The 115,343-nt window shown below is 43.2% G+C and carries 102 protein-coding genes and 17 tRNA genes (1 of these 119 running past the window's edge); 45 read left to right on the forward strand and 74 right to left on the reverse strand.

Annotated elements, in window-relative coordinates:
- Positions 1 to 24 precede the first annotated feature (24 nt).
- The 12 genes from F9817_RS05235 to pncC all read right to left on the reverse strand — a co-directional run bounded on the left by F9817_RS05235 (position 25) and on the right by pncC (position 7,755).
- A tRNA-Arg gene (locus F9817_RS05235) sits at positions 25 to 101 on the reverse strand.
- A gap of 93 nt (positions 102 to 194) precedes the next feature.
- Positions 195 to 271: transfer RNA gene (locus F9817_RS05240), tRNA-Arg, on the reverse strand.
- 91 nt (positions 272 to 362) lie between these two features.
- Positions 363 to 439: transfer RNA gene (locus tag F9817_RS05245), tRNA-Arg, on the reverse strand.
- Positions 440 to 504: 65 nt separating this feature from the next.
- Positions 505 to 597, reverse strand: a tRNA-Ser gene (locus F9817_RS05250).
- A gap of 26 nt (positions 598 to 623) precedes the next feature.
- Positions 624 to 700, reverse strand: a tRNA-Arg gene (locus F9817_RS05255).
- Positions 701 to 739: 39 nt separating this feature from the next.
- A tRNA-Ser gene (locus F9817_RS05260) sits at positions 740 to 832 on the reverse strand.
- A 183-nt stretch (positions 833 to 1,015) separates the two neighbouring features.
- A complete protein-coding gene (csrA, locus tag F9817_RS05265) occupies positions 1,016 to 1,213 on the reverse strand; it encodes a carbon storage regulator CsrA (protein ID WP_004415691.1) in 198 nt (65 codons plus the stop codon).
- 90 nt (positions 1,214 to 1,303) lie between these two features.
- Positions 1,304 to 2,491, reverse strand: coding sequence for an aspartate kinase (locus tag F9817_RS05270; RefSeq protein WP_161153914.1), 1,188 nt, complete (start codon positions 2,489 to 2,491; stop codon positions 1,304 to 1,306).
- 196 nt (positions 2,492 to 2,687) lie between these two features.
- Positions 2,688 to 5,270, reverse strand: a complete 2,583-nt coding sequence (gene alaS, locus F9817_RS05275) for an alanine--tRNA ligase (RefSeq protein ID WP_161153915.1) — start codon at positions 5,268 to 5,270, stop codon at positions 2,688 to 2,690.
- A 208-nt stretch (positions 5,271 to 5,478) separates the two neighbouring features.
- The gene (gene recX / locus F9817_RS05280; RefSeq protein WP_161153916.1) at positions 5,479 to 5,952 is read right to left on the reverse strand and encodes a recombination regulator RecX; all 474 of its coding nucleotides are present in this window, start codon (positions 5,950 to 5,952) and stop codon (positions 5,479 to 5,481) included.
- Between the two features lie 116 nt (positions 5,953 to 6,068).
- The gene (gene recA, locus F9817_RS05285; RefSeq protein ID WP_161153917.1) at positions 6,069 to 7,112 is read right to left on the reverse strand and encodes a recombinase RecA; all 1,044 of its coding nucleotides are present in this window, start codon (positions 7,110 to 7,112) and stop codon (positions 6,069 to 6,071) included.
- 157 nt (positions 7,113 to 7,269) lie between these two features.
- Complete coding sequence (pncC, locus tag F9817_RS05290; protein ID WP_161153918.1) at positions 7,270 to 7,755, reverse strand: nicotinamide-nucleotide amidase; 486 nt, start codon at positions 7,753 to 7,755, stop codon at positions 7,270 to 7,272.
- Positions 7,756 to 7,839: 84 nt separating this feature from the next.
- Between pncC and mutS the strand changes: the two genes are divergently transcribed.
- On the forward strand, positions 7,840 to 10,401 hold the full coding sequence (gene mutS / locus F9817_RS05295) for a DNA mismatch repair protein MutS (RefSeq protein WP_161153919.1): 2,562 nt from the start codon (positions 7,840 to 7,842) through the stop codon (positions 10,399 to 10,401).
- Positions 10,402 to 10,479: 78 nt separating this feature from the next.
- Here mutS and rpoS read toward each other — a convergent pair whose 3' ends face one another.
- The 11 genes from rpoS to folB form a co-directional block, all read right to left on the reverse strand.
- Positions 10,480 to 11,460: an RNA polymerase sigma factor RpoS gene (rpoS, locus tag F9817_RS05300; protein ID WP_161153920.1), complete on the reverse strand. Its 981-nt coding sequence runs from the start codon at positions 11,458 to 11,460 to the stop codon at positions 10,480 to 10,482.
- A 76-nt stretch (positions 11,461 to 11,536) separates the two neighbouring features.
- Positions 11,537 to 12,454 (reverse strand): peptidoglycan DD-metalloendopeptidase family protein, encoded by a 918-nt coding sequence (locus F9817_RS05305; RefSeq protein WP_161153921.1) that lies wholly within the window; start codon positions 12,452 to 12,454, stop codon positions 11,537 to 11,539.
- Entirely contained in the window at positions 12,454 to 13,080 is a 627-nt protein-coding gene (locus tag F9817_RS05310; RefSeq protein WP_161153922.1) for a protein-L-isoaspartate(D-aspartate) O-methyltransferase, read from the reverse strand. The genes F9817_RS05305 and F9817_RS05310 overlap by 1 nt, the downstream gene beginning before the upstream one ends.
- Positions 13,073 to 13,825, reverse strand: coding sequence for a 5'/3'-nucleotidase SurE (gene surE, locus F9817_RS05315; protein ID WP_161154036.1), 753 nt, complete (start codon positions 13,823 to 13,825; stop codon positions 13,073 to 13,075). The genes F9817_RS05310 and surE overlap by 8 nt, the downstream gene beginning before the upstream one ends.
- A 7-nt stretch (positions 13,826 to 13,832) precedes the next feature.
- Positions 13,833 to 14,879: a tRNA pseudouridine(13) synthase TruD gene (truD, locus tag F9817_RS05320; protein WP_161153923.1), complete on the reverse strand. Its 1,047-nt coding sequence runs from the start codon at positions 14,877 to 14,879 to the stop codon at positions 13,833 to 13,835.
- An 18-nt stretch (positions 14,880 to 14,897) separates the two neighbouring features.
- The gene (gene ispF / locus F9817_RS05325; RefSeq protein ID WP_161153924.1) at positions 14,898 to 15,374 is read right to left on the reverse strand and encodes a 2-C-methyl-D-erythritol 2,4-cyclodiphosphate synthase; all 477 of its coding nucleotides are present in this window, start codon (positions 15,372 to 15,374) and stop codon (positions 14,898 to 14,900) included.
- Positions 15,371 to 16,072 carry a 2-C-methyl-D-erythritol 4-phosphate cytidylyltransferase gene (gene ispD, locus F9817_RS05330; RefSeq protein ID WP_161153925.1) on the reverse strand — a complete coding sequence of 234 codons (702 nt, stop codon included), beginning with the start codon at positions 16,070 to 16,072 and terminating at the stop codon, positions 15,371 to 15,373. Before ispD ends, ispF begins: the two co-directional genes overlap by 4 nt.
- Positions 16,072 to 16,353: a cell division protein FtsB gene (gene ftsB, locus F9817_RS05335; RefSeq protein ID WP_161153926.1), complete on the reverse strand. Its 282-nt coding sequence runs from the start codon at positions 16,351 to 16,353 to the stop codon at positions 16,072 to 16,074. The genes ispD and ftsB overlap by 1 nt, the downstream gene beginning before the upstream one ends.
- 329 nt (positions 16,354 to 16,682) lie before the next feature.
- Positions 16,683 to 17,453: an undecaprenyl-diphosphate phosphatase gene (locus F9817_RS05340; RefSeq protein ID WP_161153927.1), complete on the reverse strand. Its 771-nt coding sequence runs from the start codon at positions 17,451 to 17,453 to the stop codon at positions 16,683 to 16,685.
- Positions 17,454 to 17,457: 4 nt separating this feature from the next.
- On the reverse strand, positions 17,458 to 17,958 hold the full coding sequence (gene folK / locus F9817_RS05345; RefSeq protein ID WP_161153928.1) for a 2-amino-4-hydroxy-6-hydroxymethyldihydropteridine diphosphokinase: 501 nt from the start codon (positions 17,956 to 17,958) through the stop codon (positions 17,458 to 17,460).
- Positions 17,955 to 18,308: a dihydroneopterin aldolase gene (folB, locus tag F9817_RS05350; RefSeq protein WP_161153929.1), complete on the reverse strand. Its 354-nt coding sequence runs from the start codon at positions 18,306 to 18,308 to the stop codon at positions 17,955 to 17,957. The genes folK and folB overlap by 4 nt, the downstream gene beginning before the upstream one ends.
- A 191-nt stretch (positions 18,309 to 18,499) precedes the next feature.
- On the opposite strand from folB, the gene plsY reads away from it, so the two are divergent.
- Positions 18,500 to 19,105 (forward strand): glycerol-3-phosphate 1-O-acyltransferase PlsY, encoded by a 606-nt coding sequence (plsY, locus tag F9817_RS05355; protein ID WP_161153930.1) that lies wholly within the window; start codon positions 18,500 to 18,502, stop codon positions 19,103 to 19,105.
- Positions 19,106 to 19,177: 72 nt separating this feature from the next.
- Here the strand turns inward: plsY and F9817_RS05360 are convergent, their stop codons facing one another.
- Both F9817_RS05360 and tsaD read right to left on the reverse strand, forming a co-directional pair.
- Positions 19,178 to 19,990 carry an alpha/beta fold hydrolase gene (locus F9817_RS05360; protein WP_161154037.1) on the reverse strand — a complete coding sequence of 271 codons (813 nt, stop codon included), beginning with the start codon at positions 19,988 to 19,990 and terminating at the stop codon, positions 19,178 to 19,180.
- Positions 19,991 to 20,095: 105 nt separating this feature from the next.
- Positions 20,096 to 21,118, reverse strand: coding sequence for a tRNA (adenosine(37)-N6)-threonylcarbamoyltransferase complex transferase subunit TsaD (gene tsaD, locus F9817_RS05365; protein ID WP_161153931.1), 1,023 nt, complete (start codon positions 21,116 to 21,118; stop codon positions 20,096 to 20,098).
- A gap of 255 nt (positions 21,119 to 21,373) precedes the next feature.
- Between tsaD and rpsU the strand changes: the two genes are divergently transcribed.
- The 5 genes from rpsU (at position 21,374) to F9817_RS05390 (ending at position 26,125) form a co-directional block, all read left to right on the forward strand.
- Positions 21,374 to 21,589, forward strand: a complete 216-nt coding sequence (gene rpsU, locus F9817_RS05370; protein WP_001145625.1) for a 30S ribosomal protein S21 — start codon at positions 21,374 to 21,376, stop codon at positions 21,587 to 21,589.
- A 31-nt stretch (positions 21,590 to 21,620) separates the two neighbouring features.
- Positions 21,621 to 22,064 (forward strand): GatB/YqeY domain-containing protein, encoded by a 444-nt coding sequence (locus F9817_RS05375; RefSeq protein WP_161153932.1) that lies wholly within the window; start codon positions 21,621 to 21,623, stop codon positions 22,062 to 22,064.
- Positions 22,065 to 22,160: 96 nt separating this feature from the next.
- Positions 22,161 to 23,909 (forward strand): DNA primase, encoded by a 1,749-nt coding sequence (dnaG, locus tag F9817_RS05380; RefSeq protein ID WP_161153933.1) that lies wholly within the window; start codon positions 22,161 to 22,163, stop codon positions 23,907 to 23,909.
- Positions 23,910 to 24,011: 102 nt separating this feature from the next.
- Positions 24,012 to 25,895 carry an RNA polymerase sigma factor RpoD gene (gene rpoD / locus F9817_RS05385; protein WP_161153934.1) on the forward strand — a complete coding sequence of 628 codons (1,884 nt, stop codon included), beginning with the start codon at positions 24,012 to 24,014 and terminating at the stop codon, positions 25,893 to 25,895.
- 154 nt (positions 25,896 to 26,049) lie between these two features.
- A tRNA-Ile gene (locus F9817_RS05390) sits at positions 26,050 to 26,125 on the forward strand.
- Between the two features lie 60 nt (positions 26,126 to 26,185).
- Here the strand turns inward: F9817_RS05390 and F9817_RS05395 are convergent.
- Positions 26,186 to 27,034: a LysR family transcriptional regulator gene (locus F9817_RS05395; RefSeq protein ID WP_161153935.1), complete on the reverse strand. Its 849-nt coding sequence runs from the start codon at positions 27,032 to 27,034 to the stop codon at positions 26,186 to 26,188.
- 111 nt (positions 27,035 to 27,145) lie between these two features.
- Between F9817_RS05395 and F9817_RS05400 the strand changes: the two genes are divergently transcribed.
- From F9817_RS05400 to F9817_RS05415, 4 genes are all read left to right on the forward strand, one after another.
- A complete protein-coding gene (locus tag F9817_RS05400) occupies positions 27,146 to 27,793 on the forward strand; it encodes a glutathione S-transferase family protein (protein WP_161153936.1) in 648 nt (215 codons plus the stop codon).
- 234 nt (positions 27,794 to 28,027) lie between these two features.
- The gene (locus tag F9817_RS05405; protein WP_161153937.1) at positions 28,028 to 29,494 is read left to right on the forward strand and encodes a leucyl aminopeptidase; all 1,467 of its coding nucleotides are present in this window, start codon (positions 28,028 to 28,030) and stop codon (positions 29,492 to 29,494) included.
- Between the two features lie 432 nt (positions 29,495 to 29,926).
- The gene (locus tag F9817_RS05410; RefSeq protein ID WP_161153938.1) at positions 29,927 to 31,318 is read left to right on the forward strand and encodes an NAD-dependent succinate-semialdehyde dehydrogenase; all 1,392 of its coding nucleotides are present in this window, start codon (positions 29,927 to 29,929) and stop codon (positions 31,316 to 31,318) included.
- Between the two features lie 145 nt (positions 31,319 to 31,463).
- On the forward strand, positions 31,464 to 33,218 hold the full coding sequence (locus F9817_RS05415) for a bifunctional lysophospholipid acyltransferase family protein/GNAT family N-acetyltransferase (protein ID WP_161153939.1): 1,755 nt from the start codon (positions 31,464 to 31,466) through the stop codon (positions 33,216 to 33,218).
- Between the two features lie 80 nt (positions 33,219 to 33,298).
- Here the strand turns inward: F9817_RS05415 and hypB are convergent, their stop codons facing one another.
- The 30 genes from hypB to F9817_RS05565 all read right to left on the reverse strand — a co-directional run bounded on the left by hypB (position 33,299) and on the right by F9817_RS05565 (position 71,198).
- The gene (hypB, locus tag F9817_RS05420) at positions 33,299 to 34,363 is read right to left on the reverse strand and encodes a hydrogenase nickel incorporation protein HypB (RefSeq protein ID WP_161153940.1); all 1,065 of its coding nucleotides are present in this window, start codon (positions 34,361 to 34,363) and stop codon (positions 33,299 to 33,301) included.
- The gene (gene hypA, locus F9817_RS05425; protein ID WP_161153941.1) at positions 34,364 to 34,705 is read right to left on the reverse strand and encodes a hydrogenase maturation nickel metallochaperone HypA; all 342 of its coding nucleotides are present in this window, start codon (positions 34,703 to 34,705) and stop codon (positions 34,364 to 34,366) included.
- Positions 34,706 to 34,714: 9 nt separating this feature from the next.
- Positions 34,715 to 35,713, reverse strand: coding sequence for a hydrogenase expression/formation protein HypE (gene hypE, locus F9817_RS05430; protein WP_161153942.1), 999 nt, complete (start codon positions 35,711 to 35,713; stop codon positions 34,715 to 34,717).
- The gene (gene hypD, locus F9817_RS05435) at positions 35,710 to 36,843 is read right to left on the reverse strand and encodes a hydrogenase formation protein HypD (RefSeq protein ID WP_161153943.1); all 1,134 of its coding nucleotides are present in this window, start codon (positions 36,841 to 36,843) and stop codon (positions 35,710 to 35,712) included. Before hypD ends, hypE begins: the two co-directional genes overlap by 4 nt.
- Positions 36,840 to 37,094 carry a HypC/HybG/HupF family hydrogenase formation chaperone gene (locus tag F9817_RS05440; RefSeq protein WP_161153944.1) on the reverse strand — a complete coding sequence of 85 codons (255 nt, stop codon included), beginning with the start codon at positions 37,092 to 37,094 and terminating at the stop codon, positions 36,840 to 36,842. Before F9817_RS05440 ends, hypD begins: the two co-directional genes overlap by 4 nt.
- A gap of 27 nt (positions 37,095 to 37,121) precedes the next feature.
- Positions 37,122 to 39,551, reverse strand: coding sequence for a carbamoyltransferase HypF (gene hypF / locus F9817_RS05445; RefSeq protein ID WP_161153945.1), 2,430 nt, complete (start codon positions 39,549 to 39,551; stop codon positions 37,122 to 37,124).
- Positions 39,552 to 39,863: 312 nt separating this feature from the next.
- Positions 39,864 to 40,694 carry a formate dehydrogenase accessory sulfurtransferase FdhD gene (gene fdhD, locus F9817_RS05450; protein WP_161153946.1) on the reverse strand — a complete coding sequence of 277 codons (831 nt, stop codon included), beginning with the start codon at positions 40,692 to 40,694 and terminating at the stop codon, positions 39,864 to 39,866.
- Positions 40,695 to 40,712: 18 nt separating this feature from the next.
- On the reverse strand, positions 40,713 to 42,758 hold the full coding sequence (locus F9817_RS05455) for a sigma 54-interacting transcriptional regulator (RefSeq protein WP_161153947.1): 2,046 nt from the start codon (positions 42,756 to 42,758) through the stop codon (positions 40,713 to 40,715).
- 87 nt (positions 42,759 to 42,845) lie between these two features.
- Complete coding sequence (gene fdhF / locus F9817_RS05460; protein ID WP_161153948.1) at positions 42,846 to 44,990, reverse strand: formate dehydrogenase subunit alpha; 2,145 nt, start codon at positions 44,988 to 44,990, stop codon at positions 42,846 to 42,848.
- A gap of 15 nt (positions 44,991 to 45,005) precedes the next feature.
- Complete coding sequence (locus F9817_RS05465) at positions 45,006 to 45,554, reverse strand: 4Fe-4S binding protein (protein ID WP_161153949.1); 549 nt, start codon at positions 45,552 to 45,554, stop codon at positions 45,006 to 45,008.
- Positions 45,555 to 45,786: 232 nt separating this feature from the next.
- Positions 45,787 to 46,245 carry a hydrogenase maturation peptidase HycI gene (gene hycI, locus F9817_RS05470; RefSeq protein ID WP_161153950.1) on the reverse strand — a complete coding sequence of 153 codons (459 nt, stop codon included), beginning with the start codon at positions 46,243 to 46,245 and terminating at the stop codon, positions 45,787 to 45,789.
- Positions 46,245 to 46,676 (reverse strand): formate hydrogenlyase maturation HycH family protein, encoded by a 432-nt coding sequence (locus F9817_RS05475; RefSeq protein WP_161153951.1) that lies wholly within the window; start codon positions 46,674 to 46,676, stop codon positions 46,245 to 46,247. Before F9817_RS05475 ends, hycI begins: the two co-directional genes overlap by 1 nt.
- Positions 46,663 to 47,478, reverse strand: a complete 816-nt coding sequence (locus F9817_RS05480; RefSeq protein ID WP_161153952.1) for an NADH-quinone oxidoreductase subunit B family protein — start codon at positions 47,476 to 47,478, stop codon at positions 46,663 to 46,665. Before F9817_RS05480 ends, F9817_RS05475 begins: the two co-directional genes overlap by 14 nt.
- Positions 47,475 to 48,071 carry a formate hydrogenlyase complex iron-sulfur subunit gene (locus tag F9817_RS05485; RefSeq protein ID WP_161153953.1) on the reverse strand — a complete coding sequence of 199 codons (597 nt, stop codon included), beginning with the start codon at positions 48,069 to 48,071 and terminating at the stop codon, positions 47,475 to 47,477. The genes F9817_RS05480 and F9817_RS05485 overlap by 4 nt, the downstream gene beginning before the upstream one ends.
- 9 nt (positions 48,072 to 48,080) lie before the next feature.
- Positions 48,081 to 49,823: a hydrogenase large subunit gene (locus tag F9817_RS05490; protein ID WP_161153954.1), complete on the reverse strand. Its 1,743-nt coding sequence runs from the start codon at positions 49,821 to 49,823 to the stop codon at positions 48,081 to 48,083.
- A gap of 14 nt (positions 49,824 to 49,837) precedes the next feature.
- Positions 49,838 to 51,424 carry a hydrogenase 4 subunit F gene (locus tag F9817_RS05495; protein ID WP_161153955.1) on the reverse strand — a complete coding sequence of 529 codons (1,587 nt, stop codon included), beginning with the start codon at positions 51,422 to 51,424 and terminating at the stop codon, positions 49,838 to 49,840.
- Positions 51,425 to 51,428: 4 nt separating this feature from the next.
- Positions 51,429 to 52,076 carry a hydrogenase 4 membrane subunit gene (gene hyfE / locus F9817_RS05500; RefSeq protein ID WP_161153956.1) on the reverse strand — a complete coding sequence of 216 codons (648 nt, stop codon included), beginning with the start codon at positions 52,074 to 52,076 and terminating at the stop codon, positions 51,429 to 51,431.
- Between the two features lie 10 nt (positions 52,077 to 52,086).
- A complete protein-coding gene (locus tag F9817_RS05505) occupies positions 52,087 to 53,526 on the reverse strand; it encodes a hydrogenase 4 subunit D (RefSeq protein WP_161153957.1) in 1,440 nt (479 codons plus the stop codon).
- A gap of 13 nt (positions 53,527 to 53,539) precedes the next feature.
- Positions 53,540 to 54,493: a respiratory chain complex I subunit 1 family protein gene (locus tag F9817_RS05510; RefSeq protein WP_161153958.1), complete on the reverse strand. Its 954-nt coding sequence runs from the start codon at positions 54,491 to 54,493 to the stop codon at positions 53,540 to 53,542.
- Positions 54,493 to 56,526: a hydrogenase 4 subunit B gene (gene hyfB, locus F9817_RS05515; RefSeq protein ID WP_161153959.1), complete on the reverse strand. Its 2,034-nt coding sequence runs from the start codon at positions 56,524 to 56,526 to the stop codon at positions 54,493 to 54,495. Before hyfB ends, F9817_RS05510 begins: the two co-directional genes overlap by 1 nt.
- The gene (locus F9817_RS05520) at positions 56,523 to 57,134 is read right to left on the reverse strand and encodes a 4Fe-4S dicluster domain-containing protein (RefSeq protein ID WP_161153960.1); all 612 of its coding nucleotides are present in this window, start codon (positions 57,132 to 57,134) and stop codon (positions 56,523 to 56,525) included. The genes hyfB and F9817_RS05520 overlap by 4 nt, the downstream gene beginning before the upstream one ends.
- A gap of 309 nt (positions 57,135 to 57,443) precedes the next feature.
- Positions 57,444 to 57,530: transfer RNA gene (locus F9817_RS05525), tRNA-Leu, on the reverse strand.
- A gap of 109 nt (positions 57,531 to 57,639) precedes the next feature.
- The gene (locus F9817_RS05530) at positions 57,640 to 58,650 is read right to left on the reverse strand and encodes a glycosyl hydrolase family 8 (protein ID WP_202436351.1); all 1,011 of its coding nucleotides are present in this window, start codon (positions 58,648 to 58,650) and stop codon (positions 57,640 to 57,642) included.
- Between the two features lie 32 nt (positions 58,651 to 58,682).
- Positions 58,683 to 62,453, reverse strand: a complete 3,771-nt coding sequence (locus F9817_RS05535; protein ID WP_161153961.1) for a cellulose biosynthesis protein BcsC — start codon at positions 62,451 to 62,453, stop codon at positions 58,683 to 58,685.
- 71 nt (positions 62,454 to 62,524) lie between these two features.
- Positions 62,525 to 64,732, reverse strand: a complete 2,208-nt coding sequence (gene bcsB, locus F9817_RS05540) for a cellulose biosynthesis cyclic di-GMP-binding regulatory protein BcsB (RefSeq protein WP_161153962.1) — start codon at positions 64,730 to 64,732, stop codon at positions 62,525 to 62,527.
- Entirely contained in the window at positions 64,729 to 66,834 is a 2,106-nt protein-coding gene (gene bcsA, locus F9817_RS05545; protein ID WP_161153963.1) for a UDP-forming cellulose synthase catalytic subunit, read from the reverse strand. The genes bcsB and bcsA overlap by 4 nt, the downstream gene beginning before the upstream one ends.
- 28 nt (positions 66,835 to 66,862) lie before the next feature.
- Complete coding sequence (locus F9817_RS05550; RefSeq protein WP_161153964.1) at positions 66,863 to 67,651, reverse strand: ParA family protein; 789 nt, start codon at positions 67,649 to 67,651, stop codon at positions 66,863 to 66,865.
- A gap of 49 nt (positions 67,652 to 67,700) precedes the next feature.
- On the reverse strand, positions 67,701 to 67,976 hold the full coding sequence (locus F9817_RS05555; protein ID WP_161153965.1) for a hypothetical protein: 276 nt from the start codon (positions 67,974 to 67,976) through the stop codon (positions 67,701 to 67,703).
- 550 nt (positions 67,977 to 68,526) lie between these two features.
- On the reverse strand, positions 68,527 to 70,359 hold the full coding sequence (glmS, locus tag F9817_RS05560) for a glutamine--fructose-6-phosphate transaminase (isomerizing) (protein ID WP_161153966.1): 1,833 nt from the start codon (positions 70,357 to 70,359) through the stop codon (positions 68,527 to 68,529).
- A 68-nt stretch (positions 70,360 to 70,427) separates the two neighbouring features.
- Positions 70,428 to 71,198 (reverse strand): DeoR/GlpR family DNA-binding transcription regulator, encoded by a 771-nt coding sequence (locus F9817_RS05565; RefSeq protein WP_161153967.1) that lies wholly within the window; start codon positions 71,196 to 71,198, stop codon positions 70,428 to 70,430.
- Between the two features lie 428 nt (positions 71,199 to 71,626).
- Between F9817_RS05565 and pykF the strand changes: the two genes are divergently transcribed.
- Positions 71,627 to 73,039, forward strand: coding sequence for a pyruvate kinase PykF (gene pykF / locus F9817_RS05570; protein ID WP_161153968.1), 1,413 nt, complete (start codon positions 71,627 to 71,629; stop codon positions 73,037 to 73,039).
- A gap of 623 nt (positions 73,040 to 73,662) precedes the next feature.
- On the opposite strand, the gene F9817_RS05575 is transcribed toward pykF, so the two are convergent.
- On the reverse strand, positions 73,663 to 74,559 hold the full coding sequence (locus tag F9817_RS05575) for a LysR family transcriptional regulator ArgP (RefSeq protein WP_161153969.1): 897 nt from the start codon (positions 74,557 to 74,559) through the stop codon (positions 73,663 to 73,665).
- A 127-nt stretch (positions 74,560 to 74,686) separates the two neighbouring features.
- Here F9817_RS05575 and F9817_RS05580 point away from each other — a divergent pair, with 127 nt between their 5' ends.
- Positions 74,687 to 75,325 carry a LysE family transporter gene (locus tag F9817_RS05580; protein WP_161153970.1) on the forward strand — a complete coding sequence of 213 codons (639 nt, stop codon included), beginning with the start codon at positions 74,687 to 74,689 and terminating at the stop codon, positions 75,323 to 75,325.
- A gap of 56 nt (positions 75,326 to 75,381) precedes the next feature.
- Here the strand turns inward: F9817_RS05580 and mscS are convergent, their stop codons facing one another.
- The 5 genes from mscS to tkt form a co-directional block, all read right to left on the reverse strand.
- The gene (gene mscS / locus F9817_RS05585; protein ID WP_161153971.1) at positions 75,382 to 76,242 is read right to left on the reverse strand and encodes a small-conductance mechanosensitive channel MscS; all 861 of its coding nucleotides are present in this window, start codon (positions 76,240 to 76,242) and stop codon (positions 75,382 to 75,384) included.
- Positions 76,243 to 76,490: 248 nt separating this feature from the next.
- Entirely contained in the window at positions 76,491 to 77,567 is a 1,077-nt protein-coding gene (fbaA, locus tag F9817_RS05590; RefSeq protein ID WP_161153972.1) for a class II fructose-bisphosphate aldolase, read from the reverse strand.
- 160 nt (positions 77,568 to 77,727) lie between these two features.
- Positions 77,728 to 78,888, reverse strand: coding sequence for a phosphoglycerate kinase (locus tag F9817_RS05595; protein ID WP_161153973.1), 1,161 nt, complete (start codon positions 78,886 to 78,888; stop codon positions 77,728 to 77,730).
- A gap of 169 nt (positions 78,889 to 79,057) precedes the next feature.
- Positions 79,058 to 80,086: an erythrose-4-phosphate dehydrogenase gene (gene epd / locus F9817_RS05600; RefSeq protein ID WP_161153974.1), complete on the reverse strand. Its 1,029-nt coding sequence runs from the start codon at positions 80,084 to 80,086 to the stop codon at positions 79,058 to 79,060.
- Between the two features lie 240 nt (positions 80,087 to 80,326).
- Entirely contained in the window at positions 80,327 to 82,324 is a 1,998-nt protein-coding gene (tkt, locus tag F9817_RS05605) for a transketolase (RefSeq protein WP_161153975.1), read from the reverse strand.
- A 319-nt stretch (positions 82,325 to 82,643) separates the two neighbouring features.
- On the opposite strand from tkt, the gene metK reads away from it, so the two are divergent.
- From metK to ruvX, 7 genes are all read left to right on the forward strand, one after another.
- The gene (metK, locus tag F9817_RS05610; RefSeq protein ID WP_161153976.1) at positions 82,644 to 83,798 is read left to right on the forward strand and encodes a methionine adenosyltransferase; all 1,155 of its coding nucleotides are present in this window, start codon (positions 82,644 to 82,646) and stop codon (positions 83,796 to 83,798) included.
- A 115-nt stretch (positions 83,799 to 83,913) separates the two neighbouring features.
- A complete protein-coding gene (locus F9817_RS05615; RefSeq protein ID WP_161153977.1) occupies positions 83,914 to 84,426 on the forward strand; it encodes a SprT family zinc-dependent metalloprotease in 513 nt (170 codons plus the stop codon).
- 167 nt (positions 84,427 to 84,593) lie between these two features.
- Positions 84,594 to 85,265: an endonuclease gene (locus tag F9817_RS05620; protein WP_237476191.1), complete on the forward strand. Its 672-nt coding sequence runs from the start codon at positions 84,594 to 84,596 to the stop codon at positions 85,263 to 85,265.
- Between the two features lie 129 nt (positions 85,266 to 85,394).
- The gene (rsmE, locus tag F9817_RS05625) at positions 85,395 to 86,126 is read left to right on the forward strand and encodes a 16S rRNA (uracil(1498)-N(3))-methyltransferase (protein WP_161153979.1); all 732 of its coding nucleotides are present in this window, start codon (positions 85,395 to 85,397) and stop codon (positions 86,124 to 86,126) included.
- Between the two features lie 12 nt (positions 86,127 to 86,138).
- Positions 86,139 to 87,095, forward strand: coding sequence for a glutathione synthase (gene gshB / locus F9817_RS05630; RefSeq protein WP_161153980.1), 957 nt, complete (start codon positions 86,139 to 86,141; stop codon positions 87,093 to 87,095).
- A 38-nt stretch (positions 87,096 to 87,133) separates the two neighbouring features.
- On the forward strand, positions 87,134 to 87,697 hold the full coding sequence (locus tag F9817_RS05635; protein WP_161154039.1) for a YqgE/AlgH family protein: 564 nt from the start codon (positions 87,134 to 87,136) through the stop codon (positions 87,695 to 87,697).
- Positions 87,698 to 87,734: 37 nt separating this feature from the next.
- The gene (gene ruvX / locus F9817_RS05640; protein WP_161153981.1) at positions 87,735 to 88,160 is read left to right on the forward strand and encodes a Holliday junction resolvase RuvX; all 426 of its coding nucleotides are present in this window, start codon (positions 87,735 to 87,737) and stop codon (positions 88,158 to 88,160) included.
- Between the two features lie 65 nt (positions 88,161 to 88,225).
- On the opposite strand, the gene F9817_RS05645 is transcribed toward ruvX, so the two are convergent.
- Positions 88,226 to 89,332: a PilT/PilU family type 4a pilus ATPase gene (locus F9817_RS05645; protein ID WP_161153982.1), complete on the reverse strand. Its 1,107-nt coding sequence runs from the start codon at positions 89,330 to 89,332 to the stop codon at positions 88,226 to 88,228.
- 64 nt (positions 89,333 to 89,396) lie between these two features.
- Positions 89,397 to 90,434: a type IV pilus twitching motility protein PilT gene (locus F9817_RS05650; protein WP_161153983.1), complete on the reverse strand. Its 1,038-nt coding sequence runs from the start codon at positions 90,432 to 90,434 to the stop codon at positions 89,397 to 89,399.
- A gap of 25 nt (positions 90,435 to 90,459) precedes the next feature.
- On the opposite strand from F9817_RS05650, the gene F9817_RS05655 reads away from it, so the two are divergent.
- The 6 genes from F9817_RS05655 to hemW all read left to right on the forward strand — a co-directional run bounded on the left by F9817_RS05655 (position 90,460) and on the right by hemW (position 94,882).
- Positions 90,460 to 91,167, forward strand: coding sequence for a YggS family pyridoxal phosphate-dependent enzyme (locus F9817_RS05655; RefSeq protein ID WP_161153984.1), 708 nt, complete (start codon positions 90,460 to 90,462; stop codon positions 91,165 to 91,167).
- Between the two features lie 56 nt (positions 91,168 to 91,223).
- Complete coding sequence (proC, locus tag F9817_RS05660; RefSeq protein WP_161153985.1) at positions 91,224 to 92,042, forward strand: pyrroline-5-carboxylate reductase; 819 nt, start codon at positions 91,224 to 91,226, stop codon at positions 92,040 to 92,042.
- A gap of 76 nt (positions 92,043 to 92,118) precedes the next feature.
- Entirely contained in the window at positions 92,119 to 92,676 is a 558-nt protein-coding gene (locus F9817_RS05665) for a YggT family protein (RefSeq protein ID WP_161154040.1), read from the forward strand.
- A complete protein-coding gene (yggU, locus tag F9817_RS05670; RefSeq protein ID WP_161153986.1) occupies positions 92,676 to 92,972 on the forward strand; it encodes a DUF167 family protein YggU in 297 nt (98 codons plus the stop codon). The genes F9817_RS05665 and yggU overlap by 1 nt, the downstream gene beginning before the upstream one ends.
- 135 nt (positions 92,973 to 93,107) lie before the next feature.
- On the forward strand, positions 93,108 to 93,707 hold the full coding sequence (locus F9817_RS05675) for an XTP/dITP diphosphatase (protein ID WP_161153987.1): 600 nt from the start codon (positions 93,108 to 93,110) through the stop codon (positions 93,705 to 93,707).
- Positions 93,707 to 94,882, forward strand: a complete 1,176-nt coding sequence (gene hemW / locus F9817_RS05680; RefSeq protein ID WP_161153988.1) for a radical SAM family heme chaperone HemW — start codon at positions 93,707 to 93,709, stop codon at positions 94,880 to 94,882. The genes F9817_RS05675 and hemW overlap by 1 nt, the downstream gene beginning before the upstream one ends.
- A 54-nt stretch (positions 94,883 to 94,936) precedes the next feature.
- Here hemW and glsB read toward each other — a convergent pair whose 3' ends face one another.
- Together glsB and trmB are read right to left on the reverse strand one after the other, a co-directional pair.
- Positions 94,937 to 95,857 carry a glutaminase B gene (gene glsB / locus F9817_RS05685; RefSeq protein WP_161153989.1) on the reverse strand — a complete coding sequence of 307 codons (921 nt, stop codon included), beginning with the start codon at positions 95,855 to 95,857 and terminating at the stop codon, positions 94,937 to 94,939.
- 75 nt (positions 95,858 to 95,932) lie between these two features.
- The gene (gene trmB, locus F9817_RS05690; RefSeq protein WP_161153990.1) at positions 95,933 to 96,652 is read right to left on the reverse strand and encodes a tRNA (guanosine(46)-N7)-methyltransferase TrmB; all 720 of its coding nucleotides are present in this window, start codon (positions 96,650 to 96,652) and stop codon (positions 95,933 to 95,935) included.
- Positions 96,653 to 96,882: 230 nt separating this feature from the next.
- On the opposite strand from trmB, the gene mutY reads away from it, so the two are divergent.
- The 12 genes from mutY (at position 96,883) to F9817_RS05750 (ending at position 101,172) form a co-directional block, all read left to right on the forward strand.
- Positions 96,883 to 97,941, forward strand: coding sequence for an A/G-specific adenine glycosylase (mutY, locus tag F9817_RS05695; RefSeq protein ID WP_161153991.1), 1,059 nt, complete (start codon positions 96,883 to 96,885; stop codon positions 97,939 to 97,941).
- Positions 97,942 to 97,953: 12 nt separating this feature from the next.
- Complete coding sequence (locus tag F9817_RS05700) at positions 97,954 to 98,226, forward strand: oxidative damage protection protein (protein ID WP_161153992.1); 273 nt, start codon at positions 97,954 to 97,956, stop codon at positions 98,224 to 98,226.
- An 89-nt stretch (positions 98,227 to 98,315) separates the two neighbouring features.
- Positions 98,316 to 99,443, forward strand: a complete 1,128-nt coding sequence (gene mltC / locus F9817_RS05705) for a membrane-bound lytic murein transglycosylase MltC (RefSeq protein WP_161153993.1) — start codon at positions 98,316 to 98,318, stop codon at positions 99,441 to 99,443.
- A 106-nt stretch (positions 99,444 to 99,549) separates the two neighbouring features.
- Positions 99,550 to 99,625: transfer RNA gene (locus tag F9817_RS05710), tRNA-Phe, on the forward strand.
- A gap of 93 nt (positions 99,626 to 99,718) precedes the next feature.
- Positions 99,719 to 99,794 (forward strand) — tRNA-Thr (locus F9817_RS05715).
- 6 nt (positions 99,795 to 99,800) lie between these two features.
- Positions 99,801 to 99,876 (forward strand) — tRNA-Phe (locus tag F9817_RS05720).
- Positions 99,877 to 99,883: 7 nt separating this feature from the next.
- Positions 99,884 to 99,959 (forward strand) — tRNA-Asn (locus tag F9817_RS05725).
- Between the two features lie 652 nt (positions 99,960 to 100,611).
- Positions 100,612 to 100,687 (forward strand) — tRNA-Phe (locus F9817_RS05730).
- Positions 100,688 to 100,778: 91 nt separating this feature from the next.
- Positions 100,779 to 100,854, forward strand: a tRNA-Thr gene (locus F9817_RS05735).
- A 26-nt stretch (positions 100,855 to 100,880) separates the two neighbouring features.
- Positions 100,881 to 100,956 (forward strand) — tRNA-Asn (locus tag F9817_RS05740).
- A gap of 38 nt (positions 100,957 to 100,994) precedes the next feature.
- Positions 100,995 to 101,070 (forward strand) — tRNA-Thr (locus F9817_RS05745).
- Between the two features lie 26 nt (positions 101,071 to 101,096).
- Positions 101,097 to 101,172 (forward strand) — tRNA-Asn (locus tag F9817_RS05750).
- 355 nt (positions 101,173 to 101,527) lie between these two features.
- Here the strand turns inward: F9817_RS05750 and djlA are convergent.
- Positions 101,528 to 102,385 (reverse strand): co-chaperone DjlA, encoded by an 858-nt coding sequence (djlA, locus tag F9817_RS05755; protein ID WP_161153994.1) that lies wholly within the window; start codon positions 102,383 to 102,385, stop codon positions 101,528 to 101,530.
- Positions 102,386 to 102,539: 154 nt separating this feature from the next.
- On the opposite strand from djlA, the gene lptD reads away from it, so the two are divergent.
- The 6 genes from lptD to apaH all read left to right on the forward strand — a co-directional run bounded on the left by lptD (position 102,540) and on the right by apaH (position 109,322).
- The gene (lptD, locus tag F9817_RS05760) at positions 102,540 to 104,894 is read left to right on the forward strand and encodes an LPS assembly protein LptD (RefSeq protein ID WP_161153995.1); all 2,355 of its coding nucleotides are present in this window, start codon (positions 102,540 to 102,542) and stop codon (positions 104,892 to 104,894) included.
- A 65-nt stretch (positions 104,895 to 104,959) separates the two neighbouring features.
- Complete coding sequence (surA, locus tag F9817_RS05765; protein ID WP_161153996.1) at positions 104,960 to 106,252, forward strand: peptidylprolyl isomerase SurA; 1,293 nt, start codon at positions 104,960 to 104,962, stop codon at positions 106,250 to 106,252.
- Positions 106,236 to 107,234, forward strand: coding sequence for a 4-hydroxythreonine-4-phosphate dehydrogenase PdxA (pdxA, locus tag F9817_RS05770; protein ID WP_202436353.1), 999 nt, complete (start codon positions 106,236 to 106,238; stop codon positions 107,232 to 107,234). The genes surA and pdxA overlap by 17 nt, the downstream gene beginning before the upstream one ends.
- Before the next feature lie 13 nt (positions 107,235 to 107,247).
- Positions 107,248 to 108,057, forward strand: coding sequence for a 16S rRNA (adenine(1518)-N(6)/adenine(1519)-N(6))-dimethyltransferase RsmA (gene rsmA / locus F9817_RS05775; RefSeq protein WP_161153998.1), 810 nt, complete (start codon positions 107,248 to 107,250; stop codon positions 108,055 to 108,057).
- A gap of 58 nt (positions 108,058 to 108,115) precedes the next feature.
- A complete protein-coding gene (apaG, locus tag F9817_RS05780; protein ID WP_161153999.1) occupies positions 108,116 to 108,496 on the forward strand; it encodes a Co2+/Mg2+ efflux protein ApaG in 381 nt (126 codons plus the stop codon).
- A gap of 10 nt (positions 108,497 to 108,506) precedes the next feature.
- Positions 108,507 to 109,322, forward strand: coding sequence for a bis(5'-nucleosyl)-tetraphosphatase (symmetrical) ApaH (gene apaH / locus F9817_RS05785; protein ID WP_161154000.1), 816 nt, complete (start codon positions 108,507 to 108,509; stop codon positions 109,320 to 109,322).
- 46 nt (positions 109,323 to 109,368) lie between these two features.
- Here apaH and folA read toward each other — a convergent pair whose 3' ends face one another.
- The 6 genes from folA to rplU form a co-directional block, all read right to left on the reverse strand.
- Complete coding sequence (folA, locus tag F9817_RS05790; protein ID WP_161154001.1) at positions 109,369 to 109,851, reverse strand: type 3 dihydrofolate reductase; 483 nt, start codon at positions 109,849 to 109,851, stop codon at positions 109,369 to 109,371.
- A gap of 36 nt (positions 109,852 to 109,887) precedes the next feature.
- Positions 109,888 to 110,355, reverse strand: coding sequence for a threonine/serine exporter family protein (locus F9817_RS05795; protein ID WP_161154002.1), 468 nt, complete (start codon positions 110,353 to 110,355; stop codon positions 109,888 to 109,890).
- A gap of 4 nt (positions 110,356 to 110,359) precedes the next feature.
- The gene (locus F9817_RS05800) at positions 110,360 to 111,121 is read right to left on the reverse strand and encodes a threonine/serine exporter family protein (protein ID WP_161154003.1); all 762 of its coding nucleotides are present in this window, start codon (positions 111,119 to 111,121) and stop codon (positions 110,360 to 110,362) included.
- Between the two features lie 160 nt (positions 111,122 to 111,281).
- Positions 111,282 to 112,457: an Obg family GTPase CgtA gene (cgtA, locus tag F9817_RS05805; RefSeq protein ID WP_161154004.1), complete on the reverse strand. Its 1,176-nt coding sequence runs from the start codon at positions 112,455 to 112,457 to the stop codon at positions 111,282 to 111,284.
- Positions 112,458 to 112,674: 217 nt separating this feature from the next.
- Entirely contained in the window at positions 112,675 to 112,932 is a 258-nt protein-coding gene (gene rpmA, locus F9817_RS05810; protein ID WP_161154005.1) for a 50S ribosomal protein L27, read from the reverse strand.
- A gap of 20 nt (positions 112,933 to 112,952) precedes the next feature.
- On the reverse strand, positions 112,953 to 113,264 hold the full coding sequence (gene rplU / locus F9817_RS05815) for a 50S ribosomal protein L21 (RefSeq protein ID WP_008072988.1): 312 nt from the start codon (positions 113,262 to 113,264) through the stop codon (positions 112,953 to 112,955).
- Between the two features lie 272 nt (positions 113,265 to 113,536).
- Between rplU and ispB the strand changes: the two genes are divergently transcribed.
- Positions 113,537 to 114,508, forward strand: a complete 972-nt coding sequence (ispB, locus tag F9817_RS05820; RefSeq protein ID WP_161154006.1) for an octaprenyl diphosphate synthase — start codon at positions 113,537 to 113,539, stop codon at positions 114,506 to 114,508.
- 98 nt (positions 114,509 to 114,606) lie between these two features.
- Here ispB and mdh read toward each other — a convergent pair whose 3' ends face one another.
- Positions 114,607 to 115,343, reverse strand: the 3' portion of a protein-coding gene (gene mdh / locus F9817_RS05825) for a malate dehydrogenase (RefSeq protein WP_161154007.1). It continues 199 nt past the right edge of the window; only the last 737 of its 936 coding nucleotides appear in the window; the start codon falls outside the window, past its right edge; its stop codon occupies positions 114,607 to 114,609.

Here is a 115,343-nt window from a genome sequence, read left to right on the forward strand (position 1 = left end):
AAATCATATCTTCTCAATCAATAGTGGTGCGCCTGAGAGGATTCGAACCTCTGACCGCCTGGTTCGTAGCCAGGTACTCTATCCAGCTGAGCTACAGGCGCACTGTTTTCGATATCACTAAGTAACATCAGGGCATTACCCTTTAAATCATATNGAGAAATTANAACNCTAAATCATATCTTCTCAATCAATAGTGGTGCGCCTGAGAGGATTCGAACCTCTGACCGCCTGGTTCGTAGCCAGGTACTCTATCCAGCTGAGCTACAGGCGCACTGTTTTCGATATTACCAAGTAACATCAGGGCATTACCCTTTATCGTATCAAGAAGTTATATCGCTAAATACATCTTCCCGATTGAATAATGGTGCGCCTGAGAGGATTCGAACCTCTGACCGCCTGGTTCGTAGCCAGGTACTCTATCCAGCTGAGCTACAGGCGCACTACATGTGATCCACATCACAAAAACATTCTTATGGACCAAAAAAATTGACCTTAGGTCAAAAATGGCGGTGAGGGAGGGATTCGAACCCTCGATACGGCTACAAACCGTATACTCCCTTAGCAGGGGAGCGCCTTCGGCCTCTCGGCCACCTCACCGTCTTTTGATCATATTCATAAGAATATGGTGCGCCTGAGAGGATTCGAACCTCTGACCGCCTGGTTCGTAGCCAGGTACTCTATCCAGCTGAGCTACAGGCGCACTATCTGCTTTCATGCTAATTGATAAGCAGTGCAAGAATGGCGGTGAGGGAGGGATTCGAACCCTCGATACGGCTACAAACCGTATACTCCCTTAGCAGGGGAGCGCCTTCGGCCTCTCGGCCACCTCACCGTCTTGCGGAGGCACATATTACGATTTACCAAAAATATGTCAAACATTTTCTTGGTAAAAATAGTAAAAAAACGCTTAACCGTTGGGTATTTAATCAAAGCGGTGTGAATTTGCTCTTTTCCGCAAACTAAATCACCTTAAAAACAAAAAAGGCTGACAAAAACTGTCAGCCTCTTTAGATAGTTAGTAGTTGCCTGATGCAACGTTACCGTTACCTTTTTCTGCTTGAATGCGCATGTAGATTTCTTCACGGTGTACTGATACTTCTTTGGGTGCGTTTACACCAATACGAACTTGGTTACCTTTAACGCCTAGTACTGTGACCGTCACTTCATCACCGATCATGAGTGTTTCGCCAACACGGCGAGTCAAAATTAGCATTCTATGCTCCTTGAGTAATCTCTGTTTTTATTGCAACTACGTTATTATCGATCAAAAGTTATATTTCGGTAAACTCTCGAAAATAGCCCTTTAACCCAAGATAACTTGCTTAGCTTGGTTAGACATCAAATCATCTGTTGCTAGATAAGCATTATGTAATAAGTTAGCAGCTCGATCGATATCGTGCGGAACTAAAGTGAACATAACGGACTGAGTCGTGGTTGAAATATAACGTACATCAATCGTATTTCCAGTTAATAACTGATAAAAGTCATTAACGAGTCGTGGTGCTTGTAAACCTACCGTGGTTAATAAACTCACAGTCTCAGTGTTACGGATTTTATCGCTGAAAACCAGCGCTAATTTCGCACAAGCGTCGTGTTTTATCACCACTCCTGCCCATTCTGCTTCCTCGATCACATTCCATACGTCAATACCTAACATTTGACACTGACTGGTCAAACTCGACAAAGAAGTAGTATCAACACGAACAATTGCCATGTCTCGTTGCAATGCAATTCCACAGATAGACTTAGAGCCCACTTCACCTTTAACTAAACTGCCTTTATTCATTTCGAAAGAGGATAGTACTCGTAGCGGTACTTTGTGTGCCCAAGCATATTGTACGCATGGCAGATGCAGTACTTTAGCGCCCTTACGAGCCATCTCTTCCATTGATGGGAAATCTATCTCATCTAACTTCCGAGCACTCGGAACAACTCTTGGATCACACGTATAAATACCATCTACATCGGTGAAAATCTGACACTCATCCGCTTGCAAGGCTCCAGCCAGCGTAACCGCTGTTGTATCTGAACCGCCACGGCCAAGTGTTGTGATATCCCCATTTTCATTGACCCCTTGAAAACCAGCAACCACAACTATGTGATCTTGTTCCAGTAATCTATTAATAACTTGTGGATCAATATGTTTAATCGTCGCGTCATTGTGCAGATTATCTGTCACAATATTCGCTTGAGCTCCGGTTAGTGAACGAGCTGAATACCCTAATTTATTAAGAGTCATAGCCACAAGAGCCATTGATACTTGTTCACCAGCAGAGAGCAAAACATCAAGTTCTCGTGCCGTTGGCACGCTATCTATTTGCTGGGATAAACCTAACAAACGATTGGTTTCACCAGACATTGCTGAAACCACAACCACAACTTGATTACCATCATTTTTCGCTTTAATGATGTGTTCAGCAACAGCATGGATTCGTTCAATTGAACCCACAGATGTACCACCAAACTTTTGCACGATAAGGGGCTTTTTCACCGTTATCCACCTTCCTAAGACAAAGTCTTCTTAAAACTAAAACACCTTAATCAACTAATTGATTATCGATTACGTAGTAGCAAAAACAAAACCAAGCAGTAACTAGCTTTTACACTAATTAAACCGCTTGGTTCACGTATGATACGCTCCGCTAAAATTAGACTGAGCGCGATTTATTTTTATCTAAATTACAAATTTATAGACGTTCAGCAAGCCAAGCATCTACAGACTCTAATGCCGCAGGGAGTGCTTTTGCATCACTACCACCAGCTTGAGCCATATCAGGGCGACCACCGCCTTTACCGCCAACTTGCTGAGCAACCATATTAACCAGTTCGCCCGCTTTAACTTTGCCAGTAAGATCTTTAGTCACACCAGCAATTAGGCCGATCTTACCATCAGCTACATTACCGAGCATGATGATAGCGCTACCTAATTGGTTCTTCAGTTCATCAACCATACCGCGCAGAGCTTTGTTATCCGCACCATCTAATTGAGCAACTAAAACATTAACCCCTGAAATCTGTTTTGCTTGGTTCGCTAGGTTAGAACCAGCTTGTGAAGCAAGTTGATCTTTCAGGTGGTGAATTTCTTTCTCTAGTGACTTGGCTTTGTGAGCCATTTCATCTACTTTCTCTTCGTATTTTTCAGCTTGCGCTTCTAGATAATCTAGAGCAGCTTCACCAGTAACCGCTTCAATACGACGAATACCAGCTGCGATACCACTCTCTGAAACAATTTTGAACAGACCGATATCACCAGTATGCGTTGCATGGATACCACCACATAGTTCAGTAGAAAAATCTCCCATAGATAACACACGAACTTGGTCATCGTATTTTTCACCGAACAGTGCCATCGCACCTTTCTCTTTAGCAGCATCAATATCCATGATTTCAGTTTGAATAACATGGTTACGACGAATTTGCTCGTTAACTAAACGCTCTACCTTCTTCAATTCTTCTGCAGTCATCGCTTCTAAGTGAGAGAAGTCAAAACGCAACGCTTCAGCACGAACTAGTGAGCCTTTTTGCGCAACGTGAGTACCCAATACTTGGCGTAATGCAGCATGAAGTAAGTGAGTCGCAGAGTGGTTTAAAGAACTTGCTACGCGGCGAGCTTCATTAACCAACGCTTTCACGTCATCGCCTTTCGCCAACACACCTTCTTGTAAAACACCGTGGTGTGCAGTGGCATTACCCAATTTTTGAGTATCTTCGACAACAAAACGACCAGAGGTGGTTTCAATCACACCAGCATCACCCGCTTGACCGCCTGATTCAGCATAGAATGGTGTTTCTTTTAGAACCACAATGGCTTTATCACCAGCAGATAAAGAATCGACTGCATGACCATCGACAAACAGTTCAACAACTTCACTATGCCCTTGTGTTGCTGTATAGCCACAAAATTCAGTGTTAGTTTCTGTCTTAATTTTGTCGTTGTAGTCAGTATCGAACTGCCCAGCTTCGCGAGCACGTTGACGCTGAGCTTCCATTGCAGATTCAAATCCAGCTTCATCGATCGTAAATCCACGTTCACGAGCAACATCATTCGTTAAATCCGCTGGGAAACCATAAGTGTCATAAAGTTTGAATACCGTCTCACCATCAAGCACATCACCATTTAGGTTATCTAGTGCTTCATTTAAGATAGCCATACCACGATCAAGAGTACGACCGAAGTTTTCTTCTTCAATACGTAATACTTTTTCAACTACAGCTTGTTGTTCTTTAAGAACTTTACCCGCAGTACCCATTACATCAGCGAGGATACCAACAAGTTTATAGAAGAAGACACCTTTTGCACCAAGCTTGTTACCATGGCGAACCGCACGACGAATAATACGACGTAACACATAGCCACGACCTTCGTTTGAAGGCATAACACCATCAACGATAAGGAACGAACATGAACGAATGTGGTCAGCCACTACGCGCAGCGATTGATTAGAGAGATCTTCGTAACCAATAACATCAGCAGACGCTTTAATTAGCGTTTGGAAAACATCGATTTCGTAGTTGGAGTGTACTTCCTGCATGATGGCAGAAATACGCTCAAGCCCCATACCTGTATCCACAGATGGTTTTGGCAATTCTTCCATAGTGCCGTCGGCCTTACGGTTAAACTGCATGAAAACGTTGTTCCAAATTTCGATGAAACGGTCGCCATCTTCTTCAGGTGTACCAGGACGGCCACCCCAGATGTGATCACCGTGATCATAGAAGATCTCAGAACATGGACCACAAGGGCCTGTATCACCCATTTGCCAGAAGTTATCTGACTCGTAAGCTTTACCGCCTTCTTTATCACCAATACGAACAATACGATCTTCTGGAAGGCCAATAATCTTATTCCAGATATTAAAGGCTTCGTCATCTGTTTTATAAACAGTAACCAAAAGACGATCTTCAGGAAGTTTAAGAACTGTTGTCAAAAATTCCCATGCATACTTGATAGCATCTTCTTTGAAATAATCACCGAAGCTAAAGTTACCCAGCATCTCGAAGAATGTATGGTGACGCGCTGTAAAGCCAACGTTTTCCAAATCGTTATGTTTACCGCCCGCTCGCACACAACGCTGGGCTGTGGTCGCTCGAGTGTAAGAGCGTTTCTCTAAACCTAGGAAACAGTCTTTAAATTGGTTCATCCCTGCGTTAGTAAACAGCAAGGTCGGATCGTTATGTGGAACCAGTGACGAACTATCGACAATCTGGTGTCCTTTACTTTCAAAGAATGATAGGAACGCGTTGCGAACCTCATCCGTGCTCATATACATGCAGCTCTTCCTGAAATTCTCAAGTTAGATTTTTGCGCTATTGTAAAGCATGGAAAAGGGTTCGCATAGTTTTCTAAGAGAAAAGAAAGGAATCTTTCTAGTGATGAGAGAAATATGCTATCTCGCTACAATGAGATACAGTGCCAAATGAGCCATATCATCAGCCATTAGGCATGATAAAAATCTGATTCAATCAACGAATTAATACCTAGTACAACGCTTCATTGTCGTCTTCGCCTAACGCATATTGAATTTGATCGAAACTAAAACCGCGATATTGTAAAAAGCGCACCTGCTTTGCGTATTCCTTTTGATCAGCTGCTGGCTTTCCTTTAAATTTTTTATACGCAGTTTCTTTCGCCAACTCAAACCAATCAGGCCCCTCTTCTTCTAATGCTACTTCTATTGTTAAGTCTGCCACTCGTTTTAAGTTTAACTCTTGCTGAATACGTCTTTTACCATGTCCTTTGAATACATGTTGGCGAACTTGGCTTTTAGCAAAACGCAGATCATCTAGATAGCCATACTCTTGGCAAAGTGCGATTGCTTGCAAAATATCAGCCTCTTCATACCCTTTCTGAGCCAATTTCTGCTGCAACTCAAACACGCCATGATCGCGCCGACTCAATAATTGGATTGCAGATTCTTTAGCAGTAAGCGTTGGCTTTTTTTTAGAATACATAACACTCTCTCAATGGCTACAAAATAGACTGGATGAAATGAGATCAGCTAATAATAACAAAGCCCCGCAATTGCAGGGCTTTGTTACATTAATATCAATGAGTATGCTCAAAAATACTATTTTTCTTCTTGCTCTGGAACAGCACCAAATTCAGGCTCTTCTGCTGGCTTAGTCGGATTCAAAAGCATGTCACGTAACATACTATCGATCGTTGCTGATATTTCTGGATTTTCACGCAGATATTTGCAAGAGTTCGCTTTACCTTGACCAATCTTGTCACCGTTGTAGCTATACCAAGCACCCGCTTTTTCAATAAGCTTGTTCTTCACACCAAGGTCGATTAATTCACCTTCACGGTTAAACCCTTGACCATACATGATCTGTGTATGCGCTTCTCTAAATGGTGCTGCAATCTTGTTTTTAACAACTTTGATGCGAGTTTCGTTACCGACTACTTCATCACCTTCTTTGATCGCACCAGTACGACGGATATCTAGACGAACAGAAGCGTAGAATTTAAGTGCGTTACCACCCGTGGTTGTTTCTGGGTTACCAAACATCACACCAATCTTCATACGGATTTGGTTGATGAAGATACACATACAGTTAGACGCTTTTAGGTTACCAGTCAGCTTACGCATCGCTTGAGAAAGCATACGTGCTTGAAGACCCATATGGCTATCACCCATCTCACCTTCGATTTCCGCTTTAGGTGTTAGTGCAGCTACAGAGTCGACAACCATCACATCGACAGCACCAGAACGAGCTAGAGCATCACAGATTTCTAGAGCTTGCTCACCTGTATCTGGTTGAGATACCAACAATTCATCGATGTTAACACCAAGTTTGCCCGCATAAATTGGATCAAGAGCGTGTTCAGCATCGATAAAAGCACAGGTTTTACCCGCACGTTGCGCAGCAGCAATCAATTCAAGAGTCAGTGTTGTTTTACCTGAAGATTCTGGACCGTAGATTTCTACGATACGTCCCATAGGTAAACCACCTGCGCCTAAGGCAATATCTAGAGAAAGAGAGCCTGTAGAGATAGTTTCTACATCCATTGCGCGGTTATCACCCAAACGCATAATGGAACCTTTACCGAATTGTTTCTCAATCTGACCTAATGCTGCGGCCAGAGCCTTCTGTTTATTTTCGTCCATTACTTTCTCCAGACTGTCACTCTTTTTGGTGATCAATGAATGCGTCAAAATCGGTTCGACAATAAATGTCTTGATGGATTTCATTATACTGTTGATTCATACAGTGTCCACCCCTGTATAACAATTTTTTGCCTCTCACTCGACAGATATCACTTTTTCACTCAGATAAGTATTCACTAATTGTTTGTAATGCATAAAAAATTGCTTGTTGACGCACACTAGCGCGATCACCTGTAAAATGCTCAGTAGCCACTTTTTGCCACCCTTTTTTATCAGCCCAAGCAAAACAAACTGTGCCGACTGGCTTAATTTCGGAGCCACCACCAGGTCCAGCAATACCACTAATCGCAACACCTATAGAGCCATGAGAAGAGCGTAATGCCCCTTGCACCATTTCAATAACAACGGGCTCAGACACGGCTCCAAATTGAGCTAACGTATCCGCTTTAACCCCAATCATCTCCTGCTTAGCATCATTGGTATAAGTGACAAAAGCTCGGTCAAACCACTGTGAACTGCCCGCAATATCCGTGATAGCTGCTGCGACACCGCCACCAGTACAAGATTCTGCGGTGACTAAAACCTGATTGGCATTTAATAGTTGCTGTCCGAGATGTTCACTCAATTTCTGTTGTGATTGCATAATCAAAAAACCTTTTTCATCTTTTCGCATGGTGGTGATTCACGTATCCTAAGCCGCAACGTCCTTAAACAAAAGAAGTAACCCGTGACTGCAGAGAAAAAACATACTCCCATGATGCAGCAATATCTGAAGCTTAAAGCAGAAAACCCAGATATTTTGCTTTTTTACCGTATGGGAGATTTTTACGAATTATTCTATGATGACGCTAAACGAGCGTCTCAGTTGCTTGATATTTCACTAACGAAACGTGGCGCTTCAGCCGGTGAACCCATTCCAATGGCCGGCGTTCCATTTCATGCAGTAGAAAACTACCTAGCTAAATTGGTTCATTTGGGTGAATCTGTCGCTATCTGTGAGCAAATCGGTGACCCAGCAACAAGTAAAGGTCCGGTCGAACGAAAAGTCGTTCGCATTGTCACCCCCGGAACAGTGACAGATGAAGCTCTTTTATCAGAAAGAGTCGATAACCTAATTGCCGCCATCTATTTCCAAGATGGTAAATTTGGCTATTCCACATTAGATCTTACTTCAGGGCGTTTCCAGTTAAGTGAACCTGAATCTGAAGAAGCAATGGCTGCAGAACTGCAACGTACAGCGCCTCGTGAATTACTTTTCCCTGAAGATTTTACTCCAGTACATTTAATGGAGCATCGCCAAGGAAATAGACGCCGTCCTGTCTGGGAATTTGAAATTGACACAGCTAAGCAACAGCTAAATCAGCAATTTGGAACTAAAGATTTGGTTGGCTTCGGGGTCGAAAATGCCACCAGAGGCCTCTGTGCTGCAGGCTGTTTGATTCAATACGTCAAAGATACGCAAAGAACCACACTACCTCATATTCGTTCATTGACTCTTGATAGGCAGGATCAGTCCGTCATTTTAGACGCCGCCACTCGACGTAATTTAGAGCTGACGCAAAATCTTTCAGGTGGCACCGATAATACCCTTGCAGAAGTACTCGACCACTGTGCAACCCCGATGGGAAGCCGTATGCTCAAACGCTGGATTCACCAGCCAATGCGTAATATGGATGCGTTAAATCAGCGTCTCGATTCCATCGGTGAATTAAAAAGCACAGGGATTTTTGCAGATGTTCAACCTGTATTAAAACAAATTGGTGATATTGAACGTATTCTGGCTCGTCTAGCGCTACGCTCAGCTCGCCCACGTGATCTTGCTCGCCTACGTAACGCTCTAGAGCAGTTACCAGAATTAGCAGGAATTGTGACAGATTTAACCCATCCTTACTTACAGAAATTGGCGCAGTACGCCAGCCCAATGGATGAGTTACATGAACTACTTCAAGCTGCGATTATCGACAATCCTCCAGTCGTCATTCGAGATGGCGGAGTCATCGCCCCTGAATACAATCAAGAACTTGATGAATGGCGCGATTTAGCGAATGGCGCGACCGAGTATTTAGCAAAACTAGAAGCGGAAGAACGTGATCGCCATGGAATTGATAGCCTCAAAGTTGGTTACAACAATGTTCACGGTTTCTATATTCAAGTTAGCCGTGGTCAAAGCCACTTAGTACCACCAAATTATATTCGTCGCCAAACATTGAAAAATGCTGAACGTTATATTATTCCTGAGCTTAAAGAGCATGAAGATAAAGTTCTAAACTCAAAATCCAAAGCACTTGCGTTAGAAAAACAGCTTTGGGAAGGACTATTTGATCTGCTATTGCCTCACTTAGAGCGTCTGCAAAATCTTGCATCATCTCTCGCTCAAATAGATATATTGCAGAACTTGGCTGAACGTGCAGAAACGCTAGATTATTGCCGTCCTCAATTAACCACACAAACAGGATTACATATCAAAGCTGGGCGTCACCCTGTGGTTGAACAGGTGATGGACGATCCATTCATTGCCAACCCGATCGATCTCGATCTAAAGCGTCAAATGTTGATCATTACTGGTCCAAACATGGGTGGTAAATCGACTTACATGCGACAAACCGCATTAATCGCATTGATGGCTCATATTGGTTCTTACGTGCCTGCCGAGTCTGCCACTATTGGAGAACTTGATCGGATCTTCACTCGTATTGGAGCTTCGGATGATCTTGCTTCTGGGCGCTCAACCTTTATGGTCGAAATGACTGAAACCGCGAATATCTTACATAATGCGACGACGCAAAGTTTGGTACTAATGGATGAAATAGGACGTGGTACAAGTACTTATGATGGTTTATCGCTCGCTTGGGCAAGTGCTGAATGGTTAGCAAAGAAAATTGGCGCGCTAACGCTGTTTGCCACTCACTATTTTGAGTTAACCGAATTACCTAAACAACTTCCTAATTTGGTCAATGTTCATTTAGATGCCGTTGAGCATGGTGATGACATCGCCTTTATGCACTCTGTTCATGAAGGCGCCGCGAGCAAATCTTATGGGCTTGCCGTTGCAGGGTTAGCCGGAGTTCCCAAAAGTGTCATTCAAAACGCTCGCCAAAAACTGAATCAATTAGAGCAACTTGGTCATGAGAAAAAGTCACTCACGGCAACTGCTGTTGATGTCGCTAATCAGCTCAGCTTAATACCTGAGCCTAGTGAAGTGGAACAGCGTTTAGCTGAAGTAGACCCAAATGAACTCACTCCTCGCCAAGCATTAGATCTGATCTATCATCTGAAAAAGCTTGTTTAAGATAAAAATACACCATATAAAAAGGCACTCTTTGGAGTGCCTTTTGAATAAACAACTGTCTAATTTTTTCGGTAATGATTAGTTATCGTTTTCAACATTAAATAGCGATTCCATACTCAAACCTTGTTTCAGAAGAATCTCTCTAAGGCGGCGTAGTCCTTCAACCTGAATTTGACGAACACGTTCGCGAGTTAGATTGATTTCTCGACCTACTTCTTCCAATGTGGATGGCTCATATCCAAGTAAACCAAAACGGCGAGCTAATACTTCTTTCTGTTTTGGATTCAACTCGTCCAACCAATCGATCAATGATGTACGAATGTCATCATCTTGAGTTGATACTTCTGGATCCGAATTGTGACCATCAGGAATAATATCCAGTAACGCTTTATCGCCATCACCACCAATCGGTGTATCAACAGAGCTGATACGCTCATTCAGGCGAAGCATTTTACTCACGTCATCAACAGGTTTGTCTAGCTCTTGAGCGATTTCTTCTGCTGTTGGCTCGTGATCCAAACGTTGAGACAATTCACGTGCAGTACGAAGATAGATATTGAGCTCTTTTACCACGTGAATAGGTAAACGGATAGTACGGGTTTGATTCATTAGAGCACGTTCAATCGTTTGACGAATCCACCAAGTAGCGTAAGTTGAAAAGCGGAAACCACGTTCCGGGTCGAATTTTTCTACTGCGCGGATCAATCCAAGGTTACCCTCTTCAATTAAATCAAGAAGAGCTAACCCACGATTACTATAACGGCGAGAAATTTTAACAACTAAACGAAGGTTACTTTCGATCATACGTTTTCTAGCAGCTTCACAACCGCGTAGAGCACGACGAGCATAAAGAACTTCTTCTTCTGCAGTTAAAAGTGGTGAAAAGCCGATTTCACTTAAATACATTTGGGTTGCATCTAAACTCTTAGATGATACCTCAAAATCGTCACGTGAATCTTCGGTAGTGGTCGAACTATCGTCTTCAACTTCGATGGAATCGATTACATCATGATCGAATTCGAATTCTTCGACTTTTGTGGCTGTATTGCTGATACTCATAGCGCCTCCCCATGGCGAGTTAAGCAAGACATTACAACATTCAATGTCGCGACATGACTCTATCTATAAAGTATGTTTACGGTAAGTAACGTTTTGGATTGACGGACTTACCTTGATAACGAATTTCAAAATGTAGGCGGACACTAGCTGCCCCCGAACTTCCCATTGTCGCGATCTTCTGACCGCCCCTAACATTTTGTCCTTCCTTGACTAGCAACCGATCGTTGTGGGCATATGCACTGATATAATCATCATTGTGCTTTATTATAATTAAGTTACCGTAGCCTCGTAGTGCGTTCCCTGAGTACACTACCACTCCTGCTGCAGTGGAGAGAATGGATTGACCTCGCTGCCCAGCAATATCTATCCCTCTGTTCCCCTGGTTACCAGCAGAAAAACTCTTAATGACCCGGCCTTTGGTTGGCCAAACCCATTTCGATATTTTCCGATTACTTAAATTAGCTTTATTTATATTAGTGTTAACATTATGTTTACTCTGTTTTCCAACATACTCTTTTGCTTTGCCTTGATCAATCCCCTTATTCGTGGTTTTTCCACCCACTTTAGAGGTATTTTTCAAACTATTAGACGAAGAAGGCACCTTTGCTACATGGGGATATACTGTGCTAGATGCAGCAGCAGTACTTGCAACATTAGATGCTACCTTGGTATTGGAATGTCGAGAGCCATAAGATGGAGGGGTATATACTGGTCGCCAAAGCTTGAGCTTATCACCAGGATGTATCACATAAGGCGGACTGAGATTATTGTAACTAATTATGTCTTTTACATCTTTGTCTGTGACATAAGATATGAAATATAATGTATCACCGGGCTTTACTTGATAGTAACTACCACGGTAGCTCCCACGCTTAATCGAACTGTAATCTTTACCCAGTCCCGAGACAGGCGCAGGCATATGTGGGGCACATCCAAGTAAAAAACTGGATACACACCCCATCATGAGCCATGGTCTTAATCGGGACATCTTCATTACGCTAGATCACCTGCAACAAGGGGAACAAAGCGTACATCTTCAATGGAATGATAGATAAACTCATCCCCTTGACGAACAATTTTATACAACTTCTGTTGATCTTCACCAACTGGAATAACCAAACGCCCACCTTCTGCTAGTTGGTCTAATAAAGCTTGTGGTACCTGATTTGCCGCAGCCGTGACGATAATGGCATCGAAAGGGCCTTTACTCACCCATCCTTGCCAACCATCACCATGCTTGGTTGAAACATTATAGATATCAAGTTGCTTCAAACGACGTTTGGCAGCCCATTGCAACGATTTAATCCGTTCAATGGAGAAAACGTGTTCTACCAAATTGGCCAATACTGCCGTTTGATAACCTGACCCTGTACCTACTTCTAGGACCTTACTTTGTGGAGTTAATTCCAACATTTGTGTCATTTTAGCCACGATATAAGGCTGAGATATGGTCTGCCCTTGTCCTATTGGCAATGCATTATTGTCATAGGCTTGATGCATCATAGCTTGAGAAACGAAAGACTCGCGCGGCAATGCATAAATAGCAGCGAGCACACGTTGATCTGTAATGCCTTGTTCGGCTAAAAACTGAATCAATTTTTCAGCTTTTGGATTAGCCATCCACCTTTCCCTTTAACCATTGGTTCATACTACCGAGCGCATCATGTGCAGTGAGGTCGACTTGTAGTGGCGTCACCGACACAAAACCTCGGTCAATTGCGTAAAAATCAGTACCTTCACCCGCATCTTGCCTTTCGCCGGGAGGCCCAAGCCAGTATATATCATGGCCACGAGGATCTTTTTGACGAATCATACTTTCTGCATGATGACGTGCACCAAGTCGCGTCACTTGAACCCCTTGCAATCCCGATATCGATACATCTGGAATATTCACATTTAACAATCGGTTAGTTGGTACAGCCTGAAAAAGGTGTTGCTCAACTAGCTGACGCGCAATATGGCCAGCCGTTGAAAAATGATGTGTTCCAACCAATGAAAACGCGATGGACTGCACCCCAAGAAAGTGACCTTCCATTGCCGCAGCAACCGTGCCTGAATAAAGCACGTCATCACCTAAATTTGCACCGTGATTGATACCAGTTAATACCAAATCTGGCATATCATCTTTTAGTAACTCATTTAATGCAAAATGAACACAGTCAGTTGGAGTACCTTGTACTGAGTAACGATTAGGTGCAACTTGATTAACACGCAGAGGCTGTTCTAGTGTCAATGAGTTGGACGCCCCAGAGCGATTTCGATCAGGGGCAACGACAACAATATCTGCAATATCCTGTAATGATTGCTCTAGGACATGAATACCTTCAGCGTAAACACCGTCGTCATTACTCAGAAGGATTTTCATTCTTTTATCAGTCATAGTGGCGTTCTACCGGAATTTCCTCAATCAACTCACGAACAATCGATGTGGCGAAGCTGCCAGAATCTAAAGTGAAGTTCAACGTTATCATATCGTTATCGACACTCCAGACCAAATCTTTTGCTTTTAATGAAATAACACGGCGATCATGTCGCATACGATTACCACAAATTAACGCCATCAAATCCTTTTCATTATCGAGACATGGTTGCTCAATCGCGAGGGCTTGATCTTGAGTAGGTAACGCGTTGTCACCAGCTAGAGCAGCACTAATTTGTACTTGCTCTGCATTTAGCTCAGCTTGAAGAGACACAAGATTATTTTGGTCAACTAATGTTGCCTCTTTGCCATGCAACGCAATATCACCACTGATAAATTGATTAAACACCCCCTGTTCAATGCGCTGAGAAACGATGTGATTAAATATCCAAGAACGCGCCGTAGACAAATACATACTGCGTTTATTTTGATTTCGAGTTCGTACGTTTTCGCGCCCCCAGCGGCGAGCTTCATGAAGGTTATTACCTTCCTTGCCAAAACGCTGAGCACCAAAATAATTTGGTACTCCCTGCTCTTTAACCACTTCTAGGCGTTGTATCACATCATCAATATCTGTGGTTTCGGATAAAGTCACCACAAAGTGGTTTTCTTTCAGCTCTCCAGGACGAAGTTTCTTGTTATGACGTGTCATTTCAAGAATTTCGATCGTAGGATGCTCGACCTCAAATTGCGCAAGGTTTGGTAAACCACCATCAGGCAAATGCACGCTTAACCACTGTTCGGTGACTGCATGGCGATCTTTTAAGCCAGCCCAACTGACATCTTTCGATTTAACCCCACAAGCTTTTGCCAACTCATTCGCAACATAAGTGGTATTTTCACCCGTTTTACGGATTCGAACCATCAGGTGTTCCCCTTTACCTAAAAGAGGATAGCCAAGATTTTCAATCACCCGAAAATGTTCAGGTTGAGCTTTTAATTTTGCTTTAGCCGTTGGCTTACCACATAGATAAGCAAACGGCGCTAAAATATCTGTCATTCTTTTGTTCGCTATTGATTACGAGCGGGTTAGTAACACGACGGCTTCGCATGCAATGCCTTCTTTACGTCCTGTAAATCCTAGACGTTCCGTCGTTGTTGCTTTTACATTGATGTTGTGTAAATCAGTATTGAGGTCGAGAGCAATAGCTTGACACATAGCCTCTATGTGCGGAGCCATTTTAGGCGCTTGCGCCATAATCGTAATGTCTGCATTACCTAAGGTATAACCTTGCTCTTGTACACGGCGATAGACATCTTTGAGTAATTCACGGCTATCAGCCCCTTTCCATTTGTCATCTGTATCCGGAAAATGACGTCCAATATCACCAGCAGCAATAGCACCAAGTAATGCATCACATAGCGCATGTAAAGCAACATCCCCATCAGAATGTGCAATCAAACCTTGTTCGTAAGGAACGGCAACACCACCAATAATGACAGGGCCTTCACCACCAAATTTATGGACATCAAATCCATGGCCAATTCTAATCATTTCATTTCCTCATCTCGTCGTAGGTAGAACTCGGCTAACGCGAGATCTTCTGGTTGAGTTATTTTTATATTATCCGCTCGTCCTGCGACCAGTGCTGGGTTATGACCTAACCATTCAAAAGCCGAAGCTTCATCGGTAATTGTCACACTTTGTTGTATTGCGGTACTTAAAGCGTGCTTTAGCGGCTCAGCACGAAACATTTGCGGGGTTAAAGCATGCCATAAAGCCACACGCTCAACCGTATGATCGATATCCTGTTCATCATTAGCACGTTTCATTGTGTCACGTACCGGTGAAGCTAAAATAGCGCCCACCTCATGCTGAGTTGCGGTATCAATAAGTTTCGATACATCATCTAATCTAAAGCAAGGCCTCGCGGCGTCATGTACTAATACCCACTCACTGTGGCTATTTTGGCATACATAATTTAATGCAGAAAGAACTGAGCCCGCTCGCTCAGTACCACCACTGACTCGAACGATTTGATCATGATTGGCTAAAGCAAGTGTAGAGTAATAAGGATCATCGTCGCTGATAGCAATAACAACTTGATTAATAAGAGGATGAGATAATAATTTTGTGACCGTATGCTCAAGTACGGTCTGCCCTAACAAGGTTAAATACTGCTTAGGGCGATCCGCTTTCATTCGACTGCCTACACCAGCAGCAGGAACAATAGCGGTAATAGATTCATTCATTAATCTTTATCCTCACCAATAATCCGGTAGAACGTTTCACCCTCTTTCACCATACCTAATTCATGACGCGCGCGCTCTTCAATCGCATCCGAACCTTTTCTTAGATCATCAATTTCAGCAAACATTTCTTGGTTGCGCTGATGCAAATTAGCATTGATTTGCTCTTGGGCTGATATTTCACTAGAGACCGTTTTATAATCAGAAATACCATTTTTGCCAAACCACAATGTATATTGCAGACAGCCAAGCAGTAAGACTAAGGTCAGGGCAAATGCACGCATAACTCAACACTCATTACTTAGTTTAATGCCGTAAAGAAGCGGCATTAATAGATTAACACTGGGGGAAACGGCCTTCTTATAGCATATGCTCGCTCGATAGGCGAGCTAAGGCCGTTGTCACATCATATATTTACTCAATATCCTGACACACTTAAAAATAACCAAGACTTATCGCTAAACAAATATCTTGAAGCTACTTCGTAGTAAAGCCTAACCATTAAATCACAAAAGGTGTCATGCCAATGCGAGAAATTAGCGCGTGCCTTACATTAGACATAAAAAAGGCCCATTTACAGGGCCTATACGCATCATGGTATCAGTACATTAGATTATGCATAAATCCAATACAATAGCGCCGCACCAAACACAATTCGGTAGATACCGAACGCATTGAAGGTGAAACGATTAAGGAATGCGAGGAATAACTTCATCACAATCCATGCAGAAATATAAGCCACCACAAAACCAACAATAAGGGTTGTCGCTTGGCTACCTGCAAAATCTTTATAGTGTTCCACTAAATCTAGACCACTTGCTGCTAACATCACAGGTAGAGCAAGCAAGAACGAAAATTCAGCGCTCGCCGTACGACTCACCCCAGCCAGTAGAGCCCCAACAATGGTTGAACCAGCTCGGCTAGTACCCGGAATCAATGCAAATACCTGCGCAATACCAATCGCTATCGCTTGATTGTATGAAATATCATCCAGTGTGTGTGTCGTCGGTTGACGGTTCTTCATATACCATTCAACGATCAGAAAGATAATACCGCCAATGATGAACATCACAGGCACGACTTCAATCGTAAATAAAGACTTCACGATGTCTTTACACAAGAAGCCAATTGCGGCGATCGGTAAGAAGGCAATAAAAACTTTGACCCACAATGACACATATTTAGGGTGAAAACGTTCTTTATAGTTCGTTAACACCGCCAAAATAGCGGACAATTGAATGATAACTTCGAAGGCTTTGTTACTGTCAGTTTGCGGCAAACCCAGCCACTCACTCGCAATAATTAAGTGCCCTGTTGACGAAATAGGCAAAAACTCGGTAACGCCTTCAATCAGGCCAAGGATTGCGCTTTGAATTATATCCATGTATTTACTCGATTATCGTTAAGTCGAACCAAGGTTCGATAGCATTGAGAACATCTAAATCTTTGGCTTGTGACCAAACATCCCGAATAGAACGACCGTCATTTGGGATGATAAGTTCCGGACAAAGTTCATATAGAGGTTGTATAACGAAGGGATAGCGATATATGTCAGAGCGCGGTAATTCTGGTTTCTGTTTTGAACAAATATCACCATACAAAATAATATCGAGATCGATGGTTCTCGGTTGAAACTTCTGTGCATCCACAGCTCGGCCCAAGCGTAATTCCATGTTTCTCAACTCACTAAGCAACTGCTGCAAAGATAACTGGGTATGGAACCTTACCACTAAGTTATAAAATGGCTGACCGCTAAAGCCTATCGCCTCACATTCATAAATCGTAGAAAGAGTAAGCCCTTGACCTAACTTTTTTAGTTCACGAATGGCTAATTCGATATGGCGATGGCGATCAATATTAGAACCTATACCTATATAGGTTGCGATCATAACTCTCCCCGTTCAATGATCACTCCTACACCACGCGCTTGAGCAACTGCTTTTGGCTTAGTTAAACGAATATGAACCCAAGGCACTGAGAATTTTGTCATGATGAGCTCAGCCACTTCCTCAGCTACACGCTCAACTAACAAAAATGCTCCAGATTCAATATGTTCAATAATTGCAGTACTAACTGTCGAATAATCTAACGCATCAACAACGTTATCACTTAAACCTGCGGGACGATTATCATGAGCCATCTCGATATCGAGGATGAGTTTCTGTTTGATCTGCTGTTCCCAGTCGTAAACACCAATGGTGGCAATAACTTCAAGCTGGTCGATAAAAACTTTATCCATTATTTATTTGTTTCCTTTTACATACAGGTCGGATACCCAAATCGATGAAAACATCGTACTATCTGTTAGTCGCAATATCATATACCGAATCCAAACTTAGGTGTAAATTTCAGATAGTTTTTTATTTTTGGTTAATTATCTGGTCAAATAGACGGCGATTTATGTAGATAAATATCGACTTAGAGGCAATTATGACTCCATTGGCACTGATTATGACGATTTTCGCCTATTTGCTTGGGTCGATATCCAGTGCCGTATTGATCTGTCGTTTACTGCGCCTTCCTGATCCAAGAGAAACAGGGTCTCAAAACCCAGGAGCAACGAATGTGCTTAGAATCGGCGGCAGAAAGGCAGCCGCTGCAGTCCTTTTTTTCGATATGCTTAAAGGAACTATTCCTGTTTGGGGCAGCTACTTTCTCGAAATTCCTCCCTTTGTCTTAGGTATCATTGCGATAGCCGCGTGCTTAGGTCACATGTATCCTATTTTCTTTCACTTTAAAGGTGGAAAAGGTGTTGCGACCGCATTAGGTGCCATTGCCCCTATCGGGTTAGATCTTACCGCAATCATTATGGCAACTTGGCTCGCAATCGCGGTTTTATTTCGCTATTCATCATTAGCTGCATTAGTCACCGTGCTTCTTGCACCGCTTTACACTTGGATGATCAAACCTCAATACACACTACCAGTTGCGATGTTGTGCTGTTTGATCGTACTGCGCCATCACCAAAATATTAAACGGCTATTTTTAGGGACAGAACCTAAGGTGGGCGAAAAAAAGCTCGTAAGTGAAGATTAAACGTGTTCTAGCCCAAACTAGACGTGATAAATAAGCCATGTATATCATGGCTTTTATATAGATAAACAATAACTAAGCAAACTTAGCGAAGAATTTGAGTAACATCTCAGAAACGATTTCAGGCTGTTCCAAATTACTGATATGCCCCGCTGCAGGGATAATCTCTAACTGACTGCCATCAATCACATCTTGCATCAAATACGACTCCAAAGCTGGTCGAGGTTTATCCTCAGCTCCTACCGCAATCAATACGGGTAGAGCCAAATGTTCTAACTCATCCAATGCATCACGACGTCCAAATACCCAACGACCGACTTGAGCAGTATTAACGACAGCTTCTCCTTCTAATCGACTTAAATGCTCTCTAAAAGCAGACACTAATTGAGGATGTGTTTGTTCCGCTTGATGGGAGAAAAACAGCGGAGCCACACTATCAACGATTGGCTGTGGGATACATTTTGCTTGGCTAATAGCATCCAGCATCGCGAAATACTTATCGTGTGTGACTTGTGGTTCTAAGCCCAAAAAGGTATCTAGCAATACTAAGCTCTTAACTCGCTCTGGAGCACTTAAAGCGACTTCCGCTCCCCACATTCCCCCCACCGACAAACCTGCAATCGAGAAATGTTCAATCCCTAAGTGATCCATTAAAGCCAGAATATGCAGCGCATAATCGCGTAGGCCGCGTGTGCTTTTAGGCGCCATGTCTGACTGCCCATGAGCCCATAAATCAGGAACAATACAACGGTAATGCTGACTAAGCTCCTCAATTTGTGGAGCCCACATTTGGCTATCCCAAAGATAACTGTGGCCGAGCACAATCACTTCACCTTCACCCTGATCGATATAACTCATGGTGCAACCATCGATTACAAAGGTATTCATCATAGAGTCCCTATCTTTATTTATCTATCTGTTTCATTTCAATATAAAACGGCCACCAATACAGGTAGCCGTTCATCGTTCACTCTTGGCTCAAACCCAATAAAATCACTGATTCGTAATTGGGTTCAATTGGTCTATTGGCCAACGAGGTTTTGCTTCCAAACTCAAATCGGTCACATCACCATTTTTCAAACGTTGCATGCCCGCGTAGGCGATCATCGCACCGTTATCAGTACAAAACTCAGTACGAGGATAATACACCGCACCGCCTCGTTTAGCCGCAAGCATTTCCAATGCCTGACGAAGCGCCTTATTCGCACTCACACCACCAGCAATCACAATTCTTTTTAGTCCCGTTTGCTCAAGGGCACGACGACATTTAATCACTAACGTATCACAAACCGCTTCTTGGAATGCATAAGCAATATCGGCACGAGTTTGTTCGTCATTACCTTGTGCTGCGATTGTATTCGCAGTAAACGTTTTTAATCCAGAGAAACTCATATCTAAGCCAGGGCGATCCGTCATTGGGCGAGGAAATTTAAAACGTCCCGCATGCCCTTTCTCGGCCAATTTAGCTAGCAATGGACCGCCAGGATAATCCAGCCCCATGAGCTTAGCCGTTTTATCAAAGGCTTCACCTGCGGCATCATCAATCGACTCGCCTAAAATTTTATAATCACCAATAGCTCGTACTTCAACGATCATGGTGTGCCCACCAGACACCAACAAGGCTAAAAATGGGAATTCCGGTGGCGTATCTTCTAGCATTGGCGCAAGCAGGTGTCCTTCCATATGATGAACCGGTACTGCAGGCACATTCCATGCGTAAGCTAAACTACGACCAATGGTAGAACCCACTAACAATGCGCCGACTAAACCTGGGCCCGCTGTATAGGCCACACCATCAATATCTGCAGGCGTCAAATTGGCATCTGCCATCGCTTGTTTAATCAATGGTACAGCTTTTTTAACGTGATCACGTGATGCCAACTCTGGCACCACACCACCATAATCGGCATGGAGTTTAATTTGACTATAAAGCTGATGAGCCAAGAGGCCTTTCTCATCATCGTAAATCGCTACACCCGTTTCATCACAAGAGGTTTCAATACCAATAATGCGCATAATTTTCTTCGCACGCTGCCATTAAGAATTCAAAATTGGCGCCATGTTACCTCGGGTTTGCATTACAAACAAATTTTGTACAGACTATGGGCGACAAAACCCTTTACAAAGAGGTGAGGTTCGGATTAAAATTCCGCACCATTTTTGATCTCGCTGGTTATAAACCCAACAGCTCACTGTTTTGCAAAAAACACTGAGCACGTTTTGGTGAAGAAATACCAGCATTAACGAATTAACCCCTGAGGTGAAAGGCATATGCCAGTAGTTAAAGTACGTGAAAACGAACCGTTCGACGTTGCTCTACGTCGTTTCAAGCGCTCTTGCGAAAAAGCAGGTATCCTTTCTGAAGTGCGTCGTCGTGAGCACTATGAAAAACCAACTACAGTTCGCAAACGCGCTAAAGCAGCAGCTCAAAAGCGTCACGCTAAGAAGCTTGCTCGCGAAAACGCACGTCGCGTTCGCTTGTACTAATAACTGAATTCCAAATCTAAGGAAATCCGTTATGGCTCTTATTGATAAACTCAAACAAGAGCAAAAATCTGCGATGAGAGCCAAGGATAAAATACGCCTTGGCACAATTCGTTTGGCCTTATCAGCCATTAAACAGCGTGAAGTCGACGAAAGAATTACTCTTTCTGACGATGAGATCGTTGCTGTATTGACTAAGATGGTTAAACAGCGTCGCGATTCATTTGCTCAATATGAATCAGCAGGTCGTCAAGATCTAGCTGACGCGGAAAAAGCTGAAATCACTGTACTTGAGGAATTTATGCCTCAGCCTTTGACTGAGACAGAAGTTGCAGCATTAATTGCTAATGCAGTTACAGAATCTTCGGCTAAAGGTATGCAAGACATGGGTAAAGTGATGGCTCTTTTGAAACCGCAACTTCAAGGGCGCGCTGATATGGGTAAAGTAAGTGGTTTAGTGAAAGCTCAACTCGCTTAGTTATCCACCCCTAATTACATCAAGCCGTGCTATCCTCTGGAATGCACGGCTTGTTTGTATCTCTCTTCAATAAATTGGGACTTTCTTTTAGGTTTTATGGCAGGACACATTCCTCGTAGTTTCATTGATGATCTCCTGGCTCGACTTGATATTGTCGATATTATCGACGCACGTGTAAAACTTAAAAAAAAGGGCAAAAACTACTCTGCTTGTTGTCCATTCCATAATGAAAAAACCCCCTCTTTTAGCGTTAGCCAAGAAAAGCAGTTTTACCACTGTTTTGGATGTGGGGCGCATGGTAATGCCATTGATTTTCTTATGGAATATGAGCGACTGGAGTTTCCAGAAGCCATTGAAGAACTCGCCTCATCACTAGGATTAGAAGTCCCTAGAGAAGCGAATTCCACCCCTTCATCAAATCGCTCCAATACACCGAAAGCGAATAGTGAAGAAAAACGTAGCCTCTATGACCTAATGGGCAGTATTGCTCAGTATTACCGTCAACAATTAAAAGTCCCCTCCAATCGAGTCGCTATCGATTATCTAAAAAATCGCGGTCTCTCGGGGGAAATTGTTCAGAAATTCGGTATTGGTTATGTGGCTGACGAATGGGATTCGGTCCGCAAAAACTTTGGTCAAAGCCGAAATGTTCAAGATATGCTCGTCACTGGCGGGATGCTCATCGAGAACGACAAAGGCAATCGATACGATCGTTTTCGCGGCCGGGTAATGTTCCCCATTCGAGATCGCCGAGGTCGAGTGATCGGCTTCGGTGGGCGGGTATTAGGCGATGGTACACCGAAATACCTAAACTCGCCTGAAACGCCAATTTTTCATAAAGGTAAAGAGCTATATGGCCTTTATGAAGTGCTCCAATCCTACCGTGAACCACCACAAATTTTGGTGGTCGAAGGATATATGGATGTGGTGGCATTAGCACAATATGGTGTGGATTATTCCGTAGCATCATTAGGAACATCGACGACTGGCGACCATTTACAATTACTGTTTCGCCAAACAAATACCGTCGTGTGCTGCTATGATGGAGACCGTGCGGGTCGTGAAGCCGCTTGGCGTGCTTTAGAAAACGCATTGGGCTACCTGAAAAGCGGTAATGTACTGAAATTTCTTTTTTTACCTGATGGCGAAGATCCGGATAGTTATATTCGAAAATATGGTAAAGATGCATTTGAACAACAAGTTCAAGCAGCAGAACCTCTATCGAAATATTTATTTAGCAATCTTTTGACACAGGTTGATGTGGGCAATAACGAAGGTAAAGCAGCACTTGAAGCATTAGCACTACCTTTAATTCGTAAAGTCCCTGATGAATATCTTCAAGAACAACTACTTAGACTTCTTGAACAAAAAACAGGCATTTACAAAAAACCGGTCGTGAATCAGGAAACTAATGCACGCCCGCAGCCACATAAAGAGATAAAACGTACCCCGATGAGGGAAGTAATAGCTTTGCTTCTCCAGAATCCGAGCTATGCTGAAATGGTGCCAAATCTATCAGCTGTCAGAGGTCTGGAGATTCCGGGATTATCTCTATTAGTAGAGGTCCTTGATAAATGCCAGCAACATCCCCATATCACTACTGGCCAGCTCATGGAGCACTGGCGAAACAAAAAAAACGAGATACTTCTTTCTCGTCTAGCAAGTTGGGATATACCTCTTGTTGAAGACAATCAAGAAGAACTATTTTTAGACTCATTGGACAAAATTTTAGCCCAGTGTGTAGAGAAACAAATTGAAACCTTGCTCGCTAAAGACAGAAGCATCGGTTTATCAGTCGATGAAAAGAGGGAGCTTCTGGCGTTAATGAACGACCTGAAAGCGTAACCCTGATTAATAGATAGTCAGCAGAGTCTCAATTTGTTATAATACGTGGTTTGCATTTCGCATACTTTATTCCTTCACCAGATACGAAGTTGGATACCGTCTATGGATCAAAATCCGCAGTCACAGCTGAAACTACTTGTTGTTAAAGGCAAAGAGCAAGGCTATCTGACCTACGCCGAAGTAAATGACCACCTACCCGCTGAAATCGTAGATTCAGAGCAGGTAGAAGATATTATTCAAATGATTAACGACATGGGTATCAAGGTTGTTGAAACAGCTCCAGATGCCGATGATCTCGCGTTAAACGATGATAACAATATCACCGACGAAGATGCAGCCGAAGCTGCAGCAGCCGCACTTTCTAGCGTAGAAAATGAAATCGGTCGTACGACCGATCCTGTTCGCATGTACATGCGTGAAATGGGTACCGTTGAGCTGTTAACCCGTGAGGGTGAGATTGATATCGCTAAGCGCATTGAAGATGGTATTAACCAAGTTCAAAGCGCTGTGGCGGAATACCCTGGTACGATTCCGTACATCCTTGAACAATTTGATAAAGTTCAAGCAGAGGAACTTCGTCTTACTGACCTTATTACAGGCTTTGTTGATCCTGACGATGAAGATGGCCAAGCGCCAACTGCTACTCACATCGGTTCAGAACTTTCAGCAAAAGACCTAAAAGAAGAAAGTAACGACATCTCGAAAAACGATGACGACGATGAAGACGACGATGAGAAAGATAACGACGACGATTCTGAAGAAGAAGAAGATGTTGGTATCGATCCTGAGCTTGCTTTAGAGAAATTCACTAACTTACGTAACGAGTTCCAGAATCTGCAACTTGCTATCAATGAGCACGGTGATGAAAGTAAAGCCTCTAAAAAAGCAACGGATCTCGTTCAAGAAGTGTTCCGCGAATTTCGCTTAACACCAAAACAGTTCGATCATCTTGTTAATACACTACGAACTTCAATGGATCGCGTTCGCACTCAAGAACGCCTTATCATGAAGAACGTTGTGGAATACGCAAAAATGCCGAAGAAGTCTTTCATCGCATTATTTACTGGTAATGAATCTAGTGAAGCATGGTTAGATGAAATCTTGGCATCTGATAAACCGTACGCAGAAAAAGTCCGCGTACGTGAAGATGATATTCGTCGTTCTATCCAAAAATTGGATAACATCGAACGTGAAACATCACTGTCAGTTCGTCGTATTAAAGACATCAGCCGCCGTATGTCTATCGGTGAAGCAAAAGCTCGCCGAGCGAAGAAAGAGATGGTTGAAGCGAACTTACGTCTGGTTATTTCAATTGCTAAGAAATACACCAACCGTGGTCTGCAATTCTTGGATTTAATCCAAGAAGGTAACATTGGTCTAATGAAAGCGGTTGATAAATTCGAATACCGTCGTGGTTATAAGTTCTCAACTTATGCGACATGGTGGATTCGTCAGGCAATAACTCGTTCGATCGCAGACCAAGCACGTACGATTCGTATTCCAGTACACATGATCGAAACGATCAACAAACTGAACCGTATCTCACGTCAAATGCTTCAAGAAATGGGCCGCGAACCATTACCTGAAGAATTGGCAGAGCGCATGCAAATGCCTGAAGATAAGATTCGTAAAGTACTGAAAATCGCGAAAGAGCCAATCTCAATGGAGACACCAATCGGTGACGACGAAGATTCGCACCTAGGTGATTTTATTGAGGATACAACGCTAGAACTACCACTTGATTCTGCAACTTCAACTAGCTTGAAAGTAGCAACTCGTGATGTATTAGCGGGTTTGACTCCTCGTGAAGCGAAAGTACTACGTATGCGTTTCGGTATCGACATGAATACTGACCACACTCTTGAAGAAGTGGGTAAACAGTTCGACGTAACTCGTGAACGTATTCGTCAGATCGAAGCAAAAGCGCTTCGTAAACTTCGTCACCCAAGCCGTTCAGAAACTCTGCGCAGCTTCCTAGACGAATAAGTCGTGATGACTTTTTAAGCAAAAACAGAAAAAAGGTGAGCGTTGGCTCACCTTTTTTTTATTTGTCGTTCTAAGTGAATAAAAACTAAGCGCAAATGACCCCTATAGCATCTAGACACGCCCCATCCCATCCCCTATAATCATTCACCAGTTTGGCCCCTTAGCTCAGTGGTTAGAGCAGTCGACTCATAATCGATTGGTCCGCAGTTCAAGTCTGCGAGGGGCCACCAAATTACGGAAGCCTGATGAGGAAACTCATCAGGCTTTTTTCGTTTCTAGCTTTTAGACTATTAAGCAATTGAAGTCTCACTGGTAAATAACTCGCTGAGCGACGTTAAAAACCGTCTGGGTAGAAGTGGATGAGCACGCGCTCCTACTAATAGCACGACATCCACAGCAGGTAATACGGGTAAGTCAGATAGAATCGTTAAATCATCCGTCACACTCAGTCGCCCCATAGCACCTATGGCTAAGCCTTGACGAACAATGGCTCTTTGCGCCGATGAGGTATTACTACAGGCAATCAAACGAAACGGAATACCACGCTTGTTTAGTCCATCAATCGCAGCTGCGTGATAACGACAATCCGATTGAAATAAGGCGAGCGAAAGTACATCTCCGTACTTGCCTGAATCAGGGTTTGCACCAATCCACACACCTTGATCGCTGGTAATCCAATACCCTTCTTCACTATTAGAGTGACGCGTGACTATCGCAGCATCCAGTTTACCGTTATCTAGCCAACTGCGAAGCACTGAGCTAGGCTCATTGAAGATCTGAATAGAACATGCAGGCTTTGCCATCATCAGAGACTCAATAACCTTAGGTAGCACCTTGTCATTGTAATCTTCTGGACACCCCAAACGCAGTGGCTGTTTATTTTTATATTTTTTTAAGTCCGCTAACGCACTGTCGTGACGTTCAATTAAATCACTGGCGTAATTGATCAGATTAATTCCAGCTTCACTAAGAGCAAGGTTACGCCCATCACGAACAAATAATTCACTGCCCACTTCTTCTTCTAGTTTGCGCATCTGTGCGCTAAATGCTGATTGGGTGCGGCAAATCTGCTTCGCAGCTCGAGTAAAACTGCCTGTTTCGACAAAGGCGAGAAAGCTACGTAAAGAATCAATATCCATGTATTCGATCACCCATCGTTTTTATTAATAGTTGTTATCAATACTATCCGTTAGTCAGCATCAAAACTCTTCCCTATGCTAACTCATAACCAAAGGACAAGGAGTTATGTTATGCAACTTTATATCGCAAACCAAAATTATTCGACGTGGTCACTTCGAGCATGGACTATCTTTGCACATTACGATCTTGATTTTGAATGTAAGAAACTCTCACTGTTCACTTCCGAGTTCTACGATACCTTAGGTGATATTACTCCGACATCTAAAGTTCCGGCGCTTGTCGATGGAAAGATTTCAGTATGGGAGTCTCTGGCAATTTTAGAGTATGTCAACGAGACCTACTTAGCAGGTAAAGCGTGGCCTGCATCAGCGAACGAAAAAGCCCATGCTCGAGCGGTTAGCTGTGAAATGCATTCAGGATTTGTTGCACTACGCAATGAAATGCCCATGAACTGCCGAGCTCGTCGTGAGGTCATTCTCAGTGAAGCCGCGCAAAAAGATATCGCACGTATCGAGCAATTATGGTCACAACAGATGGAGCAATACCCAGAAGGCTGGTTGTTCGGTGATTGGTCTATTGCCGATGCTATGTTTGCCCCTGTTGCCCTGCGCTTTATCACTTATGGCATCGAGCTTTCAGCTCCCGCCAAGCAATACCAACAAAAAGTGCTTAATAGCCCGGAAATCCAACGTTGGTTGCAAGAAGCCAGTCTCGAAACCGATATTGTTGATGAGGATGAAGTGGGTACACCAGTTTAAATCGCTTCGTTCCACGGCGTGATAAGACTTACGTATTCCTTCTTATCGTGCCATTGGGCATCATTGAATGAGGTTGCGAAGCGATCTCTCATCCCTTACCCTAATGAATCAAAAGAATCAGAACCGTGTTCTGGTTCTTTTTGTTATAAAAGTATCAATAGCGTGATATTTCGGTTTACCGACAGCGCTTTCCATTTGATACTGACACAATAATTACGTAAGGATACCTCACAGATGAAGATTCATTTTTCCTCAATCGCTTTACCCAATTCGGGAACACTTGTTGTTCTTGTCAATGACAATGCCCCTCTTTCTGAGTATGCCAAACAACTGGATGAAAAAACTCAAGGCGCATTAACTAGAGCGATTCAGGTAGAACAATTTTCAGGTAAAAAAAATAGCCTGATCAATATCGTTGCTCCTGCCAATAGTGAACTGAACCGTATTGTCATTTTAGGTACAGGTAACGGTAGTGATATTGATACTCAACATGCCGCAGATACATTGGTAAAACAAATTGAGACTTACCAACTAACGACTATCACGGTTTTGGCTGAGCAAGAGCAACAAGCCGCACAGTTCGCTTATGGCCTGCAACTGTCTAACTACCGTTTTGATAAATATCGCACTCGTAGTGAGCTTCAGGCTAAATATCTACTCACAGAAGCTCACCTCCTCACTACTAATCCAGAACAAGCACAAGCTCTTTACGCACCATTAGAAGCCGTTGCTGAAGGGATTACGATTACTCGTGATCTTGTTTGGGAGCCTGCTAACGTCGTTTATCCTGAGTCTTTTGCTGAGTTTTGCCAAAAACTCGCTCCCTATGGACTAGAGATTGATGTCGTAAATAGTCAGCAAATGGCTGAACTCGGAATGGGTGCTCTACTTGGTGTAGGCCAAGGGTCTATGCATGAGAGCCTAATGGTAATTTTGAAATATAACGGTTCGAATAACGATGAGGCTCCTGTGGCTTTCTTAGGTAAAGGGGTCACTTTCGACAGCGGCGGTCTTTCTCTTAAACCTAACTCTTCGATGAACACCATGAAAGAAGACATGGGCGGCGCCGCTACGGTTACTGGTTTAATGGTGGCACTGGCGAAACGCCAAGCCAACGTCAACGCTATCGGTGTACTCGGTTTAGTTGAAAACATGCCAAGTGATAAAGCACAGCGCCCAAGTGATGTTGTGACCAGCATGTCGGGCCAAACCATCGAAGTAATGAACACCGATGCCGAAGGTCGCCTCGTATTGTGTGATTTAATGACGTATACCCAACGAACTTTTAAACCTAAAGCGATGTTTGATCTTGCAACACTAACAGGTGCAGTGCTAATTGCTCTTGGTGAAGAAATTGCAGGTATCTTCTCAAATGATGATGCGTTAAGTGCGCAAATTACCGCGGCGGGTGAAACAGAACAAGAATCAGTATGGCGTTTACCTATGGGTGGCCAATTTGATCGCTTACTCAAAAGCGAAATCGCTGACATGCGTAACAATGGCAATAAATTGCGTATCGGTGGTTCGAGCGTCGCTGCTCAGTTCCTATACCGTTTTATTGAAAATGAAACACCTTGGGTACACATCGATATTGCAGGTACAGCGTGGACTGGAGAAGGTCTACCGAATAAGCCAAAAGGTGCGACAGGCTTCGGCGTTCGTCTTCTTGATCGCTTAGTAAAAGAGCAATTCGAAGCATAACTAATTGAGTTATCAACATTTCATACTGATAAAGCAGCTTTTATAGCTGCTTTTTTATTGTGTTCAATAATATACAACAATACGCACAAAATTTAATACTGTTAAAGGGTTGTAAACTCTATTTGGATATTTTATAACAACTGTAACCGTATGGTTTTTAATCGGGTGCCATACCCTTTTTAAACCGTACGAATATAACTAATGTGGCCACGATACACCGTGATTGCCCGAACTATAAGTCACCGTCAGTCCAACCTGATGCCGCTCTTATTCCTGCAGTATTCACTATCAGCTTATCTGCTAAAACAAATACTCAACCGATAAGAACAACTTGTGACAGAGCACTAACAGTCGGCACTGCTTAGCAGCACGACTCCATTTACCGTGACCCAAAAGTCTAACAATAAGTAAAGACGCCAAAAGGAATTATCAATGAGTTACTCTACAACCAACCCATACACTGGGGAACTAATCAAAACTTTTCCGGATGCCACTGATGAAGAAGTGCAACATTCTCTAGCGGCTGCTCATGAAGCTTTCCTTGGTTGGAAAGAAACCTCCTTCGCTCACCGTGCTGATGTTCTACAAAAAGCCGCAGATATCCTACGTAAGAACAAACGCCAATATGCAGAAATTCTTACCTTAGAGATGGGTAAAATTATTGGTGAAGCAGAAGCAGAAGTCGAATTGTCTGCGCAAATCATGGAATACTATGTAAAAAATGCAGAAACATTACTTGCGCCGGTAGAGCTTCCAGTTGCCGATCCAGCAGAAGGTAAAGCAAAAGTTGTCCACGATCCTCTTGGTGTGCTGCTTGCTATCGAACCATGGAATTTTCCGTTCTATCAAATTGCTCGTATCCTTGCGCCACAGTTATCAGCAGGTAACACCTTATTACTAAAACACGCTTCAAACGTACCGCAATCTGCAGCCGCTTTTGTGGATATCATGCTTGAGGCTGGTCTACCAAATGGTGCATTTCAAAATCTCTACGCAACTCGTCACCAAGTAGAAACCATCATTAACGATCCACGTGTTTGCGGTGTGGCACTCACAGGTTCTGAAGGCGCAGGTGCCATTGTCTCTTCTCAAGCAGGCAAAGCAATGAAGAAATCAACACTTGAGCTGGGCGGTGCAGATGCCTTCATCGTACTCGATGACGCTGAAATGGATAAAACCGTAAAATGGGCTGTGTTTGGTCGTCACTGGAATGGTGGTCAGGTATGTGTGTCATCTAAACGCATGATCATTCAAGATAATGTTTATGATGAATTCTTGACTAAATACACTGAGGGCGTTGCTGCTCTCAAAGCGGGTGACCCAATGGACCCAACCACAACGTTGGCACCACTCTCTTCACAAGGCGCAGCTGATGAAGTGAAAGAAAAAATCGCCGAAGCAGTCAAACATGGAGCAACCGCAACAGAAGTAGGCACTAAAGTGCCAGCTAATGGTGCCTTTGTTCAACCGACTATCTTGACCAATGTCACACCTGATAACCCAGCGTATTACTGGGAGTTCTTTGGCCCAGTTTCCATGATTCTGCGCGCTAAAGACGAAGCGGATGCCATTGCAATCGCTAACGATTCACCATTTGGTTTAGGTGGTTCTGTTTTCACTGCTGATGAAAAACGCGGTGAACGAGTCGCGCAACAGGTTTCAACCGGCATGATGTTTGTAAACCACCCAACAATGGTGAAAGCTGACTTACCATTTGGTGGGGTACGCAATTCTGGTTTCGGCCGTGAACTGATCGATTTAGGGATTAAAGAATTTGTGAACCACAAATTAATTAATATCGTTGATATCGACGCACCTTTCTAAATCTCAATAAATTGAAGGGCATACATTATGCCCTTCATCATTTTGTCATTAAATCGCCACCAAATCCTCACCAATCTGCAGCCTTACTGACATAGACGCTCTCTAGCATAAACCTCAATATCACCCATAGTGTGAGGTTGTTAATATGCTATCAACTAGCCCGTTTAAACTGCCAAGGAAAACACCTTTTGGTCTTGGTGAACATTTTGCTGAATGGGCGACAGGCCTAAGTCAGCTCGATAAATTTTACGCTCAGCGCCCTGCGGGTTGTAATACGAGAGAGTTCCTGCGCTTTACTCTAGAAGTACTCAATATTGATTACCAAGTCATTCGCGGGTCGATTAACCACGTACCAGAAAGTGGCGCGACCGTTGTGGTAGCAAATCATCCGTTAGGTTGTGTTGAAGGGGTTATCCTAGCGGAGTTATTGCTAGAGAAACGCTCAGATGTGCAAATTCTCGCTAACCACTACCTAAAAACTGTCCCGGAATTAGATGAGCTATTCATCGGTGTTGATGTGTTTGAAGGGGCAAAAGCAGCGAAAGCGAATCTGATGGCAATGCGCCGAGCACACAAGCACTTGGATCAAGGTGGACTGCTGTTAATCTTCCCAGCAGGAGAAGTCTCCCAATTAGTTGATCACAAACAGCGCCGTTTAGAAGATAAAGAATGGAGTCAATCAGTGAGCCGCTTAGTGAAAAAACACAAAGCGACCACAGTACCTGTTTACATTGATGGCCATAACTCGAAACGTTTCTATATGGCTGGAAAAATCCACCCGCTGCTACGCACTCTAATGCTCGGCCGAGAACTGCTCAACAAAACACAATCTCGTATTCAGATCTCAATTGGCGAAGCCATTCACTATAAAGAGGTTCACCACCTCTGCGATGAGCAAATGGTGAATTATCTGCGCCTTAATACCTATCTTCTACAACAGGTATCCAGTGAAAAACGGAATAAAACCAGCGGTGATACGACCTTAGCGCCTATTGCTCCTCGCCTACCACTTGCCGATCTTCTCCACGATCTCAATCACCTACCAACAGACGATAAGCTACTTAGCCACAGCGATTTCGATGTGTACTGCACAACAGCAGACAAAATTCCGTCCATCCTGTTGGAGATTGGTCGCATTAGAGAAGAGAATTTTCGTTTAGTAGGAGAAGGCACGGGCCTCGCCGTTGATATCGATGAGTTTGATCGTGACTACCTACACCTTTTCATCTGGGATCATGAACAACAGCAATTAGTCGGTGCCTATCGGCTTGGGTTAGTGGATCAACTGCTTGCTCATCGAGATATCGATAGTCTCTATTCAAGTACGCTATTTCATTATGATCGTCAGTTTATGGATAACATGGGTAAAGCGATAGAGATGGGACGCTCTGTTGTTGACCATCACTACCAAAAATCGATGGCTCCACTACTCTTGTTATGGAAAGGTATTGCTACATATGTCTATCGACATCCGGAATATACCCACCTTTTTGGCCCTGTGAGTATCAGTAATGATTACAGTGAGCAGGCTCGGCGTTTATTAGCCGATACCATGACACTGCATTACTACGATAATACGCAAGCTGATTTTGTCTCAGCAACAAACCCACTCCCGACTACAGGTCAAGCACAGTGGAACTCTAGCTTACTGACTTCGTTAGCCGACTTGCAGCTTCTTAGTCGTGTCATTGCTCGTATTGATGAAGGAAAAGGCATACCGGTACTGTTAAGGCAATATCTTGGCTTGAATGGCAAACTGGTCAGCTTTAACGTTGACCCTGACTTTAATGACGCTCTTGATGGCTTAATCGTTGTAGACCTGCGTCATGTTCCCAAAAGAACATTGGGACGATACATGGGGTGTGAGCAAGCTGGCGAATATTTAACTCGACACAAATAGCCTCAACTTACTCTCTTGAACAAGATAAACGGCTACTCAAAGTAGCCGTTTATTCTTTCTATTCTCTCCAACAACGCCTGTTACGCAGCAACAAGAGACACACGTTGTTGTTGTTCAATCAACCAACTGGTCCATGCTTCCATCCCCTCTCCTGTACGAGCAGAAAGCTTCAGGATTTGAATAGTTGGATTGATCTTTTTCGCATTCGCAATGCATTCATCAACATCGAAATCGACATAAGGTAAGAGATCAATTTTATTAATGATCATTAGGTTAGAGGCGGCAAACATATTTGGATATTTCAGCGGCTTATCCGCTCCTTCGGTCACCGATAAGATCACCACCTTAGAAAACTCGCCCAAGTCAAAACTTGCAGGGCAAACCAGATTACCGACGTTTTCAATAAACAGCACCCCCTGCTCTAAGTCTCCCAATTGATGGTACGCTTGGTGGATCATATCGGCGTCTAAGTGACACCCTTTTCCCGTATTCACTTGGATAGCAGGCACTTGCGTCGCGCGGATCCGATCCGCATCATTACTGGTTTGCTGATCGCCTTCGATCACCGCACAACCGATTTGATTCTTGATCTGCTCGATCGTTTCAGTAAGAAGCGTTGTTTTACCTGAACCAGGGCTAGACATTAAATTCAGAGCTAACTGATTTTGTGCGATAAAATGCTGACGATTATGCTCAGCAACTTGATTGTTCTTACCTAAAATATCTTGCTCAATACTGATCAACTGTTTCTGTGAACCCCCTGCGACATGAGTCTGGGCTTCACCTTGACCAAAATGTAGATCGCCATTACTCGCGACCACGCCATCACTTTCATGATGATGAGCATGCTCATATTCATGATCGTGGGGATGTTGATGAGAGTGTTCATGGGGATGGCTATGACTGTGATCATGTGAGTGAGGTTCTGAGCCAGCAGAGCCTTCAATGTGATAATGCACATGATGATGTACATCACCATGGTGATAATAGTGATGATGAATGACCACAGATTGAGTTGATGCGTGTTCCGCATCGTGGTGGTGATCATGTCCATGATGGTGCTCGTGAGCATGTGGATGGGCATGATCGTGTTCATGCTGGTGACCTTCAATATGGCTGTCACCACAGCCGCAAACAGTACACATTTATTCTACCTCAATGTTTTTAATCTGAAGTTCTTCACCCGTTTCAATACGCAAGTTATAGCTCTGACATTTTGTGCAAGCATCCATATGGCTACGAATATCCACATGGGTGCCACAATCCAAGCAGGTACCACTGGCAGCAATGGTTTCAATCATCAATCTCGCCCCTTCTGCCACAGTATCTCGACTGGCAAATTCAATACCGGTGCGCAACGCATCGGGTTCTATACAAGAGAGAGCGCCAATACTTAACGTTAATCCGGTGACCTTGCTGACATGGTGTAACTTGGCTTGCTCAACCACGATATCAACCGTTTTAATGCTCATGGATAATTCGTGCATCAGGTGCTCCTAACAAATTCTTGGTAACAATTCGCCAACAGGAAAATCCAAATAGCGCTTACTTCCCCAAGGGCTACACAAGATAGGCTTAGCTGGAGAACCTTGGGTGACCTCACCGATGATCGCAGCCTGCGCTTGAAAAACCTGCAACACAGACAAGGCATCTTGCGCTTGCTGAGCTGGAACCGCGAGAATAAAGGTACCTTCATTGGCTAGATCATAAGGTTCAAAGCCAAACAGCTCACACACCCCTTTGACCGCAGTATCTACAGGAATGGCTTGCTCATCTAAACGCATTTGCACGTTCGAGCTTTGGCACCATTCGTTAAGTACCGCCGACAAACCGCCTCGAGTGGCGTCACGCATTGCTCGTGGCGTAATCCCCTTGTTCAGCAAAGTGTTCACAATTGGCCATAAAGCTGCACAATCACTTTCAATCTCACTCTCCAAACGCAAAGATTCACGTGCCGCTAATACACAAGCGCCATGACGACCGATATCGCGAGAAACCAATAAAACATCCGTAGGCTGCAACTGGCTCGCTGAGACATTCGGTAGCACAATTTCACCGATACCCGTGGTATTAATAAACACCTTATCAGCGCACCCTTTCGGCACAACTTTCGTGTCACCACATACAATTTGCGCACCGGTTGGCACGATTTCCTCAGCCATCGTATCGACAATGCGCTCTAAATCGCTAAATGGAAAACCTTCTTCAAGAATGAAGCTACAGGTGAGATATTTGGGTTGAGCGGCAACCATGGCTAAATCATTGATAGTACCTGCGATAGCCAAAGAACCAATATTGCCACCAGCAAAAAATAGCGGTTCAACCGTAAAGCTATCGGTTGTCATCGCTACCGGTCCATTCAAAGTGAAAGTGGCCGCATCTTCCGCTTTTAATAATGGGTTTTCAAAACGACGAAAGAAAAGGTTATGGATGAAATCATTCATCTCACGTCCGCCACCGCCGTGACTAAGTTGAACCTGTTGTGGGCGACTCATGACAAGCTTTCCTCCATTATTCCCGCATAGCGATAATAGGCGTTACACGCCCCTTCCGAACTGACCATACAACTCCCCATTGGGCGAGTTGGAGTACATCCTTTCCCGAATACTCTGCAATCAGCAGGCGTCGCTAAGCCACGTAAAATATCTCCACAACGACACGCTTTATGATCAGCAACAGCATGAGTCGGTAAAATGGCCTTAAATTCAATTTCTGCATCGCGATGAGCGTAACGATCTTGCAGACGAAGAGCAGAATGAGGAATAGGACCTAACCCACGCCAATTAAAGCTTTCTCGCACAGTAAAGATTTTATCGATGAGCTTTTGGGCAGCCATGTTCCCTGCCATAGAAACCACACGTTTGTATTGAATATCCAAACGGTGTTCACGCTCGGCCGCTTGTTCGACCAACATCAAAACAGATTCCAACACATCAACAGGCTCAAACCCGGCGACCACAATAGGGATATGATGTTCATCAACAATCGGCTGGTAGATTTTTGCACCAGTAATTGCACTCACATGCGAAGGGCCAATAAATGCGTTGATAGGGGTTTCTTTGTCAGCCATAACCACATGCATAGCTGGTGGTACAAGAACATGGTTAATATGAAAATAGAGATTATCTAAGCCGCGTTTTTCCGCCATATCCACCAGCACAGCAGTCATTGGTGTCGTGGTTTCAAATCCAATCGCAAAAAACACCACTTTTTTATCTGGATTCTGCGCCGCAATCTGCAGTGTATCCATCGGATCATATACCGGTTCGACTCGGCCCCCTTTAGCGCGACATTGAGCCAGTGATAATTGAGACCCCGGAACCCGAATCATGTCGCCAAGGCAAACCAAAACCACATCCTCGGTCATGGCTAACGCAATCGCTTGATCAATTCGCTCTTTAGGCATCACGCATACTGGGCAGCCCGGACCATGCACAAAGTGCAAATTGTCGGGTAATAGCTGCTTCAAACCATACTTCATTATTGTATGAGTATGGCCACCACACACTTCCATGATATAGAGAGGCTTGGTGAGCGTTTGGGCTTTTCGCGCGATCTTGTCCGCTAACGCTTTCACCACCTCAGGTTGACGATACCCATCATACAATTGGCTGCTCAAACTCATAACATAACCTGCATATGATCTTGCTCCATTTCATTGAGCAAAGACTGGTACATCTTTAGGTTCTCTTCTGCTTCCTGTTGATTAATTTTGCTAATAGCAAAGCCAACATGTATCAACAGGTGTTCACCAACGATGACAGGATCTTCTATCAAACTAATACTGACTTCTCGTATTACGCCTAACGTTTCAACCTTGGCCGTAGCGTTATCTATATCAACACTGACCACACAGGATGGAATACATAAACACATAATCTTTTCTCTTGTTGATGACAGAGCTCAGTTCGCTCTATCGGTTTGAGTCTGGTGATGAATGCCATACCAGAGCTGACCGGCTGCAATACCGCCATCATTCACTGGGATAACTTTTCCACTCATCCACTGCCGACCCTGTTGTGTAAAATCCTGAGCCACCGCATTTAATAAACGGCGGTTTTGAAACACACCGCCAGAAAGCACAACAGGCAGTTCAAGGTATTGCTGACTTTTTACCACGATGGCATGCGCTAAGGCGTCAATGAACCCCGCACTGACTTGACTCTGCCACCCTTTATCATGCTGAGTTTTATCCTGAATCAGCACCTCTAACATTGGCCACCAATCTAACTGATTCTGTTCATTCCAAGGCAGATAGAATGGTTCACCCTTTTCGTTATGTTCAGCTTTGCTAGCATTTAGAACACCATGATCTAAATGCTTATTACTTATTGATTTAATTAACTTTTCATTTAAATAACAGCAATCCTGTACAGCTTTAGGATCATTTGGACACCTATGATCCAAAAGCTCAGCAATCTGCTCCATCATTAAGCCACTTTCCCCTTCGAAATCGGGCGTCGACACCAATTCAAGCAATGCAGCGATACCATCAAATAAACGCCCAATCGAACTGGTATAAGGGGAATGTTTTTCACTGCGCCACAACCTATATAAGTTGTCGAAATAGTCAGGGCTCCACGACTTAAAAATGGCTAAATCGAGCGCTCTAATTTGTTCGACAGACAGATGTTCCAGCAGCATGGCGTAAAGAATTCGTGCGGGTTGATGAATGGCTTGTTCACGTCCTATCAAACGAAAAGGTTTTAACTGAGCAATACGCTGGTAACCATCGATATCAGCGACCATCACTTCCCCACCCCATACGGTTTCATCTTCTCCCCAGCCAGTACCATCAAAAGCGAATCCTAAGACGGACTTGGTATATTGATGTTCAGCCATCACTGAAAGAAGGTGGGCGTAGTGATGCTGCAGTGAAATCACTGATTCGTTTTGTTCTGTCGCAAATTGAGTAGAGAAATAACCAGGATGACAATCACTGATCCATTGCTTAGGCTGAGTTTGATAGAGGTGAGGAAAATACTCACTCATGGTGATAAAACGGCTTTGTGTATCAATATCATCAATATCGCCGATATAAGGAGAGAGCATCCACTGTCCGGGCAGGGCAAACGCTACGCTCGACTTTTGCTGCGCGCCAACTGCGATAATGGGCATTTGAATACCATCACAAGCCTGGCTATAGGGTGCAAACCCTCGCGCCATACGTAATACTCGTATTTCCCCAGCCGCTAAATGCACCACACTGTCATCACAAGCATTCACAATCTCTCGGTTATGATCGAGAACACCATCGAGTTGACCGCCAAATTGCTGAGCAATCTCGTCACGTTGTGTCGCCAGTGGCACGCCTGAAACATTGGCACTAGTCATGACTAATGCCCTTACACCCAAATCAGCTAACGCTTCCATTAACAACACGTGCAAAGGTGAATAAGGCAACATCACCCCTAAAAAAGCCATATTGGGCGCAACTGACTGCGCAAGACTAAGCCCATCGTCGCGCCGACGCATCAATACAATGGGGGCAGCTTGTGACTGTAATACCTGCCACTCTGCCGACTCTCCCACGACCAATTGCTGCGCAGTCTGTAAATCAGTCGCCATGATGGCTAACGGTTTACGCTGGCGATGCTTTAATTGACGTAACCGTTGTACCGCTAACTCATTGGTGGCGTCGCAAGCAAGATGAAAACCACCAATGCCCTTTAGCGCAATCACGCCGCCTTTGGCTAAACCATTTACCGCCTCTTGCAACGCATGCTCTTTTATCTGAGCGGGTTCTGAATCTTCCGCAGAATAGAACCATGACAGATGCGGACCACAATGATCACAACTGACTGGCTGAGCATGGTAACGACGATCGTTTGGATCGTGATAAACGCTTTCGCACGTTGGGCATAAAGCGAAGTTTGCCATCGAGGTGAATTCACGATCATAAGGCAACTGTTTGATGATCGTAAAACGTGGACCACAATTTGTGCAGTTGATAAACGGATAACGGTAATAGGGCGAAGTGGGATCGTGTAACTCTCGATAACAATCAGGGCACATGGCCTGATCAGGTGCCACACTAACCATCACATCATGCTGTCTGTCACTCGTGACGATCGAAAACTCACTCACCGCATGAAGCTGATGCTCTTTAATACTGATGCGATCAACTCGGGATAAAGGCGGTGTTTTCTTCTGTACCTGATCAATAAAAGCATCGATGTTTTCCCACTGACCTTGCACATCAATTTGCACGCCAGCCGTGTCATTACACACCGATCCTGCCAATTCATACTGGGTGGCTAACTGATAAATAAAAGGTCGATACCCAACCCCTTGAACCACTCCAGTGATATGAATTAAACGGCGGGATAGCATAATTAGTGCTCCAAGTTACACCAGCATATTTTATTGATAATCGACATAATTAACGTCTAAAACTAATATCCACCTAATGCAAACAATGAATANATATTTAACTGACGCCTATTTTATCGAAGATAGTGGGAATATACAGTTCTGTTAATTGACCCAAATCAAGCACATGGCAAACATTTTTTTCGTGCTTGTTTTTATTATATTTAGATCTAAAAAATGCAGTTATTATCCATATGTATTATTAAAAATAACTAATTAATAAGTGACTGAGGGATAACTGCATATAATGAAAATTCACATTGCATCAACGTATTATTTTTCACTTGGAAAATTGAGTCTTTCAGGGTGTGTATAAATATTGGCACGACCACGTCGACAATAACCACATAAAGTAAGATTCAGCTGATCCGCCATTTCCACCGCCATATTGGTTGCAGCTGATACAGCAAAAAGGAACTGCACCCCACTTGCGACCACTTTTTGGACCATTTCAAAGCTGGCTCGACTGGTTACCAGTATGGCTCCTTGCGATTTTTGCTGACGCAAAACCCATCCCACTAACTTATCTAACGCAATATGGCGACCAACATCTTCAAATATTGCCTCTATCTCCCCTTCAGCAGACAAATAGGCCGCGGCGTGAGATGAACCTGTCACCTGATTTAACACTTGATGAGCATGTAAGTTGTCTAAAGCGTACTGCAAATTTTCGATATCAAAAGACGTTGAGGTAGGTAGAGGTTGACTATAACGGCATACCGAATCAAGTTTTTCTGTACCGCAAATGCCACACCCTGTCATACCGGCGAGTGAACGGCGCTTTTGTTGCAAGCGATCAACGCAACGATTAGCAATTCGCACGTTAACGGTAATACCATTGTCTTGCTGTTCAATATCAACATCATGAACATCTTTGAGCTGATCGATAATCCCTTCAGTCAAAGCAAATCCAACCGCGAATTCTTCTAGATCCATCGGCGTACACATCATGACAGTGTACGCAACACCATTAAACTCAATGGCGACTGGCGTTTCTTGAATAAGGGCGTCTTCTTCTTGCTGTCCATCATTCCCCTGTTGATAACGGATCATTGGCTTGCTCTTGTAAGCTGGGAAATCGACGGGAGACAACTCAACACTCATGCTGTTTTCCTTAGCGGGTTACACTTCTGGTAAATAATCTTTGCTGCTAATACCCATTTTCTGCATGCGAGAAAGCAACGTAGTTCGCTTTAATCCTAACTTAGCCGCAGCGCCCCGAGCCCCAGCTACAATGCCATTGCAATCACGCAATGTTTGAATCACCACATCGCGATCCATATCTGCTGCAGCCACAGGAACGGTTGGCTTTTCATCGTCGCTATCGTCAAGTTCAAGTCCTAAACTCACGAGCTCTTCCACGGGAACATTCAACACATCCCCACGAGTTAAGATGACCGAGCGCTCTATAAAGTTTCGTAATTGTCTAACATTACCAGGCCAATCAAAAGCACTTAACGCCCGCATCGAATTATTAGCAACGGCGGTGATATTCTTACCCATTTTTTTCGAAATCACACGGGTAAAATGTTTCACCAATAGTGGAATATCTTCAGGCCGCTCCCTGAGAGGAGGAATAATGATTGGAAAAATATTCATACGATAATAGAGATCACTGCGGAATGTTTTCTCTTCAACCATTTCCAGTAAGTTGGCATTGGTTGCAACAACAATACGCACATCAACTGGGATAAGTTGATTACGCCCTACCCGTTCAATCTCATTTTCTTGCAGTGCACGTAATAACTTAGGTTGCAGAGAGAGGGGCATATCCCCTACTTCATCGAGAAACAGTGTCCCATTATTGGCTTGCTCAAAGCGTCCGACACGACTGCTCACTGCCCCAGTAAATGCCCCTTTTTCATGGCCAAATAATTCACTTTCAAACAAACCTTCAGGCACCGCTGCACAGTTCATTTTCACCATGCGTTTTTGGCTACGGCGACTCATCTTATGTATCGCACGAGCAATCAACTCTTTACCGGTCCCTGTTTCACCAAGGATCATCACCGTACTGTCGCAATCGGCCACCATCGCCACTTGGTCTAACACGCGGTTCATCGATTCACTTTGACTAATAATGTCATCAAATATCAGATGGTTATCATAGCTTTCATCAATAGACTCATACTGACCTTTAGGCATCATTTTGCTGTGAGCCTCATGAACATTAACACTGTGCATAGCTAACGCAACACGCGCTGCCACTTGCTGCAACGTATCAATATCCATACTTGGCATCTGCTTATCATCACGCATCATGTAAGCGATATAACCTACTTTCATCCGCCTAAAAATCAGCGGCATGATGATAATTTTAGTGATGTCATCGGCAAACTGAAGCGTGTTTTTTTGATCACTCAAATACGCCAGCTTTTTATGATCTAAATAGACTATTTCATTATGATTAACCGCAGCTTGAAATACCGAATCATCATTGAAAAAGTGGCTCTGTTGATACACTTTGCCATCAACCATTCGCCCGGTATTCTGTGTATAAAGCCCCTGATTAATGTCAATCAGTGCTACATCTGTAATAGAAAAATGCTGGAACAAACACTGCTGAAGAGAACTGAGCAACATCTCTTTATTACTTTGGCTGATCACCGCATTCGTAACATCAACCAGAATATGGTAGTTATCCCGTTCATTACTCAGCTGTTGAGTCATGTTCGATGCTAATTCGTGATCCAAAACATGAGTGACAAACGACACGATCATGCTGTTTTGGAGACGAAACTGACGTTCACCATCCTCCAATTCATCCACTTGAGGATTAATGAATTCAATGAAACCAATTTGCTGATTGGTCGATTTTAAAGGTACTTTGCAGTAATGATGAATATTTTCGTAGGCGGGATGTTCGGTAAAATGAGGATGAGAATAATAGAAACTCACACCATCTAAATTATAAATACCATCATCATAAGGCATACTGTATATATCGTATTCCTGATGATAAAACGCTTCACGGTGCACTTTTTCTTGATCATCAACATAATAAAGTACCGACTCATCAGACTGACCGCAGCGTAATATAATATTGATCTTTTCTACTTGTAAGAATGCACACTCTTCACTATTTAAAAATTTCAACAAGTCGGCAGTATCATTAATCGATAGCATCGCCTTGGAGAAAATCATTAATTCTTGGGCTGTTTGATTCATGGCTACAATAAAAAAGGCTCTTTAGTTGCACGTATAATACCGCATGCATAAAGAACCTTTTTTGATCTTAACTCACTATGAACTTATTTATGCCTGTTCAACATGTGATCTTAAGCGCGCTTTCATCTCGCTGTATTCCGTTTTCACGTAATTTTCAGCCCAAGCTGCGTCTGCGATCGCTTCCACTTTCACCGCACAGTATTTGTATTCTGGTGTACTAGAAATTGGGTCAACGCGTTCGATAGTCAGCTCATTACAAGCACCAATCCACCATTGATAAGTCATGTAGATCGCGCCTTGGTTCACACGAGGGTTCACATTAGCACGAGTAATGACTTTACCACGGCGTGAAGACACCCAGATCAACTGTTGATCTTTAATGCCGTATTTAGCCGCATCATCAGGGTGAATTTGCGCAAATCCAGGTTCATCAGCCAAGGTGGTTAATGCAGTACAGTTACCTGTCATAGAACGGCAAGAGTAGTGACCCACTTCACGTACGGTCGACAATACCAATGGGTAATCCGCATCGGGTTGTTCTACTGGTGGACGCCATTCCGCGCCAATAAATTTACCTTTGCCAGAAGGCATAGAGAATTTATTGCCTTTAAATAGGTATGGAGTACCTGGGTCTGCTTCATCCACACATGGCCATTGCACGCCTTTAAGGCCTGCCATTTTTTCGTAGGTTGCGCCTTCATACAATGGAGCAAGGTGACGCATTTCATCCCAGATTTCTTCAGTATTGTTGTAATGCATTGGGTAACCCATACGAGTCGCCAACAAGCCGAAGATTTCCCAGTCAGGTTTCACATCAGGTGGCGGAGTCACTGCTTTATAGAAGCGTTGGAAACCACGGTCAGCACTTGAGTACACCCCTTCATGTTCACCCCAACTGGTTGATGGGAACACGATGTCGGCACGTTCTGCAGTTTTCGTCATAAAGATGTCTTGCACAATCACCAGTTCGAGATCGCTCAATGTCTTACGCATTGCGTTCAAGTCAGCTTCTGTTTGTGCAGGGTCTTCACCAAAGATGTAATAAGCCTTACATACGCCTTCAGCCACTTTATGACCCACTTCAGTAATGCGGTAACCCGGTTTGTGAGACAGTTTCACACCCCATGCTTGTTCAAATTTTTCACGAATTGCATCATCAGTTACCGCTTGGTAACCAGGATATTGATGAGGAAGCATCCCCATATCACAAGTCCCTTGTACGTTGTTTTGACCACGTACCGGACCTACGCCCACACCACGACGACCAAAGTTACCCGTCATCATCGCAAGGCCAGCCAAACCGCGAACCACGTCCACTGCTTGACCAAATTGAGTCACACCCATACCCCATAGAATCATAGATTCAGAAGCCGCAGCATAAGTACGCGCTGCTTGGCGAATTTCTTCGCCGCGAACACCAGTAATGTGTTCCACTTCTTCTGGGCGATAGTTCATGACGATTTTTTTGAATTCTTCAAACTCTTCTGTGTAACGTTGAACGTAATCAACGTCATACAAGTTTTCGTCAATCAAGGTGTAAGCGATCGCGTTAACCACAGCCATGTTTGAACCGTTTTTCAATGGAACCCATTGATCGGCGATACGTACAGACTCAATTTTACGCGGGTCACAAACGATCACTTTCGCACCGTTTGCTTTTGCTTTAAACACTTGGCGAGCGATAACAGGGTGAGAATCCGCAACGTTATAACCAAAGAACAACAGACATTTAGATTCTGCAATTTCATTGATTGAGTTACTCATCGCACCGTTACCTACGGTGGATTCTAAGCCTGATACCGATGGAGCGTGACAAACACGCGCACAGTGGTCGACGTTGTTAGTACCGATGACAGCACGAGCAAATTTTTGCATTACATAGTTTGCTTCGTTACCTGGACCACGAGCAGAACCGGTGGTCATGATAGAATCGGCGCCGTATTTTTCTTTAATCGCCGTTAGACGCTCAACAGCAAAATCTAACGCTTCATCCCAAGATACCGCTTCTAATTTTGAATCACGAGTACGGCGGATCATTGGGTGTTTTAGACGTGGAGTCAGTAGGTTAGTATCATTTAAGAAATCCCAACCATAATAACCTTTAAGACATAGGTTACCTTCGTTAGTGCGGCCCATAGCCGGTTCAGCACCAACAACCTTGTCGTTCTCCACAAGTAGATTCAGTTTGCAGCCAGTACCACAGTATGGGCAAACTACGATGGATTTTTTCATATCAACCTTCTTCAATCAGACAGTAATACCAGCTGCACGAGTTGCAGCTTCTTCACGTTTTTGCTGGCTGGTTTGTTGAAGTTCATCAGAATTAATCAGACTGATAGCACCAGTTGGGCAAACTTCTACACAAGCCGGTCCGTTTTCACGGTGAGAACATAAATCACATTTAACAGCCTGTGATTTAGGCACTTTACGGCTAAACAAAGCAGCATGGCCGTTATTTTCTTCCACCATAGTGGTAACGACCGCCATTGCGCCAAATGGGCAAGCAACAGCACAGGTTTTACAACCAATACAGCGAGATTGAATCACCTTAACGAATCCATCTTCATGAATGATGGCATTGTTAGGACAGACTTGAGCACAAGGGGCGTCGTCACATTGACGACACATGACAGGAGTGGTTACCTGTGCATTTTTCACCAATTGCAAACGAGGTTGAAAGCCCTCGGTACTTTGCAATGTGCCTGTACATCCTTCTTGGTGAGAAATCGCGCATGCTACTTCACAAGTTCGACAACCAATACATTTAGTGGCGTCTGCAAAGACAAAACGATTCATGCGATATCCTTCTAGTGTCGGTACACCAGAGTTATAAAACTCTGATGGCTATTAAGCACGAGACGTGCCAATGTTACTAGTAACTTTATAGTCAACATAAGTTACTGTTTTATAATTACTTAAAGACAAAGCTCACGATTAATATCGTTATTCATTGTTGTCATCACGACAAAACTCCCCGTCACTCGACACTAGTGACGAAAACAGTGACACTAGTGACGAGAAGTCTTATCTAGCAGTGGGCATACCCACCATCACCTTCCCAACTAGGAAGGGCATGATAGATCTGCTCAACAGCTTGCTTGACCAACGGATTCATTGGGTAGGAAAAGCCAACCATCTCTGGCTGAATACCAAGAAAAGTGACTTCAGGTACGAAGGTCTTTAGCTCATTGATAAGAAAATTAAGCGGTAAACTGTGGGTAGAAACCAAAAACATATCGGCACTGGTTTCTTGTTCAATCACCCGAATTTCACCGACTTCTTCTCCAAAGTCAGCCGCATCGACGATGACAATTCGGTGCGGTTGGGCTTTACGGATTAAGTGCAAAACATCTTCTGGCATTGTTCCGCCATCCAATACTTCCCACTCATCAAGTGGGTTTTCTTTGCACATTTTGGCAAGTAGGGGACCGGCCGCGTCATCCCCCATCATGTAATTACCGACCGTTAATAAAATTTGTTGACTCATTACCCACCTCGAATCATCAAATACATGGTTGGTTCGTTATAGATTGCCGTGAGTACTTCAATAAATCCGACTGTCAGCTCACGACTTTTCACACTTTGTGCATTCGCATCAATGGCATCGAACGCCAGTGCCAGCATATTGATATGTTCGGGATAAATAGTAATTTCACCAAACATCAAAAAGCCTTTCATCTTGCGATACGCTTCACTCTCCGTGTCTAAAGCAGAAATCCATTCCAAGTATTCAGGCCCAGTACAGACCATCGCTGCACTCAAGCAATCAACGATGCCAAGGTGGTGACCAATCGCTAAGCTGTAATACATAACTTGCTTAGCATCTTGGGGAATGTTGTCTTTTTCATCGATAAATTTGCGAGTTAAACGATAGAAATAGACGCTGCCTTTTAAATGGCGAGACTCAGCGACATCCATGGCAAGCTCCTTGTAGTTGACCGCCAGTGATTTGATTCATCACTTCACGCATCAAGGTATTCACAATCTCAGTTAACCGTGGATCATCGTTTTTCTCTAAATAGGCTTTAACGTTCTGGTCAACATTGCTGGAATCACATGTAACCAGTACATCCAGCAATTCATTGGCAATACGTTTACCTGCGCGGTATCCAGCTAACACGCGAGCTTCACGTTCAACCATCACCCGAATATCGGTCGGAATGCCGGTGTGGCGAAGTGTCGCAGGCTCTTTATCTGCTTGGTGTTCTTTGCTGTGCATTTTTTGCTCAAGCAAACCCAAGGCAACCGCAAAACCGTAAATAGTGGCAGCAGGTGTTGGAGGGCAACCAGGAATATAGACATCAACGGGCACTATCTTGTCTGTTCCACCCCACACACAGTAAAGGTCGTGGAAGATACCGCCATCGCAACCACATGCGCCGTAAGAGACCACAATTTTCGGATCTGGAGCCGCTTCATAAGCGCGCAACGCAGGCGCACGCATAGCACGGGTAACTGCGCCAGTGAACAACAAGATGTCGGCATGACGAGGGGATGCCACTACTTTAATACCAAAACGTTCGGTATCGTAAACCGGAGTAGTCGCTGCAAAAATTTCAATTTCGCAGCCGTTACAACCACCGCAGTCAACACGATAAACATAGGCAGAACGTTTAATTTGCTTAAGTAGAACTTCTTTTAATTTCTCGTGTTGAGGCGAGACAGGAACTGGAACAGTTTCAGTATGGTTGGCACCAGAAAGCTGTTTTATACCTTTCATGCTTCCTCCTTCTCAGACTCAGATTGAGCAACCGTCTGCATTTGTTGCGCAGATGTTTTTATAAAACGTTGGTGGGTAATGTTTTCACCATCGAGCATATTGGCTTTACGACGACATTCTGGGCAGGTTGCTAATTGCTGACGACGCATCTCAAGATGCTCACCCGTTAAACCAGATTGCTCTAGAGTAGCCATGGTGTAATCCAATAGTTTTTGCGCGACAAAAGGCTTGCCACAACATGAGCACGTTGCCAATTTGAATTCTGCACTTTCATACAAATCTTCTTTCTTGGTGACAGCTAATTCAAAGTTTGGCGTTAGCTCAATTGCATGAGTTGGGCATACCTCTTCGCAACGACCGCAGTAAATACACCGAGCTAAAGAGAGTTCCCAGCGACGAGTTCCTTTTGCGGCATCAGTTTCCATGATGAGCGCATTAGCAGGACAGGCGCGTGTGCACGCGCCACAAGAGATACATTGACTCGCATTCAGCTCGGGTTTACCACGAAAGTCAGAAGAGACTTCCAGCGGAGCAAAGGGATATTTTTCAGTCACATCCCCTGCTTTAAGAATGGTTTTGAGTAACTTAATCATAACGCCCCCTTACCATGCTTTGAGCGGTGAGTTTTTACGATTCACGCTATATTGCTCAATGGCTTTGTATGGAATGGTCTGGCTGCGTTTTTTCTTCGTATCCACGATGGTGACGCGGTCAGTACAAGAATAACAAGGGTCAAGACTACCGATGATCAATGGCGCATCGGCCACGGTATTACCACGCAACATATAACGAAGTGTTGGCCAGTTCGCGTAAGTCGCCGCACGACAACGCCAACGGAACACTTTTTGGTTATCGCCAGTCATACTCCAGTGCACGTTTTCACCGCGAGGCGCTTCGGTGTACCCCAAGGCAAATTTATGCGGAACGTAGTCAAACCCTTCGGTTAGAATTGCCCCAGCAGGCAAGTGGTCTAAACCAAACTCAACAATGTTCATCGCATCAAATACTTCACGAATACGCACGAGAACACGTGCTTGTACGTCGCCAGTATCAATGTGCTGCAATTCAATTGGCACTTGTGAATACGCTTCTAGGTGAGCGCCATGCACAATGCGTGCATCACGCGCAAAGCCGCTGCCGCGAATCATTGGACCAACAGGACTAAAATCGCGCGCGATATCTTTCGCTAACACACCAACGCCACATAAGCGGCTATCAATGTTTGGCGTGGCCAAAAGCATATCGACTAATTCACTGAAGGTTTTGCGCGCTTCACGAATCAAGGTAATGCCTTTTTGGCGCTGCTCTTTTAAAATATCGCGGCGCACACCGCCAATCAGATTCATTCCGTAAGTTTTACGAGCACCTGTTAATAGCTCAGCCAGTTCCATGGTTTTTTCACGCACGCGGAAGAACTGCATGAAACCAGAGTCAAAACCGACAAAGTGGCTCGATAAACCAATATTCAGCAGGTGACTGTGCAGACGTTCCACTTCAAGTAATACCGTACGAATCATCTTGGCACGTTCCGGCACTTCGATTTGCAGAGCCGTTTCAACGGAGTTGTTGTACCCCACACTATGAGTAAAACCACAAATGCCGCACACACGGTCAGCGAGGAAACCAATCTCGTTATACCCCATACGGGTTTCGGCCAGTTTTTCCATCCCGCGGTGAACATAGAACATACGGTAATCCGCATCGACAATGTCTTCACCATCGACGAATAAACGGAAGTGTCCCGGTTCATCAGAAGTGATGTGCAGCGGTCCAATAGGAACAATCCGGTTAGATTCATCACCTAATTCATTAAGGAATGGGTAATTCTCTGTATCAGTCGTAGGTTCTGGACGCTGACGATGATCCATCGCATCTTTACGCAAAGGATGAAGATCATCAGGCCAGTCATCGGGTAGCACCAAACGACGCTCATCCGGTAAGCCCACAGGGCGCAATCCGAACATATCGCGTACTTCACGCTCCCCCCAAACTGCAGCAGGAATGTGTGGCGTGATAGAAATAAATTCTTCCGTATTGGCATCCGCCAGCACTTTAACCACAACCCAGCTTTTCACTTCGCCTTCCATAGAAAGCGCATGATAAACAGCAAAATGGCCGTTTAGGCTGCGTTCATCGTTACCAAAGCTGACCGATAACCAACCACCTTGATCGTAGTAAAGCCATTTCATGACTTCGACTAAAGAGGTCATTTTTACCGTAATGGTAACTTGGTTATCAGCCTGCCACTCTTCTTCAAGAATGGCAGAAGGGAATAAATGACGTACCCCATCAACGTACTGTTTACCGATCTGACGTTGCGAGTAAGTTTGAGTTTTCATATCCATTCAACATTCTCTCTTTATTGAACTAGGTGAGTGGCAGCATCAGTAGTTTGAGTCAGCGCGCTCGCTGACTGAAATGGCAAATGCAGTTGTTGTAAAACAGTGGAGAAGTCTTGATGTGTGATAACTTGAGCCGCTTGATTGACGCCGTGTAATACCACTTCAGGGATATGAGTGCCCATAAGCACCATTAAGCCCATCATGACGACAAGCGGGACGACGGTCATCACATTCACTTCGCCTTTATCAACGCCTTCCGGTGCTTTGCCCAGCACACAAGCGGCAACTAAGCGAGCGAGTCCAGCTAACACGAGCGTTAATAACAGCAATAAGATAATGATTAGAGCAGGATGCTGAGCATATAGCGCAGAACAAACGATCAGGAATTCGCTCACAAATAAGTTAAAAGGTGGCACGCCAGCCAATGCTAAAGCACCGGCACCAAACAAGACACCAGTCCAAGGTGCAACACGCACAACCCCTTTAATGATGCCCATATCACGAGTGCCGTATTTCAACATCACATTACCCGCGCCGCAGAACATCAGAGTTTTACCTAAGCTGTGGTTAATCACGTGCAGCATGGCAGCGAAAACACCCAAAGGCCCCAAGCCAATCGCAAACGTAATCAAGCCCATGTTTTCCACACTGGAATAAGCCAACAGACGTTTTATGTCTTTTTGCACCAGAATAAAGAAGGCAGCCACCGCTACAGATAACAGGCCAAAACCCAGCATTAGAGCTTGAGTATACCCATGACCCAAAACCTCTTGAGCGACAACTAAGTGACGCAGAATCACCAATAAAGCACAATTTAATAAGCCAGCAGAGAGTAATCCAGAAACAGGGCTTGGCGCTTCTGAGTGCGCGTCTGGCAACCAAGTGTGCATCGGAAATAAGCCCACTTTGGTGCCAAAACCAATGATGATAAAAATGAAACCAATTTGAATTAAACGGGGATCAAATCGCGCGGCATTATCACGAATGGCGGTCCAGAAAATCGCTTGAGAAGGGTCAGTAAATACCGCCACCGCATTGGAGTAGGTAATCACCGTACCAAACAAGCCAAACGCCACCCCAACACTACACAGCATGATGTATTTCCATGCAGCTTCAAGCGATGAGCGTTGATAGTAAATACCGACTAAGAACACTGAACTAATGGTGGTGGCTTCAATGGCAACCCACATCATGATGATGTTGTTTGCCGTCAAAGCGATCAACATCGTGGCTAAAAACAGGTTGAACAGGCCGTAATACAGAGACACCTGACGACTGCTTAGCTCACCATTTTTGAACTCATTACCGATATAACCCAGTGAGTGCAATCCTGTAATGAGTGCCACTAATCCAAGCACGGCCATAAATAGCGCAGACAAGCTATCTAAGATCAGCCAGTGACCTGCACTTTCTAATGCACCGTGTTCAAAGACTTGTACTGCGACCATCCAGCTCATTACAAACGTCGCAACCACACTCACACAGTGCATCAACGATGACAGCTTCTGAAACTCCCCTTTTAAACAAGCACAAACCAGACTTACCGCAGCAACAAACAACGGAATGCCCAGCAGGTAGGGATAAATAGTACTTATAGATATCATGCCGTTACCCTTTTAATACTGTCAGTTGTTTCACGTCCAACGTACGCAATTTGGCGTAAATCAAACGCGCCAGAATCACCATGACAATCACGGCGAATAAGGCATCAACGGTGATACCGATTTCCACCAAGTGAGGGGCACTGTGAGCCACTAACGCCAACATTAACGACGAGCCGTTTTCCATCAGGCAGTAACCAAAAATTTGTTTGAGGATATTGCGCTGACTGATAATGCACAGCAAACCGATAAAGAAGTGCGCTAAGGAAACCCCAAGAATAGGTTTCAATGACGCCACCAGCGGCAACTGAACGGGTTCGATAACATACAGACAAGCAATACTGATCACCGCAACAATCAAGGCAATCCACACCGGGCGGATCAGCGGTTGCTCAGCTTTTGCATCTCTCATTTTTCCTAGCTGAATAAATAAGATCGCCGGGACTAAAATGACTTTGGAAATAAACGCGGTGACCGACCAGCTGTATAACTCATGTGCATCGTAGCGATGGGCGATCGCAACAAATAGCCCCACCAGAACTAAAGACTGCAAGGCATATAACCAAGCAGCGGTTTGCGCTTTGCGCGCTATCACGACCAAAAATGAAGTTACAACCAGTAGGCCAGCTAAGTTATTCATCATTAAATCACTCATTACCTACCTCCTAATTAAGCCACGCTGAGGCAATGAAACTGGATAGCACTGACATGGCGATCAAAACAACCAACATGCTTTTCATTGACGCAGGTAGCGGAGAAATGTTTTCGACAACGTCGGATGGTTTACCAATCACAGATTTACCAAACCAGAACAGTAACCAACCAAATGTTGCGACAGATTCAATCAGTGCAAGCACTAATACAGGCGTTAACCAACTGTGAGCGGCTGACAATTGAAAGCCAGCTTCAAGCAGAGGGAATTTACTGAAGAATCCGTTAAATGGAGGAACACCAGCAATTGCCATTGCTGCGACACAGAAGCCAATCCCAAGCAGTGGCGATTTGGTAATGATGCCGCGCAGTTGTGGCAACATGCGAGTACCACAAGCAAAGCTCAGTGAGCCAGCAACGAAGAAGAATAAGCTTTTCGCAAACGCATGGTTAAAGATGTAACTGACGCCCGCTTTCATCGCTAAGGATGAGCCCATTGCCGCCATGGATAGCGCAAGGAAAATATACGCAAGCTGAGTAATGGTCGAATAAGCTAACAAACGCTTCATGTCTTTTTGTGGCAAGTACATCACGAAGCCATAAATCATGGTGATCATGGCGCCAATGACCCCGACGACACCCACTTCAATTGGCACATCGCCAGCAGACAAAATACCGCGCGCAAATATGTATACCCCAACTTTCACCATTGATGCCGCGTGTAAGTAAGCACTCACTGGGGTTGGTGCATTCATCGCATCTGGTAACCACATATGCATTGGTAGCTGGGCTGATTTACCCCACGCAGCAAACAAGATACCGAACAGTACAATCATCTTGGCGCTTGGTGTCAGGCTAGCAATGGCTGTGAGTTCAAACGTGCCGGTTTGGATAAACAGAGTTGCTGCTGCTACAAACAAACCTAATGATGCAATATGAGTCACAATCAATGCTTTTAACGCAGATCGAAAGGCGATTGGCGTTTGGTAGTAACCGATCAACGACCAAGAACAAGCACCGGTGATTTCGAAGAACAGCAACTGACCGACTAAGGTAGAAGAGAGCACTAACCCCGCCATTGCACCGATAAACACCAATAGGAATGAGTAGTAACGCGGATCCCCTTCATGTGGGTGCTCTTTGTTACCTGTGCTCATATATCCTAGCGAGTAAATCGCCACGATTAAGCCAAGCCCAACAACCGCTGCCGCAATCAAAGTACTGACTTTGTCGACCATCAAACCAAAGATCAGTAAGTGGTCAAACTGTACGATAGCAATTGATTCCGCATGCCCTCCCTCAAGGAAGAAATGGTATGCCAGAGCCCAAGTACCTAATGTGGCAAGTGCAGCAAATAACTGACATACCCACTTAGCCGATGAACGCGGCACAAGCAGAGTCAGAATGGCCCCAAGGAAAGGGACTAAAATTGTGAATAAACCTATCATCTCCATTGTAAATAAGACCTCACAATCCGATGACGTAGAAGGCTAACGACAAACCTGCAAACGAAAATGCAGACCACGTTAGTCGACTCGTATTTAAGAAACGAACCCGAGCCATTGCGTTCTCAACAATGCCAGCTAAAAAGAACACGACGATCAATTTGCAAAGCAGCATGACTGCCGCAAACAGCAGATCAGGAATGGCTAGAGTTTCAGCTTTACCCCAAGGGATAAAAATGGCGAGGAAGAGTTGCACCACGACTAACTGTTTTAGGCCTAAACCTAATTTGACCATGGCCAGACCCGAGCCTGAGTATTCAGTGACTGGACCTTCTTGTAACTCTTGTTCAGCTTCTGCTGCATCAAATGGTAATTTGCCCATTTCAACGAACATCGCAAAGGCACAAGCGACACCAGCAAGTACCACCGTCACGGGTTGGCGCATAATTTCGCCCAACATGCCTTGGCTGATATAGCCTAAATCGGTGGAACCGACCGCCATCGCCATAATGAAAATCGATAGTACAAAAATCGGCTCAATCAGCACGCCTAAAGTTAATTCACGCGCACTCCCGACCCCACTGAACATACTGTTAGAATCCACCCCGGCTAAAGAGAAGAAGAAGCGGAAAATCGCTAACAAGTAAATATCGGTAATCACATCACCTGAAATAGGAAAAGGTGAGGTTTGAGTGAGCGTTGGCAGCGCCATACCGACCAACAACATTGTGACAATCAGCACCCAAGGCATGATCCAGAAGATGACCCCGGCATTCGCAGGTGACACAGATTGACGACGCAACAACTTGGCGATATCGCGATAATCTTGCAGTAAACCCGGACCTCGACGAGAGTGCATACGAGCACGAATCATCCGAGAGAAACCCGTTGCTAAAGGAGCCAGCAATAACATCAATAGAGCTTGAACTACTGCGAGCACTATCCAGCCTAAGCTGGGCATATGAAGTTCCGCCATTATTTCACTCCTGGTTCAATGGGAAGAAAAAGCAACGCCAACAGCACGACAACGATATATAGGCAGTAAACGCGGAAGTCGCCGCCTTGCATGCGAGTAATCCAACCGCTTACCGTCATTGAAGCGCGACACGCTGGTTGCACTAAATAACGATCAAAGCTTGGTTCAATTGCTGCAGCTGAATGAGTGACAGCACTTAAGGAGCGTTGCATCCACCCACTTGGATCGAGCAATACTCGAATGCGATACACCGGAGAGAACATATGACGTAATGGTTGGGTAAAACCACTCGCTGAGATATTCATACGATTTTCGTAAGCGTAACCACATGCCCATGGGTCACCTTGTTGACGGTTATCGAGACGACGGCCTTTAAACAGAGCCAACATAACGGCAGGAATCACCAGCAAGATCAGTAGACTGATGGTGATAACTGGCGTAGAAAGAATGGCTTGTGTGGTAGAAACCGGATGAAGCGCCATACCTTGATGAACGACAATCGGTGTTGCAGATAATGTTGTAGTGGCAATGTCTGAAATAATGGGCGAGATCCATGGAGAACCCACACCTAAAATCACACACATCACAGCAAGGAAAGCGCAGCCCACAACCATTGGCCAACCAACTTCACGAGCTTCGCTAGCTTTCTGCGTACGTGGAGCACCGGTAAAGCAAATGCCGTAAACCTTAACGAAACACATACAGGCTAAAGCACCGGTAATGGCAAGCATAACCACGGCGATTGGACCAGCAATGACCATACTCAATTGCGTCTGATGGCTAAGATCAAACAGAGACTGGTAAATAAACCATTCGCTGACGAATCCATTAAGTGGTGGCAGAGCTGAAATCGCCATGGTACCGATCAAGAAAGCTAAAGCGGTATAAGGCATTAATTTGCCAAGGCCACCCATTTTTTCCATGTCTTTGGTGTGCATGCGATAAATCACAGAACCAGCACCTAAGAACAGCAAGCCTTTAAATACTGCATGGTTTAACAAGTGGTATAGCGCACCTAATAGACCTAACGCAGCAAATACGGGATGCCCTGTTGCCATACCAATTAGTGCCACGCCAACGCCCATCAAAATAATGCCGACGTTTTCAACCGTGTGATACGCCAACAAGCGTTTGATATCATGCTCTGCTAACGCATACATTACGCCGAGTACAGAAGAAACCGCGCCGAAGGCCAGTACCACATAGCCCCACCACGCTTCACTTGCACCTAAGAAAACCACACCGACTTTAATAATCCCGAAGACACCGATTTTTACCATCACGCCAGACATCAATGCTGATGCGTGAGAAGGGGCTGCCGGGTGAGCTTGTGGCAACCAACCGTGCAAGGTAATCATCCCGGCTTTGGCACCAAAACCAAAGAACGCCAGCAAGAAAATAACCGAAGATTCCCAAGCAGGAAGATTCAGACTGGTAAAGTCAGCAAAGTTCAATGAACCTGATGCACGGTACAGCATAAAGAAGGCAATCATGATCAAGACAGAACCTGCGTGAGCAATAAAGAAGTATTGCAACCCAGCCTTTACGCTACTTTCGCTTTGTTCCACCAGCACTAAGAAATAAGAAGCCAACGACATCATTTCAAAGAACACAATGAAGTAGAACGCATTATCGACCACCACCAACGCGACCATAGAAGCCACGAAAAGATGTAAGAAAAAGCTAATTCCCCAAGCACCTTTACCAAGGTACTCATTCATGTAGTGCCAAGAGTAAATTGAAGCGGCGACCATAATGAGTGAAATCACCAACACCATAAAGGCACCAAGTGCGTTCATATTGATGATCAACTGTGCGAACTGAAACGGGCTATATAACTGGGCAGTCAATGGCGCGCCACCAAGCAGTGCTTGAGCAGAACTGATAAGCCCCAACATCCCACCGATAAAGCCGATTACACCAGACACTTTAACAATGCTGGCTTCCCGCTCTCCACTTCCTAATAAAGCGACCAAACTGGCGATGACATAGCAGCCAATGGATATCGCTAACAACTCGAGCGTATTTGTCATTGCTGTTTCTCCATGTTGACGGCTTGGGACATATCCGCGGCCATTGCACGTTTTTGCGAACTGGATTGGCTGATTTCACCATCAGTCACCTGCACAATCGCATCGGTTGGACAAACCTCAGCACATGCAGGACCATTTTCCCGGAAACCACACAAATCACATTTCACTGCGATGCTCTTCACGCCCGGTTCCCAAGCCAAAAGGTCATGGCCAAATGTTTGAGGAGAGGAGGTACAAGGACTACTTGAACGTGGAGTGGAAGGAATATAGGTATCGTAACTATTTGCCATCGCAACCGGACGACTACCATCCAGAGCAATAGCACCAAATGGGCAAGCCACTGCGCATAACGTGCAGCCGACACATAAGGTTTCATTAAGCAGAATACGATCTTCTTCCTTCGTGATCGCTTGCACAGGACACACCGTGGCACATGGTGCATCTTCGCAATGGCGACACATTACGGGAACAGTCGCATCCTGATGCTTGACGACCGTCAAACGGGGATGACTTTGCAGACCTTGTTTTTTATGTACATCGGAGCACGCTGCCATGCAGGTACCACAGCCAATACATTTTTGGGGATCTGCAATTACAAAGCTCTTCATAGCATACCCTGTCGATTAAATAAGCCCCTAAGAGCAACTTGTATGCCAGATTTTGCACACAAGATTTTATTCCTTATTAATCATAAGGATAGAAGAGCAATGTTAATAAAAGAAACAGGATTAAATACAAAAAATTAACGTTAAATCAAGCACTTCGACACCCAGTGTCGACACTAGTGTCGATCAGAAAAATAGGTATAACATAAGTCTTTAGAGTGGAAAAATAGAAGAAAGGAAAACGTAATACTGGTGAAAAGTCAGCGGATAATAGACATAAAAAAAGCCCGTTAAAAAACGGGCTTTTCAATCTGGTGCAGATGGGGAGACTTGAACTCCCACGGCCGTGAGGCCACTAGCACCTGAAGCTAGCGTGTCTACCAATTCCACCACATCTGCGTGATGGCGCTAATATCCTGCTAATCCCCTAATGTGAAAAGTAGCATATGAATAAAAGGTGACTTAAATCACAAGAAACCGCCACAATAGGTTGTTTTTTATGCAAAAATCAAAAACGTTGGTCCGCTAGAGCAGTTAATAGCTTCAAACTTGACGAATAGTAATCATCTTTTGGCACAATTTTCGTACTACTGTACGCCAATTGATCCATCGTAAAATCACGAATAGCCAATAATCCACCATTCATGGCGTAAGGCGCCTTGTTATGATTAACCATATTTTCCCAAGCAGGCATTTGAGCGCGAGGATAATGAGCAAACCATTGCTGCCAACGCATCAAAATCGGATTATCTCTATCTGCCCATTTGGTATATAGAGGAATACGTATCGCATCATAGCTGACTCTAGCGGGCCAAGCCGATGCTGGGCTGGTAGTGCCAGTTCTCGATAAACTAATCCAATCCGTCGGCAAACGATACGTTCCCCAGTTGATATTGTTCATCAACCTTTGAGCGTCATCAATCAATTGCGAAATCGTTGCTAGGTGCGTCCTACGTTCAAAATCTCGCCAAGCAGGGAAAATGAAGTAGGATGGATTTAACGTTACTGATGTATCATTTTCAAATCCGTATCGCCCAGGTAGCATGACTTTATAGTTAGCGACATCCACAACCACATACTTCAATACTGCTTTAACAATCGTATCCGATTCCGTCAGATATTGAGGGACATGCCAGCGATGCGCCGCTTTCAATAAAGCCCAAGCGATCATTACATCACCATCTGAAGCATTATTTTTATCAGCCACAGGGTTAGCAGCAATTGGATTGTACCGCCAATAAAATAGCCCAGAATGAGGATCTCTTAGGTATTTTCGCGTCCAGTGCCAAATTTGGTCAAAGCTCCGTTTATCATTTGCTGCAACCGCAAATAACATCGAAAATCCCTGACCTTCTGTATGACTGATATTATGATTTCCAGTATCAATAATTCGCCCATCCTGAGCCATAAAACGAGCTTTGAATGTTGACCAATCCAATGATGTTGCCATTGCAGATACAGGAACGAAGGATAAAAGGCCCCACATCAATAGGGCCATAAAATAAGATCGTTTTTTCACCAATGACTAATCCTTTATTTCAGTCACGATCATTAATTACCACCAAACGAGCGACGCAACATGATAGAGGCGAGAGACTCATTATAGTCACCAAAGGTGTCATAACTCACTTTCGCTTGAAGCGTCAGATCATCTTGTAAACGGTACTCAAGGTTGGCATGAATGTTAAAGCCCATTCCAGAGGTACTCTTGGCACTGTAATACGCTTCTTCAGCGTAACCAGAGTCGACATAAGTTTGCAATTCTGATTGCAACGTACTCTGCCCTGGAAAATATTCCGCTTTGTCTTGACTATAGGATTGAAAGCCAACGGAACCGCCTAGTTTCAAAGACAACTTGTCGTAGTCTTGGGTGTAATCCACCGGAATAGTGAAACTGATGTAGTTCTGAGGACTGAAGTAACCACCGTGACCAAAGCTGTAGTAACTCAAGTTATGCGTAAAGTCCTTGTATCGAACATCCATGCCTACTTGTAAGCTACGATCGTCATATTTGTACGGTCGTACATAGAAACCGGCACCAAATTCCATGCTTTCGTTATCTTGAACCGAATGACCTAAGTACTTCCAAGCTCCAGCATCAGCATAATAGCCCGCATCGCCATCGTCATAACCCAGTTGGGCATGAATACCATTTTTAGTCACCTGTCCCCAGTATTTACCAGAGTAACTATCTTTAACCCCAACATAAGAAAGCAAACTATCTTTCACTGAGCGGCGTTCACCGGTTAATGATAAGTAAGCATGATCTGAGAGTTGCGCTTTATAAGTTGCCCCCCCCACCAAAGTAACATACTCAAGACCTAAAGGCGTGGTACCAATATCCGCATCATAGTTATCACCACTTAGTGCTGCTTTTACCTCAACACCATTTTCTCGTTTGGCACCTTGAGAATCGATATCTGGTAAGTCATCACCGGAGGTAGTTGAAACTCCCTCAGATTCAGCAACTTCCCCTTGGATGAGAGCCCCAGTACCGAAACGACGGCTGGCTTCATCAGAAGATGCACCAGACTCAAGGCTAACCGCATCAATATTGACAGCTAAGCGAGAATGACCAAAAGGCACAGTAGACCACTGTAATGGTACTCGTGTTTCAGTTAATTTACTTAAACCACTTTCTCCATCTCGGCTGCGAACTTGGATACCACCTTGAACCCATGTTGAGTTCTGTTTATGGATTTGAGTCAATAAGGAGTCAACCTCTGTCAGCGTCTGCTGATCTGCACTCAGAGCTGGTAAATCAGTACGTTCAGAATAATTCTGCGACGTCTTTTGTGCCTGACCATTGACTTGCCAAGGCATTGCCGTGCCATACACTGAGCTAGACGGCTCATCATTCTTCTCAGTCGTGTGAGAAGTGAACGGGTTATCAGCAATTACCATACCTCCCACTAGTGGTGAGGTTGATTTACCGTTTGATTTAAAGCCAAGTAATTGCCCACGAGCACTACGTAATTCAGCTAATGCTAAACGGGGTTTTCCTTGTGCTTGATAGATACGAGCATGCAACAGTAAACGTTCAGGGGCGTTACTTTCAGGGAGTTGAGCATAAAGCGCTTGAGCCTTATCCGCTTCTCCTTCAGCGAGATAGACATTGATCGCACCTAATCGAGCTTCCTGAGTTTTATCCAACTGGTTGTCAATCAAGTAACGATAAACGGTCATCGCTTTATTGTTCATCTTTCCAGATTGATACAAGCGAGCCATTGCTAACATTAACGCCGTATTTTTCGGTTCATCCTGAAGTGCCCGAGCTAACATATCGTACGCAGGTGCATAATCCCCTAATTCACGCAGGTGATCCGCTTCATTAATCACATACACATTACGTGCAATCGATAACTGCTCAGGGGTACTATTGGCGATCAAACGCGGATCATTAAGCAAGTTTTGCGCTTCATCTAATAATCCAGCTTGATACAGAACCGCCACGTGATTTGCGTAATCCCCAGCATTACTGGATATGCCAGATTCGATGTTCTGTCGCACCATGACAACCGCACCGCTTTTATCGCCTGCCTTCATCAATAGTTGGGCAACGCGTCCGACACTCAGTGGATTAGAACCTGTTTTTTCTTTAAGAGAGAGCAGTAAAGAGAGCGCTTCTTTCTTGTTACCTTTTGCCAAGAACAAGCGGGCATTATCTAGAGATAAGTTGAAACCAGACACTTCAAACAGCTGCTTTTCTTTCTCATCACGCTTATCTAAAGGAACTCGAGCAATCAGATCATGAACTTGACGCCATTTTTTATCTTCACTAGCAAAGATAGCTGCTGCATACAGAGATTCATTACTGACCCCATCTCGTTCAAGTGGACGAATCGTTGCTTCAGCCGCTTCAGTATGCCCCTGTTTTTTATACAAACGTGCTAATTCAAGGCGCAACCAAGGGTTATTTGGAATACGCTTAAGACCGTTCTCTAAAATCACAGTCGCCGTATCAAAGTCACCAAATTTAATCGCTTCATGAGCTAAATCACGAATGTGCGAGTACTTATCTGCTGCTTGGACCTTACGCTGAAAATCCTTAGGCATACTACGCAAAAGTAGATTCGCTTGATCATAATGATTCTGTTCAGCTAACACATAATACAGCGATTCTTTCGCTTGCGAGTCTGTTGGTTTTTCAGATAAGACTTGGCGTAATAACTCTTCTGCCGCGGAATACTTACCTTGATGGCGCAGAACGTCGGCTCTGAAAAGTTTAGCGGAGACACCAGCATCGCCTTTCTCTTCAATTAATGATGAGCTTATCAATAATGCCTGGGTAACATCCCCTTCTGCATACGCAGATTTTGCTTTTGCAAGATCTGCGTAGAAAGACGCCTCATGCGCTTGCTTTCTACGTTTTGCCGCCTGGCTACCACCTTGCTTAGCAGAAAGATTTAGATATTTAGCTGCGTTAGGGTAATCATTTTCATGCAAATATACGTAACCTAAACCAGCCAATGCATCTGCATCTCGCGGAGAACGTCGTAAAATATCATTAAAAATGGATTTTGCTTTCGCCAAATTACCACTATTCAACTCATTAAAAGCGGTGCTAATTGCTTTGCTACCTGTACTACGTTGATAGTGGGCCATTACCTTATGTTCATTAGGATGACGTTTATCCCACTTCTGATAATGGTACTTATCGGATGCTTTAGGAGCGAGCCATAGCAATGCTTGTTTTAAAGCATCATCAGCTGACTTATTGTCATGCGCATAATGCTCTAAGATACGAATCCCTTGACGACGATTACGCTCGCGATAAGTCAGCACTTTGCCATAGGCGATGCCAAGTTGAACATCGTTAGGATGACTTTTGGTAACGCTTCTTAACCCTTTAACCGCATTGTTATACAACGATTTATCACCTGACATAGTCAGGTAATATTCTGCAGCCAGTGATAACGGAACCTTCCCATTAGGGAAGATTTTATTCCATGTCTTAATCGAGCCGCTTACATCCCCTCGACGGGCTTGCTCGCGTGCTAAGTCAACCTGCTGTTTAGGCAGTTTTTGTAATGAGATCGACGTATTGAGTAACTGCAGCTCAGATGAATCTGGATGAGCAATAGTGAGACGTTTTTTCCATTGGGCGGCCGCTAAATTATCACCACGCTGACGTGCCAAAAGAGACATCATATAGAGCGCTTGAGCGTTGTTCGCATCCACCATCAGCACTTTTTGTAATGATTCAATGGCTAACTTATCATTTGCTTTTTCGTGCCAATATTGGGCTTGTTTAATTAATGACGATACCGATGAATCCGCTTGTGTATCTGCTAAAGCTATTGAAGATGAACCCAATTGCATCAACTCTACACAACATAACAAAGAGAAAGTCTTAAGGAAGTTATTGTTCATTGTATTAAAAAATCTCAATCTTATTTCAAGCGGTTTCGTGCATGACTACTTAACAAACGGAAAAATACCATGCCCAAAAATAACGAAAACAAAACCATAAAAATGGCAAATAAAGAGCTGTATTGACTCGCATACCAAATCAGTTTCTCATACCAAGAAACCTGCCCAGTCGCGAACTGCTCAGAGGTTTGGAAGCTATGAACGCCGCTGTTATCTGTAATCACAGCTAAATCTCCACGAATACCAGCATTAATCTCACTGTTATTAAGATCACTATGCAGTTTAACCAGCTCTTTATCAGAGGTTGCTACAGCGGCGATCACCACTTTTCCATCTTGCCAAGGTGATTCAAAACTTAAGAATCCACGCCAATTGCGGTTTGAAGAAAGATAACGATCAGCCAGCTCTGTATTGGTATGGAAATCACCCTTGAGCCAATTTTCTACTTGGCGATACCAAGATTCAGATTTCACATGCAGTGTTTGCCCTGTGGAAGAAAATGGCGAACGTTTAAGCAAGTTATCAACAAAACGGGCATCATTTAGAGAACTGACAGCCAGTACATTTTTGCCTTTTAAGCTATTTGTTCCCGCAGGATATCCAAGGTGAGTTTGAACACGAACAATCATTTTTCCTGTTGAAGCACCTGCACGGGCACTCAGTCCTAACATAGTTTGCAATTGAGCCGCAGTAGGATTTGCAGGAAGTAGCAGTACTGTTTCGGAATAATCAGCCAAACGTGAGTACGGGAAAGAAGCCCCAATAAAGAATGAAAGATTAGGCAAAAATGAAAAATGACGCGCACCACGCAAGTCCAATGACGAATCGTCATCAATCAAGCTGGTAATGTTATCGCCATATTTCACATCACACGGAGTATCCGGTTTAGCATGCAAGTTAAAATAAAGAGACAGTTGGTTGTCACCATATAACATATAAGGTTGCACACCAATTTGGGCTTTCTCTTGGCGTGTATCTATACCTAAAGAGCGCCAAAGTCCTTCTAAATACCCCTGTTTATTAACCGTTAAATCTTCAAGGAACTGGTCGTTTAACACCACGTTCAAGAATGAGTTATCTTCATCAATCCAAGATTCAGAAGGGAAACGATAATGCAGATTTAAAGGAATTGTTTTTCCGTTCCACAAAAACAGATCTGGTGCCGCACGGAAATTGAAGTTTACGGCGTTATGCCATACACCTTTCACATGCATACTCTGCCCGTCTTGAATCAGATCTTTGAGTAAAACTGGCTTATCGGTTGGTATCCAACGAGGAGCATCATAAGGTTTGCTTTGCGGTAACGAGGTAGGTTTGACCTCCAATTGCGCGGTATGCAAGGCAAAATTACCTTGAGCTAAGCGATAGACTGCACTACGTAAATCACTTTCACTCTCTCCCACTACTAATAACAGTTTGTAATTAGCATCGACTGGGTTCGGAATGACTTTAAGTAATGGTTTTGCCGTTTTTGGCAGCGTCAATGAACCAATAGTTTGTCCAGGCTTACCAAAGACAATCCCATTACTATCAGGAAGTTGACCTTTTAACGCATGGAAATCCACACCACGATAACTCGCATGGATCCCCAACCACGATGCTAATATGGAAGCAGCAGAAACCTGAGTCGAATTCACATTGTTCGCAAAAACAAAAGCCACATCTCGACCAAGCATTTCATGGCTATCCCAAAATGGCTGAGGGAATGGATGTAAATCAGCTGCGATATTGAGTGGACGATAATCCAGCTTAATCATCGAGCTTGGTAGCATATGAATGGTCGAGGCTGTGTCGTCGTTGATACACGTTACCTGATCATCCGTACCAACAATCTTAAAGCTCAGCTTGTTGCTAGACGTCACTAATAGAGCTGGAACATTCAACTCATACGTCGTTTTTTTATTATTTACTGAATTAAGTGGAATCGCCCCAACCGACTGACCATTCACCATAACAGCCAGAGATGACAGGCTATCGGAGATAGTGTCATTGGTTTTTAGGTCAAGAACTAATTGGGCTTTCGATACTAATGTATCGATAGGTAAACGAAACTCCAAACCCGCGTCTTTTTGGCCACCAGTGAAAGTAATGCCATTCGTTAACCCCATGCGACTAAAGGTAATATCGCTACTGCTGGTTAACGAATCAAGGTTTTTAGCATAGACAACCTGGCACAGTATACATAGCAAACACAACAGCCCAGTAAGAGACTTCAACTGCCCCATCATAACGACTCCTTAGAGGCCACAGTCTGATTCAAATTGACTGGGGTTTGATATTTTTTGTCTGATTTTAATGAACGAATAACTTGCCACATACACGCAATAATCATCCCTAAAGAACGTAATGGTCGGTCTTTAGCTCTTGGTTTATCTATCCACGCATCTGCGCGAGACAGAACAATACGAACCAGTTCTCTACGTGAAGACAATGGCATATCACCAAACATTAAACGGGAAGAATCTTTTTTAGATTTCAACTGACTAACAGGAATAGCAACCACACCAGAACTTAAATGCAGTTCAATTGCCTCGATTTCATCTGTCAAATGTCTGTCGTCTGGCGTATTAACAAAACAGCCACCCATAGATAAATCTTTGGTATAGGTACGAGCAAGCATGCCACTTGAATAATGAAGCACCGTTGGAATACTGACATTTAAACGAATCGTTTTACGGACTTGGCGAGTTTCTCGTGCAACCATAATGGCTGCGATTAAGAAGAATAGGCCATAAGCGGTCCACGCAATATTCAAACCAACAACGCTTGTATCAGCAACAAGGGATGAATAACCTAACATACGGTATATTCCCCAACCGATACCCACCGTTAAAATACATGCGGTAATAAGGTGAGGTTTTACAATATTATGGTCAAAGTAAGTTTTATCTAACAACTCACCTTTATCTGTTACGTTGAATTTGCCACGCTTAGGAGCAAATATTGTCACAATAGTCGGGATAACCAAATGGAAGGCTAACGCTAAGTCGTAAATATCTCCCCAAAAGCTGTATCGTGAACTGCCATTTAAGCGTGAAGATACCACCGTTGACATAATGAAGTGCGGCAGTGCATAAGCAAAAATCAAACTGGCTGACGAGTGAATAATATTTAAGTTAAACAGCAAAAATGCGAGCGGTGCGGTTAAAAATATTAATCGTGGCAACGGGAAGAAGAAATACATCATTGCACTGAGATAACATAACCTTTGTGGCAGCGTCAGGCCTCGACCTAATAACGGATTGTCCATTCTAAAAATTTGCACCATGCCACGAGCCCAGCGGTTACGCTGAATAATGTGCAACGTCATACGCTCTGTGGACAAACCACCCGACAACTTCAATCCTAAATAGGCGGAATTCCAACCTAATCGCTGCATTTTTAGCGCAGTATGAGCATCTTCGGTAACAGTTTCTACGGCTACGCCACCGATTTCTTCTAGAGCTGTACGACGAATTACCGCACAAGAACCACAGAAGAAGGTCGCATTCCACATGTCATTCCCTTTTTGTAGCGGGCCATAAAATAGCTCACCTTCGTTAGGAATGTCGCGCCCACCATATAAATTACGCTCAAAAGGATCGGGAGAGTAATAATGGTGAGGTGTCTGAATTAAAGCTAATTTAGGATCTTTTAAGAAAGAACCTACCGTCGCCTGCAAGAATATGCGCGTTGCCACATGGTCACAGTCAAAAATACAAATCAATTCCCCTTTGGTTAATTTCATTGCATGATTAAGGTTGCCTGCTTTAGCATGCGAGTTATCAGAACGGGTGATATATCCCACTCCTACTTTTGCTGCAAAAACAGCAAATTCTCGACGTTTACCATCGTCAAGAATATAAATTTTTATTTTGTCTTTAGGATAATCAATACATTGTGCTGCTAATACAGTATCTTGTACTACATCGAGATTTTCGTTATAAGTAGGAATATAAACATCGACTGTTGGCCATAATGATTCATCATCAGGAAGGGGCTCAATTTTTCTTTCGAGAGGACTTGATGTTTGAAGGTAGCCAAGTAACAGCATAATCCAAGAATAGACTTCTGCTAAAAATAGAACCCACCCCAACACGGTTTCTATTTGAGAATTAAAATAGAGCGTTTGTGTTGCGCGAAAGTAGAGATATCGACTTGAAGTCAATATAGATATCATCACTAAGGCAATAGAGACATCTTTACGTTTACTTCTATTTGCAATAAATAAAAGTGCAAGACTTAAAATACCAAATATATATTGCTCATGACTCCCCATTGGAGTTGATATAATTATCCATAAAAATGGACAAGCAATAATAAATAGTAAGTAAAAAAACAATTTTTTCATTAGTTGCTTTTCTCAGATTATAATTTCATCAAACAATATTTTGATGAACGAATCCATCACCAATACTTACACTTAGACTATCCATGAGTTTTTGTGAGATAGCATTAATATCAAACGCAGACATTGAAGATGAATTAATATCAAACACAGAAGTCTGGTTGGCATTCGCTTCAATAACAGTCTGATCTTTATGAATAACACCAAAGTAATTATCTCTTAAATGATCTTTAACAAAGGATTCAACATCAATACTAATTTGACTTCTATAATCCATTTGATTAAGGATAACTTGAGGAGCAATAACGCTCTTATTTGATGACATTTCTTCTATAAATTTTTCAACATCAGGTAATAAGGCAAGAGATGCGGTTTCAGAAAGTAAAGGAATCAAACATATGTCGGTGAATGGTGCTAATAAATTTGCAACCTCTTCATTCGCGGTTTGTAGATCAACCACAATCATTAGATTCTTCTGCTGCAGTAACTTTTCTAGTCCATTGATTAAATTTGAATATTTAAAATCCACAGATTTTGAACCACTGCTCTCTACATAGTGACGAGGACCATGAGGTAACACATAAACATTATCTTGTTCAGAGATAATGTATTTACTTAAATCATCAAATTCAGAAATATTATTATAGAAACCTCGTTCATCAGAAACTGATAAACCAAAGTGTAATTTCAATGAGTTTTGTGGGTCAAAGTCAATGGCTACAGACTTAAGTCCCATGATAGAGAATGAATGACATAAATTGGCAACAAGTGTTGTCTTGCCAACTCCACCTTTTGGTGAATAAACTGCAATAAGTGGCATTTAATATTCCTTACTAAACCCATTTAAAAAGGAAATGATTGGATAGTTATTAGTTATTTTTTGATAGTGAATCGAAAATAGAAGCTTTTCTTTTTGATGTTAACTTTATATAAGCATCTTCTGCATTTATACCAGTTATAGATGTAATATCATTATTACACTCTGACAATTCATTATTAGAATTCTTCATATTTTTAATTTGTAGAAAAATGGGAGATGACGTATCTAGAAAAGAAAAAACATCTTGAGAATTAAACGTTTTAAAACTGACATTTTGTCCATCTATCTTTGAATTAAAACGTTGTAAATCATCGTACATAGTCATATCGAACTCTTAAATAATCCCATAATTAATAATACTCACCTCTCTTCATATAAGTCCATGTTGAGAAGGGAGCGAACTATAACAATGTATCTAATTGTAAAGAAGGGGAAATTGATGAAAATATCAACATTCTCAAACATGAGAATTTGCAGCATAATTGCTCTTTTATCTGACATTACTNCAGGCATTACTGAAGTAATATTTTTTAATTTCAGATTAATAGAAAATGATAGGATTGATTACTTTAATCATAAATAATCAATGCGTCGAAGCGACAATTAATATAATCACTATTGGCTAAAAAAACCCTGTAAATATAAAACCAATGACATAATATTAAACTATTTGCTTATTTGGATGGATATTTTAAGTCGCTCTAAAGCGCTACTTATAAATTGGGCTGACTGAAGAATGGATAGCCGATACACAGTGAAGATAAGGACATAACATGTGTTGGAACGGTAGAAGAGCAATCAAGTATCAGATCAGGTGTGACCTAAGCCACACCTCTATCACTCTTCAACCACATTTAAATTTAGAGCAAACTTAATTACTCAACAGTCACCGCTTTCGCTAAGTTACGAGGTTGGTCTACGTCGGTTCCTTTAATCAACGCAACGTGATACGCCAGTAACTGCATTGGTACGGTATAAAAGATTGGGGCTGTGATTTCACTAACATGTGGCAGCGTAATAACTTTCATCGTTTCATCACTCACAAAGCCAGCACCTTCATCGGCGAATACATAGAGTAAACCGCCACGAGCACGAACTTCTTCGATGTTCGATTTCAGTTTTTCTAAAAGATCATTACTTGGTGCAACCACAACCACTGGCATATCTGCATCTATCAAAGCAAGTGGACCATGTTTCAACTCGCCTGCAGCATACGCTTCTGCGTGAATGTAGGAAATTTCTTTTAGTTTCAGTGCTGCCTCTAAAGCAATAGGGTAATACTCGCCACGACCTAGGAATAGAGTATGGTGCTTATCCGCAAAATCTTCTGCCAACACTTCAATTTCTTTTTCTGAGTTTAAAGCTGCTTCGATTTGTTTTGGTAATTTATGAATCTCACCTACAATTTCAGCCTCTAACGCTTTATCCACTGTACCTTTCTGCTTACCTAAAGCAACCACTAGCATTAGTAAAGCAGCGAGCTGTGTGGTAAACGCTTTAGTCGAAGCCACACCGATCTCCGTTCCAGCGCGTGTCATGAAGGCAAAATCTGACTCACGAACTAATGAAGAACCTGCAACATTACAAATAGTCATTGCTGACATATACCCTTTCTCTTTTGCTAAGCGCAGAGCAGCTAGAGTATCAGCTGTTTCACCAGATTGAGACAATGTAATCAATAAACTATTTGGGCGAGTGACAAATTTGCGGTAACGAAACTCTGATGCAATTTCGACATCACAGCTTACTCCTGCAATTGATTCAAACCAGTAACGAGATGCCATTGCTGAGTTATATGAAGTACCACAAGCAATCAATTGAACATGTTCTACTTTGTTCAAAATCTCAGTCGCATGTAACCCAATGCTATCAGTAATTACAGAGTCTTTGGTTACACGACCTTCAATGGTTTTCACTAATGCTGTTGGCTGTTCAAAGATCTCTTTTTGCATGAAATGACGGTATTTACCTTTTTCACCCGCATCATGTTCTGCGTTTGATTCAGTCACTTCACGTTCTACTTTCGCCCCATTCAAATCAAAAATATTGACGTCACGACGAGTGATTTCAGCAACATCCCCTTCTTCAAGATAAATGAAGCGGCGAGTCACATTTAAAAGAGCAAGTTGATCAGAGGCGAGGAAGTTTTCACCCACCCCTAAACCAATCACAATAGGGCTACCAGAGCGAGCAACAATTAAACGTTCAGGATCTTTACGATCAACAACTACAGTGCCATAGGCGCCCTCTAGCTGTTTTGCCGTTTTTTGCACCGCTTCAAGTAACGTCTCAGATGTACGACGTTCCCATTCAACAAGGTGAGCAATCACTTCCGTGTCTGTTTGAGATTCAAATACGTAACCACGTGCACGTAATTCTTCACGTAAAACTTCATAGTTTTCAATGATACCATTATGAACAACGGCGATATCACCAGAAATGTGTGGGTGAGCATTCGCTTCTGAAGGTTCACCATGAGTCGCCCAACGAGTATGAGCAATTCCGGTTCCTCCATGTACGTGTTTGGTTTCAATCGCATCCGCTAACTCTTGAACTTTTCCTAAGCGACGAACACGCTCAAGATTACAGTCGGCATCAACAATGGCCACACCAGCTGAGTCGTAACCTCGATATTCAAGACGACGTAAACCTTCAACTAAGATTTCAGCAATATCACGTTGCGCAACTGCACCAACAATTCCACACATATCAAGCTCCTAGATTTTGTCTTTGAGCGACAGCTTTTACTTTCAAACTGCCTAACGAAAAATTATTTTTAAGCGAAAGAAGCACGAATCACTCGCACCCCATGAGATTCAATCTGGTGTACATCATCATCAGAAAGCTCGGGATCAGACACCAGTACATCCACACAATCCCAAGACAACTCCAAGTTTGGAATTTTGCGACCAAACTTTTCTGATTCGACCATGACAATCACTTCACGCGACACTTCGGCCATGACTTTACTAAGCCCAATAAGCTCATTGAAGGTTGTTGTGCCACGGTCAATATCAATACCATCGCAACCTATAAATAGTTGGTCAAAATCGTAAGAACGCAACACCGATTCAGCAACATTGCCCTGGAAAGATTCAGAACGAGTGTCCCAAGTTCCTCCTGTCATAAGTAATGTTGGCTCATTTTCTAATTCACTGAGAGCATTCGCGACTTGCAGAGAATTCGTCATAACAACTAATCCTCTTTTCTCATTAAGTTGCTCAATTAAAGCGCCGGTCGTGCGGCCGCTATCGATCACAATTCTGTTATGATCTCGAATGAGCTTAGCGGCTTCTTTTGCAATAGATAACTTATGAATCGAAACTTTAGGACTTAACTCTTCACTGACCACTTCCTTAGGTAAGGCGATAGCACCACCATAACGACGTAATAAAAGCCCACTCTCTTCAAGAACAGCAAGATCCTTTCTAATTGTGACCTCTGATGTTTCAAATCGAGTTGCTAGCGACTCTACGCTGACTTCACCTTGTTCATTAACTAAAGTGGTTATTGTGTGTCTTCTCAGTTGAGTGTTTCGTTTCGACATTTTATTTTTACTTACAATTTACGAATCGAAAGTTATTATAGTTAAAACGAAACATTATTGTCCATTTATTTTGATCCTAAAAATTAATATTTCGCGCTAAAACCTTGTCCTAAGACAATTCTTGGGCAGTGATATTGTTAAAATAAAATGATAGAATTCCAGCCCTAAAGAAAAAAAATTACAGAACTACGCGTAGTATCTTTGTAACTTTCCCGGTGTAACCTAGGGAAATGCCGATAATTCTGAAATTTTACCTAACAGATGTAGTTGCAAATTGATCAAATCTGTTGAAAGACTTTCAGCCATAAGTGATAAACATCTCGAAAAGAACACTTGATAGGCAGTGAGAGCTATACACCTGCCACCACGAGCACTTATGGCAGTGAAATAATTTTCAAATTGATATTATTTACCGGAGAGAATTTTCCATGAAAAAGACCAAAATCGTTTGTACGATTGGCCCAAAAACTGAGTCATATGAGAAGCTTACTGAACTAGTGAACGCAGGCATGAACATAATGCGTTTAAACTTCTCTCACGGTGACTTTGTTGAGCATGGTACTCGTATCACTAACTTCCGCCGCGTAATGGAAGAAACTGGTAAACCTCTAGCGATCCTTTTGGATACTAAAGGTCCTGAAATCCGTACCATTAAACTAGAAAACGGTGAAGACGTTGATCTCGTTGCTGGTCAAGAGTTCACATTCACAACAGACGCAACTGTTATCGGTAATAAAGACCGCGTAGCAGTGACTTACCCTGGTTTTGCTCAAGATTTAACTGAAGGCAACACTATCCTTGTTGATGATGGTTTGATTGAAATGAAAGTTCTATCAACCACTGATACCGAAGTGAAATGTCAGGTGCAAAACAATGGCTCACTAGGTGAAAACAAAGGTGTAAACCTTCCTGGTGTATCTGTTAATCTTCCAGCCTTGGCTGAGAAAGATAAGAACGACCTTAAATTTGGTTGCGAGCAAGGCGTTGATTTCGTTGCTGCTTCATTTATCCGTAAAGCTTCAGACGTTCGCGAAATTCGTGAAGTTCTAAAAGCAAATGGCGGCGAAAACATTCGCATTCTGTCTAAAATTGAAAACCAAGAAGGCGTTGATAACTTCGACGAAATCCTAGAAGCATCTGATGGTATCATGGTTGCTCGTGGTGACCTTGGTGTTGAAATCCCTGCAGAAGAAGTCATCTTCGCGCAAAAAATGATGATTGAAAAATGTAACCGTGCTCGTAAAGAAGTCATTACTGCGACACAAATGCTTGATTCAATGATCAAAAACCCTCGCCCAACTCGTGCAGAAGCAGGCGACGTTGCCAACGCAATCATGGATGGTACTGATGCTGTAATGCTTTCAGGTGAAACAGCGAAAGGTAAATACCCTATCGAAGCTGTTACCATCATGAACCAAATCGCAACTCGCACTGATTCAGCGCTAAAAGCAGAATTAGGTTCTCGTCTAGACAGCCCACGTTTACGCATCACTGAAGCAGTATGTAAAGGTGCGGTTGATACAGCTGAGAAACTAGCATCACCAATTATCGTCGTTGCTACTGAAGCGGGTAAATCAGCACGTTCAGTTCGTAAGTACTTCCCTACTGCAAACATTCTGGCTGTAACGACAAACAAGAAAACTGCGGCACAATTAGTATTAACTAAAGGTGTAACTCCAGTTGTTGTAGACCAAATTGCGAGTACTGATGATTTCTACCACCAAGGTAAAGAGCTTGCTCTTGCATCTGGTTTAGGTAAGAAAGGCGATATTGCTATCATGGTTTCTGGTGCACTTGTTGCTTCAGGCACAACCAACACTGCATCTGTTCACGTTCTTTAATAGAACGCGATAACGCAGATAATAAAAAACCGAAGCAACGTATGCTTCGGTTTTTTTATGTTCCAAACCATAAGGTTTAAACGCCCGTAGTCATCATAAACTCAATGAATAACAACGACTCAAACTGAGTAAGATGAAAGTTCGTTTACCAACCAAAAAATTCGCGGTGATGGGTATTTAACAGCAAGACCATAGGAAGAAAATAGATAGCACTCAATTTAATTCCTAAGATTAATAGACTACTAATCGTGAGCCTAACAACAAAATGATTCAACATGCTCTGCCTCATACAACCCAGAGTGTCTGATGTCCTTATGATTCTCGCTGATATATGCAATATAAACGAGCATCTAGCGTAATTTTATTACTAAAATCCCTATATACACGGGTCAAAGTGTTTAAAAAAAACACAGTTTAGCTTAATCCTTACACAACTCAAGAAGATTTTATCAATTAAATTACCAAAAATTGACACAAACTTTATATGCAATACATGACCAACTCTCATCACTCAATTGATAAGCTCCTTGGTATAGGCTGTTCTAAACCTTAATCTAAATTAGATTAATTTCCTACATAAATTATTGATATAAAAATCAATAGTTTAAATTAGAGACAACCATTCACTGTTCCAATGCCTCTTTGGCTCCTTGTACGATAGCGGCAGAAATCTCTTTCAAAATACCATTTTCTAGCTGCCAATGGTGCCAATAAATTTGGTTGACGATGGACATTCCGGGCGTTATATCAACCAATGTTCCTAGCTCTAGCTCCTGAATAATTTGTAGTTTTGGGATCAAACAATAAGCAATCCCCATTTTTGCCATTTCCACAAAGGCTTCAGAACTGCCGACTTTATGATTGATAAATAATTCTTGGGTTATGCCAAAGTGTTTAAGCAGAAACTGCTTATGTTGCTCATCTTGCTGGTCGAAAGAAACCATTGGCGCTTTGAGTAATGAATCATGAGAAACGCCACCAGCAAAATGACGAACAATGAACTCTGGACTTGCTACACACAAATATTCCATTTTACCTAAATATTCAGCGCAGCATCCCACTAGTGCCTGAGATTCTAAACTAATCGCACCAACCGCTTCACCACTCTTCATTTTTTGAATCGAGCGGTTCTCATCTAAAATAGCAAAATGCAATGCTAAAGAATTGTCGCTCATCATCGGCTTCAAAGCAGGAAGTACCCACGTTGCCAAGCTATCTGCATTGGTTGCAATCGTTAAATTGATCGGGCGTAATGTACTGTGATTCGTTAATTCAGGAATAACCTCTTGCTCAAGCAAACTAACGCGACGATACAATCCTAATAATTTTGTTCCTATTGGCGTAGCCTGGGGTGGTGCACTACGAATCAATACAGGCTGAGCTAGAAACTTTTCTAGCTGTTTAATCCGCTGTGAGACAGCAGATTGAGATAGGCAAAGGTCATCAGCAGCTCTTTCAAAACTCCCATGACTCAGCACAGAGTCTAAAGCTTCAATCCATTTGTAATCTAATCCGCGCATTATTACACCAACCACGTAAGAAATAAGTAAGTCTAATAATATATTAAAATGATTAATTATACTTATTTCAATTTCACCGCTATCTTGCGCTCCTCATCTTTGAACAGCGCAATATATAGAGGTTATTGTGAACTACTGGGTAACACTACAAGGGTTTATTTTAGGGGCAACAATGATCATTCCCGTCGGTGCCCAAAATGCTTATGTGCTCAATCAAGGCATCAAACGAAACCATCATTTAACAACCGCGACTGTATGCAGTTTTCTTGACCTTATTTTTATGTCGATTGGTATTTTTGGTGCTGGTACTCTGCTTAGTCAGCATGAAAATGTCCTGATGGCCATTACTGTCGCAGGGATAGTATTCTTATCAGTCTACGGCTATCTATCACTTAAAAGTGCGCTTGCATATCGTAGTAATGAGCCGCAAACACAAGAATCAGCCCTGCCTAAAAGTCGCTCAATGGTGATTATCGGGGCGCTCGCTGTCACAATACTTAACCCGCATCTCTATCTGGATTCTGTGGTTATCTTAGGGTCTTTGGGGGGGCAATTTCATGGTAATGATCGTATCGCATTTGCCATCGGTACCATCACAGCATCATTCGTATGGTTTTTTACCATTTCCATTGGTGCCGCTAAACTCAGCGCTGTTTTATCACGGCCTCGCTCTCAACAAATCATTGATATGATTGTAGCAACTACGATGTTCATTATTGCTTATTCATTAGCGAAGAATCTGTATTTTGAACATTTTATAAAATAATCCATAAAAAATGGAGGCGTTAAATGCCTCCATTTTTACTATTACTCTTCTCGGAATCAGTCCAATTTTTCTAAATGAACATCCATTTGTGGGAATGGGATTTCAATACCATTTTCATCCAGAGCTTCTTTGATGTTCATCATTAAGTCCCAGTACACTGGCCAGTAATCTTCAGTTTTGACCCATGGACGAACCGCAAAGTTAACGGATGAATCGGCCAAAGCAAGTACACCGATAGTAACAGCAGGATCTTTCAAAATCCGCTCATCTTTCTCAATAGTTTCTAGTAATACTTGCTTGGTTTTGCGTAAATCCGCTTTGTAAGATACGCCGATGACCAAGTCAATACGACGAGTTTGGTGACGTGAATAGTTAGTAATCGGTCCTCCAATAATGGAAGAGTTTGGCACCACCACCATTTTATTGTCAGGCGATTTTAAAACAGTTTGGAAAATCTGAATTGAATCCACTGAACCTGCTACACCGCCAACCTCTACGTAATCACCCGACTTAAATGGACGGAATGCCACAATCAACACACCGGCCGCAAAGTTAGACAAAGAACCTTGCAAAGCTAATGCGACTGCCAAGCCTGCTGCACCAATTACAGCGACAACGGAGGCGGTTTGAACACCTACTTTACCTAGGGCGGCGATAAGCACCACAATAAACAACAAGTAACGAATAATTGCGCTGATAAAATCGACCACCGCTTTATCCATCTTCCGCTTTGTTAGTACTTTCGCCACACTACCGGAAACCAGTTTTACGGCTACATTACCTAGTACCAAAATCAACACTGCGGAAATAATATTGATGCCATATTGAATCAACATATCCGAGTTGTTCTGAACCCATGAGCTGACATGGTCTAAGTTGTCCACTATGGAAGTATCCACTCCCGATTCGTTCGCCATCTTAATTTCCTCTAGATGTCATTACTATGTTTGATTGTGATCACCGCTTCACATAAAGGATGGAATGTCACGACATTGACCAAATCATTACAAAACAAAAGGTTATATATTTATAAAAAGTTTAACATCAGATTAAGCAAATTTATGCCTATTCTCTAGGGATTGACCAAAATTTAACGTTTTTTAGATATAAAAAACCCGCTCGTAAGAGCGGGTTTAAACCAGAACAGGTTGTTATCGACGGCCTCTTATAAAACGTCAACAGCGTTAAGGTTAGAGAACGCTTCTTCAAGACGTTTAACCATACCTGTTTGACCAGCACGTAGCCATACACGTGGATCGTAGTATTTTTTGTTTGGTGCGTCTTCACCAGTAGGGTTGCCGATTTGACCTTGTAGGTAATCGTGGTTTTCCGCTTCGTATTCGCGGATACCATTCCAGCAAGCCCATTGTGTATCAGTATCGATGTTCATTTTGATAACACCGTAGCTGATTGATTCTTTGATTTCTTCTGCAGAAGAACCTGAACCACCGTGGAATACGAAGTTCAAAGAGTTTTCTGGAAGATTGAATTTCTCAGAAACGTATTTTTGAGAATCACGAAGAATAGTTGGAGTCAGAACAACGTTGCCTGGTTTGTAAACACCGTGTACGTTACCAAATGAAGCAGCGATAGTGAAACGAGGGCTGATTGCGTTTAGTTTTTCGTATGCGTATGCAACATCTTCAGGTGAAGTGTAAAGCTCTGAAGTGTCCATATCTGAGTTATCAACACCGTCTTCTTCACCACCAGTACAACCTAGTTCAATTTCTAGAGTCATGTTCATTTTAGACATGCGTTCTAGGTATTTAGAAGAGATTGCAATGTTGTCTTCTAGAGACTCTTCAGACAAATCGATCATGTGAGAAGAGAATAGAGGTTTACCAGTTTCAGCGAAATGTTTTTCGCCTGCGTCTAGTAGACCGTCGATCCAAGGAAGTAGTTTTTTCGCTGCGTGGTCAGTGTGAAGGATAACAGGAACACCGTAAGTTTCAGCAACGGTGTGTACATGTTTTGCACCAGCAATTGCACCAAGCACTTGAGCTTGTTGACCTTCTAGTTTTAGACCTTTACCTGCAAAGAATCCCGCGCCACCGTTAGAAAACTGAACGATAACAGGAGATTTAACTTTAGCAGCAGCTTCTAACACAGCATTTACTGAGTCAGAACCTACACAGTTAACTGCTGGAAGAGCAAAGTTGTTTTCTTTTGCTACTGCAAATACTTTCTGTACGTCATCACCAGAAATAACACCTGGTTTTACGAAATCGAAGACCTTAGACATGGATTTGATCCTATATTTTCTCGTTTTAAAAACAAAACGGTTAGTTAAATCTTGTTTACGGCTACCACAACAATCCTAGCGCAAATTTACCAAAATAGTGACTAAGAGAAGTAGCCAAATAGAAGCGAGAACTATACTTCCCGCTCCTTTTATTTATCTATTATTTAGCGCGAGACTCTAGCATTTCAACCGCTGGTAATTTTTTGCCTTCAACAAATTCAAGGAAAGCACCGCCGCCAGTTGAGATGTAAGAAACGTCAGCTTTGATGCCGAATTTATCGATAGCTGCTAGTGTGTCACCACCACCAGCAACAGAGAAACCTTCAGATTGAGCAATCGCTTCAGAGATACCTTTAGTACCAGCTTCGAAGTTTTTAAATTCGAATACGCCAACAGGACCATTCCAAAGAATAGTTTTCGCGTTTTTAAGGATTTCAGCTAGTTGTGCAGTTGAATCTGGACCAAGGTCGAAGATCATGTCGTCATCTTGAACGTCTTCAACTTTCTTGATTTCAGCTTCTGCGTTTTCGTCGAATGCTTTAGCACATGCAACGTCAGTTGCTACTGGAATTGCACACTCTTCCATCAGTTTTTTCGCTGTATCAACTAGGTCAGCTTCGTAAAGTGATTTACCTACGTTGTGGCCTGCAGCTGCGATGAATGTGTTTGCGATACCGCCACCGACAACAAGTTGGTCAGCAACTTTTGATAGTGATTCAAGAACAGTCAGCTTAGTAGAAACTTTTGAACCACCGACGATAGCAACCATTGGACGAGCTGGTTTGTCCATTGCTTTAGCTAGAGCTTCAAGTTCGTTAGCAAGTAGAGGGCCAGCACAAGCGATAGGAGCGAAAACGCCAACACCGTAAGTAGAAGCTTGAGCGCGGTGAGCTGTACCGAACGCATCCATTACGAATACGTCACATAGTGCTGCGTATTTTTTAGATAGTTCGTCTTCGTTTTTCTTTTCGCCTTTATTAAAGCGAACGTTTTCAAGAACAACCAATTCACCAGCGTTTAGTTCAAGACCGTCTAGGTAATCTTTAGCTAGTTTAACGTCGCAATCTAGTGCGTCGTTTAGGTAGTTTACAACTGGTTGTAGAGAGAATTCTTCAGCGTATTCGCCTTCAGTAGGACGACCTAGGTGAGAAGTCACCATTACTTTAGCGCCAGCAGCTAAGCAGTGTTTGATTGTAGGGATTGATGCCAAGATACGTGCATCTGAAGTCACTTTGCCATCTTTCACTGGTACGTTAAGGTCGGCACGGATAAATACGCGTTTACCTGCTAGGTCCAGGTCAGTCATCTTGATTACAGACATGATTTGTCCTCTCAAATTTTCAAAGAAATAAAGTTTGTTCACCCCGCCCCTAGGCCGGGCTCTGATATTCTTTCGTGTTCTACTGTTTTTTGATGTTCTATTTTTCGAACCGGGATAGAGGATATTTATTTCAGTGCAGAAAATAAATATTTTTTCCTCGAAATGTGGGCTATGACTCAGTTGCCTGCATTGCTAATGCCGTATCGAGCATTCTATTAGCAAATCCCCATTCGTTATCACACCAAACGAGCATCTTGACCAACTGCCCGTTACTCACTCTCGTTTGCGACCCATCCACAATAGCACTATGTGGGTCATGATTAAAATCGATCGAAACAAGTGGTGCTTCAGTATAATCAACTATATTTTGTAATGTACACTGAGACGCTGTCACAATGGTTTGATTTACGTCATTAACTTTCACTTTTGTGTTAACTGTGACACTTAAATCCATTGCCGTAACATTAACCGTTGGCACTCTCACAGAAATTGCTTCGAATTTGTTGGAAAATTTCGGGAATATCCGCTGAATACCTTTATGTAACTTCGTATCTACAGGAATTATAGATTGTCCTGCAGCACGTGTTCGACGTAGATCTGTATGGTACGCGTCTATGACCTGCTGGTCATTCATTGAAGAGTGAATTGTGGTGATTGTCCCAGAATCAATACCAAATGTTTCATCAAGCACTTTGATAATCGGAACGATGCAGTTTGTGGTGCAAGAACCATTAGAAACAATACGGTGTTCGTTGGTTAACGTCTCATGATTAACGCCATAAATAATCGTATTGTCGAGATCACTCGCACCAGGGTGAGAAAACAGTACCTTATTCGCCCCAGCGTCAATATGTTTGATTCCATCAGCATGACAACCATACACCCCGGTACAATCGAGTACGATATCCACACCAAGATCATGCCAAGGTAACATTGGAATGTCTTCCAAATGTAAAATTCGAATGGTATCGAAATGCTCTTGATCGTGATGAACATAGATATGTTCTTGATCATTTGTAATTTTCTTACCAAAACGACCATGACTGGTATCGTATTGGAGTAAATGAGCCATTGCATCTGGTTTGGCAAGTTCATTCACTGCCACAACCTTAATCTGCTGACTTTTGCCGCTTTCATAGACAGCACGCAATACATTACGTCCTATCCGACCAAATCCATTAATTGCTACCCTTAGCATCTATCCTGCGCCAATATCTGTTGTTGGTTTGCACAGATACTACTCCATTCATTGACAGTTATCACTTGGAAAGTGAAATTCATTAACCAAACCAATAATGCTTTAAAAATTAATTACATTTAAGTACGCAAATAAGCAAATTGATGCCTATACAGATAGAGCAGATAATTGAGACATGACTTGAATTTCAAGGATAAAAAAAGGGCCAAGCGGCCCTTTAAAATTTGAGTTGAAGCTAGCTTAAGCAATAATTTCGTTTGCTTTAGCCACAACGTTTTCTACGGTGAAACCGAACTGTTCGAACAGTTGCTCTGCCGGCGCAGATTCACCAAAGGTCGTCATACCCACGATACGTCCATTCAAACCAACGTATTTGTACCAGAAATCAGCAATACCCGCTTCAACAGCAACACGTGCTGTTACGTCAGCAGGTAGAACAGCTTCACGGTAAGCCGCATCTTGTTTATCAAACGTATCTGTTGATGGCATAGAAACAACGCGAACAGCTTTACCTTGTTTTTCAAGTTCTGCCGCAGCGTTGACTGCAAGTTCAACTTCAGAACCTGTTGCAATTAGAATCAACTCTGGCTTACCTGAGCAGTCTTTCAAGATGTAACCACCTTTAGCAATATCAGCCACTTGCTCAGCAGTACGCTCTTGTTGTGCTAGACCTTGGCGAGAGAAAATAAGTGCTGTTGGTGCATCTTTACGTTCGATTGCCAATTTCCAAGCTACAGCAGATTCCACTTGGTCACATGGGCGCCACGTACTCATGTTTGGAGTAAGTCGTAATGAAGCAACTTGCTCGACTGGTTGGTGAGTCGGACCATCTTCACCCAAACCAATTGAATCATGGGTGTAAACTTGGATATTTTGAACTTTCATCAATGCAGCCATGCGCATTGCGTTACGAGCATATTCCATGAACATTAGGAACGTTGCGCCGTAAGGAACAAAGCCACCATGAAGTGCAATACCATTGATGATAGCAGTCATACCAAATTCACGTACACCGTAGTGGATGTAGTTGCCTGATGCATCTTCAGCAGTTAATGACTTCGAACCAGACCACATGGTTAAGTTTGATGGCGCAAGGTCAGCAGAACCACCCATAAATTCAGGCAGTAATTTACCAAATGCTTCTAATGCATTTTGTGATGCTTTGCGCGATGCAATTTTTGCAGGATTTGCTTGAAGCTCAGCGATAACTTGGCTGGTTGCTTCTTCCCAATTAGCGGGTAAGTCACCCGCAACACGACGCTTGAATTCAGCCGCTAATTCAGGGTATGCCGCTTCATAAGCCGCGAATTTTTGATTCCAAGCCGCTTCAGATGCAGCACCTGTTTCTTTAGCATCCCACTGATTGTAGATATCAGTTGGAACTTCAAAAGGACCGTAGTTCCAACCAAGGAAATCACGCGCTTCTTTAATCTCATCAGCGCCAAGAGGAGCACCGTGACAATCGTGAGAACCCGCTTTGTTTGGCGAACCAAAACCAATAATGGTTTTACAGCAGATTAATGTTGGACGAGATGTTTCTTCTTTTGCTGCTTCAATCGCTGCATTGATCGCTTCAGGATCATGGCCATCAACCGCGGGAATAACATGCCAGCCATAAGCTTCAAAACGTTTTGGTGTGTCGTCAGAGAACCAGCCTTCTACATCACCATCAATAGAAATACCGTTGTCATCCCAGAAAGCAACCAGTTTACCAAGACCTAGTGTTCCCGCTAGTGAACACGCTTCATGAGAGATACCTTCCATCATACAACCGTCGCCCATAAAGGCATAAGTGTAGTGGTCAACGATATCGTGGTTTTCTTTGTTGAACTGAGCAGCTAACGCTTTTTCAGCTAATGCCATACCAACAGCGTTGGTGATCCCCTGACCTAGCGGTCCAGTCGTTGTCTCAATACCTGGCGCATAACCGTATTCAGGGTGGCCTGGTGTTTTAGAGTGAAGCTGACGGAAATTTTTCAGGTCTTCAATAGAGAGATCGTAACCAGTAAGGTGCAATAGTGAATAAATCAGCATTGAACCATGGCCGTTTGAAAGAACAAAACGGTCGCGATCGGCCCAGTTAGGGTTTTTAGGGTTGTGATTTAAGTGACTACGCCATAGAACTTCGGCGATGTCTGCCATCCCCATAGGTGCACCAGGGTGGCCAGAGTTAGCTTGTTGAACTCCGTCCATGCTTAATGCACGAATTGCGTTCGCGAGTTGTTTGCGAGAAGACATGTCAGCTCCTAAAAAAGCAGAAATAAATTATCCATAATAATGTGTTCTGCATTGTCGCAAAGCCCCTGTAACACTGCAAACCTTTTGCAATCCTTTTAGGCTTTATTTGCCCGTTGCTATCTCAGTTTTTCAGCACCAGTCACCTTGCCTATATGACAATCTGCAAACGTTTACTTATTTCTCATAACAAAAAGAACTTGTAATTTGATTATGGGATCCTAGAATAGACGTCTAGATGTAGAAACGCCTACATATTAATCGATAGTGCGGAGTAGCGCGGTCTTGAAGCTACTCTTATTTGACAAATATTGGAGTTATCATGGCTAAGCACCTGTTCACTTCTGAATCTGTATCAGAAGGCCATCCAGATAAAATCGCAGACCAAATCTCAGACGCGGTCCTAGATGCTATTTTGGAACAAGATCCAAAAGCACGTGTTGCTTGCGAAACTTATGTAAAAACCGGCATGGTTATGGTCGGTGGCGAAGTAACAACTTCAGCATGGGTAGATATTGAAGAACTCACTCGTGAAACCGTACGTGAAATTGGTTACACAGGGTCAGATATGGGCTTTGACGCCGGCTCTTGTGCTGTTCTCAACACTATTGGTAAACAATCACCAGATATCAACCAAGGCGTTGATAAATCAGATCCTAAAGAACAGGGCGCTGGTGACCAAGGTATCATGTTCGGTTACGCAACAAACGAAACTAGCGTGTTAATGCCTGCGCCAATTACTTACGCGCACCGCCTAATGCAGCGTCAAGCAGAAGTTCGTAAAAACGGCACACTTCCTTGGTTGCGTCCAGACGCTAAATCTCAAGTAACCTTCAAATACGATAATAACCAAATTGTTGGTATTGATGCCGTCGTTCTATCTACTCAACACGCCGACAGCGTTTCAACCGCTGACCTTCGTGAAGGTGTTATGGAAGAGATCATCAAACCAATCCTTCCTACTGAATGGTTAGACAAAGAAACTAAATACTTCATTAACCCAACCGGTCGTTTCGTTATCGGTGGTCCAATGGGTGACTGTGGTCTAACAGGTCGTAAAATTATCGTTGATACCTACGGCGGTGCAGCTCGTCACGGTGGCGGCGCATTCTCTGGTAAAGATCCATCAAAAGTGGACCGCAGCGCAGCATACGCAGCACGTTACGTAGCGAAAAACATCGTTGCAGCTGGCCTTGCAGATCGCTGTGAAATCCAACTTTCTTACGCAATCGGTGTTGCCGATCCAACATCAATCATGGTCGAAACATTTGGTACTGAAAAAGTATCAACTGACGTGATTGTTAAAGCAGTACGTGAATTCTTCGACTTACGTCCATACGGTCTGCAAGAAATGTTAAGCCTACTGCAACCTATCTACAAAAAGACTGCAGCATACGGTCACTTTGGTCGTGAAGAATTCCCTTGGGAAGCGACCGATAAAGCGGCTCTATTGCGTGAATTCGCAGGTTTGAAATAAACCGTCGCAGCTAGATTGAAAATGAATAGAAGGCCCTGACTCCGTCAGGGCTTTTTTTATATTGCCAGCTCGATTAGTATACCAAGCAGAAATGCCCCCGAAGTTAGAGCACTGCATGACTCAACCTACCATAGGCCCAGACTTAACCAAACAAGCTCAAAGCGTTCTACAACGCTGTACAGAACAAGCAAATCAATATTTTTCTACTGCTCTGCCTACCCCCTCGTTAAGCTATAAACTACGTGGTAAAGCGGCAGGTAAAGCTTACATGCACCTTAATGAAGTTCGGCTCAATCCCGTTTTATTTAATGAAAATAAAACTGCCTTTCTTGAGCAAGTGATCCCACATGAAGTGGCTCATATTGTCACCTACCAATTGTTTGGCCGCGTGCGTCCGCACGGTAAAGAGTGGCAAGCAGTCATGACGCAAGTATTCCATTTAGCACCGGATACAACCCATCAATTTTCCGTGCTATCAGTACAAGGCAAAACCTTTGAATATGCTTGCGCCTGTCAACATCACCAACTCTCAATCCGTCGTCATAATAAAATCCAACGTGGTCAAGCAGTGTATCGCTGCCAACATTGCCATCAAGAAATACGCTTTACGGGAAAACGTTTGAGTTAACCCCCTGTGATTAAGAACAAAATATCTAACCTTATGTCAGTATTATGTGTTTTCTCATCATCCGTTTCTGTTACCGATAGATTTCATATTTTTGAGTGTTAGACTGAAAAAATCATACTTTTTTCAGTCTTGTAATGAACAAATTTAAAACATTAATTCTCTCCATCATGATGATGGTTTTCTCTTCTTTTAGCTCAGCTCACGCTCCAACCAGTTTTTATCAGGCTAAAACCCAAGCGGTTAAGTTGTATAAGACACACCCAACGACATTTTATTGCGGCTGCGCAATTACTTGGCATGGTCGTAAAGGAGAACCCAATTTACAATCTTGCGGTTACCATGTTCGCAAGCAACCTCGTCGAGCACACCGCATTGAGTGGGAACACGTTGTTCCTGCGTGGCAATTTGGCCACCAGCGTTTGTGCTGGCAAAAGGGTGGAAGAAGTTATTGTGAACGACATGATAAAGGCTTTAAAAAAATAGAAGCAGATATGCACAACCTCACGCCGGCCATCGGCGAGGTCAATGGCGATCGCTCCAATTACAATTTTAGTCAGTGGAATGGTGTTGAAGGGGTAACTTATGGTCAGTGTTCAATGCAGGTCGACTTTAAACAGCGTAAAGCAATGCCTCCAGAACAAGCGCGCGGGCCCATCGCTCGTACTTATCTCTATATGAGCCAACGCTATAATTTTAGACTGTCTAAAGCCCAACGACAGTTGATGAATGTTTGGGACCACCGTTACCCAGTGAGCTCATGGGAATGTCAACGCGATCAAAAAATTGCAGCGATTCAAGGAAATCATAACCCGTTTGTTGAAGGTCAGTGCCACAAATAGTCCTATCTCTCGACAACACAAAGAATTGCAACGAAAAACTCAGCGTAACAAGGGCATTTGCCCTTGTTTTTTTGCTGTAAAGCATCCATGTTAGACGCTAGTAGAAAACATATTTGTCAGGACTCATGCATGCGCATTCCCCGTATTTATCACCCGGAAACGATTGAACATCTAGGCACAGTAACATTAAGCGAAGATGCCGCAGGCCACATTGGCCGAGTACTTCGTATGCAAGAAGGACAAGAAGTCCTTCTTTTTGATGGAAGCGGTGCTGAGTTTCCGGCCATTATTATCGAATCAGGGAAGAAACGCGTGCTCGTTGATATCTCAGAGCGAGTCGAAAATGGCTGTGAGTCCCCTCTCGATTTACATTTAGGCCAAGTCGTTTCTCGCGGCGATAAGATGGAATTCACCATTCAAAAGTCAGTTGAATTAGGGGTAAATGTGATTACTCCGCTGATTTCTGAACGCTGTGGCGTTAAGCTTGATGCCAAGCGCTTTGAGAAAAAATTACAACAGTGGCAAAAAATCGCTATTGGCGCTTGTGAACAGAGCGGCCGCAATCGTGTACCAGAAATTCGACCAATTATGTCTCTTGAAGAGTGGTGTGCAGAACACAGCGATGGGTTAAAGCTCAACTTACATCCGCGCGCGCGCTACTCCATCAATACGTTACCAGAGCCGGTAACCAAAGTGCGATTATTGATCGGTCCTGAAGGCGGCCTTTCCGCTGAAGAGATTGAAATGACTCGCCAATATCAATTTGAAGAAACGCTGTTAGGGCCTCGAGTGTTACGCACCGAGACCGCCGCCTTAACCGCTATAACAGCCTTACAAGTTCGCTTTGGCGATTTAGGCTAATGGAGAAGAATAATGATTAAACTCGGCATCGTAATGGATCCTATCTCATCCATTAACATCAAGAAAGACACTAGCTTTGCCATGATGCTAGAAGCACAACGTCGTGGCTACGAGATCCATTATATCGAGATGAATGATCTACACTTAGATCAAGGTGTTGCTCTTGCTGATACTAAAATTGTTACCGTGCAAGAAGATCCAAACGGTTGGTATCAATTTCATTCAGAGCAAACCATTCGCCTGTCTGAATTAGATGCCGTTTTAATGCGTAAAGATCCTCCTTTTGATACTGAATACATTTACGCTACGTATATTCTAGAAAGAGCAGAAGCTGAAGGGACTCTGATTGTTAACAAACCTCAAAGTCTACGTGACTGCAACGAGAAATTGTTCACAGCTTGGTTCCCAGAATTAACACCGAACACCATTGTGACGCGTAAAGCAGAAACCATTAAAGCATTTAAAGAAAAGCATGGTGATGTGATTTTGAAACCTCTTGATGGCATGGGTGGTGCATCTATCTTCCGTGTTAAAGAGAGCGATCCAAACGTATCGGTTATCATTGAAACGCTAACTGATCACGGTAAAAACTTCTGTATGGCACAAAGCTTTGTTCCAGATGTAAGTAACGGCGATAAACGCATCTTGGTTGTTGATGGTGAGCCAATGCCTTACTGCTTAGCACGTATTCCACCAGAAGGTGAAACACGTGGCAACCTAGCAGCCGGGGGACGCGGTGAAGCTCGTCCTATCAGCGAAACGGACCGCAAAATTGCCGAAACAGTGGCGCCAATCTTAAAAGAAAAAGGCCTGATTTTCGTCGGTCTTGACGTCATTGGTGACAAACTAACAGAAATTAACGTAACAAGCCCAACGTGCGTGCGTGAAATCGAAAAAGCATTTGATGTTTCGATTATCGGTAAACTGATGGATGCCGTAGAACGCCACGTAAAAGCATTAGCTAAATAGGAGCGCCAAGCTCCTGAACGCGAGAGGATTAGAATATGATGAATTTGACCAATCATTTTCTTGTCGCCATGCCAAGCATGAAAGATCCTTACTTCAAAAACAGCGTGGTATATATCTGCGAACATAATGAAGAAGGCGCGATGGGGCTTATCATCAATGCACCAATCGATGTCACCGTCGGTGGCATGCTTCAACAAGTTGAAGTGGAATCGGCTTACCCTCAGTCTCATACAGAGAGTCTGAATAAACCTATTTTGAACGGTGGCCCGGTATCTGAAGATCGGGGGTTTATTCTGCATCGCCCCCACGATCACTATGAATCAAGTGTCAACATGACCGATGATATCGCAGTGACCACTTCAAAAGATATTTTGACGGTATTAGGGACGGATGCTGAGCCTACTGGATATATCGTTGCATTAGGATATTCAGGTTGGGATGCAGGGCAGTTAGAAACAGAATTAGCAGAAAATTCATGGCTAACCATTGAAGCTGATGCGGAATTAATCTTTAATACGCCGGTTAGTGAAAAGTGGAACAAAGCCATTGCTCGATTAGGGATTAGTCCAGCACATTTGTCCAGCCAAGCTGGCCATGCTTAACCACTTTTTATCCCGAATTCAGTTATAGAGCAGCACTATGTCACGAACAATTATGGCATTCGACTTTGGCACTCGCAGTATTGGAAGCGCCGTTGGTCAGGATATTACCGGTACCGCTTCACCGCTAAAAGCGATCAAAGCCAAAGAGGGGATTCCTAATTGGGATGATATCGAAAAGCTGATTAAAGAATGGCAGCCCAATTTACTCGTAGTGGGGTTACCCACAGATTTACGGGGTAAAGACTTAGATGCCATTACGCCACGAGCGAAAAAGTTTGCCAATCGACTGCATGGTCGTTTTGGCTTGCCCGTGGAGTTACATGATGAGCGATTATCTACCGCGGAAGCGAAAGCTGACCTGTTTTCTTTTGGTGGTTACAAAGCGCTAAGTAAAGGTAATATTGACTGCCAATCAGCTGTTGTCATTCTCGAAAGCTGGTTTGAAGCGCAGTGGGGCGAATAAGAGTTGTCTATCAAAAAAAGTGCTTTAAGCACCTTTTTTATTAACTAATACAAAAGCAACTCTGGCTAATCCATATCAATTTTGACGTCAGCTAAAGAGCTGCTGCCATAGCCACTGCCCTGCTTTGTCTTGAGCATAATCCGTAAATCATTTGCAGAATCAGCACAATGCATAGCATCTTGCTCAGAAATCTTATTATCAACCACTAGTTGATAAAGCGACTGATCAAAAGTTTGCATACCCGATTCTGTTGAACGGGCTATGGTTTCTTTCAATTCATGCAGTTCACCACGACGAATTAAATCCGAGACTCGTGGAGTATTGAGTAAAATTTCAAACGCGGCATGGCGTCCACTGCCCTCTTTATCTCGAACCAGCTGCTGGCCAATCACTCCACGAAGGTTCATCGACAAATCAAATAGAAACTGATCTTTTTGTTCTTTGGGCACTAAATGCAAAATGCGTTCTAATGCTTGGTTAGCGTTATTCGCATGCAACGTTGCCATACAGAGGTGACCTGTTTCAGCAAAATTCATCGCATATTCCATCGTTTCTCGAGAGCGAATTTCTCCGATAAGGATCATATCAGGCGCTTGGCGCAGTGAGTTTTTCAAGGCGACTTCATAGCTATCCGTATCAAGCCCTACTTCCCGTTGCGTTACAATACAACCGGCGTGTTCATGCACAAATTCAATCGGATCTTCCACCGTAAGAATGTGCCCAGACGAATGTTGATTTCGGTAGCCAACCATAGCGGCCATGGAGGTCGATTTACCAGACCCTGTCGAGCCTACCACCAGCACTAAACCACGTTTTTTCATGGCCAGGTCTTTAAGTAAATCGGGCAATTGCAATTCTTCAAAGCTCGGAATGGTCGTTTCAATACGGCGTATAACGGCGCCAGGTAACTCACGCTGAAAAAAAGCGCTCACCCGAAACCGCCCACTGTCTCTGACTATGGCAAAATTCGCTTCGTGAGTATGATGAAAATCTTCCACTTGCTCTGAATCCATCATCCGGTTGAGGAGATTATTCACTTCGGAAAACGTAAGCTTTTCACCATCACCTTGCAGTTCACCATTTACCCGATAAAGAACGGGAGCCCCCACCGTGATATACAAATCAGATGCTTTCCGGGTAAGCATTCCACTTAAACACTGTTCGAGAAACATAACGCATTGTCCTTAAATCCATCAACTAGGATTATTGAGAGAGCGCGAAGACGTAATCCGATAACTAAAAACTGCCCATCTCCGTTTCTATTTTACTTTGTACTTCTGCCAAATCGACCAAACCTTGAGACACTAACTTACGTGCATGCTGCTCCATCGTTTGCATCCCATGTGAGGCACCTGTTTGGATAATGGATACCATCTGTGCCACCTTGTCTTCGCGGATTAAATTACGAATAGCAGGAGTACCAAGCATCACCTCGTGACAAGCAACACGGCCTCCTCCCGCTTTTTTTAATAGCTTCTGCGCAATAACGGCGCGGAGTGATTCAGATAACATGGAACGCACCATGCCTTTATCTTCTCCCGGAAACACATCAATAATCCTATCAATGGTTTTCGCAGCGGAGCTGGTATGCAAAGTACCAAACACCAAATGACCCGTTTCGGCAGCCGTTAACGCCAAACTGATGGTCTCTTGATCGCGTAATTCACCAACCAAGATCACATCAGGGTCTTCACGCAGAGCAGATCGTAAAGCTGCTTTAAAGCTTAGCGTATCGCGGTGAACTTCTCTTTGGTTGATCAGACATTTATTATTGTTGTGGATAAATTCGATAGGATCTTCGATGGTAAGAATGTGCTTGTTATAATGCGCATTTATTTCATTGACCATCGCCGCTAAGGTTGTCGATTTACCTGACCCCGTTGGTCCTGTTACCAAAACTAACCCTTTTTCGTATTGAGTGATCTTGTTAAAGATCTCTGGAGCATCTAATTGTGCTAAGGTAGGTATCTCAGTGGGGATTGTCCTAAATACGGCAGAACCACCGCGGGACTGATGAAAAGCGTTAACACGGAAGCGTCCAACATTCGGAAGTTCAAAGGAAAAATCAACTTCCAAATTTTCTTCGAATTCTCGCCTTTGAGCATCATTCATGATTTCAAAGACGAGCCGGTGTACCTCGGCATGAGTAAATGCAGGAACACCGAGCTTCCTAACCTCACCATCAATCCGAACCATGGGAGGCACGCCTGAGGAAAGATGTAGATCTGAGGCGTTATGCTTTACACTAAAATCCAGTAATTCAGCGATATCCATTTATTATCCTTACTAAAGTCTGGCTATGAGTATTCAACAAAATATTGAACATATCACATCACTAATCGAAAGCGCTCAAACTAAGTTTGGACGCACAAAAGGCTCGGTGCAACTTCTCGCGGTAAGTAAAACTAAACCCGTTGAAGCCGTCTTAGAAGCCGCTCAAACAGGACAAGTTCGATTCGGTGAAAATTACGTACAAGAAGGTGTGAATAAAGTCGAGTATTTCACACAACATCACCCTGATCTTAATCTTGAGTGGCACTTTATCGGTCCTTTACAGTCCAACAAGACCCGCCCAGTTGCAGAACACTTTGCTTGGGTGCACACCATCGATCGAGCTAAAATTGCTCAACGTCTGAACGATCAGCGTCCAGAGGGCATGCCACCACTACAAGTACTTATTCAAGTAAATACGAGTGGTGAAACGTCGAAATCAGGTATCGATGAGCAACAATTATTTGAACTTGCCCAATTGATTTCTGAGCTACCCAACCTCACCTTAAGAGGAGTCATGTCGATTCCAGAAAATGTGTCAGATTATCAACAGCAACTTGCAGCATTTAAATCTCTGACGCAATTGAAGGAAAAATTAGCTCAACGCTACCCAGATATCGATACGATATCTATGGGGATGACTGGGGATATGGAAGCAGCCATCGAAGCGGGTAGTACTATCGTACGAATTGGCACTGCCATATTTGGTCAACGTGACTATTCAAACAAACAGTAATAACGAACAAATCGTCATTCAATAACAGCCTATAACTTATGGAGAATAAGACTAAGATGGAACAAAGAAAAATCACTTTTGTTGGTGCAGGTAATATGGCTAAAGCCATCATTGCTGGTTTAGTATCAAGCGGCTACCCTGCAAAAAATATCTTAGCTACATCTCCAACAGAGACTCGCCGTTTACCGCTAGAACAAGATTATGGTATCCGCACAACATCAGATAATATCGCAGCAGTTACCGAAGCAGATGTGGTTGTTCTAGCAGTGAAACCGCAATTGATGGCCGATGTTTGCAAGCCTCTTCAAGCTATCGATTTTACCAATAAGCTAGTGATTTCTATTGCAGCGGGGGTGACAGCGGCAAGACTCGATGAATTGCTTGATACCAAATTGAATTTGGTGCGCGTAATGCCGAATACACCCTCACTGATCAATCGCGGTATGAGCGGTTTATTCGCTGTACCGTCAGTCACTGATGCAGATAAAGCCTTTACGCAGGATCTAATGTCAGCCGTAGGCAAAGCATGTTGGGTCGACGAAGAACAAGGGATCAATAACATTACAGCAGCTGCGGGCAGCGCTCCTGCGTATTTTTTCCTATTTATGGAAGCCATTCAGCAAGAGGCGGTCAACCTTGGTTTTGACACTCAAACAGCGAGAGAGATCGTTCAACAAGTAGCATTAGGGGCTGCTGAAATGGTTCAAGCAAATCCAGAAATTGAGCTAGCAACTTTGCGTGAACAAGTGACATCAAAAGGTGGCACAACAGCTCAAGCATTAGCAACATTTAATCAAAATGATTTAACTGGCATTGTGGCAAAAGCAATGCAAGCAGCCGTTAAACGGGCTGAAGAAATGGAAACACTATTCTAACGAATATGTTTGACGCGTGATGCGTACCCGCTATCACGCTAAACAATTAAATACATGGCAACAAAAAGGGCCTTATATGAACGCAATGAGTTTTCTAATCTCCACTTTGCTCGACTTGTATATCATGGTTGTGATTCTCCGCATCTGGCTACAAGCAGCGCGTGCAGATTTCTACAACCCATTTTCTCAGTTCGTCGTAAAAGCGACACAACCTATTGTCGGTCCACTACGCCGTTTTATCCCTTCAATAGGTAGTATTGATGTAGCGACTCTCTTGTTTGCTTACGTACTATGTGTTGTGAAATTCGTATTGCTCACGCTAATTTCAACAGGCGGAGCGATGAACTTCAGCACTTTCTATCTGTTTTTAGGGCTATTGGCTCTCGTAAAAGCAGCAGGTGGATTGCTATTTTGGGTATTAATTATTCGCGCAATTTTAAGTTGGGTAAGCCAAGGCCGTAGCCCTATCGAATATCTATTCCATCAACTAACCGAACCAATGCTAGCCCCTTTGCGCCGCATTATCCCGGTAATGGGTGGATTAGACCTGAGTGTATTAGCGCTATTTATTATCCTGCAATTCGCTAATTTCCTTATGGGTGATATCATTGGTCCAATTTGGTATCAGCTATAATGGATGCAATTTGGCTGGACAAGGATGACCTTATCTTAAGGCTCTACATCCAACCGAAAGCCAGTAGAGACAGGATTGTAGGATTACATGGCGATGAAATAAAAGTCGCGATTACCGCGCCACCGGTTGATGGTAAAGCCAATGCACATTTAGCCAAGTTTTTGGCCAAACAGTGCAAAGTGGCAAAAGGTAACGTGCTGATAGAAAAAGGCGAATTGGGCCGACATAAACAGCTCAGGATCGCTCAACCAAGCCAAATACCAGAGTCACTATTGGCATTGCTCAATCCATCATAATAAGTATTCAATATTCCTCATCCCCACCTTTGCGTGGGGATTGTTTTATCTAGAGTAGGACTCGTGGCTACACTTAGATTCTGGTATTCTTGGCAGCCATAACGCAGCCCACTTTTAAGTAAGGTAAAAGCCCCAATGAAAAAAATTGTATTAGCGACTGGCAACCAAGGTAAAGTTCGTGAAATGTCCGATCTATTGGCTGATTTTGGTTTCGACGTAGTGGCGCAAACTGAACTGAACGTATCTTCTGTTCCCGAAACAGGCACAACGTTTATCGAAAATGCCATTATAAAAGCTCGCCATGCTGCACAAGAAACGGGCTTTGCTGCTATTGCTGATGATTCAGGTTTAGAAGTCGACTATCTAAAAGGGGCGCCAGGTATCTATTCAGCGCGTTATGCGGGTGAAGATGCATCCGATGAAGAGAACTTGAATAAACTACTTAACGCAATGGAAGGTGTTCCTCAAGAGCAACGTACCGCTCGTTTCCATTGTGTATTGGTGTACATGCGCCACGCCGAGGATCCAACGCCACTCGTATGCCACGGTCAATGGGAAGGTCATATCTTAACGGAATCTCATGGTACAAACGGGTTTGGTTACGACCCTATTTTTTGGGTACCAGAAGAACAATGTGCTTCTGCTGAGCTAGAACCTGCTCGTAAAAAGCAACTGTCCCATCGCGGCATTGCCCTGAAAAAATTATTTACAGCCCTAGAAGAGCAACACGCTTAATGCTGACACCTCCTGCTTTAAGTTTATATGTCCATATTCCTTGGTGTGTGCAGAAATGCCCTTACTGTGACTTTAATTCACACGCACTAAAAGAAGACATCCCTGAACACGATTATATTCAAGCACTACTTGAAGATTTAGATCGTGATATTGAGCGCTATTGCCTCAATGATAACCCACGATTATTGCACTCCATCTTCATCGGTGGAGGAACTCCAAGCCTTATTTCCTCAGAAGGAATTGGTGCATTACTCTCTGGGATAGAAGCGCGTATTCCATTCGAGCAAGATATTGAAATCACCATGGAAGCCAACCCTGGAACTATCGAAGCTGAGAGATTTGCCGCTTATCGAAAAGTGGGGGTTACGCGTATTTCGATAGGTGTACAAAGCTTTGCCCCGGATAAATTGAAAGCGCTTGGACGTATTCACGGTCAAGCTGAAGCGATCAATGCGGCGCACCTTGCCCATCAAATCGGACTGAAAAGCTTTAACTTAGATCTGATGCACGGCTTGCCCGATCAGACTCAAGATCAAGCACTGAATGATCTTGAGCAGGCGATCAAGCTAGATCCTCCGCATTTATCTTGGTATCAACTGACGATCGAACCCAATACTCTGTTTTATTCAAAACCGCCTGAATTACCCGACGATGATCAATTATGGGATATTTTTGAATCTGGTCATCAAAAGTTAACAGCTGCTGGCTACGTTCAATATGAAATATCTGGCTATAGTAAACCCGGTTATCAATGTCAGCATAACTTAAATTATTGGCGTTTTGGTGACTATCTAGGAATTGGCTGTGGTTCACACGGCAAGCTCAGCTTTACTGATGGAAGAATCGTTCGTACCACTAAGATTAAACATCCTAGAGGCTACTTATCGGCTTATCAGAATATGGTGAAACCGTATCTTGATAGCGAACAACTTGTCGCCGATATCGACCGACCATTTGAATTTTTTATGAATCGTTTTCGCTTGATTGAACCTTGTCCCAAACAAGATTTTGTTACGACAACAGGCCTACCGTTAGAGGTTATTGAACCGACTATCAATTGGGCAATAGATCAGGGGTACTTAGACGAAAACAGCACTCATTGGCAAATTACTCGCAAAGGAAAACTGTTCCTTAATGATTTGCTCGAATCCTTTATGGCTGATGAAGATGAGTAGCACAACCTAAAAAAGCACAACGCCACATAACAGTATGTGGCGTTGTTCATTTCGTTAGAAAATGGAGCGCCCAATCCGTTTTGCTAATAGCTCTAGCGCCTTCGTACCCGCTAATGAATTACCTGATTTATCCAATTCTGGCGACCAGACTGCAATCGTCATTTCCCCAGGAACAATAGCGATAATCCCACCGCCAACACCGGATTTACCCGGCATCCCGACCCTATAGGCAAACTCTCCAGCGCCATCATACAAACCGCAAGTGGCAAGTAATGCATTCACCTGCTTACTTTGTGTTGGCGTAATGATTTGTTCACCACTAATCACCGATCGACCTTTGTTCGCTAAATAGCTGAACGTCTTTGCCAACTCAACACAACTCATCGTAATAGAACAAGCATGAAAATAGTTGTTCAATACCGGTAATACGTCGTTTTCGAAATTACCAAATGAACGCATTAGATAAGCAATTGCCGCATTACGATCGCTATGCTGCATCTCTGAATTAGCAACCACTTTGTCGTATATTACGTGCTCGTTACTACATAGTTGACGAACAAACTCGAGTAAACGTTGTCTCGGAGCAGATAAACGACTTTGCAGCATATCAGCAACAACAATGGCTCCAGCATTAATAAATGGATTACGCGGGATCCCCTGCTCCATTTCTAACTGAATTAGAGAGTTAAACGCTTGTCCTGATGGTTCTTTCCCTACTCGACACCACATTTCTTCAGGCTCATACAAGCGCATAGCAAGGGTGAGACTCAACGCTTTAGATATCGATTGAATAGAGAAGCCTTCTTCAGCATCGCCCGCTTTAATCACCTCACCTTCATTGGTAAAGACAGCAATACCAAGCTTTTGATTTGATACTTCAGCCAGCGCCGGAATATAGTTCGCTACTTTTCCCTGTCCGATCAAAGGACGTACTTCGTCCAAAATAGTGGTTAAAATCTTTTGTGTCGGTTTCATTCTTTTTCTCCAAGGGAAAAAAATGCCAACATGGTAAATGTTGGCATTAAGAAACTAGCGAGTAACGAGACTCAATTAGCTAATGCGTTTGTATTTAATATCCCAAACACCATGGCCTAAACGATGGCCACGCGCTTCAAATTTGGTTAATGGACGATCATCAGGACGAGGAACATAATCGCCTTCTACAGCGATATTTTTGTATCCTGGAGCTTGATTCATCACTTCAATCATGTGTTCTGCGTAGTTTTCCCAGTCTGTTGCCATGTGGAAAATACCGGATTCCACTTGCAGTTTTTGACGAACCATTTCGGCGAACTCTAGCTGAACAATACGGCGCTTATGGTGACGTTTTTTATGCCAAGGGTCTGGGAAAAACAGTTGCAATGTAGTCAGGCTACTATCAGGAATCATATGCTCGAACACTTCAACCGCATCGTGACACATCACGCGTAAGTTAGTGACTCCTGCTTCACGAGCAGACGCTAAACACGCACCAACGCCAGGGCTATGTACTTCAATACCTAAGAAGTTTTTCTCAGGTGCATTTTTGGCCATTTCAACCAAAGACGCTCCCATACCAAAACCAATTTCCAGAACCACTGGATTATCATTACCATATACTGCCTTCCAATCTAGCAATTGTTTTTGGTAATCAATTCCCATTGTTGGCCAGCACTCATTTAAAGCGGCTTCCTGACCTTTTGTTAGTCGACCTTCACGACGAACGAAACTACGAATTTTTCGTACAATTTTACCGTCGTCAGTGAACTCGTTAGTGGTTACTTCACTCATTGGTTTTGCCTGCGCATTGATTAAACAGAGCGGGAATTATCCAAAGAATTGCCTTCGGTGCAAGTATTAAACGAAAAAATGCTAATCCCACATGAATTGTGTGTTGTTATTCGACCATTATTCGCCATGATAGAACCACTGAAATCACAGCTGGTGTCTTTTCATAGTATTTGGCTATCCATTACACTGTGATTAAATTTTATATCATTATCATAATAAAAGAGCATGTCGTGACTCCTTTTGCAAAGTCGATCCTCAATTGGTATGACGCTTACGGACGTAAGAGCTTACCATGGCAACAAAATAAAACTGCTTACAGCGTTTGGTTATCGGAAATCATGTTGCAACAGACTCAGGTTGCTACCGTGATTCCTTATTTCGAGCGTTTTATGGAACGCTTCCCTACCGTGCAAGCCTTAGCTCAAGCACCTCAAGATGAAGTACTGCATCTTTGGACTGGATTGGGTTATTACGCTCGAGCGCGTAACCTGCATAAAGCCGCTCAAATGGTAGTTGAAAAACATGGGGGCGAATTTCCTCAAGATATTGAGGAAATGAATGCCCTACCAGGTATTGGACGATCAACTGCAGCAGCGGTCCTTTCTTCTGTCTATCAATTGCCTCATGCTATTTTAGATGGCAATGTGAAACGCACGTTAGCACGCCATTATGCCGTTTCAGGTTGGCCGGGGCAGAAAAAAGTCGAAAACCAATTGTGGGAATTTGCTGAGCTTAATACCCCAAAAGAACATGTCGATAAATACAACCAAGCAATGATGGATATGGGAGCAATGGTTTGTACTCGGAGCAATCCTAAATGCTTGCTCTGCCCAGTCCAAAAAAGTTGTCAGGCTTATAAACAAGGCACACCGCTCAATTATCCTGGTAAAAAGCCGAAAAAAGAAAAACCCGTGAAACAAGCTTGGTTTGCTATGTTCCATCACGACAATGAAATTTGGTTAGAGCAACGCCCACAAACTGGTATTTGGGGTGGGCTCTACTGTTTTCCTGAAAGTACCCACAATAATCTACAAACTATGATTGATACTCGAGGGATCAAAGACTCCACGATCCTTAGACAAGAAACATTGATCACTTTTCGCCATACTTTTAGCCATTATCATCTCGATATCACGCCAGTTTTATTCGAATTGTCAGCAAAACCTGACATGATAATGGAAGGAACTAAAGGTCTTTGGTATAACTTAACTCAACCCGAACAAATCGGTTTGGCAGCCCCTGTAAAGCAATTGCTCGACAGCCTGCCATTTGAATTGATGCATAATTAAGAGGATATCTCTATGAGCCGCACTGTATTTTGTGCTCGCCTACAAAAAGAAGCGGAAGGTCTCGACTTCCAACTTTATCCAGGTGAATTGGGTAAACGCATCTTTGATTCAATATCTAAAGAAGCTTGGGCAGAATGGCAACACAAACAAACCATGCTGATCAATGAAAAAAAATTAAATATGATGGATCCAGAACATCGTAAATTACTAGAAGAAGAAATGGTTAAGTTTCTATTTGAAGGACAAGACGTCCACATTGAAGGTTATACCCCACCAAGTGAATAATAGCGCAGGGTGAAAGACGGATTCTTTCACCCTTTTATTTTGGATACTCAATTATTAAAGCACCGTACTAATGGCCTGACGAGGAAGCGATGAAGCCTTACCTATATTGTTTAGTTCTGTTTCTCTTAACCGGTTGTAGTCGAGAGATGATAGCCAAACTCTATGATGTAGATTACGAGCCAACCAACCGCTTTGCCAAAAATCTTGCCCAACTTCCAGGACAATATAGAAAAGATACTGCAGCACTAGATGCCTTAATCAATAGTTTTTCCGGCAAAATCGAGCAGAAATGGGGCCGTAAAGAAATCAAAATCGCAGGGAAACGTAACTACGTAAAGTACATAGATAACTACCTGAGCCGGACAGAAGTCAACTTTGATAAAGGGACAATCTTGGTTGAAACTGTTGCGACGACAGAACCAAAGCAACATTTGCGTCAGGCAATTATTACCACTCTTCTAACCCCAGATAACCCTTCTCAAGTCGATTTATTCTCTTCCAAAAACGTACAACTTCAAGGACAACCGTTCTTGTATAAACAGGTTGTCGATCAAGATCATCAGCCCATCCAATGGTCGTGGCGTGCAAAACGCTTTGCCGATTACTTGATTACACATCAACTCAAAGTGAAAGAGGTCGATTTTAAAAAGTCTTACTATGTGGAAATCCCCATGGTAGCTGATCAAATTGAAATACGTAGTTATAAGTATGCAAACATCGTAAGAAGAGCAGCTAAACGCTATGGGATCGATGAAGACCTAATTTACGCCATAATTAAGACAGAAAGCAGTTTTAACCCATACGCGGTGAGCTGGGCTAATGCTTATGGGCTTATGCAAGTGGTGCCCAAAACGGCGGGACGTGATGTATTCCGCTTAGTCAAAAACCGTTCAGGCCAACCTTCACCAAAATATTTATTTAATCCAGAAAACAATATTGACACAGGGACGGCCTATTTTTATCTGCTTAAAAATCGTTACTTAAGAGAAGTGAATAATCCTCTATCACTTGAATATAGTATGATTTCTGCATACAACGGTGGCGCAGGCGGTGTACTAAATACTTTTAGCCGTAATAAAAGTCGAGCAGTCAGTGATATTAATCGTCTCCAGCCTAATCAAGTTTACTGGGCACTGACTAAAAAGCACCCTAACGCAGAATCACGTCGCTATCTTGAAAAGGTCACTCGTTACCAAAAAGAGTTCAATAATAAATAAAAAAGCAGCAAATCGTCCAAAATACCGACAGTTAACGCTTTTTTTTATTTTTTTTGCAAAAACAAGTTGACGTGAAGACCGAAAATCCGTTTAATAGCGCCCCGTTGCCCGGATAGCTCAGTCGGTAGAGCAGAGGATTGAAAATCCTCGTGTCGGTGGTTCGATTCCGCCTCCGGGCACCACGATTTATAATCTGGTGTTTCGTACTTAACGCAACGACAGATAACACAATTTGGTTTGTTGATGTCATACATCAACCGCAATAGATAAAGTGTGCCGACTTAGCTCAGTAGGTAGAGCAACTGACTTGTAATCAGTAGGTCATCAGTTCGATTCCGATAGTCGGCACCATTTATTGCCTCGATAGCTCAGTCGGTAGAGCAGAGGATTGAAAATCCTCGTGTCGGTGGTTCGATTCCGCCTCGAGGCACCATTATTGTTCCCCCTTAGTTCAGTCGGTAGAACGGCGGACTGTTAATCCGTATGTCGCAAGTTCAAGTCTTGCAGGGGGAGCCACTTTTCGAAAACCACAGCATTCGCTGTGGTTTTTTCGTTTCTACGTTACACTCTTCCGCATTATCCCAAAAGCGCAATTGCTACCGTTCTATTTTTCAGGAAGAGAACTCAGACTTGTTCCTTGTTCATCAACAAGTTCCCCCTTCTTTAAGTTAGCTTAAGAAAATTGCACCATTTAGTATCGTGAGCACCACAAGCTTATCTGCCCTATATACCTCACCTATTTTCAGACTCTAAATTGAGACATAAAGCCGATCTAAGCCTGCTATCACTGTGATAAAAATATAAGGCCACTGCGACAATATGAAATCTGTGACCTTTTTATAAGATTTTATCCCCAAGTAACCTCAAGATGCTGTTTCAGCGAGAATGGTTTCGCTCTTAGGTAAAGCACGGATTTGCTTTTTAGGCGGGTAATATGGATAGGGTATAGCAAATTCATTAGCCACTGCCATATTAAAACACTCGATTAAAAACGATCAGCCATCTGTATCGCTTCCCTTTCCATTGCAATTTGAAAGGTTTTTTTCACCCTTTTTTTGTATATAAATGACTAAAAACAAGTCATTGAGTATATAAAAACAACAAACAAACTTTTTTTTGCAATTTAGTGTTGACGACAAATCGGAAAAACCGTTTAATACACCTCGTCGCCCGGATAGCTCAGTCGGTAGAGCAGAGGATTGAAAATCCTCGTGTCGGTGGTTCGATTCCGCCTCCGGGCACCACGATTTATAATCTGGTGTTTCGTAGTTAACGCAACGACAGATAACATGATTTAGTTGGTTGATGTTATTCATCACAACATAAATAAAGTGTGCCGACTTAGCTCAGTAGGTAGAGCAACTGACTTGTAATCAGTAGGTCACCAGTTCGACTCCGGTAGTCGGCACCATTTCTCTTACGAGAAACACAATCTGTTCCCCCTTAGTTCAGTCGGTAGAACGGCGGACTGTTAATCCGTATGTCGCAAGTTCAAGTCTTGCAGGGGGAGCCACTTTTCGTTAAATAGTTAATTGACTGTTTAACCTCAGTGCCGACTTAGCTCAGTAGGTAGAGCAACTGACTTGTAATCAGTAGGTCACCAGTTCGATTCCGGTAGTCGGCACCATTTCTCTCACGAGAAACACAATCTGTTCCCCCTTAGTTCAGTCGGTAGAACGGCGGACTGTTAATCCGTATGTCGCAAGTTCAAGTCTTGCAGGGGGAGCCACTTTTCGAAAACCACAGCAATCGCTGTGGTTTTTTCGTTTTAGCCTAGGTTAATCGTTCTCGAATATTCATAAAGACCCCCTCCTCCTCTTTACCACGTTTAAAGCCATCTCATATTACGAATGCAAGAAATAAAAAGCTCTAATCCTATCCCCCAATAACCTCAACATGCAGAATTCAGAGCCTCATCAACGAGCCTAGGACCAGCTCAATCACGGCAGGAATGGTCATTCCCTTTCAACGTAGAATCACAATGTCTTCATCCTAAGAGCGAATATATTCTAGGCTGAAGAGGTTACTTGGATATCAATATAAAAAAACCGGCTCAAGGCCGGTTTCATTTGTTGTAAAAGGTATCAATGAATACCTTTCACTTTTTTAATCACATCATAAGCATGCTGTATCTGCTGTGATTTCTCTTTAGCAACATTCATCATCTCTGGAGGTAGCCCTTTTGCAATCAGCTTATCAGGATGGTGCTCATTCATCAGTTTGCGATAAGCACGTTTTATCGCTTTAGCATCCGCATCGGCCGATACACCTAAAATCTCATAAGCATCTTCGAGCTGACTCGCCGCAGACTCCTGCTGCCAACTTCCTGATTGCTGCTGACCTGAATATTGCTGTTGACCACCAAAGCCGCCACCTCGTTGAAAACGAAACGCGGCTTCTTGCATACGTAAACGCTGTTCGAGTTGCTGAGCAGAAAAACCCAGTCCTGCTGCAATTTTAAAAAGTAGTTCTCGTTCACTTGGATCTAACTCACCATCAGCAAACGCTGATGAAACTTGAAGTTCAATAAAGATTTGGAGTAGATCAAACCTGCCAGAAGTTAAAATCCGAATTTTTTCCAATACTTGGTCTAAAGGAAAATCAGCTTCTTTACCTTGGCGAAATGCATCCTGAGCAATACGACGTTGTTCGCCAGATAACCCCATACGATCCATGACTTGAGTCGCTAACTCAATCTCTTGCCGAGTCACCTTCCCTTTTGCTTTCGCTACATGTCCCATCACGGCAAATGCCGCATTAAAAAACTCTTGTTGACGTTCGGCCTGACTCGGGCCATTGAATGCCCCGGAGGAAAAACCAGCTTGACTTAAGCGTCTAGCTTTATCAAATTGATGGCCAAGAAATAATCCAAATAATAATCCGATCGGTCCGCCAAACAGAAACCCGAAAAAGGCGCCAAGAATTTTGCCAAAAATCTGCATTATGTGCTCTCATCTGTGAATTTTTAAGTTGTAAAGCAGTCTGATAGTGTCGGAAGCGCTAAATTCCTTTATGATATGAATCGTTTTATTAAATTTTCGCATTCGCTCCCGATTTTTTAGGAATCATTTAAGCTCAACAGGATAGTACAATTCAATGTTACGTTTTTCCCGCACGTTTTTAGCCGCTTCTATTAGCGCGGCTCTATTCGCGCCTCTAACTCAAGCTGCTGAAGACACTCAAGTTAATAGCTCGCTAAAACCGGCTGCCATTGATCAATGCATCATCAATGAACCTGAGCAGGAAAACTCGAAGGAACAGCCTATCAATGTCGAGGCCGATAAGCTAGAAGCAATTAATGGTAATAAAGCCACTTATTCTGGCAATGTTGTTGTCACTCAGGGTAAAAAGCGTATCAAAGCGCAAAGCGTTACGCTCCATCAAAAAGAAAATGTTGTCGTTGCTGAAGGTGATGTGCAATTTAATGATGGACAAGTCAAGACCCGTTCAGATAAAGCAACAAACAACCTTAACTCTGATGAGATGACATTAGAGAACACAGATTATAAATTTCTCTGTCAACCTGGACGTGGACATGCCGTTTATGTCGCTCGTACAGGTAAAAAAGTTTATCAAATTGAAGATGGCTCTATTACCTCATGTCCTGAAGGTGATAGCTCGTGGCGTTTCGTTGCTTCAAGCATCGATGTCGACCAGGATGAAGAAGAGGCAACTTTTTATAACCCACGCTTTGAAATTCAAAACGTCCCAGTGATGTATTTACCTCTTTTAACCGTGCCTATTGGCGATAAACGTAAAACAGGTTTTCTATACCCTAGCGTTTCCTATGGTTCGAAAGACGGTATGGAAATGGAGGTGCCATTTTACTGGAACTTAGCTCCAAATTACGATTTAGAAACCTCTTTGCACTATATGCAAAAACGAGGCGTACAATTAAATAGTAAATTCCGTTACTTATCTGAACTAGGCTCTGGGGAAATCACCTCAGAATATCTCCCTGATGATAAAGACTATGATGGTGACGGCGCTCGCTGGGGCTTCCAGTATGAACATAGTGGTATTTACGATAAAAACTGGAAATTCACGATCGACTACTCAAAAGTCAGTGATATTGATTACTTTACAGATTTGAGTTCTAGTGTTGGTAATCGTGAAGATGGCCAGCTAATGCAAGAAGGTGAAGCAAAATACCGTTCAGATAACTGGGATGCTTCACTGCTAGTACGTAACTTCCAGTTATTAACCGAAAGTGACAGTGATCTTCCATACAAATTGCTGCCAGAGCTGTCTTATAACTACTACGCACCAGAATTGATGCGTTATCTAGACTTCGATGTAAAAAGCCATATTGCGCGTTTTGAAAATGATTCAGATAACAAGCCATCAGCGACTCGTGTTCACGTTGAACCAGGATTGACGATTCCACTGGCAAATACCTGGGGTAATTGGACAACTGAAGCTCGCATGTTAGGGACGTATTATCAACAAGATCTCACTGGTGTTGATCTCACGGATATCAAAGCAGACGGTTACGATCTTAAAGAAAGCACCTCACGCTTTGTTCCTGAGTTTCGAAGTCACGCGGGTATTACCTTAGAAAGTAATGATAAGTTCTTAGGGGAATACACTCAGACGCTAGAACCTCAAGTTCAGTATCTCTATATTCCGAAGCGTGACCAAAAAGAAATTTACTCTTACTACGATACAACTCTATTGCAAACTGACTATTACGGGTTATTCCGTTCTAATCCATACAGCAGTATCGATTACATAGCGTCAGCAAACCAAGTGAGTTACGGTGCGACCACCCGTTTCTTTGATGACCAGTATAAAGAGCGCTTTAACTTATCTTTTGGTCAGATTTTCTACTTCCATTCAGCCTCAACACCTCAAGACGTTGATGATGAAGAGAGCAGCTCTGACTTCTCAGCTTGGGCATTAGAAAGTGACTTTAACTACGATGATTACTTGTTCTATCATGGCGGCCTTCAGTTTGATACTGATAAAAATGACGTACAAACAGCAAACAGCACGTTGGAATATCGCTTCGATAAAGGCTACGTTCAAGCAAACTATCGCTATGTGAGCTTAGATTACATCCAAGAGCAAGCGAGCTTTATCACCCAAGACAACTACAAGTATTACACGACAGATGGTCTATCGCAGGTTGGATTGTTAGGCGCTTATCAGTTATCCCCAAAATGGTACGCGACCGGGCAATATTTCTATGATTTAACAACGGATGAACCTTTAGAGTGGATTGCTGGTCTACGTTATACCTCTGATTGTTGGTATATGGGCTTTACCTATAGTCGAGAGCTAGACCACTGGGAAAGCAGCTTATATAACTACCCAGATGCAGACCCAGTCTACGAAAATAACTTTGGCTTAAGCTTTGGCATCATTGGATTAGGTACCAATATGGGTACTGACCTGATATCAAGCAGTAGCTCATTAGGCTACGGACGACCATTTTTCTTAAATAACTAGACTATTTTCAAATAGTTAAACTTAAGGGCTGAAAATTCAGCCCTTCAATTTCAATAGGATCTAAAATGAAATTGTGGAAACACGCTTTAATTTGTTTAGTGACCCTGCTGACATGCACTAACGTACTGGCTAAACCGGTAGAACTTGATAAGGTTGCCGTTATCGTCAATGATGGCGTGATCCTGCAAAGTGATGTCGATAACGCAATAAAAACGGTAAAAGCGAACGTTAAACAGAGTGGTAAATCTTTACCATCGGCTGCTGTTCTTCATGATCAAGTCATCGATAAACTTATTCTTGATAAATTACAAGAACAAGAAGCGAAACGTATTGGTGTCAAAATCGATGATGCTCGACTAACTGCAGCGATTAAAGATATTGCTCAACGTAATAAACAATCGATAGAGCAACTTAAACAATCCGTTAAAAACGAAGGCTTAACTTACGAAGAGTTTCGCAACCAAATCCGCAAGGAAATGGAAATTAGTGAAGCTCGCAATGCATTAGTTCGCCGTCGTATTAATATCATTCCTGCTGAAGTCGATAACATGGCTAAACTGTTAGCGCAGCAAACAAATGCGACGGTTCAATATAAAATCAGTCACATCCAACTGCGTTATAACGATGACAATAAAGATGAAATGGAAAAGAAAGCACAGGATTTAGTGAAAAGACTTAATTCAGGTGCAGACTTTAGCCAATTAGCCATGAGCTACTCAAAAGGTCCTAAAGCCCTCAATGGTGGCGACTGGGGATGGATGCGTAAAGAGGAAATGCCCACCATCTTTGCTGATCATATTAGTGACCAGCACCAAGGTGATATTATTGGCCCATTTACTAGTGGCGCAGGCGTTCATATCCTGAAAATCACAGCAGTTAAAGGGCTAAAATCTGTTGCTGTAACAGAAGTTAATGCCCGTCATATCTTAATAAAACCGAGTGTAATTCTCAGCGATGAAGGCGCGAAAAAAGAGCTGAATAGTTTCATTCGCCGTATTAAAAATGGCGAAGCGACGTTCGGTGAGTTAGCGCAGCAATACAGCCAAGATCCTGGCTCTGCATCTCAAAAAGGCGAATTGGGTTACCAAACACCTGATATGTATGTTCCTGAGTTTAAGCACCAAGTGGAAACATTACCGGTAGGACAAATCAGCCAACCATTTAAAACCGTGCATGGCTGGCATATTGTGCAAGTGTTAGATCGACGCAAAGTAGATAAAACAGGCGCAGCAATGAAAAACAAAGCTTATCGCATTTTGTTTAACCGTAAATTCAATGAAGAAGCGACTGCTTGGTTACAAGAACTAAGAGCAAGCGCTTATATTGAAATTCAAAAAGGTGATGACAGTGACAGTTAGAAAGTTGGTGGTAACAGCGGGGGAGCCTGCTGGTATTGGCCCTGATTTGGTTTTGGAATTATCCAAACATGACTGGCCACATCAATTAATTATTTGCGCAGATAAATCATTACTTGAAGACCGAGCCAAACAGCTCGGTATTCACGTTAATTTACTCGATTACAATCCAAACAGCCCTGCAAGTGCGCAGCAAGCTGGAACCTTAGTGGTTGATCATATTGCACAGCAAGAGCCGACAATAGCTGGCCAACTTAATGAAGCTAATGGCCGTTATGTATTAAAAACCTTAGAAAGAGCCGCTTTAGGCTGTATGAATGGTGAATTTGATGCTATTGTCACCGGCCCTGTGCATAAAGGGGTAATAAATCGTGCCGGAGTGGCCTTTAGTGGTCATACAGAGTTCTTTGCTGAACTCTCCAATACTCCACTCGTCGTCATGATGTTAGCAACTGAAGGATTAAGAACTGCGTTAGTTACCACTCACATTCCTTTGGCCTACGTGTCTAAAGCGGTGACAAGCGAACGCTTAGAGAAAATCATTGATATTCTCCACGCAGATTTAGTCAATAAGTTTGCTATAGCACGACCTAATATCTACGTATGTGGGTTGAACCCTCATGCAGGAGAAGATGGTGTTCTGGGTCATGAAGAGATCGACACCATTAACCCAACATTAGAAAAATTGCGTCAAGAAAAAGGTTATCAACTGATTGGGGCTTTACCAGCAGATACCATTTTTAATGACAAATACTTACAAAACGCCGATGCTGTTTTAGGCATGTATCACGACCAAGTGCTACCGGTACTAAAATACAAAGGTTTTGGACAATCTGTAAACATTACTCTAGGTTTACCATTTATACGGACGTCCGTTGACCACGGAACTGCGCTTGATTTAGCAGGTACGGGTCTTGCTGATATGGGAAGCTTCAAAACAGCATTAAGACAAGCTATCGAGCTAGTTGATAAGAAAGCGAATTAATTTCGAGAACATTATGAGAAATGACGTCCATATGGGACACAAAGCGCGTAAACGCTTTGGCCAAAACTTTCTAAACGATCCATATATCATCGATGGGATCGTTTCTGCTATCAATCCAAGACCTGGGCAAAATCTTGTTGAAATTGGTCCTGGTTTAGGCGCATTGACTGAACCTGTCGGCAAAGAAATCGATAGACTAACGGTCATCGAACTGGATAGAGATCTAGCAGAACGTCTACGCAATCATCCCGAATTAGGTGAGAAACTGACCATCCATGAAGGTGATGCGATGCGCTTTGACTTCACCCAGTTGGTGAAGCCAGACAACAAGCTGCGTATTTTTGGTAACTTACCGTACAACATTTCTACGCCGTTAATGTTCCACCTATTTGAGTTTCATAAAGACATCCAAGATATGCACTTTATGCTACAAAAAGAAGTGGTAAAACGTCTTGCTGCTGGACCAGGTAGTAAAGCGTATGGTCGTTTAACCGTGATGGCTCAATACTACTGTAAAGTCGTTCCTGTTTTAGAAGTACCACCCACTGCCTTTGTTCCACCACCAAAAGTGGATTCAGCAGTTGTACGCTTAGTGCCATACGAGACTCTACCTCATCCAACTACGAGTCTAAAATGGCTCGACAGAGTGGTTCGTGATGGTTTTAACCAACGCCGTAAAACCGTTCGTAACTGCTATAAGGGTTTAATCGACGTAGAACGACTTGAAGCCTTGGGAGTTAACCCTGCTATGCGTCCAGAAAACCTCACTCTGGAACAATTTGTTGCAATGGCAAATTGGCTAGATGCCAACCAAAGTGCATAATGAGATAGGACGACGAAAGTCGTCCTATTTTCTTTTCTCACTATTTCAAGGAGTTGATATGGATTTTTCTAAGCCTTGTATCAAAATCCAAGTTCACACCAAATATATCCCTGAACAATCAACCCCTGAGCAAAATCGCTATGTGTTTGCTTATCTCATCACGGTTAAAAACCTCAGCACTGACACCGTTCAATTAATTGGACGTCGCTGGCTAATCACTGATGCTAATGGCAAACAGATGAACGTAGAAGGCGATGGTGTTGTTGGGGAACAACCTTTTATTCCAGGTAACGACGAATACTCCTATAGCAGTGGTACCGCTATAGAAACGCCAGTAGGAGTCATGCAAGGTCACTACATCATGCATAATTCAGATGGGAAAGAGTTTCTCGCGGAAATAGATCCCTTCCGCTTAGCCGTTCCAAATGTATTAAATTAATGGAGTGATTATGTCGACCTATATCGTTGGTGACATTCAGGGTTGTTTAGACGAGCTAAAGCTCTTACTCAAACAAGCAAACTTCAAAGCAAAAAAAGACGAACTTTGGCTCGCTGGCGATTTAGTCGCTAGAGGTCCAAAATCATTAGAGACGCTGCGCTTCGTTCGCTCTCTGGGGTCATCTGCTAAGGTTATCTTAGGTAACCACGACCTTCATTTACTCGCCGTATCACTAGGAATTCATAAAGCGAAACCTAAGGACAAAACCCAGCCTATTTTAGATGCGCCAGATCGAGATGAACTACTCGACTGGGTTCGTCATCAACCTCTGATGCTGGAACATCAAGATTTTGTCATGTGTCACGCTGGAATTTCACCACAATGGGATTTAGTAACAGCTCGCAGTGCGGCACAAGAAGTGGAAGAAATACTACATCACGGCGACTGGCAGTGGCTTTTAAAAGAGATGTATTGCAATTTGCCTGATCAATGGTCCGATGAATTACAGGGGATTGATCGCTACCGATACATTATCAATGCTTTTACTCGCATGCGTTTTTGCTACACAGACGCTCGTTTAGACATGCAATGTAAACTACCGCCTAAAGAAGTACATAACCAAGAATTGATGCCTTGGTTTAAAGTACCGAACCGAGTCTCTTTCCCTAAAACAATTATCTTTGGTCACTGGGCTGCGTTAGAAGGCTACACTGGCACCGACCTTTATGGATTAGATACAGGATGTGTTTGGGGAGGAAAACTCACCATGTTGCGATGGGAAGATAAAAAGCTGTTTACTCAAAAAGCCCTTGAGAACGTATCTTAAACATAAAGCCAGTATTACACTGGCTTTAGTCTCTTAGCACTACCTGTTATTGACGCTCAAGAATCACAAACGACATATCATACTTATTTTTTTCGTCTGCTTGATAAGACTCTCTATGAGTTTCGCGCCAATTACCTCCCCAATCAGGAAAGTGGGTATCACCATCGATATCTGCATGAATTTCTGTTACATAAAGTTTATCAGCTTTCGCAAGGCAAGCCTGATAGATACTCCCACCACCGATGATCATGACTTCATCGGCATCCGCTGCTAATGTTAAAGCCTCATCGATTGAGCTAACGATACTCACTCCATCAATAGACAAGTTCGAGTCGCGGCTAATAACAATATTTTGGCGTCCAGGAAGTGGTCGACCAATCGACTCATACGTTTTACGCCCCATCACGACAGGTTTTCCCAGAGTACAACGTTTGAACCAAGCAAAATCGGCAGGCAAGTGCCATGGCATTTGGTTGTCTTTACCTATAACTCTGTCATTGGCCATTGCGGCAATCATACTAATTAACATCGGGATATTATCTCTTGATTCAATCTAGCCTGCTGACTAGACAATGGGTTTACGGCGATAGAATAACAGCCCAGGCACAGCAAGACCAACAGCTAACCCTGCGATAATAAACATCGCTTTTAAGAAGTTTTCCATCAACGTTTGGAGAAGCAACAATGAAAACCCATCATGGTTAATCTGTACCATAGCAATCATTGCTTTATAAGCGAAAACGCCCGGTACCATTGGAATGATCCCCGCTACAGTAAAGACCTTAGGATGGGCTAAAAACTTCTTAGACCAATACACACCAATAAAGCTCACTATCGAAGCAGCAAAAAATGTCGCCCATTCAATGGGAATGCCAAAGTGCATCATTAAATAGCGCGAGCCGTGGCCAACAGCCCCCAATATGGCACAAAATCGTAACGCATGAACTGGGACATTAAATACCAATGCAAAACCGACCGCAGGAATTGATGCAAAAAACATATCATTTAACAGGCCTAACATCAGTTCAATCATATAATTACCATCCCCATACACCCGTCACTCGCATTGCTGCGATAATGCCAAGACAAATCGATAACGTCAGTAGACTGGCAAACGTGAACCGCGCAATGCCCATATTCACATAGCCTTTTAACATATCTGCGACCGCGTTTATTAATGGGAAACCAGGAACCAACATCAATACAGAGGAAGCCATAACTAGGGTTGGTGTATTACCAATATGGTAATTAATCGCTTGAGTTGAGACTAAAGAAGTTACAAATGCAGTCGCAGAAAACGTGAGTAAAGGATTAAAGTGACGTGCGGCCATCTCTTGTCTCGCCATCATTCCTATCGCTGAAGCTAGAAAAGTCATACCAAATACAGACCAATCACCTCCCGCTAAACGACTGAATGAGGCACAAGACAATCCAATCATAATAACGACCAGCCAGCGGTTATAGCGCTGAGGACTCACCGTATCGAGTTTATGTTGCGCCATTGTGTGATCAAGTAAACCTCGTTCCATCATGATACAAATACGCTGTACTTGAGTCACAACACGCATGTTTAGGCCTTTATCAGTGCAGCGCCTTGCGGTCGTAATACAGTGCCCTTTATACACAGTGGTTACGACGAGTGAGCTAGCAGAGAGCGAGACTTCAACTTCACTTATTCCACAGGCAAATCCCATCCGTCGCATAATATCACCGACCAGAGTACTCTCTGCTCCATGGGCAAGTAGCATCTTTCCGGCATGAGCAATCAGCCGAGAAACTGCTCTTTGTCTAGAGGCCATTGAATCCTTTCCTATTTAATCATCTCATTCATATTAAAGCCGATGATATATCAATCGGTAAACAGCAACGATGGTTTAATCTAACAATTGAGATCGCAAAATATAAAAAAGCCGCTGTCATTAACTGACAGCGGCTTCGACTTAATTAGACGAGTAAAGATTATTCACGAACATAGATGACGTGACCATCATCTTCTTCGTCATCCCAATCTTCATCATCCCAATCATCTTCAGTGATAACATTATCACCAGCCATTGCATCTTTATGGTAGTCATCCCACATAAAGTCAACAGACTCTTCAGCAGTCACTTCTTGTTCAACTTCACGAGGAAGTTCATCCATGAAGTTCGCTAACTTCATACACAGCTCTTTCGTGCCTTGACGATTGATTGCAGAGATCTTGTAGTAATCTTCTTCCCAACCTAAAGCATCGATGATGTTTTGAATGATCTCATCCGCTTCTTCTTCAGGTAGAAGATCTACTTTATTGAACACTAACCAACGTGGTTTAGTTGCCAGCTTATCACTATATTGTTCAAGCTCATCAATGATCGTTAATGCATTTTGCACAGGATCACTTTGATCCACAGGCATAATGTCGATCATATGTAGCAGTACACGACAGCGCTCAAGGTGTTTCAAGAAACGAATACCAAGACCTGCACCATCTGCCGCCCCTTCGATCAAACCAGGGATATCAGCGACCACAAAGCTACGCTCTGGCACTACACTTACCACTCCCAAACTAGGGATCAAAGTGGTAAATGGATAATCAGCGACTTTTGGTTTTGCCGCTGAAACCGAACGGATAAAAGTAGATTTACCTGCGTTAGGTAAACCAAGCATACCCACATCAGCTAACAGCAATAGTTCTAAACGAAGTTCACGAACTTCCCCTTTAGTCCCCATGGTTTTCTGACGAGGTGCACGGTTAACTGACGATTTAAAACGAGTGTTACCTAAACCGTGCCAGCCACCTTTAGCAACCATCACACGTTTACCATGCTCTGCGACTTCACCCACAATCTCATTAGTGTGGATATCAACCGCGCGCGTACCAACCGGTACACGTAAAACTTTGTCTTTGCCGCGTTTACCAGTACAGTTACCGCCACGACCATTTTCACCGCGCTCTGCGTCATAGAAGCGCTGAAAACGATAATCGATAAGGGTGTTAAGGTTTTCATCGCCTTCGATATAAATATCGCCGCCATCACCGCCGTCGCCACCATCAGGGCCACCTTTGGCAACGAATTTTTCACGCCAGAAGCTAACAACACCGTTGCCGCCATCACCAGCTTGAACCTTCACTACCGCTTCATCAACGAATTTCATTTTTTACTCCGCATCATTTGCGTTGCAATATCATCTACTGAGAATGCTATTAATTTTAGCAGAAGCCGACGACTCAGGACATATCGCTTACTACTATGGAACAAATAACAAGCTACTCTCAGATGAGTACCTTGGTATGGGCTCTAATTTTATAAGCCGCAAATAAATAAAAAACCCCACCTAACGGCAGGGCTTTTGGATTCATTAGAAACTAAAATTATTCAGCTTCGATGCTAACGAATTTACGGTTTTTAGGACCTTTAACTTCAAATTTCACTTTACCTTCAGATAGAGCGAAAAGAGTGTGGTCTTTACCGATACCAACGTTATTACCAGCGTGGAACTTAGTACCACGTTGACGAACAATGATGTTACCTGCTAGAACAGATTCACCACCGAAACGTTTAACACCAAGGCGTTTACTTTCAGAATCGCGGCCGTTACGAGTAGAACCACCAGCTTTTTTGTGTGCCATTGTTAGACTCTCCTAATAACTTAAGCGTTGATACCAGTGATTTTCACTTCCGTGAACCACTGACGGTGACCTTGCTGTTTGCGAGAGTGCTTACGACGACGGAACTTAACGATTTTAACTTTATCGCCACGACCGTGTTGTACAACTTCTGCTACAACTTTACCGCCCTCTACTAGAGGAGCACCAACTTTAACATCTTCACCGTTAGCAACAAGAAGAACTTTATCGAACTCTACAGTTGCGCCAGTTTCAACGTCTAATTTTTCTAAACGAAGAGTTTGACCTTCGCTTACACGGTGTTGTTTACCACCAGATTGGAAAACAGCGTACATATTTTACTCCGCTTTTTCCGCACAGCCGTATGCTTACATAATGTGCATTTTGGGTGTGCGCTAAACTAATCATCAATAGGGCGCAGATTCTACTCGAAGGACGCCCTTAAGACAAGCCATAATTTAAAAAAATTGGCGAAAACCTAATCGCCAAAGAAAAGTGGCGAGATCATGCCCTTCAACCATGTATTTATCAACGTTTTTTAGTGTATTATTCAACAATTATCGAAGAACTAAACGCCATAAAGGCTCTAACTTCAGCCGGATTTACGATGGATTTTAAAGCTATCCAAGCGCTTACTGCCAATGATATGGCAAAAGTGAATGAAACAATTCAAGCGCAATTAAACTCAGATGTATCACTGATTAACCAACTTGGTTTTTATATCGTCAGTAGCGGAGGTAAACGTCTACGTCCTCTACTTGCCGTTCTTTCTGCACGCGCTTTAGACTATCAAGGGACAAAACATACACTCGCAGCCGCCTTTATTGAATTTATTCATACGGCGACATTATTGCACGATGATGTGGTCGATGAATCAGATATGCGCCGCGGCAAAGAAACAGCGAACGCAGCATTTGGTAACGCAGCTAGCGTGCTAGTTGGCGATTATATTTACACTCGTTCATTCCAAATGATGACTCAACTTGGTTCCATGCCAATTTTGACTGTCATGAGCGACGCGGTAAACGTGATTGCGGAAGGTGAAGTTCAACAACTGATGAACTGTAACGATCCTGACACTACCGAAGAAAGCTACATGCAGGTTATCTATTCAAAAACAGCTCGCCTGTTTGAAGCGGCAACTCAAATTGGTGCTTTACTTGTAGAAGCGCCTAAAGAAATAGAGTTGGCTATGCAGAACTACGGCCGCTATTTGGGTACCGCCTTTCAACTTATCGATGATGTGATGGATTACACATCAGACGGAAAAGAGATGGGTAAGAACGTTGGAGATGATCTCGCAGAGGGAAAACCGACACTGCCACTGCTTCATGCAATGCGTAATGGAACACCTGAACAAGCGGCAATGATCCGTGAAGCGATCGAAAAAGCCAACGGCATGGATCGTCTTGAGGAAATATTATCTGCAATGGATCAAGCAGGATCATTAGACTACACCACGAATAAAGCAAAAGAAGAAGCAGATAAAGCAATTGCTGAACTCAGCGCAATTCCCGACAGCGAATATAAAGAAGCATTGATTACCCTTGCTCACATGTCTGTGAATCGCACGAAATAGAACCGAGTATTGATTTCTAGGTTCTACGGAATAAAAAAGCCGACTCAACGTCGGCTTTCGTTTTTCTGTGTACTCAGAATACTCTGAAAAAGTCAGAATTATTTGGCAAAATCTACGCCAGTTTGAATATCTTTATTCAATGTCGGCAGCATATCCGCCAACTCTTTTTGCTCATAAGCACTCAGTTTGCCGTATGGAAGCACTTCCTCTACGCCATTTTGGCCAAGTTTAACGGGCTGAGCGAAGAACGGTGCGTGTTCACTACCACCATCGACATAAGCGTATTCAATAACCTCTTCACTACCTTGTAGAGCTTTGACAAGTGCTAATCCAAAGCGACATGCAGCTTGACCCATCGACAGTGTCGCAGAACCACCACCCGCTTTCGCTTCAACAACTTCTGTACCCGCATTTTGAATTCGATAAGTGAGCGATTTTGCTTCTTCTTCACTAAAACTTACCCCTTCTACTTGGGAAAGTAATGGCAAAATAGTAACTCCTGAGTGACCACCAATCACAGGAACGCGAATGTTGCTAGGGTCTTTACCTTTCAATTCAGCAACAAACGTTTCGGCACGAATCACATCAAGAGTCGTCACACCAAACAGTTTACGTTTATCGTACACACCTGCTTTTTTCATCTCTTCGGCAAAAATAGGAACCGTTGTGTTAACCGGGTTAGTAATCACACCCACACAAGCTGTTGGGCAGGTCGCAGCGACTTTCTCTGCTATCGACTTAACGATACCAGCATTAACATTAAAAAGATCAGCACGATCCATCCCTGGTTTACGAGCAACACCAGCGGAAATCAATACAACGTCCGCGCCCTCTA

Source organism: Vibrio eleionomae, from assembly GCF_009874545.1.
GTDB classification, from domain to species: domain Bacteria; phylum Pseudomonadota; class Gammaproteobacteria; order Enterobacterales; family Vibrionaceae; genus Vibrio; species Vibrio nitrifigilis.

Excerpts from the sequence above, each read along its gene's own strand:
- csrA (WP_004415691.1), bottom strand. The coding sequence starts at position 1,213 with ATGCTAATTTTGACTCGCCGTGTTGGCGAAACACTCATGATCGGTGAT.
- alaS (WP_161153915.1), bottom strand. The coding sequence starts at position 5,270 with ATGTATATGAGCACGGATGAGGTTCGCAACGCGTTCCTATCATTCTTT.
- recX (WP_161153916.1), bottom strand. The coding sequence starts at position 5,952 with ATGTATTCTAAAAAAAAGCCAACGCTTACTGCTAAAGAATCTGCAATC.
- recA (WP_161153917.1), bottom strand. The coding sequence starts at position 7,112 with ATGGACGAAAATAAACAGAAGGCTCTGGCCGCAGCATTAGGTCAGATT.
- pncC (WP_161153918.1), bottom strand. The coding sequence starts at position 7,755 with ATGCAATCACAACAGAAATTGAGTGAACATCTCGGACAGCAACTATTA.
- rpoS (WP_161153920.1), bottom strand. The coding sequence starts at position 11,460 with ATGAGTATCAGCAATACAGCCACAAAAGTCGAAGAATTCGAATTCGAT.
- F9817_RS05305 (WP_161153921.1), bottom strand. The coding sequence starts at position 12,454 with ATGAAGATGTCCCGATTAAGACCATGGCTCATGATGGGGTGTGTATCC.
- F9817_RS05310 (WP_161153922.1), bottom strand. The coding sequence starts at position 13,080 with ATGGCTAATCCAAAAGCTGAAAAATTGATTCAGTTTTTAGCCGAACAA.
- surE (WP_161154036.1), bottom strand. The coding sequence starts at position 13,825 with ATGAAAATCCTTCTGAGTAATGACGACGGTGTTTACGCTGAAGGTATT.
- truD (WP_161153923.1), bottom strand. The coding sequence starts at position 14,879 with ATGACAGATATTTTAGCGCCGTTTGCTTATCTATGTGGTAAGCCAACG.
- ispF (WP_161153924.1), bottom strand. The coding sequence starts at position 15,374 with ATGATTAGAATTGGCCATGGATTTGATGTCCATAAATTTGGTGGTGAA.
- ispD (WP_161153925.1), bottom strand. The coding sequence starts at position 16,072 with ATGAATGAATCTATTACCGCTATTGTTCCTGCTGCTGGTGTAGGCAGT.
- ftsB (WP_161153926.1), bottom strand. The coding sequence starts at position 16,353 with ATGCGTGCATTTGCCCTGACCTTAGTCTTACTGCTTGGCTGTCTGCAA.
- F9817_RS05340 (WP_161153927.1), bottom strand. The coding sequence starts at position 17,453 with ATGGATATAATTCAAAGCGCAATCCTTGGCCTGATTGAAGGCGTTACC.
- folK (WP_161153928.1), bottom strand. The coding sequence starts at position 17,958 with ATGATCGCAACCTATATAGGTATAGGTTCTAATATTGATCGCCATCGC.
- folB (WP_161153929.1), bottom strand. The coding sequence starts at position 18,308 with ATGGATAAAGTTTTTATCGACCAGCTTGAAGTTATTGCCACCATTGGT.
- plsY (WP_161153930.1), top strand. The coding sequence starts at position 18,500 with ATGACTCCATTGGCACTGATTATGACGATTTTCGCCTATTTGCTTGGG.
- F9817_RS05360 (WP_161154037.1), bottom strand. The coding sequence starts at position 19,990 with ATGAATACCTTTGTAATCGATGGTTGCACCATGAGTTATATCGATCAG.
- tsaD (WP_161153931.1), bottom strand. The coding sequence starts at position 21,118 with ATGCGCATTATTGGTATTGAAACCTCTTGTGATGAAACGGGTGTAGCG.
- rpsU (WP_001145625.1), top strand. The coding sequence starts at position 21,374 with ATGCCAGTAGTTAAAGTACGTGAAAACGAACCGTTCGACGTTGCTCTA.
- F9817_RS05375 (WP_161153932.1), top strand. The coding sequence starts at position 21,621 with ATGGCTCTTATTGATAAACTCAAACAAGAGCAAAAATCTGCGATGAGA.
- dnaG (WP_161153933.1), top strand. The coding sequence starts at position 22,161 with ATGGCAGGACACATTCCTCGTAGTTTCATTGATGATCTCCTGGCTCGA.
- rpoD (WP_161153934.1), top strand. The coding sequence starts at position 24,012 with ATGGATCAAAATCCGCAGTCACAGCTGAAACTACTTGTTGTTAAAGGC.
- F9817_RS05395 (WP_161153935.1), bottom strand. The coding sequence starts at position 27,034 with ATGGATATTGATTCTTTACGTAGCTTTCTCGCCTTTGTCGAAACAGGC.
- F9817_RS05400 (WP_161153936.1), top strand. The coding sequence starts at position 27,146 with ATGCAACTTTATATCGCAAACCAAAATTATTCGACGTGGTCACTTCGA.
- F9817_RS05405 (WP_161153937.1), top strand. The coding sequence starts at position 28,028 with ATGAAGATTCATTTTTCCTCAATCGCTTTACCCAATTCGGGAACACTT.
- F9817_RS05410 (WP_161153938.1), top strand. The coding sequence starts at position 29,927 with ATGAGTTACTCTACAACCAACCCATACACTGGGGAACTAATCAAAACT.
- F9817_RS05415 (WP_161153939.1), top strand. The coding sequence starts at position 31,464 with ATGCTATCAACTAGCCCGTTTAAACTGCCAAGGAAAACACCTTTTGGT.
- hypB (WP_161153940.1), bottom strand. The coding sequence starts at position 34,363 with ATGTGTACTGTTTGCGGCTGTGGTGACAGCCATATTGAAGGTCACCAG.
- hypA (WP_161153941.1), bottom strand. The coding sequence starts at position 34,705 with ATGCACGAATTATCCATGAGCATTAAAACGGTTGATATCGTGGTTGAG.
- hypE (WP_161153942.1), bottom strand. The coding sequence starts at position 35,713 with ATGAGTCGCCCACAACAGGTTCAACTTAGTCACGGCGGTGGCGGACGT.
- hypD (WP_161153943.1), bottom strand. The coding sequence starts at position 36,843 with ATGAGTTTGAGCAGCCAATTGTATGATGGGTATCGTCAACCTGAGGTG.
- F9817_RS05440 (WP_161153944.1), bottom strand. The coding sequence starts at position 37,094 with ATGTGTTTATGTATTCCATCCTGTGTGGTCAGTGTTGATATAGATAAC.
- hypF (WP_161153945.1), bottom strand. The coding sequence starts at position 39,551 with ATGCTATCCCGCCGTTTAATTCATATCACTGGAGTGGTTCAAGGGGTT.
- fdhD (WP_161153946.1), bottom strand. The coding sequence starts at position 40,694 with ATGAGTGTTGAGTTGTCTCCCGTCGATTTCCCAGCTTACAAGAGCAAG.
- F9817_RS05455 (WP_161153947.1), bottom strand. The coding sequence starts at position 42,758 with ATGAATCAAACAGCCCAAGAATTAATGATTTTCTCCAAGGCGATGCTA.
- fdhF (WP_161153948.1), bottom strand. The coding sequence starts at position 44,990 with ATGAAAAAATCCATCGTAGTTTGCCCATACTGTGGTACTGGCTGCAAA.
- F9817_RS05465 (WP_161153949.1), bottom strand. The coding sequence starts at position 45,554 with ATGAATCGTTTTGTCTTTGCAGACGCCACTAAATGTATTGGTTGTCGA.
- hycI (WP_161153950.1), bottom strand. The coding sequence starts at position 46,245 with ATGAGTCAACAAATTTTATTAACGGTCGGTAATTACATGATGGGGGAT.
- F9817_RS05475 (WP_161153951.1), bottom strand. The coding sequence starts at position 46,676 with ATGGATGTCGCTGAGTCTCGCCATTTAAAAGGCAGCGTCTATTTCTAT.
- F9817_RS05480 (WP_161153952.1), bottom strand. The coding sequence starts at position 47,478 with ATGAAAGGTATAAAACAGCTTTCTGGTGCCAACCATACTGAAACTGTT.
- F9817_RS05485 (WP_161153953.1), bottom strand. The coding sequence starts at position 48,071 with ATGATTAAGTTACTCAAAACCATTCTTAAAGCAGGGGATGTGACTGAA.
- F9817_RS05490 (WP_161153954.1), bottom strand. The coding sequence starts at position 49,823 with ATGGATATGAAAACTCAAACTTACTCGCAACGTCAGATCGGTAAACAG.
- F9817_RS05495 (WP_161153955.1), bottom strand. The coding sequence starts at position 51,424 with ATGATATCTATAAGTACTATTTATCCCTACCTGCTGGGCATTCCGTTG.
- hyfE (WP_161153956.1), bottom strand. The coding sequence starts at position 52,076 with ATGAGTGATTTAATGATGAATAACTTAGCTGGCCTACTGGTTGTAACT.
- F9817_RS05505 (WP_161153957.1), bottom strand. The coding sequence starts at position 53,526 with ATGGAGATGATAGGTTTATTCACAATTTTAGTCCCTTTCCTTGGGGCC.
- F9817_RS05510 (WP_161153958.1), bottom strand. The coding sequence starts at position 54,493 with ATGGCGGAACTTCATATGCCCAGCTTAGGCTGGATAGTGCTCGCAGTA.
- hyfB (WP_161153959.1), bottom strand. The coding sequence starts at position 56,526 with ATGACAAATACGCTCGAGTTGTTAGCGATATCCATTGGCTGCTATGTC.
- F9817_RS05520 (WP_161153960.1), bottom strand. The coding sequence starts at position 57,134 with ATGAAGAGCTTTGTAATTGCAGATCCCCAAAAATGTATTGGCTGTGGT.
- F9817_RS05535 (WP_161153961.1), bottom strand. The coding sequence starts at position 62,453 with ATGCAATTGGGTTCATCTTCAATAGCTTTAGCAGATACACAAGCGGAT.
- bcsB (WP_161153962.1), bottom strand. The coding sequence starts at position 64,732 with ATGATGGGGCAGTTGAAGTCTCTTACTGGGCTGTTGTGTTTGCTATGT.
- bcsA (WP_161153963.1), bottom strand. The coding sequence starts at position 66,834 with ATGAAAAAATTGTTTTTTTACTTACTATTTATTATTGCTTGTCCATTT.
- F9817_RS05550 (WP_161153964.1), bottom strand. The coding sequence starts at position 67,651 with ATGCCACTTATTGCAGTTTATTCACCAAAAGGTGGAGTTGGCAAGACA.
- F9817_RS05555 (WP_161153965.1), bottom strand. The coding sequence starts at position 67,976 with ATGACTATGTACGATGATTTACAACGTTTTAATTCAAAGATAGATGGA.
- glmS (WP_161153966.1), bottom strand. The coding sequence starts at position 70,359 with ATGTGTGGAATTGTTGGTGCAGTTGCGCAACGTGATATTGCTGAAATC.
- F9817_RS05565 (WP_161153967.1), bottom strand. The coding sequence starts at position 71,198 with ATGTCGAAACGAAACACTCAACTGAGAAGACACACAATAACCACTTTA.
- pykF (WP_161153968.1), top strand. The coding sequence starts at position 71,627 with ATGAAAAAGACCAAAATCGTTTGTACGATTGGCCCAAAAACTGAGTCA.
- F9817_RS05575 (WP_161153969.1), bottom strand. The coding sequence starts at position 74,559 with ATGCGCGGATTAGATTACAAATGGATTGAAGCTTTAGACTCTGTGCTG.
- mscS (WP_161153971.1), bottom strand. The coding sequence starts at position 76,242 with ATGGCGAACGAATCGGGAGTGGATACTTCCATAGTGGACAACTTAGAC.
- fbaA (WP_161153972.1), bottom strand. The coding sequence starts at position 77,567 with ATGTCTAAGGTCTTCGATTTCGTAAAACCAGGTGTTATTTCTGGTGAT.
- F9817_RS05595 (WP_161153973.1), bottom strand. The coding sequence starts at position 78,888 with ATGTCTGTAATCAAGATGACTGACCTGGACCTAGCAGGTAAACGCGTA.
- epd (WP_161153974.1), bottom strand. The coding sequence starts at position 80,086 with ATGCTAAGGGTAGCAATTAATGGATTTGGTCGGATAGGACGTAATGTA.
- tkt (WP_161153975.1), bottom strand. The coding sequence starts at position 82,324 with ATGTCTTCTCGCAAACAACTCGCGAACGCAATTCGTGCATTAAGCATG.
- metK (WP_161153976.1), top strand. The coding sequence starts at position 82,644 with ATGGCTAAGCACCTGTTCACTTCTGAATCTGTATCAGAAGGCCATCCA.
- F9817_RS05615 (WP_161153977.1), top strand. The coding sequence starts at position 83,914 with ATGACTCAACCTACCATAGGCCCAGACTTAACCAAACAAGCTCAAAGC.
- F9817_RS05620 (WP_237476191.1), top strand. The coding sequence starts at position 84,594 with ATGATGATGGTTTTCTCTTCTTTTAGCTCAGCTCACGCTCCAACCAGT.
- rsmE (WP_161153979.1), top strand. The coding sequence starts at position 85,395 with ATGCGCATTCCCCGTATTTATCACCCGGAAACGATTGAACATCTAGGC.
- gshB (WP_161153980.1), top strand. The coding sequence starts at position 86,139 with ATGATTAAACTCGGCATCGTAATGGATCCTATCTCATCCATTAACATC.
- F9817_RS05635 (WP_161154039.1), top strand. The coding sequence starts at position 87,134 with ATGAATTTGACCAATCATTTTCTTGTCGCCATGCCAAGCATGAAAGAT.
- ruvX (WP_161153981.1), top strand. The coding sequence starts at position 87,735 with ATGTCACGAACAATTATGGCATTCGACTTTGGCACTCGCAGTATTGGA.
- F9817_RS05645 (WP_161153982.1), bottom strand. The coding sequence starts at position 89,332 with ATGTTTCTCGAACAGTGTTTAAGTGGAATGCTTACCCGGAAAGCATCT.
- F9817_RS05650 (WP_161153983.1), bottom strand. The coding sequence starts at position 90,434 with ATGGATATCGCTGAATTACTGGATTTTAGTGTAAAGCATAACGCCTCA.
- F9817_RS05655 (WP_161153984.1), top strand. The coding sequence starts at position 90,460 with ATGAGTATTCAACAAAATATTGAACATATCACATCACTAATCGAAAGC.
- proC (WP_161153985.1), top strand. The coding sequence starts at position 91,224 with ATGGAACAAAGAAAAATCACTTTTGTTGGTGCAGGTAATATGGCTAAA.
- F9817_RS05665 (WP_161154040.1), top strand. The coding sequence starts at position 92,119 with ATGAACGCAATGAGTTTTCTAATCTCCACTTTGCTCGACTTGTATATC.
- yggU (WP_161153986.1), top strand. The coding sequence starts at position 92,676 with ATGGATGCAATTTGGCTGGACAAGGATGACCTTATCTTAAGGCTCTAC.
- F9817_RS05675 (WP_161153987.1), top strand. The coding sequence starts at position 93,108 with ATGAAAAAAATTGTATTAGCGACTGGCAACCAAGGTAAAGTTCGTGAA.
- hemW (WP_161153988.1), top strand. The coding sequence starts at position 93,707 with ATGCTGACACCTCCTGCTTTAAGTTTATATGTCCATATTCCTTGGTGT.
- glsB (WP_161153989.1), bottom strand. The coding sequence starts at position 95,857 with ATGAAACCGACACAAAAGATTTTAACCACTATTTTGGACGAAGTACGT.
- trmB (WP_161153990.1), bottom strand. The coding sequence starts at position 96,652 with ATGAGTGAAGTAACCACTAACGAGTTCACTGACGACGGTAAAATTGTA.
- F9817_RS05700 (WP_161153992.1), top strand. The coding sequence starts at position 97,954 with ATGAGCCGCACTGTATTTTGTGCTCGCCTACAAAAAGAAGCGGAAGGT.
- mltC (WP_161153993.1), top strand. The coding sequence starts at position 98,316 with ATGAAGCCTTACCTATATTGTTTAGTTCTGTTTCTCTTAACCGGTTGT.
- djlA (WP_161153994.1), bottom strand. The coding sequence starts at position 102,385 with ATGCAGATTTTTGGCAAAATTCTTGGCGCCTTTTTCGGGTTTCTGTTT.
- lptD (WP_161153995.1), top strand. The coding sequence starts at position 102,540 with ATGTTACGTTTTTCCCGCACGTTTTTAGCCGCTTCTATTAGCGCGGCT.
- surA (WP_161153996.1), top strand. The coding sequence starts at position 104,960 with ATGAAATTGTGGAAACACGCTTTAATTTGTTTAGTGACCCTGCTGACA.
- pdxA (WP_202436353.1), top strand. The coding sequence starts at position 106,236 with ATGACAGTGACAGTTAGAAAGTTGGTGGTAACAGCGGGGGAGCCTGCT.
- rsmA (WP_161153998.1), top strand. The coding sequence starts at position 107,248 with ATGAGAAATGACGTCCATATGGGACACAAAGCGCGTAAACGCTTTGGC.
- apaG (WP_161153999.1), top strand. The coding sequence starts at position 108,116 with ATGGATTTTTCTAAGCCTTGTATCAAAATCCAAGTTCACACCAAATAT.
- apaH (WP_161154000.1), top strand. The coding sequence starts at position 108,507 with ATGTCGACCTATATCGTTGGTGACATTCAGGGTTGTTTAGACGAGCTA.
- folA (WP_161154001.1), bottom strand. The coding sequence starts at position 109,851 with ATGTTAATTAGTATGATTGCCGCAATGGCCAATGACAGAGTTATAGGT.
- F9817_RS05795 (WP_161154002.1), bottom strand. The coding sequence starts at position 110,355 with ATGATTGAACTGATGTTAGGCCTGTTAAATGATATGTTTTTTGCATCA.
- F9817_RS05800 (WP_161154003.1), bottom strand. The coding sequence starts at position 111,121 with ATGGCCTCTAGACAAAGAGCAGTTTCTCGGCTGATTGCTCATGCCGGA.
- cgtA (WP_161154004.1), bottom strand. The coding sequence starts at position 112,457 with ATGAAATTCGTTGATGAAGCGGTAGTGAAGGTTCAAGCTGGTGATGGC.
- rpmA (WP_161154005.1), bottom strand. The coding sequence starts at position 112,932 with ATGGCACACAAAAAAGCTGGTGGTTCTACTCGTAACGGCCGCGATTCT.
- rplU (WP_008072988.1), bottom strand. The coding sequence starts at position 113,264 with ATGTACGCTGTTTTCCAATCTGGTGGTAAACAACACCGTGTAAGCGAA.
- ispB (WP_161154006.1), top strand. The coding sequence starts at position 113,537 with ATGGATTTTAAAGCTATCCAAGCGCTTACTGCCAATGATATGGCAAAA.